This window comes from Microbacterium sp. JB110 (assembly GCF_003335195.1).
Lineage (GTDB): Bacteria > Actinomycetota > Actinomycetes > Actinomycetales > Microbacteriaceae > Microbacterium.
The window spans coordinates 172,535-284,270 of record NZ_QPGM01000001.1 but is presented as its reverse complement, the minus strand read 5'-3'; the positions used below and the strand labels follow the sequence as shown (position 1 = coordinate 284,270).

The following is a 111,736-nucleotide window of genomic DNA, read 5'->3' as shown; positions in this document are numbered from 1 at the left end:
GACCGGATGTCGCCGCTGTTCGTCGGCGCGGGGCGCGCCGTCGTCGCGGCGGCTCTGGCCGGACTGGCACTGATCCTCACCCGCCAGCGGTTGCCGCGCGGGCGGGAATGGGTGAGCGTCGTGATCGTCGCGGCGGGAGCGGTCGCCGGTTTCCCGCTGCTGACATCGTTCGCACTCACGCAGACATCCGCTGCCCACAGCGCCGTCGTCATCGCGCTGCTGCCGGCTGCCACCGCGGTCGTGGCCGTGCTCCGCACCCGCGAGCGACCTCGACCCGCGTTCTGGGTTGCGGCCGCGGCCGGCGCGGCAGCAGCTGCGACGTTCGCCGCGATCCAGGGCGGCGGGCTCAGCCGGCTGCACGGCTCCGACGCGCTGCTCTTCGCCGCCGTCGCGGTCTGTGCCGTCGCGTACGCGGAGGGCGGAGTGCTCTCGCGGACGCTCGGCTCCTGGCAGACGATCTCGTGGGCGCTCGTCGTCGCCTCCCCCGTCATGGCTGCCGTCACCGGCGTCGCGGTCGTCGATCAGCCGCCGAGCGGCACCCCGGTGCAGTGGGCGGCCTTCGCGTACCTGTGCGCGGTGAGCATGTTCCTCGGGTTCTTCGCGTGGTATCGCGGGCTCGCGATCGGGCCCATCTCGCAGGTCAGCCAGGTGCAGCTCGCGCAGCCGGTGATGAGCATCTGCTGGGCCGCACTGCTCCTGCACGAGCGCATCACGCTGGCCACGCTCCTCGGCGGCGCGGCCGTCGTCGCATGCGCTCTGATCGCGGTGCGCACACGGTCAGGTGGGCATGCACCGCCGACGCCGCCCGAACGCTGACCTGTCAGTCGCCGACCCGGTCGAGGAACCGGCGGTGGAACCGCATCTCCCCCACCTCTTCCGGATGGAACGACGTCGCCATCACCTGTCCGCTCTCGACCGCGACGATCCGGCCGTCGACCTCCGCCAGCACCGCGACATCCGGCCCCGTCTCCTCGACCACAGGGGCCCGGATGAAGGTCGCATGCACGAGCTCCGAGCCGAGCGCCGGCACGTCGAGATCGGTTTCGAACGACTCATTCTGGCGTCCGAAGGCATTGCGCCTGACGGCGACGTCGAGGCCGCCGAACGTCTTCTGGCCGGAGATGCCGTCGATCAGCCGGTCGGCGAGCAGGATCATGCCTGCGCACGTTCCGAACACCGGCATACCGCAGCGGATGCGTTCGACGATCGGTGCGCGCACGTCGAACGCCCGCGCCAGCTTGTCGATCGTCGACGACTCCCCGCCAGGCAGTACGAGTCCGTCGATCCCGCTCAGGTCATCCGGTCTGCGCACCAGCGCTGTGCGCGCCCCCAGCTCCTCGAGGACCGCGATGTGCTCGCGCACATTCCCCTGTAGCGCGAGCACCCCGATGCGCGGCGTCACCATCTGAGATCGGCCGAACAGTGCGGGCTCGGTCTGTCGGCGGCGTCGGACCCGTCGCACGATGCAGGCGGACTCGCGCGGCCTCGCGTTGAGTGTCGGTGCATACGCCTAAGCGTATGTCCGCTCACGCTTGCGTCGAGAGACGTGTCGATCGATGACGATCCGCGGCTTCGCTCCCCAGCCGCCTACGCTTCAGCGTCGTACGCCGCGCGACGCTTCTGAACGTCATCCATGTTCTCCTGCGCCCAGAGTCGAAGCTGCCGCATGGTCTGGTGGAGCGAGAGCCCGAGATCGGTGAGCGCGTAGTGGACGGTGACGGGCACTGTGGGCGTGATCTCACGAGTGACGAGGCCGTCGCGCTCCAGGGAGCGCAACGTCTGAGTGAGCATCTTCTGGCTCACACCGGCGATGAGGCGCGCGAGCTCCGAATATCGCAGAGCAGCAGGCGCAGCGCCGCCCCCGGCGTCTCCCCCGAGTCCGCACAGGACGAGGACGACCCACTTGTCGGAGAGCCTGTCGAGGAGCTGACGACTCGGACACACCGCCAAGAACGCGTTGTACGCGTTCCTTGCCCGGTCGCGCTTCTCGGCCGCGCTGACTGTCGCCATCAGAATCCCCTTCGCGTCCAGTACGTAACGCACTATCAGGTGCGTACTTCCCAATGTAGAGCAACTTCTCAAGACTGGACCACGCGGTGGCTGAGGTGCCATCGCTGACCCTCGACGAGGAAAGGCAATCTATGAACATCGCCTCCCCGCTCCCCGGCGGAACCTGGAAACTAGGCGACCGCACGGCAACCCGCTTCGGTTACGGAGCGATGCAGCTCGCCGGCCCGTGGGCGATGGGCCCACCAGACGACCGTGACGGAGCGCTCGCCGTCCTTCGCGAAGCGGTCGAGCAGGGCATCACGCACATCGACACCAGCGACGCCTACGGCCCTCGGATCACGAACCAGTTGATCCGGGAAGCGCTGCACCCCTATCCGGAGCGCCTGCTCATCGCGACGAAGGTCGGCGCCGGCCGCGACGCCGAGGGCGGCTGGCCCACGGCCCGCGACCCCGAGTCGCTGCGTCGACAGGTGCATGAGAACCTCGAATCCCTCGGAACGGACGCTCTGGACTTGGTGAACCTGCGCATGGGTGACGCGACGGGACCGCAGCGCGGCTCGATCGCCGAGGCCTTTGAGACCCTCGCCGACCTCCAGCAGCAGGGCCTGATCAGGAACCTGGGCGTCAGCAATGTGAGCGCCGAGCAGGCCTTCGAGGCACAGAAGATCGCCCCGGTGGTCTGCGTGCAGAACATGTACAACCTTGCCCATCGCGACGACGACGAACTCGTCGACCGGCTCGCTGCGGACGGCATCGCCTATGTCCCGTTCTTCCCGCTCGGAGGTTTCTCGCCGCTGCAGGCAGGGGCGCTGTCATCGGTGGCGGCACGTCTCGAGGCGACCTCGATGTCAGTGGCTCTCGCCTGGCTGCTGCAGCGCTCCGAGAACATCCTGCTGATTCCGGGCACGTCCAGGGTGGCGCACCTGCGCGAGAACATCACGGGTGTGGCGGCGCTCCGCCTGTCCGACGAGGACGTCGCCGAGTTGAACAGCATCGGCACGTGAGGACGCGGTCACGGGACGCTGCGTCAATCCGTGCTGCTCATGGGAGAGCGCGTATCTCGGACCACGGCATCGGTCCTGGCTGAAGCGTGGAATCGAGCGGGCCCACTCCGCCGAACCTCGGCAGAGTGGGCCCGAACCGTCACGCCCGCCAGACGTCTACCAGCCCCGGTCGGCCAGCCGATGCGGTGCGGGGATGTCGGAGACGTTGATGCCGACCATCGCCTCGCCCAGCCCGCGTGAGACGTCGGCGACGGCAGCGGGGTCGTCGTACAGCGTCGTGGCCTTCACGATCGCCTTCGCTCGCGCCGTTGGGTCCCCGGAGCGGAAGATGCCCGAACCCACGAAGACGCCGTCCGCGCCGAGTTGCATCATCATCGCCGCATCGGCGGGAGTGGCCACTCCCCCGGCGGTGAACAGCACGACAGGCAGTTTGCCTGTGCGGGCGATCTCCGAAACCAGCTCGTACGGCGCCTGCAGCTCCTTGGCCGCAACGTACAGCTCGTCGTCGTTCTTCGACGCCAGCGCCCGGATCTCACCGGTGATCTGCCGGATGTGCCTCGTCGCCTCCGAGACGTCCCCTGTGCCCGCCTCACCCTTGGAGCGGATCATCGCCGCACCCTCCGTGATGCGACGCAGGGCCTCGCCGAGGTTGGTCGCTCCGCACACGAACGGCACAGTGAACGGCCACTTGTCGATGTGGTTGACGTAGTCGGCGGGTGAGAGCACCTCGGACTCGTCGACGTAGTCGACGCCCAGTTCCTGCAGCACCTGTGCCTCGACGAAGTGGCCGATGCGCGCCTTCGCCATCACGGGAATCGACACGGCGTCGATGATGCCGTCGATCAGATCGGGGTCGCTCATCCGGGCCACGCCGCCCTGGGACCGGATGTCGGCGGGCACGCGCTCGAGCGCCATCACCGCAACAGCGCCGGCGTCCTCTGCGATCTTCGCCTGATCCGATGTGACGACGTCCATGATGACGCCGCCGACGAGCATGTCGGCAAGGCCGCGCTTCACGCGCGAGGTGCCGGTTTCCGTGTGGGTCATGGTGCTCCTTCTCGAGCGAAACGTTTGTCCTAGGACAAAGCGTACCCGCTGTGAACGGTAGGCTCGCACCATTCGTCACACAGCGACACAGGAGACCGGATGACCGATTCGATCGAGGGCGCAACCGCGGTCGAGATCGCCGGCAGCGTGCGCTCGCTGATCGAACGCGGGCAGCTCTCCCCCGGCGAGGCGCTGCCTCCTGTGCGCACCCTCGCCGACCGACTCGGTGTCAATCGCAACACCGCCACCGCGGCGTACCGTCGACTGGCAGAGGCCGGCCTGGTGATCGCCGCAGGCCGGGGCGGCACTCGGGTGGCCGCCCCGGAGGAGGTCGCACGCGAGGGATACTCCGACACGGCGCTGCGGGACGTGGGCAACGGCAATCCCGATCCGGCTCTCATCCCGGATCTCGCCGGTGCGCTCCGAGCGGTCGTCGGCCGCCCCGTGCTGTACGGCGCACCCGTCGTCGACCCCGACCTCGAAACGTGGGCGCTGGAGGCGATGGCGAACGACCTCGCTCCGTCCCAGATCCGGGTCAGCGTCACCAGCGGCGCGGCCGACGCACTGGAGCGCCTGCTGGCCGGCTCGCTCTCCCGCGGCGATGCCGTGGCGATCGAGGACCCCGGCTTCCTCACCGGCATCCACACGATCCGCGTCGGCGGCTTCACTGCCATCGGCGTTCCCGTCGACGATCAGGGCATGACACCGGATGGTCTTCGCCGCGCGCTCGAACAGGGCGCGCGAGCGGTGATCTGCACACCGCGGGCGCAGAACCCGACGGGCGCCTCAGTCTCAGAGGAGCGGGCCGCGCAGCTGCGGGAGGTGCTCGCCAGGCATCCGTACGCCCTCGTCGTCGAGGACGACCACTTCTCACTGCTGTCGGCGCGACCGTTCCGCTCGATCGTGCCGATGACGCACCGCCGCTTCGCGCTGGTGCGCAGCGTGTCGAAGTTCCTCGGACCGGATATGAGCCTCGCGCTCGTCGCCAGCGACCCGCACACTGCCGAGCGGCTCGGAATGCGCCTGCGCCCGGGGACGGCGTGGGTCAGTCACCTGCTGCAGCGCCTCTCGCTGTCGCTGCTCACCGACGACGCCGCACGCACGCAGATCGCCGCGGCGGGCGAGCGCTACGCCTCCCGGAATGCCGCCTTCTGCCGCTCTCTCGCCAAGAACGGGGTCGACTGCGCTCCGGGAGACGGGCTCAACGTCTGGGTGCCTGTGACCGCGCCTGCCCGCTCGGTCTCCGATCGCCTGAAGCGGCGCGGTTGGCTCGTGCGCGCGGGAGACGAGTTCCGCGTGATCTCAGAGGGCGATGACACTGCCTCGCGTCGCATCCGGGTCACCGCACACGCTCTCACTGACGCTGACCAGCACGCTCTCGCCGCCGACATCGCGGCGGCCGGCGGCTGAACCCCAGAATCACCGAGCCGGACGATACGCTACGACTCGCCCGTCGAGAGGACAGCAATGGCGGATTCACCGACGAACGACCGCGCGACGACGCGACGTGCCCGTACCGACGAACGCCTCGCGGATGCCGTCTCGACCCAGCTCGACCGACACGGCTACGCGGGCGTCACGATCGAGGGTGTCGCGGCCGAATCCGGTGTCGCGAAGACGACGATCTATCGCCGCTGGAGGTCGAAGGCCGAGATGGTGTTCGACCTCACGATCCATCGACCCGACGAGGGCGCACTGATCGATACGGGCACGCTCGCGGGCGATGTGCGAGCACTTGCACATCGGGCGGTCTCCTTCATCGGTGGCGAACCGGGGCTCAGCATTCTGCCAGGCCTTCTCGCGGAGATGGCGGTCGACGACGTCCTTGCGGACAGAATGCGCGCCGTATTCGTCGACGGCGCACGCAAGGATATTGCCGAGGTCATGGCGCGCGCCTCCGCGCGCGGCGAAGTGGAAGCGAACGTCGATGTCTCGGCGTTCCATGCCGCGCTTCTCGGCATCCCGTACGCACGCATCCATCTGCTCGATGGCAACGATCCGATGCGCCTCGCAGACCAGCTCGCTTCCCAGCTCCTCGCACTGGTCACTTCCTCGTCCGGCTGACCCGTCGCGCAGCACATGACGAAGAGCCTCGACGCTCACCTTCCTTACTGCTACGCTACGTAGCGTTGTCAACTATGGGAGCTTTTTCATGGGCGAGGAAACGATGTGGGCGGTGCAGTACGCCGAGTACGGCGGTCCGGATGTCCTGCGTGTCGGCACGGTGCCACGACCGCGCCCTTCGCGCGAGCAGGTGCTGGTCGAGGTCGCGGCGTTCAGCATCAACGGCGCAGATCTCCTAGCCCGCCGCGGGCGGCTCCGCGTGCTCAGTGGGTTCGGGTTTCCGAAGGGCACAGGCGTCGACTTCGCCGGAACTATCCGGGAACGAGGTGCGGATGTAACGAGCCTGCGCGTCGGCGACCGGGTGTGGGGCTACCTCGGTGTGAAGCCTCCCGGCGCCCATGCCGCCGCAGCGCAGTACGTCGTGGCCTCCACGGACGTGCTCGCCGTCGCACCTGACAGCACCTCGCTCTCCGAAGCCGCAGCCCTCCCCCTCGTCGGTTTGACAGCGCTCAAGGCGCTTCGCGATGCTCTGCGTGTCGCGGCGGGCGATCGAGTGCTGGTCGTCGGGGGCAGTGGCGGGGTCGGTTCCACCGCGATCCAGATCGCCGTGGCACTCGGCGCCCGCGTCGATGCCGTTGCGGGATCACGCGGCGACGTTGCCGAAAGCGCCGGCGCCGAGCACGTCTACGACTATCGATCGACCGCACCTGAGCAGATCTCGGCGCGCTATCACGTCATCCTCGATACGTCAGGTTCCCGTGTCGGGGCGTACCGCGGTCTGCTCACCCGCGCCGGGCGCATCGCCAGCGTGTCGCCGGCCTCCTTCTATGCCGTCATGGCATCCGCCGTCACCCCCGGCCCTCGGATCCGGGTGGTGTCGGCCGGTCCGAACGGCGAGGATCTGCGGTGGCTGGCGCGTGCCGTCGACGACGGTTCGATCCGGCCGATCGTCGCAGGGTCGTACCCCCGCAACCAGGTCGAGGACGCCCACCGGGACAGCGAGTCAGGCCCTTCGGCCGGCAAGCGCGTCGTGACCGCGTCCTGATCCGATTGTGGGTGATTTCAGCGGGTATGTGCCCCGTCAGAGTGACAGAAATCGCCCACAGACGTCTTACGCGGGCCAGGCGTCGGCGATCGCCTGACGCACGTCTCCGAGCATCTGCGGCAGGGCCTTCGTGCGACCGATGATCGGGAAGAAGTTGGAGTCGGACTGCCACCGCGGCACGATGTGCTGGTGCAGGTGCTCCTCGACGCCGGCGCCGGCGACCTCGCCCTGGTTCATGCCGATGTTGAAGCCGTCGCAGCGCGAGGTCGCGCGCAGCACGCCCATCGCCACCCGTGTCAGGTGCGCGATCTCGGCGACCTCGTGATCGTTCGCCTCGTCGTACATGCCCACATGCCGGTAAGGGCATACCAGCAGGTGGCCCGAGTTGTACGGGAACAGGTTCAGCAGCACGTAGGCGTTGTCGCCGCTGTGCACGATCAGGCCGTCCTCGTCCGACTTGCCCGGTGCCGCGCAGAACGGGCACCCGGTCCCCCGGTTGACGTCCGCGCCCGCCTGGATGTACGCCATCCGGTGCGGCGTCCACAGCCGCTGGAATGCGTCAGGCGTGCCGCCGAACTCGCTCTCCGGCTCGAGCTGGGCGTAGTCGTCGCGGGGGTCGGTCACACGGTCTCCTGCACGGCGTCGGCCTCGCTCAGCACGAGCTGCTTCCGTTCGATCAGCCCGCCGATCAGCGTGACGGCTTCGTCGAGGGGGATGCCGTTGCGCTGCGATCCGTCGCGGAACCGGAACGACACGGTGCCGGCCGAGCGGTCCTGCTCACCGGCGATCATGATCACCGGCACCTTCTGCGTCGTGTGCGTGCGGATCTTCTTCGGCATCCGATCATCGGAGTGGTCGACCTCGACTCGCACACCGGCCGCACGGAACTTCTCGGCTGCATCGTTCAGGTAGTCGCCGTACTCGTCGGCGACCGGGACGCCCATGATCTGCAGCGGCGCGAGCCAGAGCGGGAAGTCTCCCGCGTAGTGCTCGAGCAGGATGGCGAAGAAGCGCTCGATCGAGCCGAACAGCGCGCGGTGGATCATGATCGGGCGCTGCTTCGAACCGTCGGCCGCCGCGTACTCCAGGTCGAAGCGCTCCGGCAGGTTCGGGTCTACCTGCACGGTCGACAGCTGCCAGACGCGGCCGAGTGCGTCGCGGGTCTTGAGGTCGATCTTCGGACCATAGAACGCGGCTTCTCCTGGCACCTCGGTCAGCTTGAGCCCGCTGGAGACGGCGACATTGCGGAGGGCGTTCGTCGAGTCCTCCCAGAACTCCTCGGAACCGATCCATTTCGACTTCTCGCCGTCGCGCATCGACAGCTCGAGCTCGAAATCGCTCAGGCCGAAGTCGCGCAGCATCGAGATGATGAACTCGAGAACCTTGGTGACCTCGCCCTCGAGCTGGTCGTGCGTCACGAACAGGTGCGAATCGTCCTGCGTGAACCCGCGCACGCGCGTGAGCCCATGCAGCGCTCCGGAGAGCTCGTTGCGGTACACGGTGCCGTTCTCGGCGAACCGCAGCGGCAGATCCCGGTAGCTGCGCGCGCGTTCCTTGTAGATGAGGATATGCATCGGGCAGTTCATCGGCTTCAGGTAGTAGTCCGAGCCCTGCTTGGTGATGTGGCCGTCCTCGTCGCGCTCCTCGTCCATCCGGATCGGCGGCCAGATGCCATCGGCATAGGTGGTGAGGTGCCCTGAGACGTTGAAGAGGTCGCTCTTGGCGATGTGCGGCGTGTAGACGTACGTGTAGCCGCCCTCGATGTGGCGCTTGCGGGCGTGCTGCTCCATCTCCCCGCGGATGACGCCGCCGCGCGGATGCCAGACCGACAGGCCCGAGCCGATCTCGTCGGGGAAGGAGAACAGGTCGAGCTCACGGCCGAGCTTGCGGTGGTCGCGCTTGGCGGCCTCGGCGAGGCGGTCCTTGTACGCGACCAGATCGTCCTTGCTCGCCCACGCGGTGCCGTAGATGCGCTGCAGCTGCGGGTTGCTCTCGTTGCCTCGCCAGTACGCACCGGCGATGCGCAGCAGGTCCCAGCCGTTCGCGACCATACGCGTCGACGGCACGTGCGGGCCGCGGCAGAGGTCGCCCCACACCGTCTCGCCCGTCTTCGGGTCGACGTTGTCATAGATGGTCAGTTCGCCCGCACCGACCTCGACGCTCGCGCCCTCTGCGGCTTCCTTCTTGCCGCCCTTGAGGTCGATCAGCTCGAGCTTGAACGGCTCGTCCTTCAGTTCTGCGCGGCCCTCATCGTCGGTGATCGAGCGGCGGACGAACCGCTGCCCGGCCTTGACGATCCGCTGCATCTCCTTCTTGATCGCCTTGAGATCATCCGGAGTGAACGGCTCATCGACCTGGAAGTCGTAGTAGAAGCCGTCGGTGATGAACGGCCCGATGCCGAGCTTGGCTGCCGGGTCGATGCGCTGCACGGCCTGCGCGAGCACGTGCGCCGTCGAGTGGCGCAGGATGTTCAGGCCGTCCTCGCTGTCGATCGTGACCGACTCGGTCGTCTGCGTGTCCGTGACCTCCGCGGCGAGGTCGGTGAGCGTGCCGTCGACGCGCATGGCGACGACGTTCTTTTCGGGGAACAGATCGAATCCTGTGGTCACCAGACGATTCTACGAGCCATCGCCTGCAGTCACGAACTCGATGCCGTGCGCCTGCAATCGCTGAGCGGCTTGCGGGTGGTGTGATGGCAAGGCGGAAGAGGGAGACGGGCCGCGCGCCCGCTGACCGATGACAACACAGCCAGCGCGCTGCCCGCAGGCCGCTCAGGTGCCTGGCAGGGTCCTGCCGAACATCGTCGCCGTATCACGTGCGCTCGGCGTTCCTGCGTCGAGGTCGGCCCCGGCTTCGATCAGCCGACCGACGACATCGTCGTACCCCTTGAACACGGCGCCCGCGACAGGCGCCTGGCCACGGTCGTTGAGTGCGTTCACATCGGCATCGCGCTCGATGAGTCCCGCGACCAGCTCTGCATGACCGTTGTAGGCGGCGAGCATCAGCAGCGTGTCGCCCAGCGAATTCGTCAGGTCCGCATCGACGCCCTGGTCGATGTACGCGAGCAGCTGCGCGTCGCCCTCGCGGGCGAGGTCGAACATCCGGTTACCGAACTCGACCACCTCGTCAGGCAGTTCCTCCGTCATGGCACCCATGCTATCGAGCCCGCCGGTGGATTGTCGTCACCGGCGGGCGTACTCTGGCCGCAGGCGGGCGACCCGCCCGTTTTCGGATGAGCAGAACGGACGGTTGTGAGATGGACGCGATGATGATGGACACGGCCTCCCCGAGCATGAAGATGCCGGGCATGGAGACCATGGACATGGCGATGATGCAGGCGTGCATGGACGCGTGCTCCGCCTGCGAACAGGCGTGCACGGTGTGCTCGACCCAGGGCATGGACTGCGCACCCGCCTGCATGAACACCGCCGACATGTGCAACACGATGATGCGGAGCATGATGCGCATGCAGGGCATGACGCCCGCGGCGATGATGTCGATGCTCGACGCGTGCATGGCGATGTGCCAGGTGGGCATGGACTCCTGTATGGAGCACGCGGAGACCAGCGACGTGTGCCGGATGTGCGCTCAGGCGTGCAAGGCGTGCATGGACGCGTGCATGCAGATGCGCGAGTCGATGATGGCGTCCGCCTGAGCTCTGCCGTTCAGCTCAGCGGCGCCACGTTGTACTGCGCGCGTCCGACCGCCAGCACGTCGTAGTCCAGGTGCAGGGCGACGGGCGTGCCCTCCGCGATGTCCACAGACCCTGCGTGCCAGACGGTGCGCGTGGCACCGGTGAGCTCGCGCAGTCCGATCGTGCCCTCGACGCTGTCGATCTCCGCCACGATGGCGTCGGCCCAGCGGGTCGGCGTCGCCGATGCCAGACGCGCCTGAATCAGGTGCAGCGAATGACCGGGAGCGAGCGAGGAGCACGTGCCACCGTGCGCGCACATGCACACCGCACGCTCCGTCACCTCGACGGGCGAAAGATGCGAAAGCGGCGTGTTCACGGGGGCTCCTCACGGTTGGATGATCCGAGGTTACGTGCGCTGCCTCCCGTGCGTCATCTCACCCGAAACACGACGCAACACTGCGCCTGACACGACGAAGCCCCCGACGCGTCGGGGGCTTCGAACGAGAGCGGATGACGAGACTCGAACTCGCGACCCTCACCTTGGCAAGGTGATGCGCTACCAACTGCGCTACATCCGCATGGGAACTCGTGCTCCGGACGACAAATCCCCGGCAGAACCGGGGATCAAGTCGTCGTGCGCGATACTGGGATCGAACCAGTGACCTCTTCCGTGTCAGGGAAGCGCGCTACCGCTGCGCTAATCGCGCCTGTGAAGGCTGTTCAGTTGAAAGAGTGGAGGTGGCGACGGGATTCGAACCCGTGTAAACGGCTTTGCAGGCCGGTGCCTAGCCTCTCGGCCACGCCACCGCGGGGGGATCGATGACCCGCGTGCCGATTCCCTCCGAAGAGGAAGCCTGACACTCGAGCGGATGACGAGACTCGAACTCGCGACCCTCACCTTGGCAAGGTGATGCGCTACCAACTGCGCTACATCCGCATCGCCGTCCGGTTCGTTTCCTCGCCGGCGACTCATAAAACTATACGCACTCGCGTCGTCTTCGCCAAACCGAGCGGGCCACCGGGCGCGTCACGCGCCGTTCCGCGGACGTTCACCGCTCTGCCTCGATTCCGAGCGGTTCCGACCCGATCTCTTCGCGGGCGATCGTGCGTTCCCGGCCAGGCTGGCGCAAGATGGAGTGACGACAGAGCCACCGACGAGAAGAGACCGGAATGAGCAACGAAGAGCACGACCCGCTGGTTCAGGTCCTCGACGCCGGTGAGCCGTGCACCGACGTCGAAGTGCTTGAGCCGAGGTCCGTTCCCCTGGGCGGGCCGCGCGCGATGCCGGTGTCGCGCACACTTCCGCAGCGCCGCCGCTCGCTCGTCGGTTCGTGGTGCTTCGTCGACCACTACGGCCCGGACGATGTCTCGCGCACCGGCGGCATGCACGTGCCGCGACACCCGCACACCGGGCTCGCGACCGTCTCGTGGCTGTTCTCCGGCCGCGTCGATCACCTCGATTCCGGCGGGAACGCCGCCACGGTCCGGCCGGGCGAGCTGAATCTGATGATCGCGGGCCGCGGCATCACGCATCAGGAGATCTCCACGCCTGACACGACCGTCCTGCACGGCGTGCAGCTCTGGTACGCGCTGCCGGAGGCGACGCGCTTCGGCGAGAACCACTTCGAGCACTACCCGCCGCCCCCGGTGACGACGATGCCCGGGGTGACCGCTCGCGTCTTCATCGGGTCGCTGGCCGGCTCGGTCTCCCCCGTCGAGACCCGCACGCCCGATCTGCTCGGTGCCGAGCTGATCCTCTCCCCCGATGCCGACGTCACGCTCGAGGTGCGCACCGATTTCGAGCTCGCCGTGCTCGCCGAGACCGGCGACATCCGCGTCAACGGCACCCGCACGGCGCAGCACGGGCTGGCCTACGTTCCTGCGGGGTCCGACTCCCTCCGACTCTCGGCAGGAAGCTCGGGAGCGCGCGCCGTGCTGCTGGGCGGTGTGCCGCTCGGCGAACGGATCGTGATGTGGTGGAACTTCGTCGGCCGCACGCACGAGGAGATCGAGGAGTTCCGGCGTCGGTACCAGGGTGAGCTCGGCTTCGAGCCCGTGCACACAGACGATGCCGGCACTCCCCCGCTGTTCGGCGACTTCCCGCCGGAGCAGCCGGCGCCGCTTCCCGCACCGGCCCTGCCGAACGCCCGTCTGCGTCCGCGAGAGTAGCCTCAGCCGACGCGAGACCGTGACCTGGGCGCCCGTCGCACGACGTCGGTCAGCTCTCGCCGCGGAACATCGCCGCGACCTCTTCGGGGATCGGTGCGCCGCGCAGCCCCCGCTCCGTGTCGTGCACCGTCCACACGCGCGTCTCGAACCCCTCGACCCGCACCTCCCCGTCCTTGGTGAGTGTGTGCCTGATCTGGAAGCTCTTGGTGCCGAGTTCGACGATCTCACTGGTGATCTCGACGTCATCGCCGTAGCTGCACGGCGCTCTGAAGGTGGCTTTCGTCTCGACCAGCGGACATCCGGCTCCGCCATGGGCGGCGAGCATCTCCTGTTTCGGCATCCCTGTGGCTTCGTAGAGCATGGTGGTGCCGTGGTCGAACCAGCGGAAGAACTGCGGGTTGAACACGATTCCCGCCGGATCGCAGTCGCCCCATTCGACCCGCCTGAAGAGAGTGCTCTTCAACATCTGCATCGCCTTTCCACCTGCATCGACGGGCAGCGAGCCCTGCGTCCCTGTCGCCGATGACACGTCCGCTCGGCCGGACACCCCGGCTCGCCTCTGATTCTCCCACCGCAGCCCGCACGCGCGCCGCTTCATCCCGTTGAAAGGAATCCCGCCCCATTCCGCTCTCACGGAGGCAGGATGGAAGGAACACGCTATCGATGGAGATGCACGCATGAGTTTCTCGAACGCCTACATTCCGCTCAACCACATCTGGTCGACGCCGTTCGCGAAATGGCAGGGCACGCTCGCCGAGGTCAACTCGCTCGACCTCGCCGTGGAGACCACGCGCTCCGCCCTCGCCGCACGCGGCACGGCCACGGATCGCTTCACTCACTGGGCACTCGGCCAGACCGTGATCCAGAAGGGCACATTCTTCGGCGTCACGACGGTTTCCCGGCGTCTGGACGCCGGGAAGTACGCCGGCCCGTGGATCAACCGCGCCTGCGCGACGTCCGCCGCAGTCATCGACCATCTCGCCGCGCAGGTCGAACTGGGACGCCACAGCGCGACTCTCGGCGTGCTCTCCGATCGCACCAGCAACGCCCCGCTTGTGCTCTGGCCGACCACGAAGGGGCCAGGCGGCGCCCCGCAGCAGCAGCATTGGATGCTCGACAGCTTCGCGAACGACCCGACGACCGGCCATGGCATGCTGGCCACGGCCGAGTTCACGGCGTCCGACGGCGGATTCACACGTGAACAGGCCGACGACCTCACGCTGCTGCGCTACGAGCAGTACCAGCGCTCGCTGGCGAACGATCGCGCATTCCAGCGGCGCTTCATGATCGATGTCCGCATCCCGGATCGCCGAGGCGAGATCGTCCTGACGGAAGACGAAGGCGTGTTCCCCACCACCCGCGACGGACTGGCGAGACTGCGGCCGGTGAACCGCGACGGCATCGTCACATTCGGCTCGCAGACGCACCCCGCCGATGCGGCGGCTGGCGTCGTGGTCGCGAACCACGACGTCGCGCGCGAACTCGACGACGAGGCGCAGGTGCAGATCTGCGGAACGGGTTTCGCCCGCGACGAGCCGGCCAGAATGCCGAAGGCCCCCGTCGGCGCCGCTCGCGCCGCGCTCGACGATGCCGGCCTCGAACTCGACCAGGTCGATCTCGTCACCACGCACAATCCCTTCGTCGTCAACGATCTGTGGTTCATCCGCGCGACCGGGTACGACCAGGAACGGATGAACGTGTACGGCTCATCGCTGATCTACGGTCACCCGCAGGGTCCGACCGGAGCGCGCTCGATCGCCGAGCTCGCGCACGCGCTGCGCGAGCGGGGAGGCGGGTACGGGCTGTTCACCGGCTGCGCCGCGGGCGACGACGCGGGTGCCGTCGTGATCAGAGTCGACGGCTGAGGCTCTGACAGCCGAAGGCGGGGTGCGCTCCGACGGAACGCACCCCGCCTCATCCGGAGTCTGACGAGTCGCTGCCTAGGCAGTCAGCGTCTTCCGGTAGTCCTGCGCCGCCGCACTGATCGGCGTGGGCGCGACCGTCACCCTGATGGCCACCTGCTCGTGGGGTTCGACTTTGCCTGGACTGCGGCTGCCTCCGCCGTCCTCACCCCAGATCAGCGTGAGCTCGGTGCCGTCCTCGATGGACTCGTCGATGCTGCCGAGCGACATCATCAGGCGCTCGCCGTAGCTGTACGCCGGGTAGGTGGCGTGCCCGACCAGCTCACCGTCTGAACCGAGCACCTTGTCGTAGTGCAGGCGACCCGTCGCCGCGACGGGCAGATCGATGTGCTTCGCCGTGGGGCCGTCGTGCACCAGACGGGCGTACACGTTCGCGAAATCCTCGGGGTTCCACACCAGGGTCACCTTGCGGCGATGCGGCTGTTCAGCGAGCTTCTCCAGCGCCTCACGGCCGACGAAGTCGTGGTCGAACTTGATGATGTGGCCGTAGTTCAGATCCCACGGCGTCGCATAGTAGTCCTCGACGTTCGACGAGTAGTAGCTGCCGCCGAGCGCCATGCGCGCCGACGCGCTCCGATCGGAGAGCCACTCGCGGTATCCCTTCAGCTCAGGGCTCGAGTACACGGCTGAGAAGGGCACCGCCCACCATCCGGACTCCATCACCGTGCTGAAGTACGCCAGTGATCCGATCCGGCGCAGCCCGTGCTTCTTCCCCGCTTCGACGAGTGCTCGCTTGACGACGTCGCGATCCTCCCACGGCCCCGACAGCTCCAGCCCGTACACGCCTCCCATACTGTGCCGCATGGCGCGGACGGGGCGGTCGGCGATCGATATCTCTCCCGCATTGAAGAACTTGATCTCGGGGAGCTCGCCTCCGTGCAGCTCGCTGAGCAGAGCGTACGCGTTCGGCCCCTCGATCTGGTACCGGTAGAAGTCGCGCTTCTTCTCTTCGTTCAGCGACCAGAGCGGGTCGAGCCTGGAGCTGACGTCGAGCTCACTGATCTCGACGTTGTACTCGACCCAGTCGGTCGTCGCAGGATTCCCGACCACCGCGAGATCGCCCTCGTCGAGGTAGTACAGAATCGCATCCCCGATCACGTGCCCCTCCGGCGAGCAGGCGACGAACTGCTTCGCCTTGCCGACCGAGAAGGTCGCGAACGAGTTGATCGCGAGCGACTCGAGCAGCTTCACGGCATCCGGCCCCGTCACCCGGAGGCTGTGCATGTGATAGCTCTGGTCGTGCAGGGCGACGCCTTCCCGCCACGAGAGCTGCTCGTCGCGCCACGTGGTGTACTCCTGGCGGACGCGGTCGTTCGGCATCATCACGCCGAAGATGTTGAGCGCGTTCTTGGGCGCAAGCGAGTAGAGATGGTCGACGATGCCCCGCGGGCCGTCGACGATCGACTGAAGGGTGTTCTCGGGCACGGCGTCCTCCTCATTGAGTAAGTTCTGCTGCTCCGACGGTAGGCGGTGCGCGCGCAGATCGACGTGCGTTTCCCTTTGATCGGAAAAGCCGTCACTCGTCGCCGCGATCGCGCACGAAGGCGTCGAACCCGGGAATGGTGAAGCGCAGGCTCCCGTGCGCTGCGGGCTCGATGATCCCCTTGCTGATCAGCGATGCTCGGGCCACGCCCAAGTCACTGGAACGCACGCCCATGCGCTCGGCGATGTCGCGCCGCGCGACGACGTCGCCTTCGAGCTCGGCCATCGCACGCATGAGACGACGCTCGTATCCCGTGGCGACGTCCCAGCGGGCCCCGAACATCGACCCCATCTGCGCATCGACCTCCGACGAGCTGCGCTCCACGTCTGACAGCGTGATCTCCCCGCCCGCCGCAGGGCGGGCTGTCTCCCACGCGGCGGCGCCGATGACCTGAAGCGCCTGCGGATAGCCGTCCGCGCGCGCCACGGCCGCGGAGATCGCCTCATCGCGCCAGGTGACGCCGAGTTGGCGCGCCGGCTCGACCAGCACTGCCTGGGACGTGTTCTCGTCGAGTTCAGAGAGGATCGTCTCGTGCGTGCGCTCTCCGAAGGTGGCGGCCCGGGTCAGCAGGCTCTTCGTCTGCGGCAGGCCCGCGCCGACGACCACCAATGGGAACCGCTCGCGTTCTGCGTCCATGTTCTGAAACGCGTTCATCAGCAGTGCGACGTCGCGGAGCGCGGCCGGATCAGGGGAATGATCGCTCCCGCTTCGCGGATCGAGTGGAGCGTGCAGTTCGTCCAGCACGATCAGAAGGCCGGCTCCCCCGCGCTGACGCACCGCGTTCGACGCTTCGAACAGGAGGTCTTCGATGTCAGTGAGCGCCACGGCTGCGGACGCGTCGGTGTCGGCCGCAGGGCCGAACTTCGCTTCCACCGATGCGACGCCCAGGTGGAAGCGGACGCCCAGTTCTTTGAACCGCTGGCGCGTGTGCGGCGAGTCCAGCACGTCGGCGCGTTCGAGGGCGCTGCGCACCTTCATCGCCAGGTCGCGCAGCACGGGCTGACGCTTCACTCCCACGGCCCAGACCACGACGAAGCCATCGGCGGCAGCCTGATCGGCCACGTCTCGCAGCAGCGAGGTCTTCCCCAGGCCCCGCGGCCCTGTCACGATGGTCAGCGGCCCCGCCATCTCGCCGAACGCGATCACCCGCGCCAGGCGGTCGCGCAGGGCTCGGCGCTCGTCATCGCGCCCGACGAACACGCGCGGACGTCCTCCCGGGGTGTACGGATTCGGCAGCATGCTCGCACCTTACATCGATTTATACATTGACGAAATATAAATCGATGTATGGCTCGGCAGTGCTCTCTCCCAGCGACGCTGCGCGCCTCACGCCTCGGGCAGACCCACCTTCGGCTTGGCCCACGAGCGCCCGCGCGTGTCCTTCAGGATGTCGTACTCCGCATCGACGTGGGGCTCGATCGCGCTGTACTTGTCGTTCGGTGCGCCGATCACGAGCTGGAACCCGAGGCCTCGCCACGCACCGATCGCGCGTTTGGTGAAGTGCGCGTCCGCTTTGATGAGCGCCTCGTCGAGGAACACCGGCGCGTACCGCGGGCGCTCCGCGTCGGCGTCGCCCAGTTGGTAGCGCAGCGCTGCCCCGACGATGAACGCGATCAGCTCCTGCGACTCACCGCCCGATTTCTCGCCGATGTGGTCGTAGAGCGCGACGTGCTCTTTCGTGACCGCGTCGATCTTCTCGGCGCTCATTCTGACGTGGCCGCGCACATCGACGAGATCGGCGAAATCGGGCGACGTGCGCCGGATTCGCGCGATCAGCCTGGCCATCCGGTCGTAGATCTGCTCGCGTTCGTCTTCGCTCGCCGCGTCTGCGATCAGCGATCGGACCTCTCGCAGCTCGCGCCTGAACCGGCGCCGCACCTCGGACGATGTCTCGCGCGCGACGATCTGCAGTCGATGGGCGTCGTCGTAGAACGGAAGCTCCTGCATGATGCGGTTGACGGGTTCGATGCGCTCCCGGATCTCGCGGAGCGCACGCCCGAGCGCGGAGTCGAGATTGGTGAGGTCGTTGCCTGAGAGGTTGACCAGGCTCTCCCTCCACTCGTCCTCCAATTCGTGCAGTCCGCTCGTCTCGAGTTCGGCGAGGATGCGCTCGAAGTCCGAGAAGGCGCCTTCGGGGTCAGCCGTCAGGTTCGGGTTCGGCCACGCCTCGAGGAATCCCTCCAGCGTGCGGCGCAATGCGTCGCGCTGGTCGGCGAGAGTCGTCTGCGCGGTCGCCTGGTCCCCGATCAGCTGCTTCGCCGCCGTCGAGAGTGCGGCATCGAACCGTTCCAGCTCCACGGCACGGGTCGTCGATTCCTGCCCAGCGGGCGGCGCGAATCGGTCGTCGAGATAGGCGCGCTGGGCGTCGGTGAGCTCGCGCTCCGCCTGTGTCGCCTCGTCGATGCGCTGCTGCGCCTCATCGACCTCGTCGGTGATCGCGGCCCAGCGCTGCGCGATGCGCTCCTGCTCGGCGCGGGCTCGGCCGGTGTGCTCCTGCAGCGACTGGAGCTTCTTCTTCGCCGCACGGATCTGGCGCTGCAGGTCCTGCACCTTCGGATTGTCCACCGTGACCTCATCGATGACCGCGGCCCACCGATCCCGCTCGCCGCTGACGGCGACGACGTCGATCTCGCTCCACGCGAGCTCCCGAATCCGGCTGTATGCGGTGAGGCGTGAGTCGAGCTCGTCGAGCGCCGCGGCCGCGGCGAGCTCGACCTGCTTCTGATCGGCGAGGCGGGCGCGCGTCGCATCGAGGCTGCGGCTGATGCCCGCCATGCGTCGCCGGTTCGAGAAGCCCAGCACATTCGCCCTGCCGTGTCCGCCGTGCGCGCCGCGGCTGCCGTTCGACATCTGCCCGGCGATGGTGAGCGCCGACGGATGGGCGTCGAGCTCTTCAGGCGAGTCGACGCACACGAAGCCGAACTGGCGCTCCAGACGATCCTGCAGCCAGCCGACGAAGGGAGATTCCCGGTAGTCGAGTCGGCCGGGCAGCGTCGCCGGATCGAGGCTGCGGGCATCGCCGAGGTCGGACTCCGCACCCTCGTAGCGCACCCGTACGGGCGTGCGCACGCGGTTGATCGCGGTGCGGAACGCGGCCAGGCTGCGCCGGTCGATCAGAAGCGTCGTCGCGAACCCGCCGAGAGCCAGCCCCACGGCCTCGCTCCACGGCTCGAATTCGGTGCGCACCTCGATCAGCTCGCCCACGAAGGGCAGATCCTCCGGCGCCAGACCGGCCGCGTTCGCGAGCGCTTCCCGGGAGTCGTGCAGCGCCTGCGGGATGCTGTCGGCACGGTCCCTCGCTCGTCGTGCGTCCTCCTCGAGTGCCGCGACCTCCCGTTCGATCTCGCGGGAGGCGCCGCGCGCCTCGGCATAGGCTTCGCGCGCCGCGCGCTTGAGATCCGGATCGTCGAGCGCCTCAGCGGCTTCCGTCTGGAGCGCGGCGAAGGCACGAGCGGAGGCGACGTCGATGCCGAGCTGTGCGACCGTCTCATCGAAGCGTGCGCGCTCAGCCTCGACCTTCGCCGTGCGCCGCTCGGCCTCGCGCAGCTCCCGCTCGGCGGTGTGCAGGCGATCGCCGCCCGCACCCCGGAGCACCTCGGCGAGCCCGTCGCGCTCCGATTCCGCCGCCGCGGCCAGCGCTTCCTGCTCGTTCACCACATCATCGGCCTCGCGCTTGGCGCGCTGCAGCTCCCGTTCGGTCTCGCGAAGAAGCCCGAGGCGCTTGTCGTCTCGCCAGAGCGAGGCGATCGATTCCGGATCGGAGAACACCCCGATCTCGTCGATCAGTCGCAGCCGCTCCGCCGATTCCTCGATCCTCTCGCGCATGCCCCGGATGGGCGTCAGCGCACGCACCTGCTTGCGTGCCGTGATCATGCGCTCCTTGGTCGCATCGAGCTCGTCGAAGTGGCTCACGACAGCGTCGGCGGTGGTCAGCGTCTCGGGTTCGGAGAGCACCATGCGCTTGTACAGGTCGTCGACGGTGGTGATCTGCTGCCCCGCCTGGATCCGCGCCAGCAGACTCATCGCCTTCGTGCCGGCGCCGGCCGCGCCGATGCCGAGGGCGGAATGCAGTCGCGCGGTGAACTCCCGCTCGGTGGCCACGGTCTCGAGCCCTGCCTGACGCACCGCGTGATCTGCGAGACGACGCTCCGCCGCGTCCTCTAGAGCCGTGACGTCGAACGGGCCATCGATCGTGGCGCGCACGCGCACCGTGTCGTCGATGGTGCGGGCGGCAGCCGGGATGTACCAGGCACGCACGGCGCTGAACTGCGAGCCGTCGTAGTCGGTCCAGGTCATGGCGACGGCGGTCCATGTATCGGCGCCGTCGCCGCGGAGCACCCGCATCTGGGTGCCGTTCTCGGTGCGCGATTCGTCGATCTTGCCGCGACCGTAGGACAGGATGTTGCGCTGGTCCTCACCGCGGGGGCGACCGGTGACGCCGCCGTTGGACGCACCGTTGAACGGCGTCGTGTGCGGCATCATCAGCGCGATGTAGGCGTCCATCAGCGTCGACTTGCCTGATCCGGATCCGCCGACCAGCAGCGTCGCCCGCGGCGAGAACCGCACTCGGTGCGCACCGTCGTATCCGCCCCAGTTCACCAGCTGAAGCTCGTCGGCGACCCACTGCTGGCCGCGGGACTCGGCGGGGATCATCCCGAACAGTGTGTCGAGCATGGTCACGATGCGGCCTCCTCTGAGTTCTCGGCGCGCAGCCACGAAGCAAGCTCGCGCAGTCGATCGGCGCTGAGCACGATCTCCACGAGCGGGCTGATCAGGAAGCGGCCCTCCGACTCCTCCTCAACGATGCCCTCCTGGCGCAGACGCGCCAGCGCGCCCCTGACGGCGCGCTGTCTGCGGGCGAGATCACCGTCCGTGTCGGTGAAGTAGCTGAGCACGGTCTGCTCGACCTCCTCCACGTCGACGCGGGCCTGTCTCTCCCCCGCGGTCGACTCGCGCTGGTAGACGGTGCGCAGATACACGAGCACGAGAGTCTCAGCGCGCGAGTACGCCTCGTCGCGCAGCAGAATCGGCACGTCGAGCTCGTCGGATCGCACCTGCTGTTTGTACGCGATCCCGCGCGATGTGTCGACGATGAGGCGCACGAACAGGTCGTGCAGGCGCGACTCCACCAGCTGCTGGTTCTCGATCAGCACCGACCAGTCCTCCTTGCTGCGCTCGGCGAGGAGATAGCGGCGCTGCAGCAGCCGCACCAGCACGCGGCGCACCTCGGGGGCGAGCGCCCCGCGGTCGCCCGCAAAGCACTCGTCGGGGTCGCTCTCCATCGGCACGGGCGCGATGAAGGCGTCGTTCTCTGCGGCGGCGGTGTCAGTCATCGTCTGCGTCCTTCACGGTGCGGGCGGTCACGGAGCCGAACGCGAAGCGGCGGCGCGTGCCGTCAGGGCGGAGAGCCTCGACGATCGACACGTCACCGCCGTCGGTCATGCCGTTGCGGTGGGCGATCTCGAGCAGGCCGACCAGGTCGACCGGGCGGCGGTTCGACGCGCCGGTGAACGCGTCGCCGAGGTCGAATGCGCCATCGAAGGCGGAGACGTAGGCTTCCAGTTCGTCGTACATCGGGCCGCCCCAGTCGCGAGTGTCGGCGTCGAGGAACTCCGCGTCGGCATCGCCGAGCGCGAGCGGCTCGGGCGTACGAGGCGGCCGCGGGTCGGACAGGGTCTGGCGCAGGTGGCCGATGCCGGCCGCCGGCAGGCTGCGCAGCGGCTCGACGCGATCGGCGGCGCGCGACGACGACATCCACGTCTGCATACCGCTCATCACCTCGCGCAGCAGTTCGTCGACCTCGCGGTCGCGCACGGGGTCATGCGTGCGCACCTGGGCGGTGACCACGTGCGACGCGCGCCGCTGCGCCGTGAGCACGTCGGCGACGCCCTGTTCGACGCGCTTGGCGATCGCGTGCAGCTCGCCGCGCTGGTCCGCCGCGAGCAGTCGGGAGAACGGCTGCGCCAGCAGATCGTGCACCTGGACGGTGAGCTGGTCGATGTGCTCCGGATCGCCGATCAGCCCCAGCGCGCCGACGAAGGCGCGACCCTCCGGCGTCTGCTGCATGATGTGCTGGCCGCGGTGCAGGTATTCGCGCAGCACGTCGCCGGTCGGCCTGATGTCGCGGCGCAGCTCTGCGACGACGTCGCGCTGCATCGCCTGGATGGATTCCGCCACGCGGGAGAAGTCGGCAGGCAGTTCGCGGGAGAGGTGGAGCACGTTCTCCGCCTCCTCCAGCAGCTGCTCGTCGTCTACGGGTTCGACCTCGCCGCGCATCAGCCGATCGATCTCGGCGTCGATCTCGGCGCGCTCCGCCGTGAGCCTGGCGATCCGGACATTCGGGTCGGTCTCGGCATCCTGTGTGAGCTGGTCGACGGAGTCGAGCAGAGTGCGCACGCGCGATCTCGATACGCGAGCGCGGCCGCCGCCCGTCCGTCCCGCGATCTCGAGCGCACCGACTGCCTGGGCCGACAGGCGGTAGACCTCCTGCGCGTCCTCGATCTGCGGCACGAGCCATCCGACGCGCACCCAGTAGCGGCAGATGTCGCGGCCGCCGCCAGCGGGAACCCGCCGCTCCCCCTCGTCGTAGCCGGCCCCGCGCAGCTCGTCAGCGATCTCTCCGACCTCGACGTGCGCGTCCGCCACGGCAACGGCCGGACGATCGACGGTGAAGACCAGCGAGAGCGCCGTCACGACGAACGGCGCGTACCGACCGTGCAACAGGTCCAGCGTCGGGTTCCGGAACGCCGCAGCCGCACGCTGGTAGGCGGTCTCGGAACGCGAAGAGGTCATCCTCCCCAGATTACCGGTGTCGGCACGGGCCCGCGATCAGCGTCAGCCGATTGCGTCCTCGACGAACAGCACGAGCTCCGCGGCCACGTCGTCGCGCGTCTCCGGTTCGTTGTGCACCTCGTGGCGGAAGCCCGGGTACACGACCGTGCGCACATCGGTGGTTCCGCTGCGCACCAGGCGGTTGGCGACGTGATACGCGCCCTCGCCGAAGTTCGTCACCGGGTCCTGGTCACCCGCGAGGATGAGGACGGGCAGATCGGCGCGGATGGTGTCGTACCACTCCGGCGCGTTGGCCGAGTCGTACAGTCCGGCGAAGCCGCGCAGGAAGCGCACCGACATCGGGGCCCCGAAGTTGTTCAGCGGGTCGATGCCGTGGTCGCGCACGACGTCCGCGTCCCTGGCGACCCAATCGGTGGGGCCGGCGCCGTCGCCGTAGCGATCGAGGAAGCCGTCGAACAGCTGTCCGACCAGCTCCTCCGATGCCGGGGCGTCGTCGCCGTCGGCCGCGACGAGTGCGCCGCGATCCAGCACGTTCTCCATGCCGTGCATCTGCGCGGCGATTCCGCACAGCGCCAGACCGTCGAGCCCGGCGTCCTCCCCCGAGGCGAGCGCTCGAGCGATCATCGAGCCCCACGAGTGGCCGAACACGACGTACGGCAGGTCGGGATGCCGCTCACGGACCAGCCTCTGAAGCGTGCGCTCGTCCTCCACGACGGTCGTTGCGGCATCCGCACCGGCGTCGGCCCACACGCCGGAGAGCATCGCCGTGCGGCCGTGCCCGGCATGGTCGTCCGCAGCGACCACGAAGCCCGCATCGAGCAGCACATCGATGAGCGGCAGGTAGCGCCGGGAATGCTCGCCGAGGCCGTGCACGATCTGCACGATCGCCCTGGCAGGGCGGGTGGGCTCGTAGATCCAGCCCTGAATCGTGTCACGCGCATTGTGCGATGCGAACTCGACCTCGTGAAGTGCCATCACGTCCCCTTCATCCTGCTCCGCCTCGGTGCGAAGTCGTCGCCATGCTACCCACCACCGCACTGGCGAGCGCCCGGATTCGGGCCCCGGATGCACGAACGTGCGCGCCTCGGACGGGCATCCCCCGAAGTGCATGTCCCGTTCACCCGTTCGCCACGCACCAGCGCTACCGTGTGCACAGGATGACGACCGGCGACCCGCAGACTCGGTTCGGCGCGGCCCCTCCCGCTTGGGACACGCGGCCGCTGACCGAAGTCGTCTCGTCCGACACGGCCCGCGAGTACGAGCTCCGGATGCGGGCGGCAGGCGCCCTGCCTCTCGCCGACTCGCGCTCCGGCCGCGCGATTCTGCTGACGGCGCAGATCATCGCGCTCGTGCTGACCACGGTCTTCGCCGTGTACTTCGGCCTGGGTCTGGTCGCCTCGATCGTCTTCGACGACTTGACTGCGGCGCTGTGGAACGGCCTCGTGCTCCTGGGTCTCGTGGTCGCGGCGGTTCTCCTCGTCGCAGCACTGATCCGTCGACGACGCGTCGACGACACCCGCTACCGCCTGGCGAGTTTCGCCCATGTCAATCGACTCTGGTATTCGCCCGCGGCGTCTCCGCCCGTGCCCAGCGCCGTCCTGGCTCATCAGTCGACCGGCGAACTGACCGATCTGTTCAGCACGTCAGTGCCGGTGAACGCGTTCATCGCGAACTGCGCCTTCCGAGATCTCGATGTGCCAGAAGGTGCGCTCCGCGCCTACGGATACGCCGCGGTTCAGCTGCGCAGCGGTCGCAGCCGATTCCTGCTGCGCGTGATCCTGCCGCCCCTCACGAAGGGACGCCTGTCGCTCCCGAGCCGCGCTTGGTCTCGGGTCGATCGCCCTGGTTGGCATCTTCACGGCTATTCGCTCCACCTGCCCTCGGGCACCCGCGATGTCACGGACATCCGATTCCCGCAGGCACTTGCCGCCGTCATCGCTTCCTCACCGTTCCCGATCGAGGCGGTCGAGGTGCACGGCCCGTGGCTGGTCCTCGTCGCCCGCGAGCCGCTCGTGGAAGCCGACCCCGCACGTTGGATGCAGCTGCAGCAACTACTGGCTGTCATCCGGGACCTCGACGACGGACGACGCTGACGAGGCTGTTCGCACGGCGATGACGCGCGATCGCCTCGGCCCTGTCGTGCTCAGATCAATCGGGTCGGCGGCCCGTACGCCGCCACCGCGCTGTCGGCGGTCAGGAGAATGGCGCCCTCCTGTCGCGCCTGCGCAACGAGAATCCGGTCGAACGGGTCGCGGTGCACTGCGGGCAGTTCCGCCACAGCCGCGCCGTGCACGCCGGAGACGGCGAGTTCCTCGTAGCCCGCCTCGAGCAGACCCCGACGGACCACGTGCGCATCGACTCGGAAATCGTCGCGACCCAGGCCCGACTCGATCGCGATCTCCCAGATGCTTGCGGCACTGAACAGCAATGTGTTCGCTCGGTCTTCGATCGTCGCGACTGCGTCAGCGCTCAGCTTGTCGGGCTCGTACGCCGCCCACAGCAGCAGATGAGTATTGAGGAGCAGGATCAACGCGTGCCCTCGAACAGATTCGCGATCTCCTCGTCACCCATCGAATCGAAGTCCGACGGAACCTGCCCCTGTCCCCGCAGGAAGCCCAAGCGCGGCGACACGTCCTCCGCCTCGATGCGCACCAGGCGGACGAGGGGCTTCCCCGCCTTGGCGATCGTGATCGATTCGCCGTCCACGGCCGCGTCGACGAGCCTCGACAGATGCGTCTTCGCCTCGTGCATGTTGACTATCTGCATCGCCGTCCCCTTCTGTGAACTAGTTGACCTTAGTCAATCTGGCACGATGCAGATTCCGATCCTGGACCTGCCATGACATCGAGGGCCGAGATCAGAGCATCTGAGCCTGCACTCGGGCTGGTACCTGCGGACGGCCGCAGGGCGCGGGAATTGATGGCCGCCATTCGGGACCTCGACGATCGACATCTGAACCCCGCGGATACGACACCCAGTCTCCACGCGGCTCGGTCACCCCCTGCCCGGAGTCAGATCGCCCGCCTGGCTTCACCCTCTCAAGTACAGCAATGATCGAGTGACACCAGAGTGGCAGTCATCTTCGAACGGCTGTGTCTGACGACGCATCATCTCATTACTGACCGCCGAACAGTGTCTATGAGCTCGCAGTCGACGAAGCGTGGCGACCGCAGAGCGTTGCCACCGCGCTCCTGCATGTAGTCCGCGTCGAGGCGAGTCGACGGGGAAGGGTGACATTTGCGGATCTGGGTATGTCTCTACGGGGCCTTGACAGCTCCTCGGTCGGCGAGCAGTCTCAACGGAGATCCACCGTGTCCACCTGTGCCGACGGCACCGCCCGTATGAGCCGAGGCGCCCAAGTTCGATGGTCGCGCTGCGATCGAATTCGAGAACGGGTAGGTGAACGGTATGACTGATGCGGAATCCGTTTCGGACTTGCGACGCATCTGGGAGACTGCCGCACCCGGGTGGGCGAAATGGGAGTACGTCTGGGGACGCACGCTCCCCGATGCCACGGAACAGATGATCGAAGCCGCGGGTGTCACGGAGGGCATGCGGGTTCTGGATGTTGCCTGCGGCGCGGGGAGTCAGACGCTGCAGGCAGCCGAACATGTCGGGGGCGAAGGTCATGTCGTCGCGACCGACATCTCGGCCACGATGCTGGAATACGTACGGCGGAGCGCTGCCGAGGCCGGAGCGGAGAACGTCAGTACGCTCGAAGGCGCTGCCGAGGAGCTGGACCTGGCCGGAGGCAGTTTCGATGCGGCGATCTGCCGCCTGGGAGCGATGCTCTTCTCGGCACCGGGGCAGGCGGTCGCGGCCGTCGGCCGCGCGTTGAGGACCGGCGGCCGGTTCGCAGCGCTGGTGTTCACCACCCCGGAGAACAACCCCTTCATGTCGGTGCCGATGGGGCTCTTGCTTCGCCACACGGAGACTCCGCCTCCGGCGCCCGGCACACCGGGTCTGTTCGCATTGGGCAGAGATGGAGTCGTCGATTCCCTGCTGTCAGGAGCAGGGCTCACACAGATGCAGACGACGAAGGTCCGAGCACCGATCCGTTTCGACTCGCTCGACGACGCCGTGATCTTCTTCCAAGAGGCGGCGGGTGCCTACCGGTCTGTCGTCGCGACGCTGAACGAGCCCGAGCAAACGCGAGCCTGGGACGTCGTACGAGAGGGACTGAGCCAGTTCCGCGACGGCGACGGCGTCGGCGGAGAACTCGAGTTCGTCATCGCATCAGGAGCCCGCGCGACATAGGGCCGCTTACCTCGCGAGCAAGGCGACCGTCGCCGGTGCCCGACGGGGCACTCGAATCCAGACGGCAGGGCGAAGGCGCCTGCCGCGTGATTCCTGAGGTCAAGCGGGAAGGGACTGCTCGAGCTCGAGGATTTCGGGCGGTGCGGTCAGGAACTGCGGAAGCTCCTGGAATGCCGCGGCCATATGGACGGACCCACTGTGCGCCTCGAGCGCCGCGCGGCTGGCATAGCGCTCGACCCACACGAAGGTGTGCGGCAGCTGCGGATGGCGGTGCATCACGTAGAGGAGGACATCGGGTTCCTCGCGATGGACGGTTTCCATCACGCCCGTCACAAAGGCGAGGTAATCCTCCTCACGGTCCGGCTTCACCGTCATTGTGACCACCGCCGTCAGCACGCCGGCCGTTCCGTGATCAGCCATTGCCGCATCCCTTCGTGTCGCGCAACCCGCGAGCGAGCTCGGTCGTCGCGTCGTTATAGCCAGCATTCGTCCGCCAGCCTCGGGCCGCAGAAGTCTCCGGCGAAATCCTGAACGCCGTTGAGCTCACGAGAATCCGCTACCCTTCAGAACAGGAGTGTTCTCCTGAAGATGACCCACGTCAAGAGGCGTGCCGAAGAATCGCCACGGCGACAGGCACCGGCCGAGCAGGCTCGGCGGGACATCCTTCATGTCGCGTAGGACTTCGCAACGATCCTCGACGCCATTCCTCGGCCACAGCACGAAAGAAACTTCCCCAGCCCGCGCTCGCCTCGGCCAGCGTGCATCACCAGCTCCGCGGCCTTGAGCCCGTCGCGATGCGACTTCGACACAAAGACGCCAGGCAGCGCATCGTTCTCAACGAGGCACAGCTCCGCGAAGCCGAAGCTAAGTACCTCGCCGGAGCGACGCTCCACGAGGCAGTGGCACCGTACGGGATCAGCCACGTGCGACTCGGCACGCACCTTCGACACCGAGGCAACAAAGTGCGAGGCGGCTCCCCTACCGAAGCTGAGATCGATCAGATGATTCGCCGCTACGAGCGAGGAGAATCTCTAGCAGGTATCGGTCGAGCGCTCGACTACCAACCCGATACCGTCCGCAACCGACTCATGAAGCGCGGGGTACAGAGTCGCGATACGCATGCGCGAACACGGTGAGTCCGCTTACGGCCGAGCCATCAATTCCCGTGGAACCACTGTCGTCGCCCGAATGTACTCGGCCAGTTCAGGCAGGAGCATCCCGGACAGTCGAATCGCTTCGTCGTGCGCTGCTTCGATGCTCCGGCCAGCGCCCGCGCCGAACAACGGCTCGTGGTGCGACGCGCGATTTCGCGCCATGTTGATCACCCCGAGTCAGCGTTCAAGCGCTGCGCGGCTGGTCTTCTTCGGCCATGCACGGTGCAGGTACGGAACCCAGAGCGCCTTCTCGTGCGCGGCGTCCGTGCAGTGCCGCCAGAATCCGAAAGAGAGCTCAGCGATGACCTCACCGGGCTTGGCCGACGACACGCCAACGCATCTACGGATCGCATCACTGACGGTGGTCCTGTTGCGCGCGTTGAGATCGATGCGACGACCACGACGTGTGCGCCACAGCGGCGCGAGCACCGGTGACGCGTCCTCCAGGAGACAATGAGCTTGGCCACGCCAGTGCTTGTTCATCACGCGGTCATAGGCGTTCCGGAGCGCGACCTCGACGTGAGCGACATCACGCATGATCGCTGCCCCGAGCTGCAGATTCCACTCGTACAGAGCGAGCGCGCGCTCGCGGTCCCCACCGACGTCCCGTAGATAGCGCCCGAACCTGGGCTTCGATAGCCAGACATCGATCCACTGCCCACCCACTGGAGACCGGCGCGATGGATCGGAAGGCCGCTGACTACCTCACTGGTTCGGCATGTACGTCAAAGCCCCGGCGAGAGTAACTCTGTTGCCAGAGCCAGCGCTCCACCGGGGCGTCACCAATAGTCTAGCACCGTGCCGCTAGTGCTGTGCCGAGTGAACGCCAAGCTCCTTGAGCGCCTCGAGGAGGTCAGTCTTCCCCTGTTTCTCGATCTGTCGAATTCGCTCTCGGGTCACTCCCATCTCAAAACCGATTGCATCAAGCGTCATGGGCTCGAAGATCGGCTTCCACTCGTCAGCTGATGTCAGCCCATGGCGCATCCGGAGAACACGCTCGCTGCGCTCATCGAGTGTCTGCAACGCCTCATCGACGCGGCACCGGGTCTCCGCCCTGATGCTGGATGAGTCGATGTCCTCAGCGAACTCGTCGATCACGATCCCTCCGAGAGTGGTGAGCTGGGTGTGTCCTGGCTCGATCAGCCACTCGTCGCGGTCGATATCGAGCGGGCGCTGATCGAGGGCGAGCAGGTCTTCAAGCTGCTGCCTGCTCATCTCGAGATCTGCGGCAGCACGGTCGCGAGGGTCGCTGATCTCGGCACAGTTTTCGTGGTCTGTGAGAACCATCTGGGCTCTTCGCAGCTCGTCGGCTTTATGGACGGGGACGCGTATCGTCCGTGAGGTATCCGCTACCGCGCGGGAAATGGCCTGGTTGATCCACCAGGAGGCGTAAGTGGAGAACTTGTACCCCAGTGTGAAGTCCCATCTCTGGACCGCGCGCTCCAGTCCCAGGTTTCCTTCTTGGATCAGGTCGAGCAGCTCCAGCTTCCCCGCACGTCCAGCGCTCTTCTTCGCGATGTTGACCACCAGTCTCAGGTTCGCGTTCGTGAACCGCCGGTGAGCGCTGGCTCCTTGACGCACCAGATGCTCGAGATCGCGCTTCTCTCGCCTGGTGCTATAGCGCACGGATTCCACACGCTCCTTCGCGAGTACACCGACTTCGATCGCTTCGCCGAGGTCCACTTCCTCACGTGCTGAGAGGAGCGTTTGCTTACCGATCTGACGGAGGTACATTTGGGTTGAGTCACGCCCCAGCTGCGCTACGCCGCGCAGCTGTTCCGGAACCTCGCCATCCCATGCCGGAGGCGTCTCTTGAACGGCAGCCTCCTGAGGCTCCTCGGGCTGATCTGCTCTCCCACCCGCAGTTGCACTCGAACCGCCGCGGTCACGGTCCTTGTCAGCACCGCCGAGAACTCGGCCTGGCACACCCGAAGAGTCCTGCACCGGCGTAGGCGTCGTCGCCTTGCGGTACTTCCCGGCGGCTGGCGCTTCGATGGGCTCAGCAGGAGGGGGATTCTCGAGGAATCGGAGGATGTCATCGCGGTCGTCGGGAAGCCCGAACCAGCCGAGTTCGCGCGCGTGTGGCAGGACCTCATTGAGGTGCTCGTCGCCGCTGACCTCCGGGTCCTCGATGGTTCCTCTGGTGTAGAAGACGACGAACTTTCCCGCGCGTCCGTCGGCCTTTCGGCGAATCACCCGGCCGAGTCGTTGGACGAGCTGACGTTTACTGCGGTTCGCTGCCAGCACGATTCCGAGTTCTGCTTCTGGTACGTCGACTCCCTCGTCAAGTACACGAGGCGCTGCGAGAACGGGGAGGTCGCCGCTGCGGAACTGCGCCATCCGCGTCTTTCGGTCAGATCTCCCCATCTCGCTGTATACGGCGGTCGCCGCGATGCCACGCTCGCTCACCACGGCTGCGGCTTCATCAGCGCCGGTCTGCGTCAACGAGAAGATCAGGGAGCTGTTGGCCTGAGCCAACGCAGGCACAAGCTCTGTGAGCCCCGTGATCTTGGCTTGCGTTTGGGCGAGGAGCTTCTGCCGTGATGAGACGGCGCGCATGTACTTGCGCGCCGTGAGGTTCCGAGCATTCGCTGTTTCCTCGGCCGCCCATGATGCAACGATCGCGAGGAAATCTGCAGGTCGCACATCCGTGTAGGGAAGGTACGCGTGCAGAGTCCGGTGCGCCTTCCGAATGTCGCCGGAGAGCGCTTCGTAGCGTGCGGCTTCGTCAGATGAGAGATTGACGCCGACGAGCGCCACGTCGAACGGAGCGATGAGTCGGTCCGCGCGCGCCCTGTCGTACCAGAGCCGGTAGGCGACTCCGCCAAAGTACGGTTCCAAATGAATGAGGTGGGCACCATCCGTGCGCTGGTAAGTCGCGGAGAGTCCCAGTCGCCGCGAGTATCCCTCGTCGAGGATCTTCGAGAACTTCTCCGCCGCCGCCCGATGCACTTCATCGACGATGAGGAGACGGCTGCCATGGCCGGCAAGCTTGTTCACGACGCCGCTCTCGGCGTTTGCCAGGGCGCTTTGCATGGTCGACACGATGACCTCGTGCGTGCGGAAGTCATCACGATATTGATCGCCGAGCCGCCCGACTACGACCCACGGCAGGAGCTTGCGAATCTCTCCAAACCACTGATGAAGCAGCTCGATGGTCGGAACAACCAGGAGCACTTGCCGCCCTTGACGCGTAGCGTCGGAAACAGCGGCGAGTCCGAGGCGGGTCTTACCCGCGCCGGTCACTGCTTCGACGATTCCTCGGTAGTTGTTGCGGCGCCACGCCTCGAATGCATCTTCCTGCCAGGCAAAGAGACTCAGCTGCGGATCTTCCAGCGGGTGCGGCGGCAGAGTTGCTGCTTCTTGGGAGGTGGAGGGCGCGCCGAGAATCGTCTGACTGCCTACGACATCAAGCACGGGCCTAGGTTCCTTCCTCGGACAGGCATCGGGCCGGGAATACTGCCTGGTTGGCTTCATCCTGGCAGTGACCTCAGACATCCGAAGCGCCGAGTGCCTCCTCGCGGGTCACAATATTTCAACGAAGTCTTCTCACTCCGGTCGGAGAGGCGTTGCTCCTGCGGTGCGAGGTGATTGGTGCGGTCTGGATCGCCTCTGAGTGCCGGGCGACACACCATGCCCGTCAGGCTTCTGGGCTCGAACGTATGCGCGCGTACTTCCACGTCTCAGCCTGCATCGCGCTGAGCGGAATGAGGCGATGACCAGCGACCAAGCCCATCCGATGATCACCAGAGGAACAGCGTGGATGAAGGCCTGGAAAGCGAGCTCGCTCACGCGGCTGCTCGGCCAGACCCGCGCGCCATGGTCGATCGAGGTCGCTGACCACGGCATCCGCATCACCGTCAACGGCCAGGCCAGCGAGTATGCCGCACTCGAAGTTCCCGCGCTACACGAGGAGCACGGCGTGATCTGGTCGCGTCATCAGTTCGCCGCGGAGCGACCGAACCAGCTCTGGCTGGCCGACCCTACACCGAGCACAAGGCCGCGGAGGGCAAGCTCTACCTGTGCGCTGTCGAAGCGAGCCAGACCTTCCTGGCCACCAGCCCCAGGCCGTACAACGAAAGAACCTTGCCCCGCAATCAAGCGAGGCAAGGTTCGAACGTTCAACTTTATGTGGACCCAGCGGGACTCGAACCCGCGACCCCCTGCATGCCATGCAGGTGCGCTACCAGCTGCGCCATGGGCCCATATTCGCTCCCCGACTCTCCGGGGCAACTCAATGAGTTTACATCACCGATTTGGGGGAAGCGAAATCATGTCACGCCCCGGGCGTGCCGCCTGCATCCGCTGCCGCGCCTGGCTGTTCCGGCAGTTCGATCGGGATCGACGGGCAGTCCTTCCAGAGCCGCTCGAGCGCGTAGTACGACCGCTCCTCCTCGTGGAAGACGTGCGCGACCACATCGCCGAAGTCGACGAGCACCCAGCGCGACGACTGCCGCCCCTCGCGCCGCAGACGCTTGTGACCCGCCTCGATCATCCGGTCTTCGATCTCGTCGGCGATCGCCGCGACGTTGCGCTCGTTGCGGCCCGTGACGATCAGGAACACGTCCACCAGCGGCATCGGCGCAGATACGTCGAGGGCGACGAGGTCGGTGCCGCCCTTGGCGTCAGCTGCTGCGGCCGCGACCTGCAGCATGTCAAGCGTTTCAGCGGAGGGCATCTATAGGGTCTCCCAGACGTTGTTCGTGCAGGGCGGCTGGAGCCGCCTCGGTCAATTGAGTGCGCCGGTGGCGAAGACGTACACGACCACGCCGATCAGGGCGACGCCGAGCACACCGGCGGTGATGCCCAGTGCGAGCATCAGCCCGTGATTCTTCTCCGGCGAGGGTGGCCGGATGACCTCACCCGGTGCTTTCGAAGTGCTCACAGCGCTCGACGCCGAGATCGGCGTCGGCGACGAGTGCTGCGGGATCTCGCCGTCGATCAGAACGTCGTCGACGTCCTTACCGTCGGTGGTGCCCTTCGCCGCGCCGTGGGTGCCGATTCCGTCCGGCAACGTGTGCGAGCTGGTCAGGATCAGTTCGCCCGTCGCGGTGATCGGTGCGTTCAGCGCAGCCGCGCCCGGCATGTCCTTCAGGATGAGGGCGGAGGCGTTGCCGGATGTCGAACCGCTCGACTCGAGAGAATGCTGGAACGCCTCCGCGGCAAGCTCGCTCGTGTCGCTTCCGGATGCCGCTGGCTCGTCTTGAGACTGGGCAGCTCCGTCGTGCGGGGCCGCCTCCGCTTCGTCGGCAAGCGCGTTCTCGCGTTCCTTCGCCTCTCGGCGCTCGGCCGCCTCACGCTCTGCCTGCTCGCGCTCGGCGCGCTGACGCTCCTCGGCCTGGCGGAAGACCGCAGCGCCGAAGCTCGCTCCCACCTGGGGCCGCTCCTCGTGCGCAGCATCCGGTGAGCCTTCTGCCGCGTCCTCGGTCTGTGAACCTTCGAAGCCGACGGGGAGCTTCGTCTCGTCGGCATGCTCTGCCGCGGGGGGATCCGACGTCGCTGCGTCGCTGTCGGTGCCGGATGCGACCGGCGCTGCGACATGCTCGGCCTCGGGTGCGGAATCCGACGTCCCCTCCGACGCACCCTCAGCGTCCGCCTCACGATCGGCGGCGTCATCGGCCTGCTCGGCGGGCTCCGATTCGACCACGTCGATCTGGCTCGTGCGCAGGCGATGCATCCGCATCTCCTTGCGCGTCAGAGGTTTCGGATCCTCTTCTGGCTCGGGCTCTGCTGCGGGCTCGACCTCCGCCTCGGCAGCCGGAGCGTCCTCACTCGACGCGCCCGCCTCATCCGGAGCGGCCGCATCGGACGCGTGCTCGTCGCCCGCCGCCGTGTCTGCTTGTTCCTGCTGCGGCGCCGCAGCGTCGTCCGTCGATTCCTCGTCGACGATCGGCAGTTGGCCGGTACGGCGCAACTCCTTCAGCTGACGCCTGGTCAGCGGCTCTTCTGGGGTGCTCATGCTGCCTTGCTCCGATACAGATGATGCTTCGCGATGTACTGCACGACGCCGTCGGGAACGAGATACCACACGGGATACCCGCGTTCGACGCGGTCACGGCAGTCCGTCGATGAGATCGCCAGCGCGGGAATCTCCAGCAGGCTCACGTCCGTGGTGGGAAGCCGTTCGATGTCGAGTGCGTGCCCCGGCCTGGTGACGGCGACGAAATGGGCGAGATCCCACAGCTCGTCGGCGTCACGCCATCCCATGATCTGCTCGATCGCGTCGGCGCCCGTGATGAAGAACAGCTCCGCATCCGGACGCTCCCTGCGCAGGTCGCGCAGGGTGTCCACCGTGTAGGTCGCGGTCCTGCGGTCGATGTCGACACGGCTCACCGTGAAGCGTGGGTTCGACGCCGTCGCAATGACCGTCATCTCGTACCGCGATTCCGCCAGAGACACCGCAGGTTTGTGCGACGGCTGGCCCGTGGGGACGAAGACCACCTCATCGAGCCCGAACGACTCAGCCGCCTCACTGGCGGCGACGAGGTGGCCATGATGGATCGGGTCGAAGGTGCCGCCCATCACCCCGATCCGCGGTGCGCGAGTCTGCTCAGTCACGAAAAGTGGCCTAGTGGCCGTGCCCCGCCTTGTGCGACGACGGCTCGTGCGCGCGCTCGACCTTGTCGGCGTGGCGGTTGGCGACGTTGCGGTACGAGAACGTCACGAGCCCGAGCAGGGCGAACACCACAGCGGCGATGATGCCGTACGGCAGTGTCTCGAGCGCGACGTTCCCGTGGTGCTCCTCAGCAGCCGCCACGAGCGCGGAGATGAAGGTCATCCTGACTCCGTTCAGTACTTTTCGTTCAGTTTATCGCGCCCCGACCTTATCCTCGGCCGAGAGCCCGGAGCGTCGCGACGCTGGTGCTATTCGCGGACCTGGCCGGAGCCGCGTACGAGCCATTTGGTGCTCGTCAGCTCGCTCAGCCCCATGGGGCCTCGCGCGTGCAGTTTCTGTGTCGACACGCCCACTTCGGCACCGAACCCGAACTCGCCTCCGTCGGTGAATCGAGTCGATGCGTTCACCATCACCACGGCCGAATCGACTTCGGCGAGGAAGCGGTCGGCACGGCGGGTGTCGGTCGTCACAATCGACTCGGTGTGTCCGGTCGAATATCTCCGAATGTGCTCGATCGCGTCGTCGAGCGAATCGACCACGCCCATCGCGACGTCGAGGCTGAGGTACTCAGCGGCCCAGTCCTCCTCCGCTGCGGGAACCACGCCGCCGGCGAGCGAGCGCACGCGGTCGTCGCCGTGCACCGTGACGCCGTTCTCCTGCAGCGCCGCGACGATCGGCCCGATCAGTCGCTCCGCGGCGCCGCGGTGCACGAGCACCGTCTCGGCCGCATTGCAGACGCTCGGGCGCTGGACCTTGGCGTTCACGACGATGTCGCGCGCCCAGTCATCCGGCGCCGATTCATCGAGCACGACGTGCACGACGCCCGATCCGGTTTCGATCACGGGAACGGTCGACTCCGTCACGACTGTCCGGATGAGTCCCGCGCTGCCGCGCGGGACGAGCACGTCCACGAACCCACGACCGTTCATCAGAGCGGCTGTGCCGTCGCGGCCGAAGTCGTCGACGCTCTGGATCGCATCCGCAGCGATGCCGCTGCCTGCGAGAACAGATCGCATCTCCTGCACGAGCACGGCGTTCGTGCTCCTGGCGGCGCTGCCACCGTAGAGAACGGCGGCGTTGCCCGAGCGCAGGGCAAGCGCGGCGATGTCGACGGTCACGTTCGGGCGCGCCTCGTAGATGGCGCCGACGACCCCGAACGGCACTCGCACCTGCTCGATCTGCACGCCGTTGGGCAGTCTGTGCCCGCGCAGCACCTGGCCGACGGGATCCGGGAGCGCGGCGATCTCGCGCAGCGATGCCGCAAGCCCCGCGATGCGCGCCGTGTCGAGGCGCAGGCGGTCGAGCAGCGCGGTGCTGAGCCCCTCGCGCTCGCCTCGGGAGAGATCGTCGGCATTGGCATCGACGATGCGGGATTCGGCAGCGATGAGCGCATCGGCGATCGCGTGCAGGACCCGCGTCTTGCCGTCGCTGGTGAGCCGAGCGGCCTCGCGCGAAGCATCCTTCGCCGCGGCGAGCCGTGCCTGTGGGGTCTCGCCCTGCCCGGTCGCCTGCTCGATGGTGCCTGTCACCGCTGTGCTCACCTGCGTCGCCTCGTCTCGTCTTCTCGCGCTACTCGGCCAGTGTATCGAGCGCGCCGGTGGTTGCGACTCGCTCGAGGTCGGCCGGCTCGAACCACGTGCCGACCTGCTCTCCCCGGAGGGCGGACCATGCCAGGTCGGCTCCGGTCACGAGCACGCCGATACCGGCCGCGGCGGCGTGAAGCGCTGCGGATGCCTTCGTCGCCGCTCCCCCGGTGCCCACACTGTTGACGACCGTCGCGCCGAACTCGAGTCCGGCGAGGTCCTGACCGAACGCCACGGTCTCGAGTCGCTCTGCTCCCGGCTCGGCCGGCGGCTTCGTGTAGAGCGAGTCGATGTCGCTGAGCAGCACGAGCGCGTCGGCGCCGACCATCCGTGCGACGAGAGCCGCAAGACGGTCGTTGTCGCCGAACCGGATCTCGTGAGTTGCGACCGTGTCGTTCTCATTGATGATGGGAAGCACCCGCAGGCCGAGCAGTCTGTCGATCGCACGACGTGCGTTGCTGCGGGCTGTCGCATCCTCGAGGTCACGCGAGGTGAGCAGCACCTGCGCGGCGACGATGTCGAACGGACGCAGCGCATCCTGGTAGCGGTAGACGAGCACGTTCTGCCCGACAGCCGCCGCTGCCTGCTGCGTGGCGAGGTCGGTCGGCCGCGAGTCGATGTCGAGGAACGGCATGCCGGTGGCGATCGCGCCGGAGGAGACCAGCAGCACCTCGGTTCCGCGCTCGTACGCATCGACCAGCGCCGCGACGATCATCGGGATGCGCCGCTTGGCCTCTCCACTGATCGATGACGAGCCGACTTTGATGACGATGCGCTTCGCCCCGACCAGGTCGGCGCGGGTGCGAGCGCTCACGCGTCGTCCTCGCTCTCGCGCGTGTCCCCCGACTCCCATTCGCCGCGGCTCGACAGTCTCCGCTGCTCCTCGTCGTCGCGCTCGATGGAACGCGCATCCATGAGTCGGTGGTACTCCTCGCGACGCTCGTTCGTCGTGCGGCGCCCCTCGCCTCCGCTGAAGCGCATGTCGGTTCCGCGCGGCGAGGGTGTCAGTTCCGCTGCCGACGAGATCGTCGGTTCCCAGTCGAACACGACGCTGTCGTCGCCTGTGCCGATGGTGACGGTCGATCCGGCCACCGCGCCGAGGCGGTAGAGCTCGTTCTCGACGCCGAGCTTCTCGAGCCTGTCGCCGAGGTAGCCGACGGCCTCTTCGTTCTGGAAGTCGGTCTGCTGCATCCAGCGCAGCGGCTTGTCGCCGAGGATGCGGTACACCTTGCCGTACGTGCCGCCCTCGACCCGGATCTCGAAGTCGCGTTCTGAGCCCTTCGGGCGGATGACGATGCGCTCAGGCGCCTCCTCGACCGGAGCAGCCGCGCGATGCTCTTCGATCAGCTGACCCAGCGCGAACGTGAGCTCGCGCAGACCGCTGTGCGCCACAGCCGAGACCTCGAAGACTCGGTAACCGAGCGCCTCGATGTCGCCGCGCACGAACTCCGCGAGCTCGCGCGCCTCCGGCACGTCAACCTTGTTCAGCACCACGACCTGCGGCCGGTCCAGCAGCGGCGTCTGCCCCTCCGGCACGTCGTAGGAGGAGAGCTCCGCCCTGATCGTCTCGAGATCCGTGAGCGGGTCGCGCCCCGGATCGAGCGTGGCGCAGTCCAGCACGTGCACGAGCGCCGTGCAGCGCTCGACGTGGCGGAGGAACTCGAGGCCGAGCCCTCGCCCCTGGCTCGCTCCCTCGATCAGGCCTGGTACGTCCGCGACCGTGTACCGCATATCGCCGGCCTGCACGACGCCGAGGTTGGGCTGCAGCGTCGTGAAGGGGTACTCCGCGATCTTCGGACGCGCAGCCGACGCCGCCGCGATCAGACTCGACTTGCCCGCAGAGGGGAACCCCACCAGGGCGACGTCGGCGACCGTCTTCAGCTCGAGGACGACGTCACCCGTCCACCCCGGCGTGCCGAGCAGGGCGAATCCGGGCGCCTTGCGCTTGGGAGACGACAGCGCGGCGTTGCCCAGACCACCGCGCCCGCCTGGGGCGGCGATGAACCGCATGCCGGGGTGCACCATGTCGACGAGCACCTCGCCGGACGGATCCTTCACGACAGTGCCGATCGGAACCAGGAGTTCGAGGTCCTCACCCTGGTATCCAGAGCGCATGTCGCCGGCGCCTTCTCCGCCCTTGACGGACTTCCGGTGCGGCGAGTGGTGGTAGTTCAGCAGAGTTGTGGTCTGCGGGTCGGCGACCAGAACGATGTCGCCGCCGTCACCGCCGTTCGCGCCGTCCGGCCCGCCGAGCGGCTTGAACTTCTCGCGCTTCACGGAGATGCAGCCGTTGCCGCCTCGCCCCGCCTGCAGGTGCAGCGTCACCTCGTCGACGAACGTGACCATGGTGCCTCACTAGCGTTGATGCCGTGCCCGGATACTCCATCCGGAAAAAGAAGGAACGGGGCGAGCCGAAGCCCGCCCCGTTCCGAAAGCTATCGCGTCGTGCGACCGTTCAGGCTGCGACGACGTTGACGACCTTGCGGCCGCCCTTGTGACCGAACTCCACGGCGCCCGTCTCGAGAGCGAACAACGTGTCGTCCTTGCCGCGGCCGACGTTGACGCCGGGGTGGAACTTGGTGCCGCGCTGGCGGACGAGGATCTCGCCTGCGTTGACCTCCTGACCACCGAAGCGCTTGACTCCGAGGTACTGGGGGTTGGAATCGCGACCGTTACGGGATGAGCTTGCGCCCTTCTTATGTGCCATTTCGAGCCTTCCGCGCTTACTTGATACCGGTGATCTTGACGCGCGTGAGGTCCTGACGGTGCCCCTGGCGCTTCTTGTAACCGGTCTTGTTCTTGAACTTCTGGATGACGATCTTCGGGCCGCGCAGATCCTTGACGATCTCGGCGGTGACCTTGATCTTCGCCAGCTTGTCTGCGTCGCTCGTCACGGTCTCGCCGTCCACGAACAGCACGGCGGGGAGCTCGATGGTCTCGCCCTGTGCCGCCTGGACACGGTTCAGCTGAATCACCGAGCCGACCTCGACCTTCTCCTGTCGGCCACTGGCGCGCACAATTGCGTATACCACTTCATACCTGTTTCATCGGGGAGCTCATGGCTCCGAAATCACACGGGAGGACTGCGGCCTGCTGCTGACGCAGGCTCCGGGGCGCGGACTCGGGCTGCTCAACTGAGGCCCTCGGGAGGAAACACCTCACGCACCAACGGTTAACTTTACCGGATGACGGCGATTCAGGCAAAGCGCGCCACCCGCGTGTCTGGTCGTAGGCTCGAATCATGAGTGTGCTGATCGACAAACCGATGTGGCCGGCGCACGGGCGGCTCTGGGCGCACCTCGTCAGCGACGCCTCCCTCGACGAGCTGCACACCTTCGCCGCTGACCATGGCTTGCACCCGCGCAGCTTCGACCTTGACCACTACGACGTCCCCGAGGAGATCGTCGATCGCCTCATCGCCGCCGGAGCCGAGCCCGTCACCGGCCGCGACCTGGTCCGCCGCCTCGCGGCATCCGGTCTCCGTGTGCGCCAGCGCGACCGCCCCTGACGCCCATTTCTTCATTTCTGGCACATCAGCGGTGGTGTGCCCACCCGGAGATGTGCCAGAAATGAAGAGTTGCGCAGCGTCGTCAGTCGTCGGTGGGGTTGACCTCGACGGCGGTGCCGGTGAGGGCGGCGGTCGTGACGCGACGGCTCTTGGTGCGGTTGCGTCCACGGCCGGGCTCCTTGGGCTCCGGAAGCGCACTGAGGACCGAGTCGAGCAGCTGCTCCTTCTCGGACTTCGGGCGCTCGGGAGCCTGCTCGGTCCGCGGAGCGCGGTCCTGCTTGTCCGAGCGCTTGCGCCGGGGCTTCTTCGACCGCTCCTCCGATGCGGGCTCCTGTCGGGGTCCCTCGGGCAGCGCGATCTCGACAGCGGGGTCCTTCTGCTCCGGCTCCTGCGCCGCCGGAATGGTCGATGCCGCGATCTGCGCCAGCGCTGATTTCACACCATCGGTGATGACGTGGGTCGCACCGTTGCCGTTGCTGTTCCCGTGCGAGCCAGACGCGTCGTTCGAACCCTGCTTGTGGGATCCGTTGCCGTTCGACCCGCCGCCGCTGCCGCCACGGCCTCGACGGTTGCCGCCGCCGCCTGACGAGCGGTGCTTGGCGACCGGGTCGTGGTGCACGATCACTCCACGGCCGGCGCAGACCTCGCACGCCTCGCTGAACGTCTCGAGCAGTCCGAGGCCGAGCTTCTTGCGCGTCATCTGCACGAGGCCGAGGGACGTCACCTCCGCGACCTGATGCTTGGTGCGGTCGCGGCTGAGGCACTCGATGAGACGACGCAGCACGAGATCGCGGTTCGACTCGAGCACCATGTCGATGAAGTCGACCACGATGATCCCGCCGATATCGCGCAGCCGCAGCTGGCGCACGATCTCCTCGGCGGCCTCGAGGTTGTTCTTGGTCACAGTCTCTTCGAGGTTGCCGCCGCTCCCGACGAACTTGCCCGTGTTCACGTCGACCACGGTCATCGCCTCGGTGCGGTCGATGACGAGGGAGCCGCCGGAGGGCAGCCAGACCTTGCGGTCGAGCGCCTTCTCGATCTGCTCCGTCACGCGGAATGCATCGAACGGATCCTGCTCGCCGTCGTAGCGCTCGACACGATCGAGCAGATCGGGTGCGACCTGCTCGAGGTACGTCGTGATGGTTCCGTGCGCGTCATCGCCCTGGATGAGCATCTTCGTGAAGTCCTCATTGAAGACATCGCGGACGATCTTGACCAACAGGTCGGGCTCGCTGTGCAGCAGGCTCGGGGCGTTGCCCTTCTCGACCGCCTGCCTGACGTGCTCCCACTGGCTGGTCAGACGGTTGACGTCGCGCGTGAGCTGTTCCTCTGTGGCGCCCTCTGCCGCGGTGCGCACGATGACGCCGCTGGAGGAAGGGAGCACCTGCTTCAGGATCTTCTTCAGTCGCTGCCGCTCGTTGTCGGGAAGCTTGCGCGAGATGCCGTTCATCGAGCCACCAGGCACATAGACCAGGTAGCGGCCGGGCAACGAGATCTGGCTCGTCAGACGGGCACCCTTGTGCCCGACCGGATCCTTCGTCACCTGCACCAGCACGCGGTCGCCCGGCTTGAGTGCGAGTTCGATGCGGCGAGGCTGGTTGCCGGTCTCGACGGCGTCCCAGTCGACCTCGCCGGAATAGAGCACGGCGTTGCGTCCGCGTCCGATGTCGACGAACGCCGCCTCCATGCTCGGCAGCACGTTCTGCACCCGCCCCAGGTAGACGTTGCCGATCAGTGACGCATCCTGGTCGCGCGCGACATAGTGCTCGACGAGCACCTTGTCCTCGAGCACGCCGATCTGTACGCGGCCCTTCTTCGAGCGCACCACCATCTGGCGATCGACCGACTCGCGCCGGGCGAGGAACTCCGCCTCGGTGACGACGGATCGGCGGCGGCCGGCTTCACGGCCGTCCCTGCGGCGCTGCTTCTTCGCCTCGAGGCGCGTGGAGCCCTTGATCGCCTGCGGCTCGGTGATCAGCTCAGGCTGACGGTCGGATCCGCCGCCCTTGCCACCACGGCGGCGGCGCCTGCGGTTGCCCCGTGCCGAGGAGTCATCGTCGTCATCGCGCTGGTCGTCACGACGATCATCGTCGCGACGATCGTCGCTGCGCAGATCGGTGTCGCGCGGCAGCGCCGGCAGCGGAGCGATCTGCGGTGCATAGAAGTGCAGCGCAGTCGACGGCGACGACACGAATGTCTCCGGCAGCAGCCCCAGGCTCACCGCGGTGAGACGTTCCGGAACCTCCGGCTCCGATTCGTTCGTCTCCGGTGCGTGCTTCGCCACGGTCGACGCATCCGGCGATCCGGTTGCCTCGCCGCCACGGCTCTGCCCGCCGTCGGCCGCTCCCGCGGGAGCCTGCTCGTCCGGGGCTTCGCCCGATTTGTCGCCGTCTGCTGCGGCCGGATCCGGGTTCTGCCCGCCCTGCGCAGTCACCTGTTCCTCGGTCGACTCATCTGCGACGGGGGCCGCGTCAGCCGGTGCCGTTTCGTCACCGGTGCCCTCCGGCGCAGTCTCGCGCTCCGGATCTCCGGTGTCGTCCGCCCGCTCGGGCTGGTCGCCGTCGACGCCCTCAGGTACGTCGTTCCGCTCGACCGCGGACTCCACCGGCTCGCCGTGGACGAGCTCAGCGGCCGTGTCGGCTTCGGGCACCGGCTGGGCGCCCTCCGCCTCCTCGTCGCGTCGCGTCGCTACCTCCTCGGCAGCGGCTGTGTCGAAGGTGTCGTTCTCGCTGTGTTCACTGTTCTCATCGGCCATCTCTGGCGTACTCCTCGACGAGCGCTTATGCGCGCCCGGAATTCTCGAGCGAGCCCTTCCCGGGCCCGCGTACTGCGTCGACCGGCGTTCGCTCTGGTCGCGAGAGGCTTCCGCCTCGAAGTCTCTTCAGCGCGGTTCGCGGATCCCCCGCGGGTTGCGCCTTGCGTGCCATTATCGCATGCGCGGATCAGAGGGCGTGTATCTGGCGGTGTCATAATCTGCTCATGCCCAGCACACGCACCCGGCCGACCGCCCTCGGCGTCTGGTTGATCATCGCGTCCGTGATCGGTTGGATCGCGGCTTTCACCCTCATGATCGAGAAACTCGATGTGCTGGAGAGCCCCGGCACGACTGCGGGCTGCGACTTCAGCGTCCTCGTGCAGTGCACGAAGAATCTCAACGAGTGGCAGGGATCGGCCTTCGGGTTCCCGAACCCTCTCATCGGCGTGGCCGGCTGGATGGCGCCGCTCGTCGTCGGCGTGGCGATCCTCGGCGGGGTGAGGTTCCCGAAGTGGTTCTGGACTCTGTTCACCGCCGGCATGACCTTCGCCTTCGGGTTCATCTGCTGGCTCATCTTCCAGTCGATCTTCAGCCTGTCGACGCTGTGCCCGTGGTGCATGGTGACCTGGTCGGTCACGATCCCCTCGTTCTACGCCGTTGCCCTGCACGCGATCCGCATCGGTGCGATTCCCCTCGGGTCCCGTGCCGGGAAGGCGGCCGACAAGCTGGCCGGCTGGGTGCCGCTGTTCACCGTCGTGAGCTTCGCCATCATCGCCCTGCTGGCACAGATCAGGCTGAACGTGCTGGTCGAATTCCTCTAGGGAGTGCGCGTTGCCCGGATGAACGGAACCCCCGCCGCAGCACGGCAGGGGTTCCGTTCCGGTTCAGAACCAGATCGACAGCTCGCGCTCGGCCGACTCCTGGCTGTCCGAGCCGTGCACAAGGTTCTGCTGGACCTTCAGGCCCCAGTCGCGACCGAGGTCGCCGCGGATCGTTCCCGGCGCGGCGCTGGTCGGGTCAGTCGTTCCTGCCAGCGACCGGAAGCCCTCGATGACGCGATCGCCGGTGAGGCGGATGGCGACTGACGGGCCCGACATCATGAACTCGAGCAGCGGCTCGTAGAACGGCTTGCCCTCGTGCTCCGCGTAGTGCTTCTCGAGTCGCTCGCGGCTGGGCTCGACGAGGCGCAGGTCGACGAGCGAGTACCCCTTGCGCTCGATGCGCGCGAGGATCTCACCGGTCAGGCCGCGGGCGACGCCGTCCGGCTTGACGAGGACGAGTGTCTCTTCCGTAGGCATGTATTCCTCTTTCGTTCGTGAGGGCCCGGCGCGTCTCCCCGGGTGCCCTGCGATCTTCCGTCACGGCGACACGGTCACCGACTCGAACAGGTCGACACCAGTCTGTCAGGCTTCGCCGCCGTGCTCCCGCTCGTACGCGGCGCGCTGGCGCTGCACGCGCCGTTCCGTGCGCGAGCCCCACACCACGGCGTACGCCCACAGGCCGCCGAACACCAGTGCCGCGATGAACAGGCCCGTCTCGAGAAACCCGCCGAGCAGCACGACCACCTGCAGCGCCCATCCGACGGCGTAGCCCCACGGCCAGCGCAGCAGCCCTGATGCGAGGAAGAACAGCACGGCCATCACGCCGCCGGCCACCACTCCCCACCATGCGGGCAGCGGGCCGGTCGCGTCGAGCCCGTAGAGCACGAGGCCGCCGAGGAATGCCACGAGCGCCTCGCTGACCAGGACGATCTGTCCGAGCTTCTCCTGCAGCGGGCGGTAGCGGGCCGGCTTCGGCTGCTCCTGCGTCATCGGCGCTCCACGTTCTTCCAGCCCTCCGCCTCCGCGAGGGCGATCGCCTCACCGACGAGCACGACCGAGCCGGAGATGACGACGGCGCGCTTCTCCGCTCCGTTCGCCCATGCCCTGGCGGCTTCTGCGGCGTCGGAGAGATCGCGGTGCACGGTGGCGCGCTGACCGGTCGCCTCGATGAGGTCCGCGAGGAAGTCGGCCGAGTCGGCGCGCGGCGAGTCTGGCTCCGTCACGAACATGTGAGTGGCGACCGGTGAGAGCTGGGCGATGATGCCGGCGGCGTCCTTGTCGTCGAGCACGCCGAGCACGACGCCCCACTCCTGGATGTCGAACGCGTCCTGCAGCGCGCGCGCCAGCGAGGCCGCCCCGTGCGGGTTGTGTGCGGCATCGATGATCACAGTCGGTTCGACTCCGACGAGCTGCAGCCGCCCCGGAGAGACGACCTCCTGCAGCCCCTCTGCCAGAACATTGTCAGCGACCTGCTGCGACGCATCGCCGATCAGCGACTCGACGGCGGCCACCGCCAGCGCCGCGTTCTCGCCCTGGTGCTGCCCGAACAGCGGCAGATACTGCTCCTCATACGCCCCCGTCAGGCCCCGGATGGACACGAGCTGGCCGCCGACGGCGAGCTTGCTCTCCGAGAGGGCGAAGTCCTCGCCCTCGAAGGAGATGGTCGCTCCCTGCTCCTTCGCGACACGGCGCAGCACGGCCTCGACCTCCGGCGTCTGCTGTGCCGAGACGGCTCGGGCGCCCGGTTTGATGATGCCGGCCTTGACCTCGGCGATCTTCTCGATCGTGTCGCCGAGCCGATCCGCGTGGTCGAGCGCGATGGGCGCGAACACCGCGACGTCGCCGTCCGCTGTGTTCGTCGAGTCCCACGAGCCGCCCATGCCCACCTCGAGCACGAGCACGTCGACGGGAGCGTCCGCGGAGGCCGCGAACGCGAGCACCGTCAGCAGCTCGAAGAACGTCAGCGGCTCCTCGTCGGAATCCGCCAGCTCCGCATCGACCATGTCGACGAACGGTGAGATCTCGTCCCAGGCGTCGGCGATCACGTCGTCGGCGATGGGTTCGCCGTCGATCAGGATCCGCTCGGTGAACCGCGTCAGGTGCGGGCTGGTGAACAGGCCGGTGCGCAGACCGTGCGCCCGCACGAGCCGCTCCACGATGCGCGCCGTCGAGGTCTTGCCGTTCGTTCCCGTGACGTGCACGACGCGGTAGGTGTGCTGCGGGTCGGCCAGCAGCTCCAGCACGCGTGCCGTGCGCTCTTTGCGGGGCTGCACCCATCGCTCGCCGGCCCTGGCCAGCAGGTTCTCGTAGACGGCGTCCGCACGGGCGCGGTCGTTGTCGCTCATCAGTTCTCCACTTGCACGGCCTCGACGACCACGCGCGTCACGGCGACGCGGATGTCGCCTGCATTGGCATAGGTTCCCGCCGGAATCGTCTGAGCGAACTCCGCATCGCGTTCGACCAAGTCGTCGAACAGCTCGCACCCGCCGACGGCCAGCGTCTCGCCCGCGACGTCCGCCGCATCGAACGCGGCACGGACGGCGGCTGCGTCCTCCGGCGAGGAGAAGCCGAGCTCGAGCCGGATCCGGTCGCTGACGTCGAAGCCCGCGGCCTTGCGCGTGTCCTGAACGGCCCGGATGACGTCGCGCGCCAGACCCTCGGCCTCGAGCTCCGGCGTGGTCGTCGTGTCCAGCAGCACGAAGCCGTCACCGGGAAGAAGCGCGAGCGCTTCGCCTTCAGGGCGCCCCGTGGTCTCCAACTCGATCGAGTACTCTCCGTCGGTCATGATGACCTCGTCATCGGGAAGTCCAGTGACATCCAGCTGCTCGCTCCCGATGAGCTCGATCCCACCGGCTGTGACCACGCCATTCGATTCCGACCAGTCACCGGACTTCGCAGCCTTGATCACCTCCTGCACGCGCTTCCCCAGCCGGGGGCCCGCGACCCGGGCGTTGACGTTCAGGCGGCGCGAGATCCCGTATCGCTCTGCGGTGTCATCGCCGAGCTCGACCAGGTCGACTCGCTTGACGTTCAATTCCTCGCGCAGAATGCTCTCGAAACGGGCGAGCTCTTCCGTGCGGGATGTGACCACGATCAGCTTCGTCAACGGCAGTCGTACGCGCAGGCCCTCCCTCTTGCGCAGCGCATTCGCCACACTGGAGGCCTCGCGAATCTTCTCCATGACCTCCCACAAGTCATACGACAGCGGGAACTCGTCCGCATCGGGCCAGTCGGTGAGGTGCACACTGCGCCCGCCGGTGAGTCCCTGCCACACCCGCTCGGAGATGAGCGGGAGCAGCGGCGCGGCGACGCGGGTGAGCGTCTCCAGCACCGTGTACAGCGTGTCGAAGGCCTCTGTGCTCTTCGGGTCGTCCGTGACGCCCGTCCAGAACCGGTCGCGCGAGCGGCGCACGTACCAATTGGTCAGCACCTCGGCGAAGTCACGCAGGCGGGCGGACGCCGTCGTCGAGTCGAGCTGGTCGAGGTCGGAGGCGACATCACGCACCAGCAGGTGAAGCTGCGCCAGGATGTAGCGGTCGAGCACGTCGGTCGAGCTCGTCGAGCGCTTCGCCTCGTATCCTGCGGCATTCGCATAGGTGGCGAAGAAGTACCACGAGTTCCACAGCGGCAGCATGAACTCGCGCACGCCCGCGCGGATGCCCTCTTCGGTGACCGAGAGGTTTCCGCCGCGCAGCACGGACGACGACATCAGGAACCAGCGCATCGCGTCGGAGCCGTCGCGATCGAACACCTCGTTGACGTCCGGATAGTTGCGCAGCGACTTCGACATCTTCTGGCCGTCGTTGCCGAGCACGATGCCGTGGCAGCTGACGCCGGTGTAGGCCGGGCGGGAGAACAGCGCCGTCGAGAGCACGTGCATCACGTAGAACCAGCCGCGGGTCTGCCCGATGTACTCGACGATGAAATCGGCCGGCGCGTGCGAGTCGAACCAGTCCTTGTTCTCGAACGGGTAGTGCACCTGTGCGAACGGCATCGATCCGGAATCGAACCAGACGTCGAAGACGTCCTCGATCCGGCGCATCGTCGACTGCCCGGTCGGGTCGTCCGGGTTCTGGCGGGTGAGGTCGTCGATGTACGGCCGGTGCATGTCGACGTCGCCGTGCTCGTTCACCGGCAGCTGGCCGAAGTCGCGCTCGAGATCCTCGAGCGAGCCGTACACGTCCACGCGCGGATGGTTCGGGTCGTCCGACTTCCACACCGGAATGGGCGTTCCCCAGTAGCGGTTGCGGCTGATCGACCAGTCGCGCGCGCCCTCGAGCCACTTGCCGAACTGGCCGTGCTTGACGTTCTCCGGCGCCCAGGTGATCTGCTCGTTGTTCGCGAGCAGATCGTCCTTGAAGTCCGTGACGCGCACGAACCAGCTCGAGACCGGCATATAGATCAGCGGGTTGCGGCAGCGCCAGCAGTGCGGGTAGCTGTGCTCGTACGAGCGCAGCCGCAGCAGCCTGCCGTTCTGGCGCAGCAGCCGCACGATGGGCGTGTTCGCATCCGACCACAGCTGGCCCGCGACATCCGGAACCATATCGAGGAAACGGCCGTCAGCGCCGAGCGAGACGATCGACGGGATGCCGTGCGCCTCGTGCACGCGGTGGTCATCCTCACCGTAGGGCGCCTGGTGCACGATGCCGGTGCCGTCGCCGGTGGTGACGTAGTCGTCGGCGATGACCTGCCAGGCGTTCTGCGTTCCCCACGTCTCGACGTCGGTGAAGTAGTCGAACAGCGGCTCGTAGGTCACGCCCGAAAGCTCCGTGCCGCTGATCCGGGCCCGGATGGCGGCGGTCGCCTCATCCGGCTCGTCGTAGCCGAGCTCACTCGCGTGGGCGGCGACCAGGTCGGCCGCGAGCAGGAACTCCTCGCCTGCGGCGCCCTCCGTCGTGCCGTTCGGGCCGACCGGCACGACGGCGTACTCGACGCCGGGCCCGACGGCGAGCGACAGGTTCGTCGGCAGCGTCCACGGCGTGGTCGTCCAGGCCAGCGCCCGCACGCCGGCGATGCCGAGCTGCTGTGCCTTCTCCCCCGTGAAGGGGAACGAGACCGTCACCGACGGGTCCTGCCTGTCCTGATAGACGTCGTCGTCCATCCGGAGCTCGTGGTTGCTCAGCGGCGTCTGATCGCGCCAGCAGTACGGGAGCACGCGGTAGCCCTCATAGGCGAGGTCGCGGTCGTGGAGCTGCTTGAACGCCCACAGCACGCTCTCCATGAACCCGGGGTCGAGGGTCTTGTAGCCGCCTGCGAAGTCGACCCAGCGCGCCTGGCGGGTGACATAATCCTGCCACTCGCGCGTGTAGGCCAGCACCGACTCGCGCGCCTTCGCGTTGAAAGCATCGACGCCCATGGCCTCGATCTCGCTCTTCTCGGTGATGCCGAGCTGCTTCATCGCCTCGAGCTCGGCGGGCAGTCCGTGCGTGTCCCAGCCGAAGACGCGGTCGACCTTCTTGCCGCGCATCGTCTGGAAGCGCGGGAACAGGTCCTTGGCGTAGCCGGTGAGCAGATGCCCGTAGTGCGGAAGGCCGTTCGCGAACGGCGGGCCGTCGTAGAACACCCACTCATCGGCGCCCGCACGCTGATCGATCGACGCGCGGAAGGTGTCGTCCTGTTCCCAGAAGGCCAGGACGTCGCGCTCGACATCGGGGAATCGCGGCGACGGGATCACGTGGCTCGCGTCATCGGCGGCCGGTCCGAACGCGGACTTCGGGTAGGTCATCTTCATGGGCTCCAGCAGTTCCGAAAGGGACTGCGAGGACGACTGGCCACTGTTTCCAGCTCCAGCCGCGGTACCACCCCGCGTGCGACACGTGCGCCACTCTCACTGCGGCTGTGACGGGCCTGCCCCGCGCGGGTCTAGTGAGGGCGAATGCCCCGTTCTTCCGCGAGCTCCCCGGTGATGGCCGGTTCGATGCTGATGAGTCGATTCTACGCGCTCCCGCGCGGGGCGGCGAATTGATCGCGTCTGCGGCACGCGACGCACGGAGCACGCCTTCCCGCAACAGCGCCGGCGTGCCCTATCGTGGGGTTCATCCGCGCCAGGACGGCGCGCTCCTCTCTTTCACACGACTCTCTTACGACGAAGGCATCCGTGACGCTTCCCGAGTCCCTCGAAACCCGTCCGCTCCCCATCATCGCGCCGAAGGGTCCGCGCCCGTACGACACCATCGCCGTCCTCGGCGGCGGGGCCTTCGGCACGGCACTGGCATCGGTGGCCGCGCGTGCACAGCGTGAGACCAGGCTCTGGCTCCGCGACGAGAGTGTTGCTGCCGACATCCGGGACAACCGCCGCAACACCCGCTACCTCGGCGACATCAAGCTCGCCAAGGGCATCGCCGCGACCACCGACCTGGCCGAGGCCCTCGAAGGCGCAGATGCCGTGCTGCTGGTGACCCCGTCGACGACGATCCGGGAGATGGCGGCCAGGATCGGCGAGCTCGCGCCCCCGGATGCACCGATCTTCGTCTGCGCCAAGGGCATCGAATCTGGCAGCGGTCTGCTGATGAGCGAAGTCGCAGCCGAGGTGGCACCAGGGCGCCCGATCGGCGCCCTCACCGGCCCGACGTTCGCCACCGAGACGGCCGCGGGGCACCCGACCGCTGTGACCGTCGCGTGCAACTCCGGAGTGCGGGTCAGACCGATGGAGCGGGCAGCGGCGCGCATGGCGCTGTCACTGGCGACCGGCGCATTCCGCCCGTACATCTCAGACGACCTGCCGGGTGTGGAAGTGGGCGGTGCCGTGAAGAACGTCGTCGCGATCGCCTGCGGCATCCTCGCCGGTGCCGGCTTCGGCGAGAACTCGCGCGCCGCGATCATCACCCGTGGGCTCAGCGAGATGAAGGAGCTCGCCGTCAAACTCGGCGGCAGCCGCGAGACCGTCACGGGCCTGGGCGGGCTCGGCGACCTGATGCTGACGTGCTCGTCGCCGCAGTCGCGCAACTTCTCCTACGGCTTCCAGCGCGGCCAGGGCCGCAGCGACGACGAGGTGTTCGATGGCCGCCCTGTGGTCGTCGAGGGCCGGCACAACGCCGTCACCGCCACCGACCTCGCCCGCCGACTCGGCCTGCACATGCCGATCTGCGAGATGGTGCGCTCGATCGTCGACGACGGCGAGCCCATCGGCGACGCGTTCGCCCGGTTCTGGTCGTCCCCCATCGGCGCCGAGCCCCGAGCCCTCGACCTCGAGATCGCCCACCCCGCCGTCGACGCGGTCGAGAAGCGTTTCGAGGACCTCAACCTCTGACGCAGGGTCGGGTTGCGCCGCGCGCATACATAAACAGATCGCGCATTCGCACACACAGTTTCCGGGTTTCGCTGTTGTCGAATGCGCGTTGTGTTGTCGAATGCGCGGTGCCCATTCATTTCGCGAGATGCAACCCGCGCGCCACGGCCCCGATGATGAGGTCCTGCACGCGCGGCCAATCGCCCATCACCTGCCAGTAGCCGACCCGGATCACGTGATAGCCCGCCAGCCGCAGCTTCGCGTCATGCTCGTTGTCGATCATCCGCTGCTCGTCCACATGATGGCCACCGTCGATCTGCAGTATGAGCCGATCGCCGATCAGCAGGTCGACTCGGTGCCCCAACAGCCACACTTGGCGACGAAGACGGAGCCCGAGCCACCGCAGCCGCGGCACGACCACGGTCTCAACACCCGAGTCCGAGTACGGCTGCGCGTCCGCACGGAGCCGCCGACCCTTCGCCCCGAACGCCAGAGTGCCGAGATGCTCGAACGTCGTCAGCCCGCGGTTGAGCGCGGACTCCCAGACAGTGAGCGCCTTTTCGTAGGGCTGGCACTCCGCGACGAGGTTCAGCGTGTTCTCGAGCGAGTCCTCGAGGCGACCCGGATGCCGCGGCAGAAGCGGCCTCGCCCAGTGCACGTGCGCAGATGTCGGGCGGCGCAGTGGTCGTCCTGGCCTCGCCGCGACGTGGACCCGCGGCTCGTGCACGTCCCAGAGCCCCACTCGTGCTGCGCGAGTCACGCAGGTCACCACGACGCCGACCTCGACTGCGGCGACGAGCGCAGGATCCGCCGACATCGTCGAGACCCATCCCCGGGCAGGCCTGTCCAGTATCCCCGCTCCGACGGCGCGGTCAACGATGTGCCGGCTCACACCCGCTTCATCGCGCAGAGCGTCGGTCGGCATGATGCCGCCGGCGGCTTCCACGATCCGTACGAGTTCCATCACGTCAGGCTCGCACCACGATGTGCTGTCGAACCCAGTTGTGGACAACGTTCCTGCCGAAGATCCGCGATCCAGGCCCTGTGAGCGAGAGGACGGGAAGCTGCTCTGCCCCGACATACAGGAGATGACGTGCGCTCGCGTACACGAACCCGGCGGGGTGTGCGCGAACGCAGGCTTCCGTTTATCCGCGGCGCAGCGTCGACCGGTTCACCGCAGCACATTGCGCGCGTTCAGCAACATCGCGCGCATTCGCGAACACGATTCCCACGGAATCGTGTGCGTGAGCGCGCGTTCTGTTGAGTTATGCGCGCGGTGCCGGGTGCACGGCGCCCTCGAACACCCGCGACGGCCCCTGGCGCAGGATCGACCCGAGTTCGGCTTGTAGACTTGCGGAAACTCCCACATCTGGCACGCAGACACCGTGCCGCCCATATCGCTAGGAGCGCGCATGCCCGAGATTCCCGACAAGCCCGCACTCGAAGGTCTCGAAGCGAAATGGGGTGAGCGCTGGGAGAACGCCGGAACCTACCGGTTCGACCGCGACACCGCCCGCGCCGCGGGCCGCGAAGGCGTCTACTCGGTGGACACTCCCCCGCCGACGGCATCCGGGTCGCTGCACATCGGCCACGTGTTCAGCTACACGCACACCGACGTGAAGACGCGCTTCGAGCGCATGCGCGGCAAGCAGGTGTTCTACCCGATCGGATGGGACGACAACGGCCTTCCCACCGAACGCCGGGTGCAGAACTACTACGGCGTGCGCTGCGATCCCTCGCTGCCGTACGACGCCGACTTCACACCGCCGTTCGAGGGCACCACCAAGAACATCAAGGCCGCTGACCAGGTGCCGATCAGCCGCCGCAACTTCACGGAGCTGTGCGAGGCGCTCACCGTGGAGGATGAGAAGACCTTCGAGGACCTGTGGCGCCAGCTCGGCCTCTCGGTCGACTGGACCCAGACGTACCGGACGATCTCCGACGACACCATCCGCACCAGCCAGCGCGCGTTCCTTCGGAACCACGCCCGCGGCGAGGCGTACCAGTCGCTCGCCCCGACGCTGTGGGACATCGACTTCCGCTCCGCGATCGCGCAGGCAGAGCTCGAAGACCGTGAGCGCCCGGCCGCGTACCACCGCCTGCCGTTCCACCGCACCGACGGCGCAGGCGACGTGCTGATCGAGACCACGCGCCCCGAGCTGCTGGCTGCGTGCGTCGCCCTCGTCGCGCATCCGGATGACGAGCGCTACCAGCCGCTGTTCGGCACCACAGTGAAGACTCCGCTGTTCGGTGTCGAGGTTCCCGTGCTGCCCCATCCGCTCGCACAGCCAGACAAGGGCTCCGGCATCGCGATGATCTGCACCTTCGGCGACGTCACCGACATCATCTGGTGGCGCGAGTTGGACCTGCCCAACCGCACGATCATCGGCAAGGACGGCCGCATCGTGGCCGAGGCGCCCGAGGCGATCACCGGCGATGCCGGGCGAGACGCGTACGCGCAGCTGGTGGGCAAGACCGTGTTCAGCGCGCAGAAGCTCACACTCGAGATGCTCGAGGCATCCGGCGAGCTGGTGCACTCGGGCGAGCAGTTCAACCACCCGGTGAAGTTCTTCGAGAAGGGCGATCGTCCGCTCGAGATCGTCTCCACTCGGCAGTGGTACGTCCGCAACGGCGCCCGCGACGCCGAGCTGAGGGCGAAGCTGCTGGCGCTCGGCGAAGAGATCGACTGGCACCCCGATTTCATGCGCGTGCGCTATGAGAACTGGGTGAACGGCCTCACCGGCGACTGGCTGGTCTCACGGCAGCGGTTCTTCGGCGTGCCGATTCCCGTCTGGTACGGGCTCGACCAGAACGGCGAGCGCGACTACGACAACGTCATCGTGCCGGATGAGGCATCGCTGCCCGTCGACCCGTCGAGCGACGTTCCGGCGGGCTACACCGCCGATCAGCGCGGCGTGCCCGGCGGGTTCGACGCGGAGACCGACGTATTCGACACCTGGGCGACGTCGTCCCTGACCCCGCAGCTCGCCGGCGGATGGGAGCGCGACGAGGAGCTGTGGAACCTTGTCGCACCGTTCGACGTGCGGCCGCAGGGTCAGGACATCATCCGCACCTGGTTGTTCTCGACGCTGCTGCGCAGCGCGCTGGAGGACGACAGGCCGTCGTGGAAGCACGCGTCGATCTCGGGCTTCATCGTCGACCCCGACCGGAAGAAGATGTCGAAGTCGAAGGGCAACGTCGTCACGCCCGCCGACATCCTGGACAAGCACGGATCGGATGCCGTGCGGTACTGGGCGGCGTCGAGCCGGCTCGGCGCCGACGCGGCATTCGACCCGCAGAACCCGACCCAGATCAAGATCGGCCGACGTCTGGCGATCAAGGTGCTCAACGCGGCGAAGTTCGTGCTGGGCTTCGAGGCTCCGGATGGCGCGGAGGTCACGGAGGCGCTGGACGCCTCGATGCTCGCCGAGCTCGATCGCGTGGTCGAGCAGGCCACAGCGGCGCTGGACGGCTTCGACCACGCCCGCGCGCTGGAGGTCACCGAGGCGTTCTTCTGGACGTTCTGCGACGACTATCTCGAGCTGGTCAAGGAGCGCGCGTACTCGGGCGGCGCGGCAGGGGCCTCCGCGGCCGTGGCGCTGCGCACCGCACTGTCGACGCTGCTGCGCCTGCTCGCGCCCGTCGTCTCGTTCGCGACCGAGGAGGTGTGGAGCTGGTTCCAGCCAGGTTCCGTTCACACCGCATCGTGGCCGACCGTCTCGGGCATCCATGGCGACCCGGATGTGCTCGCCGCGGCGAGTCAGGCGCTGATCGCGATCCGCCGTGCTAAGACGGAGGCTAAGGCATCGCAGAAGACGCCGGTTGTGTCGGCCACGGTCGTCGCGCCCAGCGGTCGGACAGCGCTGCTGAAGTTGGCCGAGGTCGATGTGAAGGCCGTCGGCCGGATCGAGACGCTCGAGTTCGAGGACGGCGAGGACTTCGCGGTCACCGGGATCGAGTTGGCACAGCCGGAGGGATGACTATGAAGCTCGGAACACGATGGGCGGCGGGATCCGAGCCCCCGTCCTCGGTGCCGGAGGCGCTGCGCGCCGAGATCGCACGCATCGACCAGACGCTCGCCCAGCCCGGCGCTGCTCCGTCGTGGACGCTGACCTGGTTGGAGGGCCGTCCGATCGCCGAACTCGCCAGCGGCATCGAGGTCACCCTCGATGACAACGGCCAGCCGGTCACCACCACCTTCGACCCGATGGCGTAGAGCGCGCGGCAGACGTGTGATGCGAAGAGCCCGACCCTCCCGGAGAGGTCGGGCTCTTCGCATCAGTGCCTGCGGCCGGCGATGGCGGAACCGAAGAGCGCATGCGCACTGCGCGCGACGAGAACGCCGCCAGTTCCGTGCGCACGGGCCGCAGGTTATGCGCTCTTGCGGCGCTCTCGGTACACGCGGGTCGGCTCGGCGCCGTCCGTGACCGCGCCGCGGGTGACGATGACCTTGTCGACGTCTTCATCGCTCGGGATGTCGAACATGATCGGGCCCAGAACGTCTTCGAGGATGGCGCGCAGACCGCGAGCACCCGTCTTCCGTTCGACTGCGAGATTGGCGATGGCGCGCAGCGCTTCCTCTTCGAACTCGAGCTCGACGCCGTCGACCGAGAACATCTGCTGGTACTGCTTCACCAGTGCGTTGCGCGGTGTGCTGAGGATCTCGACGAGAGCGTCCTGATCGAGCGGGTTCACGGAGGCGATCATCGGCAGCCTGCCGATGAACTCGGGGATCAGCCCGAACTTGTGCAGGTCTTCTGGCCGCACCTCGCTGAAGAGCGTGTTCTCCTGCGTCTTGTCGTGCAGCGGCGCTCCGAAGCCGACGCCGTGCTTGCCGATGCGGTTCGAGACGATGTCCTCCAGCCCTGCGAAGGCGCCGGCGACGATGAACAGCACATTCGTCGTGTCGATCGAGATGAACTCCTGGTGCGGGTGCTTGCGTCCGCCCTGCGGCGGCACCTGCGCGACCGTTCCCTCCAGGATCTTCAGCAGCGCCTGCTGCACGCCCTCACCCGAGACGTCTCGCGTGATCGACGGGTTCTCCGCCTTGCGGGCGACCTTGTCGATCTCGTCGATGTAGATGATGCCGGTCTCGGCGCGCTTGACGTCGTAGTCGGCGGCCTGCAGCAGCTTGAGCAGGATGTTCTCAACGTCTTCGCCGACGTAGCCGGCCTCGGTCAGCGCCGTTGCGTCGGCGACGGCGAACGGCACGTTGAGCCGCTTCGCGAGAGTCTGGGCCAGGTAGGTCTTGCCGCAGCCCGTCGGCCCGAGCATCAGGATGTTGCTCTTGGCGACCTCGACCTCCTCGGCCTTCTGCTCGGCCGGTTTGATCTCGCCGTGGGCGCGGACTCGCTTGTAGTGGTTGTAGACGGCCACGGCGAGCGAGCGCTTCGCATCGCTCTGGCCGATGACGTATTCCTCGAGGAATTCGTAGATCTCGCGCGGCTTGGGCAGATCGAACTCTCCGGTCGCCTCGCCGTCCGACGCCTCCGCCATGCGCTCTTCGATGATCTCGTTGCACAGCTCGACGCATTCATCGCAGATGTACACGCCTGGACCTGCGATGAGTTGCTGCACCTGCTTCTGGCTCTTTCCGCAGAACGAGCACTTGAAGAGGTCGGCGCTCTCGCCGATGCGAGCCATGGGGCCTCCTGATCGTCTGGCAACTGCCTGATGTGTCGAGCCTAATCGCTGCCACCGACACTCGGCGTCACAACACGGGCACGACGAAGCCCCGGGCGCGACTCGCGTCACATCCCGGGGCTTCGTCGAACAGGCCGCTACTGCGTCGGCTGGCGCTTGCGTGTGGAGAGCACCTGGTCGACCACTCCGTACTCCACGGCCTCGTCCGCGCCCAAGATCTTGTCACGGTCGATGTCCTTGTGGACCTGTTCCGTCGTCCTGTTCGTGTGCTTGGCCATGGTGTCCTCGAGCCATGCGCGCATGCGCATGATCTCGGCCGCCTGGATCTCGATGTCGGAAGCCTGGCCGTGACCGGACTCACCGACCGCCGGCTGATGCATCAGCACCCTGGCGTTCGGCAGCGCCAGACGCTTTCCTGGCGCGCCCGCCGCCAGCAGCACCGACGCGGCGGATGCCGCCTGTCCGAGGACCACGGTCTGGATCTGGGGCGAGATGTACTGCATGGTGTCGTAGATCGCCGTCATCGCGGTGAACGACCCGCCTGGCGAATTGATGTACATGATGATGTCGCGGTCGGGATCCTGGCTCTCGAGGACGAGAAGCTGGGCCATCACATCATCAGCCGAGGCGTCGTCGATCTGCACGCCGAGGAAGATCACGCGGTCCTCGAACAGCTTGTTGTATGGGTCCTGGCGCTTGAAGCCGTACGCCGTGCGCTCCTCGAACTGCGGGAGGATGTAGCGGCTGGACGGCATCTGGAGCCCCTGCGGGGCCTGGGTGTACGGAGTGTGCATCGTGGTGAAGTCCCTTGCTCCCTCAGTTGGCCTCGCGGTCGGTGCCGCCGCCGCCGGCGACGTCGCTCGCGCTCTCGCGGATGTGATCGATGAAGCCGTAGTCCACCGCTTCTTCGGCCGTGAACCAGTGGTCGCGGTCTCCGTCTTCGTGGATCTGCTCGACCGTCTTGCCCGTCTGCGCCGCAGTGATCTCGGCGAGGCGGTTCTTCATCGAGACGATGAGCTCGGCCTGCGTCTTGATGTCGCTCGCGGTGCCGCCGAAGCCGCCGTGCGGCTGGTGCAGCAGGACTCGGGCATTCGGCGTGATGTAGCGCTTGCCCTTCGTGCCGCTCGTTAGCAGCAGCTGCCCCATCGACGCCGCCATGCCGATGCCGACAGTGACGATGTCGTTGGGCACGAACTGCATCGTGTCGTAGATCGCCATACCTGCGGTGATCGAACCGCCTGGCGAATTGATGTAGAGGTAGATGTCCTTATTCGAGTCCTCGGCTGCGAGAAGGAGGATCTTCGCGCAGATCTCGTTCGCGTTATCGTCTCGCACCTCCGACCCAAGCCAGATGATGCGATCCTTCAGCAGCTGGTCGAAGACACTCTGTGCCATCAGCGGTTCCGGCATTCTCACTCCATTCGGTGATGCGTTGATATCGACACTACCGGCGGGAAATCGCGGCCCAGCCCATGTTCGCCCTGGGCATACGACAGCCGCGATCGCCTCAGGATTCCGTGTCGTCCTGGTCTCCGCCGATCGCTCCGACGACGGGGATCGGGCCGCCGTCGTCGGCGCCCGTCCGCCGCCAGCGGGCGATCGCGTTGCCGAGGTGGTAGATGATCAGAGCCGCCAGCGTGCCGAGCACGATCGCGCCGAGCTGGAACGACCCCCATCCCATCGCGTACCCGCCGACCGCGATGACGAACGACACCGCGACGGTGTACTGATTGACAGGGCGTGAGAAATCGACCCGGTTGTCGACCCAGATCTTGATGCCGATGACGCCGATCAGCCCGTACAGCGCTGTCGTCACGCCCCCGAGCACCCCGGCCGGGATCGTGTTGAACACGACGCCGACCTTAGGCGAGAACGCGAGCAGAATGGCGAACGTGCCTGCCACCCAGTAGGCCGCAGTCGAGTAGACGCGCGTCGCGGCCATCACACCGATGTTCTCGCCATAGGTCGTGGTTCCGGAGCCGCCGAATGCTCCGGCCACCGTCGTCGCCACACCGTCGGCGATCAGCGCGCGACCCGTGTGCCTGTTGATGGACGGGTCGTTCGTCATCGTCGCCACGCCTCGCACGTGCCCGACGTTCTCGGCGATCAGCACCAGCACGACGGGGAGGAACATCGGCACGAGAGCCCACGCCGCAGGGTCGGAGAGGGCGACGAGGTGGAACTGCGGCAGCCCGATCCAGGCCGCATCGGACATCCCGGAGAAGTCGACCTGGCCGGTGGAAGCCGCGACGATGTAGCCGACGATCACGCCGAGGAAGATCGAGATGCGTCCGAGGAAGCCGCGGAACAGCACGCTGAACAGGATCGTCGCGGCGAGGGTCACCATCGCGACCTCCGGCTGGGCCTGGAAGTTGTTCCATGCGCTGGGTGCGAGGTTGAAGCCGATCAGAGCGACGATCGCTCCGGCCACCACCGGGGGCATCAGCTTCTCGATCCAGCCGACTCCGACCGCCTGCACGATGAAGCCGATGATCGCGAGCAGGATGCCGGCCGCCGCGACGCCGACCAGCGCCTGAGTGATCTGCAGGCCGCTCTCGAGGCTCTGCCCCGCGTTCACGGCCGTGATCGGGGCGATGAAGGCGAAGGACGAACCGAGGTAGCTGGGCAGGCGGTTGCGCGTGATGAGCAGGAACAGCAGTGTGCCGATGCCCGAGAACAGCAGCGTGGTCGAGACGGGGAAGCCGGTCAGGATCGGAACGAGGAACGTCGCGCCGAACATGGCGACGACGTGCTGAGCGCCGATCGCGAGAGTCGCCGGCCACGAGAGCCGTTCCTTCGGGCCGACGACCGCGTCGGGCGCAACGGTGCGGCCGTCGCCGTGGATCCTCCAGATGGGCATGTCTGTGCTCCTCATACGTCTCGCAGATGCTGTTGCTGCGGTCACCCTATCGGCATCCGGATGGCCGCATTCGCCCGCAGCCGCAGGCACGACCCCCGGACACACCTCGGGGTCCGAGCGCCGCAGCGCCCGGACCCCGAGTGAAAGGTGCTACTCGGCCTTCTCGTCCGAGGACTCGACCGTCTCGTCTGCCGACTCGTCGTCGGCATCCGGCGTCTCGTCGGCTTCCTCGTCCTCGCTGGGAACGAAGTCGGTCACGTCGACGGGGTTGCCGTCGGTGTCGACGACGGACACCTTGCCGAGCACGGCGCCGAGCGCCTTGTTGCGCGCCACGTCGCCCATCAGCGCCTGCAGCTGGCCGCCCTGCTGGATGGCCTGGATGAACTCCTGCGGTGCCATGCCGTACTGGCCGGCGGACTGGATCAGGTACTGCGTGAACTCGTCCTGCGAGACCTGCACGTTGAGCTGCTCCGAGATCGCGTCCAGGAGGATCTGCGTGCGGAACTGCTTCTCGCTGGCCTCGGTGACCTCGGCACGGTGCTCGTCGTCCTCGAGGCGGTTCTCCTGCTCGAGGTGGCGGTGCACCTCGTCCTCGACGAGCTGCGCCGGAACCGGGATCTCGACCTGCTCGAGCAGCACATCGAGCATCTTGTCGCGGGCCTTCGAAGCCTGGTCGAAGGCGCCCTTCGACTTCGCCTGCTCGCCGAGGCTGGCGCGCAGTTCGTCGATCGTGTCGAACTCGCTCGCCATCTGAGCGAAGTCGTCGTCCGCCTCAGGCAGCTCGCGCTCCTTGACGGCCTTGACGGTGACGGCGACCTCTGCCTGCTCGCCCGCGCGGTCGCCGCCGACCAGCGTCGACGTGAACGTGGTGTCCTCACCGGCGGTGAGCGATTCGATCGCCTCGTCCGTGCCCTCGAGCAGCTCGCCGGAGCCGAGCTCGTAGGACACGCCGTCGGCGCGGTCGATCTCGGTCTCCTCGATCTTCGCGACGAGGTCGAGCTCGACGAAGTCGCCCGTAGCGGCCGGGCGGTCGACCGTGACGAGCGTGCCGAAGCGCGCGCGCAGCTTGTCGAGCTCTTCGTTCACCGCGTCCTCATCGGCCTCGACCGCGTCGACCTCGACCGTGAGGCCCTCGAACGAGGGAATCTCGAACTCGGGGCGGACATCGGTCTCGATGTCGACGACGAGGTCGCCCGAGAAGTCCTTCTCGCTGGGCCATTCGACGATGTCGGCGGCGGGGCGACCGAGCAGCTTGACGTCGTGCTCGGTGACCGCGGCGCGGAAGAAGCCGTCGAGACCGTCGTTGACGGCCTGCTCCATGACGGCGCCGCGACCGATGCGCTGGTCGATGATCGGCGCAGGGACCTTGCCCTTGCGGAAGCCGGGGATCTGTACGTCCTGAGCGATCACCGTGTAGGCGTTGTCGATGCTCGGCTTCAGTTCCTCGGCGCTGACCGTAATGTGCAGCTTCACCCGCGTCTGGCTGAGCTTCTCGACGGTGCTGTTGACCATTCTGGTGCTTCTCCTCGTGACGAACCCGTGCGTGTTTCCGCCGGGCTTTTAGGTCTGGGGGCCGTATGTCGGGGCGACAGGATTTGAACCTGCGACCTCCCGCTCCCAAAGCGGGCGCTCTACCAAGCTGAGCTACGCCCCGGGTTTCCGCGCACGGCGAACCACGAAACGGCCTCCCAGAGTCTACGGCATCGCGCGGCCCGCCTGTTCTGAGGTACCTCAGAGCGGCGTGGCGGGCCGTGGTGCTGCCGAAGATAAGGCGTTCTGCCGATGCCTGCCCACCCCCTCAGAGCGGATCGTTCCTGTCGAAGGGACGGATGTTCCATGAGACGGGAGCCTGAGATGAACGACTGGATGTTCGCCATGAACCGGTACGAGAACGACGTGCGCGACGCCGAGCGCACCATCGCACAGCGCAGGTCGCTGCAGGAGCGCCGAGAGAAGCGGGCGATGAGCACCGGAACGGACATGATCGCCGCAGCGACCGGGCGGGTCCGACCGGCCGGTTCCTGATGGGCGTCGCAGCCCCGTGGCACGATGAGGACGTGAGTCCGTTCGAGTCAGCCACCGCGCTCATCGGCCGCGACAGCGAGCGCCGAGTGCTCGACGACGCCCTCGAGTCCGTCCGCGGCGGAACTCCGCGGACGGTCGTGATCGGCGGCGAGGCCGGCATCGGCAAGAGCCGGCTGCTGCGCGAGTTCCTCGCTTCCCACACGCACGACGCGCACGCGCTGCTCGGTCAGTGCGTCGATCTGGGCGACGTCGCCGCGGCCTACACGCCCGTGATCCCTGCACTGCGGCCGCTCCTCGCGCGATTGGGCACCCCGCGCGTGCGCGAACTGACAGGGGCGGGAGCCCGCGCCCTGCTCGCGCTCTTCCCCGAACTCGATGCAGCCGATGCACCGGCGGCGCTGGGGCCTGTCGAGCAGTTCCACGAGGCCGTCGCGACGGTGCTCGAGGCCGCGTCGACCGACGAGCCGGTCATCCTCGTCTTCGAGGACGTGCACTGGATCGACCCTGCGAGCCTCGGGCTGCTGCGCTTCCTGACCCGCGTGCTGACCACGGGGCGCATCCTGCTCGTCTTCAGCTACCGGTCGGACGACGTCGGTCGGGGTCATCCGGTGCGCCGACTGCTCGGCGAGCTCGAGCGCGATCGGGACGTCATCCGGATCATGCTGGAACGGCTTCTGCACGAACAGGTGCGCGACCTCGCGCTGGAGCTGCGCGGCGCCCCGCTTCCGGAGGCCGAGCTCGAGGGCCTGATGAGCCGCAGCGAGGGTGTGCCGTTCTTCGTCGAGGAGCTCGTCGCATTCGGCGACGACGATCCGCAGATCGTGCCCGAGACGCTGCGGGAGCTCCTGCTCGCACGCTACGAACGGTTGCACGACCCAGCGCAGCGGCTTGCCAGAGTATTGGCAGTCGGGGGCACGGAGGTCGAGCACGTGCTGCTCAGCCGCGTGTGGGACGGCGATGACCTCGACGAACGCGCGCGCGAGGCCCTGCTTGGCGGCGTCATCCAAGCCGATCACGACGCCTATCGGTTCCGGCATGCACTCGTGCGGGAGGCGATACTCGACGATGTGCTGCCAGGCGAGCACGAGCGCATCCACGCGCGGTACGCCGCCGAGTACGAGCGTCTCGCCGACGAGACCAAGCGCCCGCTGTCCGCCGCGATCGCGCACCACTGGATTCAGGCACGCGACCAGGTGCGGGCCTTCCCCGCCACGCTCCGTGCCGCACGGGAGGCCAGGGCGGCGCTGGCGTTCGGTTCCGCTGCCCAGCACGGCGAGCGCGCGCTGGCGCTGTGGCACGCCGTGCCTGATGCCGAACGCGTGGCCGGCATGTCGAAGCTCGCGCTGTCCGGGCGCACGACGACCCATCTGCGCAACGCGGGAGAGCTCGAGCGAAGCCTTGCCCTGGTCACTGCCGCGCTCGAGGAATGCGAGCCTGGCACGCTCGACGAAGCGCTCCTGCTGCACAACAGGGCGAAGGCGCTCGCGCAGCTGGCGCGCGAGGAGACCCTCGACGTGTTCCGCCAGTCCCTCGCCGCCGCGGAGAGGCTCGATGACGGCAGCGACCCGCGGCTGGCCGCCCTGCACTCCTCGGTCATGGTGTCGTTCTCCGGGCGGCTCATGCTCGCAGGGGCGGTCTCCGAGGCTCGCGAGCTCGCGCTGAGCGGCGCCGCGCTGGCTCGTTCTCACGGTGACGAGCGCACGGCATCCGTCGGCGTGAACGTCGCGGCAGTCTGCCTGGTCGCAACCGGAGACGCGGTCGGAGCGCTGAGAGAGCTGGAGGACGCCAAGAGGATCGCAGCGGACGACGGACCGGCCCAGGTGCGCTACTTCGTGAACGCCTCGGACGCCGCCCATCTGCTCGGTCAGTACCAGCACGCCGTCTCGCTCGCCCAGCAGGGCGTCGACGCGGCACGGCGGCTGGGCTTCGAACGCACCTCGGGCGTGCTGCTGTCATCGAACCTGGCAGAACCGCTGGTCTGGCTCGGCGAGTGGAGCCGCGCGGACGCGATCATCACCCGCGCGCTGTCGCTGGAGCCGCCGAGGTCCTATCGCACGCATCTCCTCGTCACGAAGGCGGCCATGCTGACCTGGCGGGGGAATGCTGAAGCCGCCGACGCGCTGCTGCGCGAACAGCGCACGGTGCTGGTCGCGAGCATGGCAGCGGAAGTGCAGTCGCTGATGGGAGTGGGCCGGGCCGCCACCGAGACCGCACTGGCCATGGGCGACGTCCAGGCGGCGTGGGAGCATGCGGCCGGGCTGCTCGACACCGACCCCGCGCGGCTGTGCGCGGGCCGAGTGCACGCCTGCGCGTGGCCGGCGGCACGCACCATCGCCGCCGCACGCGCATCCGGATCGCCCAGGGCGGCGGCCGACGCGGAGCCGCGGCTGCGGGCACTCGTCGCACGATTCTCCGAATGGCCGATCCACGACGTGTGGGCTCCCGTCATCGACGCCGAGCTCACGAACACGACCGACGCGTGGCGCGGGGCCCTGACCGCGGCGCGCGACGAGCGGGCACCCGTGCACCTGGAGCCGTACGTCCTGGTGCGGTTGGGCGAGTCGCTGATCACCGGCGGCGAGCGGAGCGCGGCACGCGACACTCTGACCGAGGCGATCGATGCCGCTGAGCGCGGCGGCGTCACCGCGATGCGCGAGCGTGCGCTGGAGCTCGCGGCCGACGCAGGGCTCTCCTCCGCCGGCCCACCGCGTCGGGGCGGCGGAGCGCTCACGGAGCGCGAGCAGCAGGTGCTCGCACTCGTCGCCGAAGGGCTGAGCAATGGGCAGATCGGTCAGCGGCTGTACATCAGCGGGAAGACGGCGAGCGTGCACGTCTCATCGATCCTGCGCAAACTCGGCGCCACGAGCCGCACCGAGGCGGCTCATCTCGCGAGCCGCGACCACGAGACGCGGTAGTCCTCTGCGATGAAACGAGTTCTGCCCCGGCTCGCGGCCGGGGCAGAACTCTTCGGAGGGGATGACGGGAATCGAACCCGCGTGACCAGTTTGGAAGACTGGGGCTCTACCATTGAGCTACATCCCCGCACTGCCTGTGACAGCGCATTCCACTATAGGGGAACAGAGCCCTCGTCCGTGAATTCGGTCGCTCGCGCGTGGCGGTCCGCCGTCGCGAGATAGCGCTCGGCATTGAGTCGGAGCCGCTCGACCTCCTCATCGTCCAGCGCGCGGCGCACCTTCGCGGGAACGCCAGCCACCAGCGACCGCGCAGGGACGAGGGTCCCTTCGAGCACGACTGCGCCCGCGGCCACGAGGCATTGGGCGCCGATGACGGCACCAGACAGCACGACGGCGCCCATGCCGATGAGCGAGCCGTTGCCGATGGTGCAGCCGTGCACGACCGCATTGTGGCCGATCGACACACCATCGCCGATGTCGGCGGGATACGCGGCGTCGACGTGGATCGACACGTTGTCCTGCACGTTGCTGCCGACTCCGATGCGGATCGTGTTCATGTCGCCGCGCACGACGGCGTTGTACCAGATGCTCGCCCGCTCGCCGAGTTCGACGTCGCCGACGACTCGCGCACCGTCGGCGACGAACGCGGAATCGGAAACCGTAGGAGAGGACTCGTCGACGGGGCGGACACTCGCTCCGGATGAAATGGTCATCCGGCCATCTTGCCAGGCCAGGGCAGGCTCACCCAAGCACTCTTAGGGAAGCCTTACTTTCCCCAGGTCAGAGGCGATTTAGCCCAGCCTCTGCTTGCTTGCGGAATACCTCAGCCGGAGTACCGTTGACATCAACACCGACCGTTTCTCGGGAAGGATCACACCATGACGAACCAGACAATCGCCACCACCGCCAGCGACCCGACAGTTGCCGCGGGCACGTCGCAGTTCCTCGCGCCCGTCGTTCTCGGTCTCCAGGCTCTGACGCTCAACGGGAAGCAGGCCCACTGGCACGTGCGCGGCCCGAACTTCGTCGGCGTGCACGAGTTCCTCGACACGGTCGTCTCTCACGCCGGAGAGTGGGCTGACACGGCCGCGGAGCGCATCGTCGCCCTCGGCCTGCCGATCGACGCCCGCGCGAACACGGTCGGCGAGAAGGCTGCCGCAACGAAGGTCGGCGCCGGCTTCGAGCAGTCCGAGCAGGTCATCCGCTCGGTCATCGCCGACATGGACGCGATCATCGCGGACACTCAGGCGGCGATCGACGGCCTCGACGAGGTCGACCTGACCAGCCAGGACATCGCGATCGGCATCAAGGCGGGCCTCGAGAAGGACCGCTGGTTCCTGTTCTCGCACCTCGCGTCGTAATCCGCGCACAAGGGCGCGCTCCGGGATCATCCGGGGCGCGCCCTTGTGCGTGCGCGGCAGAAACTCGGAGGTCGGGCAGATCCTCGGGGCAGAAAGCCGGGCCCCGTCCCAGGTTCTGCGTATTCTCCGACGTTCCGCGCGGTGGCCGCGTCCGAGGTCAGACCGCCAGGTGCGTGATCCTGCCGGCGAGCAGCGTCGCCGCCACCGGCATCTCGCGCAGCTCCCGCTCCCCTGCCGCCAGCGGATCCTCCGCGACCAGCACCAGGTCGGCGCTCTCCCCCGGCAGGATCCGCTGCTCCGCAGCAGATCCGCCGCGCGTCGAGGCAGCCAGGGCCGTCGCCGCGTCCAGCGCATTCTCCGGCTGCCACGGCGCCCTGGCGTCGTCGCTGCGGAACACGGCGGCGGCCACCTGTCGCCACGGGTCGAGCGCGGACACGGGTGCATCGGATCCGAAGACGAGGTTCGTGCCCGCCTCGTGCAGCGCGCGGAACGCATACGGCGCCGACGTCTGATCGGCCCACAGATCGTCGACCAGATCCCGATCCTCTACGGCGTGAGTGGGCTGCACGCTCGCGACGACGTCGAGCCGCGCAAACCGGGCGATGTCGGCGTGGCGCACCAGCTGCGCGTGCTCGATCGATCCTGCGGCTCCGGATGCCGCGAAGCCGTCGAGCGCGTGGGCGACGGCGACGTCGCCGATCGCGTGCACGGCGGCGCGCAGACCGCCGCCCGCCGCGCGGGTGAGGTGCTCGATCAGCTCGTCCGGCTCGACGTTGAGGTGACCGGTCGCACCGTCCGGCTCGATGCTGCGGCTGGCGCGGTATGCGTGCGAGCACGCCGCCGTGCGCGTGCCGAGCGAACCGTCGCTGATCACCTTGTACGGCCCCATCCGGATGAGCCCGCCCCCGTCGAGGGCGTCTCCCGTTGCGAGCCCGTCGTTCAGCGTCTGCTCGAGGCGGTGCGTATAGGTCGCCACGTCGACCCGCAGCAGGTCGAGGCCGGCCGATGCCCGACGCGCCCAGTCGTCTCCGCCCCACTCCATGTGCATGTCGACGACGCCGACGATGCCGCGGGCAGCCGCACGGCGGGCCATCCCCTCGACGGCGCGATCGAGCGTGGCCTCGTCGAGATCGCCGAGGCGCCGCGCCAGCTCGAACGCGTTCTCCTCGCGCACGAATCCGTCGCTGCTGGCCCAGCCCTCGCGCCGCAGTGCCGCGCTGTTCAGCCAGGCGCTGTGAAGATCGGCGTTGACGAGGTACGTCGGCGACTCCCCCGTGTGCCTGTCGAGCATGTCGAGACTCGGCGGCTCGGACCACAGCGCGTCGCGGAAGCCGGAGCCGACGCGGCGGCCGTCACCCAGCACGGGAGCATCCGCCATCGCAGCCGCCGCTTCAACGGCTGAGCCGGTGTGCGCCAGCGAGACGCGCTGGGCCTCCAGCGCCCAGGGCACGGCATGCACATGGTGGTCCCACATCCCCGGCACCAGCCACGCCCCCGCCGCGTCGAGAACGGCACCGCTGCGGCGAGCGAGGCCGGCAGGTGCGATGTCGACGATCCTGCCGCCGGAGAGGAACACGTCGTACGGTTCGGCCTCATCGATTGAGGCCAGCGGCATCAGCTCGCGGCCTGCGCCACCGATGCGCGCGTTCGCGATCACGTCGACCGTCTCGCCCACGTTCATCCGGTCACCCCTCTTTTCCGTCGTCGCGTGTCATACCTGTCCAGGCGATGCCGGTGCTCCCCGTCCCGAGCTGTCCGGCCCGCCGCGCGCTCACCTCTGGCAGGTCGGGCACCAGTAGAGCTTGCGGGCCTGCATCTCCTCCAGCACGATCTCTGTGCCGCACACCCGGCATGGCAGGCCGGCGCGGTGGTACACCCAGTGCCTGTCGTCACGGCTGGCCATCGCACGGCGCCACGCGTCGCCGGCGAGCCCGTCCATCGTCATCATCTGCCCGGTCTCGACGCCGACGCGCAGCAGCCGCTCCCAGTCGTGCCACATCTCGCGCAGCAGCGTCTCGGGCACCTGCTTGCCCGGCGCGTGCGGGTCGATGCCGGCACGGAAGAGCATCTCCGCACGGTAGACGTTGCCGATGCCGCTCACCACGGACTGGTCCATCAGAAGCTGACCGATCGCGACGCCTCTGCGACGCACAGCTGCGACGAAGCGCCGCTCGTTCTCGGCGGAGTCGCCCACGAGCGGGTCCGGCCCCAATCGGTCGATCACCGCTTCGATCTCATCCGGCCCTTCGACCGCACAGGCGGTCGGCCCGCGCAGATCGGCACAGGTCGAATCGGTCATCAGTCGTGCGCGCACCTGACCGACCACGGGAGGCGGCCACTGGTCGGACTCGTCGGCGAGGCCCTTGGTCTGCTCCGACATGCGCACGTGGGCACGAGTCTTCCGCGGGGCCCCGATCGACGCCAGCGAGTTCTCCCCCGCGTCGTCGAAGACCGGCTCGTCGAGATCGGTGCCGCGCTGGTTGGTCTGGCCCATCCGGCCGTTGGCACTGGCGATCGTCGGATCGACCTCGATCTCGCCGGCGAAGTCCCACGCACCGTAGAGACCGAGATGCACCCTCAGCCAGACGTCACCGGAGAACTCCAGGAACATCTGCTTGCCCACCGCACGCGCCGCAACGAGCTCGCGCCCGTCGAGCACGGACGCACCTTCGGCGAATCTGCCCTGCGGACTCGACACGGCAACAGCGCGGCCGACGAAGTTGCGGTCGAACTGCTTCGCGATGCGATGAACGGAATGGCCCTCTGGCACGGCGTTCCGCCCCGCCTACGCGCGCGGGTCGGGGTCGAGCGACCCGTCGGTCTCGAACGCCGCGATCTTGCCGATGCGTCGCGCGTGACGGTCATCGCCGGAGAACGGCGTGGCGATGAAGCGCTCGATGAAGGACACGACCTCCTCGAAGGTGTGCTGGCGCGCACCGATCGAGATCACATTGGCATCGTTGTGCTCGCGCGCCAGCTCGGCTGTCGACAGGTTCCAGACCAGCGCGGCCCGAATGCCTGCGACCTTGTTCGCCGCGATCTGCTCGCCGTTGCCCGACCCTCCGAACACCACGCCGAGGGCATCGACACCCGCGCGCTGATCGGTGACGACCGCCTGTGCCGCCCGGATGCAGAAGGACGGGTAGTCGTCGACCGGATCGTAGCCGACGGGGCCGTGGTCGACGACCTCGTGGCCGCTCGAAGCGAGGTGCTGCTGCAACTGGGTGGAGAACTCCAGACCGGCATGGTCGGTGGCGATGTGGATGCGCATGCTCAGCATTCTTCCCTATCTCGTACGGCTCACGGCTCGATGCCGGCCGCTGCCGGCTTCACACCGATGCGCGCGTTCACGCAGCACCCGGGTCGGCACACGTCGTACCACGGACCGAGATCCGTCATATGAGGGCGCTCGCTCGCCGGTGTGCCGTTCATTCGTTCCTCGATGAGGTCGACCAGCCCCGACACGAACGCCGGATGGCAACCGGGCGTCTGCGTGCGCACGAAGGCCAGACCCGCGTCCTCGGCCGATTCCTTCGCCTCGTTGTCGAGATCCCACATCACCTCCATGTGGTCGCTGACGAAACCGAGCGGCGTCACGGCGATGGCACTGATGCCCTCTCCCGGCAGTTCGGCGATGCGGTCGTTGACGTCAGGCTCCAGCCACGGCTGCGACGGCGGACCTGAGCGGGACTGGTAGACGAGGTCCCATCCGACCCGGCTCGCGGCCGGCACCTCGCCAGCGAGCCGCTGCATGATGTGCTCGGCGACAGCGGTGTGCTGCGCGGCGTAGGCGCCTCCTTCCGACCATTCGCGATCGCGAGGGCCGGAGAGGTCCGCGTCGCCGGTCGGAATGGAATGGGTGGCGAACAGCACGCGGATCTGTTCCGGCGCGATGCCGTCGGCGAGGTACCCCTCGACGGCTTCGCGCACGCCCTCATAGAACGGTTCGACGAAGCCCGGGTGGTCGAAGAACAGCCGCACCTTGTCGATCGTGACCGGGTCGTCTCCCTCGCCGACGCCGGTCTCGATGAGCGCGCGCGCGAAGTCCTCGCGGTACTGGCGGTCGCTGGAGTACGAGCTGTACGCACTGGTCGCCAACCCGAGCAGCGTGCGGTGGCCGTCCGCAGCGGCACGGGCGACCGTGTCCTCGATGTAGGGCGCCCAGTTGCGATTGCCCCAGTACACCGGCAGGTCGATCCCGCGGCGGGCGAGCTCCGCTTCCAGCGCCGCGAGCAGCTCGCGGTTGTGCTGATTGATCGGACTCACGCCGCCGAAGTGGCGATAGTGACCGGCGACCGCCTCCAGGCGCTCATCCGGGATGCCGCGCCCGCGCGTGACGTTGCGCAGGAAGGGGAGGACGTCGTCCTGCCCTTCTGGCCCGCCGAAGCCGGCCAGCAGCAGCGCGTCATACGCGACAGGAGTCTCGACGAAAGGGGCGCCGCCGCATGCGGCGGGCGAAGCGAAGGGAACGATGCCGGTGGTCACCGTGTCATCTTCTCACTCGCGGAGGCCTGCTCGGCCAGCCTTCGCTCAGCCGACATCCGGATCGGGTTTGGGCACATCCAGAGCCGAAGTTCACCTGTACCGCTTAGGCTTTACCAGTTGCCGGGGCTACCCACCCCGGATCCCCCGATTCTTCATAGAGGGAGACCCAGTGCCTGGAGAGAACCTCACCAGAGTGGAGGCGCAGGAGCGCCGCTCAGTCGTCGACACGCAGTCGTACGAGGTGACGCTCAACCTGACCAGGGGAGCCGAACTGTTCGGATCGCGCAGCGTCGCGCGATTCTCTGCCACAGAGGGTGCCTCGACGTTCATCGACCTGATCGCGACGAGCGTGAACGAGATCACGCTCAACGGCCGCCAGCTCGAGCCCAGCGAGGTGTACGCCGATTCGCGCATCCGCCTCGACGACCTCGCCGCGGAGAACGAGCTGGTCGTCGACGCCGACTGCGCCTACACCAACACGGGTGAGGGGCTGCATCGCTTCGTCGACCCGGTCGACGGCGAGGTCTACCTGTATTCGCAGTTCGAGGTGCCGGATTCGCGTCGAGTGTTCGCCGTCTTCGAGCAGCCCGATCTCAAGGCGACCTTCCAGTTCACGGTGACCGCGCCGTCTGCGTGGCAGGTCATCTCGAATCAGCCGGCCCCTGAGCCGATCCCCCACGACGACCGCGCGACGGCCACATGGGGCTTCGAGCCGACGCCGCGGATCTCCTCGTACATCACCGCCCTCGTCGCAGGGCCGTACGAGGTCACCCGCTCTGAGCTGACCAGCTCGTCCGGCCGCGTGATCCCGCTCGGAGTGTTCGCGCGCAGGAGCCTGTGGGACCACGTCGATGCCGACTACATCTTCGACAAGACGCGCCAGGGCTTCGCGTACTACGAGGAGAAGTTCGGCGTCGAGTACCCGTTCGCCAAGTACGACCAGATGTTCGTGCCGGAGTTCAACGCGGGCGCCATGGAGAATGCCGGCGCGGTGACGTTCACCGAGTCCTATGTCTTCCGCAGCAAGGTCTCCGATGCGGTGCGCGAGCGGCGCGTGGTGACGATCCTGCACGAGCTGGCGCACATGTGGTTCGGCGACCTCGTGACGATGACGTGGTGGAACGACCTCTGGCTGAACGAGTCGTTCGCGGAGTGGGCGTCGACCATCGCCACGGCAGAGGCCACCGAATGGGAGGGCGCGTGGACGACGTTCAACGCGATGGAGAAGACGTGGGCGTACCGACAGGACCAGCTTCCGTCGACGCACCCCGTCGTGGCCGAGATCGGTGATCTGGAAGACGTCCAGGTCAACTTCGACGGCATCACGTACGCCAAGGGCGGCTCCGTGCTCAAGCAGCTCGCCGCCTACGTCGGCATCGACGCGTTCTTCGCCGGTGTCGGGGCGTACTTCCGCAAGCATGCGTTCGGCAACACGACCCTGCGCGACCTGCTCGTCGAGCTCGAGGAGACCAGCGGCCGCGATCTGTCGGCCTGGTCGGCGAAGTGGCTCGAGACGGCGGGCGTCAACACGCTGTCGCCGATCGTCGAGGCAGACGTCGACGGCGCCATCACACGGTTCGCCGTGATGCAGACGGCGCCGGCCGACTACCCCACCATCCGTCCGCACCGACTCGGCATCGGGTTCTACGATCTCGACCGCGGATCGCTGGTGCGCACGCACTACGCCGAGATCGACGTGGACGGCGATGTCACGAACGTCGACGAGCTGAAGGGCCGTCGCCGCCCCGCACTCGTGCTGCTCAACGACGAGGATCTCGCCTATGCGAAGATCCGGCTCGACGACGTCAGTCTCGACACCGCGATCGAGCACCTCTCCGACATCGCGGACCCCCTCGCCCGCTCGCTCGTCTGGGGCGCGGCATGGGATCAGGTGCGCGACGGCGAGACTCCGGCCAGCGAGTACATCGATCTGGTGCTGCGCAACATCGCCGCCGAGACCGAGTCGACGACGATTCGCACCACGCTCTCGCAGCTGCAGCTCGCGGCGAACTCCTACGTGGCACCTGAGTCGCGCGAGTCGTCGCGCCGCCGGGTCGCGGACGGCCTCTGGCTGCTGCTCAGGCAGGCCGCAGCGGGCAGCGACGTGCAGCTGCAGCTCGCAACCGCGTTCGCCAGCGCCGCGTCCCACCGCGACCACTGGGCGACGGTGAAGGGCATCCGCGACGGCGCCGTCGACATCGACGGCCTCCAGATCGACACCGATCTGTCGTGGCAGCTGCTCATCTCTCTCGCGGCAGGCGGTCTCGCCGGCGACGCCGAGATCGATGCTGCGCTGGCCGACGACAACACGGCCTCGGGCGCAGAGCTGGCCGCCAGAGCCCGCGCCGCGCTGCCCACGGCCGAAGCGAAGCGCGCCGCCTGGGAATCGCTGGTCGAGCGCGACGAACTCCCCAACACCATCGTTCGTTCCGCGGCGGTCGGCTTCGTGCATCCGGCCACGCGCGACGCGCTCGACGAGTTCGTGCCCCGCTACTTCGACATGCTGCTGCCGATATGGGAGAGCCGCACCTATCAGATCGCGTCGTACCTGATCGAGCTGCTCTACCCCGCGCCTCTTGCGAGCGTCCAGCTTCGCGACGCGACGCGCAGCTGGTTGAGCACCCACTCCGATGCGCCGGCGGCGCTGCGCCGACTCGTGCACGAATGCCTCGCCGGCGTGGAGCGCGCGCTGAACGCACAGGCGCGCGACGCGGAGTGACCGTGGAGGAGCAGGAGAGCTTCTACGACCAGGTGGGCGGGCGCGAGACGTTCGCCCGCCTGGTGCGGGAGTTCTATCGGGGCGTGGCCGACGATCCGGTGCTGCGTCCGATGTATCCGGAAGAGGACCTGGGCCCGGCCGAGGAGCGCCTGCTGATGTTCCTCGAGCAGTACTGGGGCGGCCCGAAGACCTACAGCGAGCAGCGGGGCCATCCGCGGCTGCGCATGCGCCACGGCGGGTTCCATGTGAATCCCGATGCCCGCGACCGCTGGCTCGCGCACATGCGCGCGGCGGTCGACGCCCTCGACCTCCCGCCTCTGCACGAGGAGACCCTCTGGGACTACCTCAACCGCGCAGCCCACTCCCTGGTCAACACCTTCGACCCCGCCCCCGAGCGCTGACTGCCGAAGTGCCTCGGGGTTGTCGAGATGCCCCGGTGCGGACGCCTTTTCGGACCATGTTGTGGCACCTCGCGAACTGAAGCGCGGTCGTCAGCCGGTGCTTCTGACCTGAGTGAGGCCGGATGCCGCCGGGCCGCGGGAGAGCACGTGGCCGCGCCCCAGGGAGACCCTCGTCCAGCGCCCGGATGTCGCAACGCGCGCAGTCTCCTCGCCGGCGATGAACCCGAACGCGAACGCCGCGAACGCGACGCCGCGCGGAAGCGACAGCACGTCATCGTCCGCCTCGCCCCACACGGTGCCGCGCACCGTACGGACGATCTCCTCGCCAGGGCTGTCCGGCAGCTGGTGCGCGACCGCTGAGATGCCCCATTGGGCACGGGCGGCGAGGGTCGCGGCCGCGATCTCCCCGCGGTGCTCCCAGCCGCCGCGGGGCGGCGCGACGCCTGCCCATGCCGGAGCGAGCGCTGTGTCCGGCAGCTCGAGCTGAGCGGTATCCTCCGTCTCCCCGAGCGAAGCGACGACGAGGTCGCACTCCAGCTCCGGATCGACGCGCAGCGCCCGCATCGCAAGCACGGTCGGCGTGCGGTCGAGCAGGCCCTGCGGAGCCAGCGCCGCGCTCGTCATGGCGAGCACTCCCCCGCCAGCCTGCAGCCTGACGCCGTCGGCTCCCGCGTGCTCCGCCCTCCCTGCGAAGGTCAGCGCGTCCCGCGCCGATTCCGAGTCGGGAAAGATCAGTCGAGCGGCCATCCCACCAGCCTATCCGGCAGCGAGTGAGCGCTGACCCGGCTCGGATACGGTGCCGCCCTGCGAGCAGGTTCCGTCTGACTCAGCGTGCCAGACGGGCGCATAGACTGGCTCCCGTGAGCGAGACGCCTTCGACCGACCCCGTGTCCCGGCTGCGCGAGTACCTCGATCTCGAAGAGCCGGGAGCCCGCACCTCGAGCGACATCTTCGTCGGCCGGTCACAGCCGATGCCGATGGGCCGGATCTTCGGCGGACAGGTGCTGGGTCAGTCGGTGATCGCCGCCTCGCGCACACTCGAGGAGCCCCGCCAGCCGCACTCCTTCCACGGCTATTTCCTCCGTCCCGGGAATGCGACCAAGCCCGTCACATTCGCCGTCTCGCGCATCCACGACGGTCGCTCATTCGCCCGCCGCGCTGTGCAGGCGTACCAGGACGGCACTCCGATCTTCTCCGCCATCGCATCGTTCCAGGACGACGATCCCGGTCTCTCGCACCAGGTGCCGATGCCTGAGGGTCTTCCGGAGCCCGAAGATCTGCCTGACCCCGCCGAGACCTACGCCACGCATCCGATGTCGGGCAGGCTGCTGCTCGACAACCCCGTCGAAGTGCGGCACACGGCCGGGGACGTCTGGTTGCACGTCGACGAAGCCACGCCGCGCCAGGCGGTCTGGACGCGCGTGCGCTCGCGCCTCGGCGGCGATCAGACCCTGCACCGAGCCGCGCTCGCCTACCTCAGCGACTTCACGATCCAGGAGCCGGTGCTGCGCGCGAACGGCGTGCCGTGGGCGACGCCCGGCCTGAACGTCGCGAGCCTCGACCACGCGATCTGGTGGCACCGCTCGGTCACTGCCGACGAGTGGATGCTCTACGTACAGGAATCACCGAACTCGGGTGGGGGCCGCGGTCTCAGCCTCGGACGGCTGTACTCGCGAGACGGGACGCTCGTCGCCACCGTCTCTCAGGAGATCATGGCGCGCGTGCCGGAGCGGGGCGCTCAGGGCTGACCCGCCGTCGGATCAGGCCGCTGCGGATTCCTTCAGGCACGCCTCGAGCGCCACCCAGCCGAGCATCGCGCATTTGATGCGCATGACGTACTTGGCAACGCCCTGGAACGCCGCGGCGTCCTCGAGCCGTTCCGACGGCTCAATCGAACCTCGCGAACGCAGCATCTCGCGGAACTCGTCGATGCGCGCGAGAGCGTCGTCGCGGGTCGCGCCGGCAAGCAGATCACTCATCACCGACGCGGACGCCATCGAGATGCTGCACCCCTGCCCCTCCCAGTGCAGGGACGCGATCTCGCCGCTCTCGTCGACGGTCGCGCCCATGGTGATCTCGTCGCCGCACGACGGGTTCAGCTCATGGTGAGAGTGCGCTTCCGCCGATGGGTCGCCCTTCCCCTGCGGGTCGCGCGAATGGTCGAGGATGAGCTCGCGATAGAGGTCGTCGAGTCCGCTCATGTTGTCACTCCGAAGTAGTCGCGCACCTCGCCGAGCGCCTCGCCGAAGCGGGAGACGTCGTCGATATCGGTGTAGACGGATGCACTGGCGCGCACTGTCGCCGGCACGCCGAGCGCGCGGTGCAGCGGTTGCGCGCAGTGATGCCCGGTCCGGATGGTCACTCCCCTGTCGTCGAGGAACTGGCCGACGTCGTGGGCGTGCACGCCGTCGACGATCACGCTGGCGATCGCCGCGCGCTCAGCCCCGGGTGCCGGCCCGATGAGACGGACGCCTGGAGTACGGGTCACCGTCTCCACCAGCGCTTGGGCGATTCCCTCCTCGTGCGAGCGCACGTCGCTCATGCCGAGAGAAGCGAGATAGTCGGCAGCGGCGCCGAAGCCGATCGCCTGAGATACGGGCTGAGTTCCCGCCTCGAAGCGGTTCGGCGCCGGCAGGAACTCGGCCTCGTCCATCGTCACGGTGGTGATCATCGATCCGCCCGTGCGTGCAGGCGGGAGCACGTCGAGCAGCTCGGCACGGCCGTACAGCGCGCCGATGCCGGTCGGGCCCAGCATCTTGTGAGCCGAGAACGCCGCGAAGTCGACGCCGAGCGCGCTGACGTCGACGGGCATGTGCGGCACGGACTGGCAGGCGTCCAGCACGGTGAGCGCACCGACCTCGGCCGCCACGCCCACGACATCTGTGACGGGAGCGATCTGCCCTGTCACGTTGGACACGTGCGGGAAGGCGATCAGCCGTGTGCGAGAGGAGACAGCGCCGCGCATCTCGTCCAGCGACCACAGCCCGTCGGCGTCGACTGCGACATGGCGCAGGACGGCGCCTGTGCGCGCAGCGAGTCGCTGCCACGGGATGAGATTGGCGTGGTGCTCCGCCTCTGTGACGACGATCTCATCGCCCGCTGAGAGCGCGAGCTCGGCGCTGCCCAGCCCCTGCGAGGCATCCGAGATCCCGAGCGCGATCATGTTGATCGCGTCCGTGGCTCCTGCGGTCCAGACCAGCTCCCGCTCGCCTGCACCGACGAACGCGCCGACCCGCTCGCGCGCCGCCTCGAATGCCCACGTCGCCTCGCCCGTGGCGACGGACGAACCGCGGTGCACGGCCGCATAATCGGCCCTGACGAAGTCAGCTTCGGCGGAGATGACGGTCTCGGGGCGCTGCGATGTCGCACCGGAGTCGAGGTACACGACATCCGGATGCGCTGCGTAGTAGGGAAAGTCGGTGCGACGGAGTCGTCCGAGGGTGCGGGTAGTCACCCTTCCAGTGTCTCGCAGTCCTGATGTGCCGGCGCTGTCAGGCCGTCTCGACGAACGGTGCCCACTGCGTCCGTGCGGCCTCGGGGATCCGCACGGGCCGCATCGTCTCCTGTGAGGCGAGCACGATCACGGTCGAAGCCGTCGCGAACAGCACGTCTTCGCCCTCGACGTCGCCCCGGATCTCATACGCGACATGCATCGACGATCCGCCGAGTCTGGTCAGCCAGACCTGGAAATCGATCGGCGCCTGCACGTACGGCACTGGTGCCAGGTAGGTGACGTCCTGCTGCGCGATCAGGGTGAAGAACGGACCATCGTCGCCGACCTTGAGCTCGCCGTCGAAGACCGCCAGCGGGGAGCTCAGATCCGAATCCTCGTGCTTCCAGAAGGCGCGCACGCGCGCCTCTTCCATCAGCTTCGTGATCGCCGCGTTGTTGACGTGGCCGAAGGCGTCCTGGTCTCCCCAGCGAAGATGAATCGGGATGTGCACTCGCGTCATGCTCACATCCTGCCACCGGCGCTTGGCAGCGTGCGCAACCCGATCTCGACGGCGCTACACCATAGCCGCCCCACGCTAGCCGCAAAACGACCGTGAGAGAACCGGCTATTCTATAACGGTCGGATAACAGGTGCGCGGTCGCCCCGAGCGCCCCTCAACCCCGCGGCATCCCCATGATCACGGGGAATATGAGGGGGTCCGCGTCGACGCCGTGATCGAAACGTGAAGGTGCGCTTCGCCGCGACAAGGAGACACAATGGGGAAGCGATGCCCGGAACCCCCGGGCATTTCTGTTGAGAGTGGCCCATCAGAGGCCGCCCCTCTGCGAAGACAACCGAGGAGAACTTTGAGCAACGAAGAGATCGCATTGCGCGCGGAGGGCCTGTACAAGGTCTTCGGCCGGCGCGGTGGCGAGGCCGTTGAACGTCTCCGTGCGGGTCAGAGGCGCGATGAGCTCGGCGGCGGCACCACTGCCGCGGTCATCGATGCCTCCTTCGAGGTCAAGCGCGGCGAGATCTTCGTCGTCATGGGGCTGTCAGGCTCCGGCAAGTCGACCCTCATCCGCATGCTGAACGGACTGTTCGAGACGACGGCAGGGACGATCTTCATCGGCGACGACGAGCTGGCCTCGGCCAGCACGGGCGAACTCCGCAAGATCCGACGTGAGCGGGTGTCGATGGTGTTCCAGCACTTCGCACTGTTCCCGCACCGCACGGTCGCGTTCAACGTCGCGTACCCGCTGAAGCTGCAGGGCGTCGACAAGGCGACCCGCGAGGCGAAGGCCGACGAGATCCTGTCGCTGGTCGGCTTGGACGGCTGGGGCGACAAGTTCCCTCACCAGCTCTCCGGCGGCATGAAGCAGCGCGTCGGCATCGCCCGCGCTCTGGCCGCTGACACCGAGATCCTGCTGATGGACGAGGCGTTCAGCGCCCTCGACCCTCTCATCCGGCGCGAGATGCAGGATCAGCTGATCGAGCTGCAGGAGACGCTGGGCAAGACGATCATCTTCATCACGCACGACCTCAACGAGGCGATGCTCCTCGGTGACCGGATCGCTGTGATGCGCGACGGAGAGATCGTGCAGATCGGAACGCCCGAGGACATCCTCACCGACCCGGCCAACGACTACGTCGAGCAGTTCGTGCAGGACGTCGACCGCGCCCGCGTGCTCACCGCAGGCAACGTGATGGAGAAGCCCCGCGCCGTCGTCTCGCTCACCTCCGGCCCGCGCACCGCACTGCGCACGATGCGCGACACGAACTCGGGCGCCGCCTACGTCGTCGACCGCGACCGCAAGCTGCTCGGCACAGTCGACGACCGCAGCGCCGTGAAGCTCATCCGGAAGGGTGAGCGCTCGCTCGAGGGCGTCATCAAGAACGACGCCGTGAGCGTGAACGAGGATTCGGTCCTGATGGACCTGTTCGTGCCTTCCGTCGAATCGAAGCTCGCCGTCGCCGTGGTGAACGAGGCGGGGAAGCTGATCGGGGTGATCCCGCGAGTGACGCTTCTGGCGGCGCTCGGCCCTGGACCAGGAGCAACCGAGGAGATCACCCTGCCGCAGCAACCCGTGCCATCCGCTGAGATCGACGAGATCCTCGCCGCCACAGATGAGAAGGGAGCCTGACCATGGACTGGTTCCCTCGCATCGAACTCGGCAAGTGGGTCGCAACCGGTATCGACTGGATCAAGGACAGTCTGGGCGGCCTGCTCGATCTCTTGTCCTCAGTATCTGAGACGCTTGTCGGCGGGTTCGCCGATCTTCTGGTGATGCCAGCAGCCTGGGTGATCGTCGTCCTCTTCGCTTTCCTGAGCTGGCTGCTGCGCTCGTGGAAGTTCGCCATCACTGTTCTGGTGATGTTCCTGCTCGTCGTCGGCCTCGACCAGTGGGAGGAGACGATGCAGACGCTTTCGCTCGTAGTCGTATCGGCCGTACTGGCCGTCATCGTGGCCATCCCAGTCGGAATCTTCGCCGCCCGCAATCGTTTCGTCAGCGCGATCGTCAAACCGATCCTCGATCTGATGCAGACGATGCCGGTGTTCGTGTATCTGATCCCGGCGATCGTGTTCTTCGGCCTCGGCGCTGGCCCCGCAGTCTTCGCGACCTTCCTGTTCTCGATTGCGCCAGGCGTGCGTATGACCGAGCTCGGTATCAGAGGTGTCGACTCGGAGACCGTCGAGGCAGCGACCGCCTTCGGTGCGCCCAACAGGAACATCCTGTTCGGCGTGCAGCTGCCACTCGCAATGCCGACCATCATGGCTGGTGTCAACCAGGTGATCATGCTCGCCCTGTCGATGGCCGTCGTGGCGGGTATGGTCGGCGCAGACGGTCTCGGGAAATCTGTGACGGCCGCCATCTCGCAGAACAACGTTGCGCTCGGCGTCGAGGCCGGCCTCTGCGTCGTTCTGCTGGCCGTCTTCCTCGATCGCCTCACAGCAGCGGTCGGAACGCCGAAGGACTACCCCTCCTCACTCATCCGAATCATCCAGATGTCGCGGCAGCCAGCTGCGTAACCAGACCTCCCCACCAATCCCGCATATGTTGCGGAGAAAAGAGAGGACCAATCACATGATCAAGCGACACAACCTTGTCAGGACCAGCGCCGCCGTAGGTGCGCTCGCTCTGGCCGTCAGTCTGGCAGCCTGCACGGGCGACGATGATGGCGGTCAGGCCGCCGACGACTGCATCGTCGATGACGCGAATGCATCTGCGCCGGTCCAGCAGCCAGAGTCGAACGCCGTTGCCGCGAGCCACACTTCGCAAGCGGCTTCAGCTCAGAAGGCTCCCGCGGCCGTCGACGGCGAGACGATCAAGCTCGGCTTCATTCCGTCCTGGACGGATGGGCTCTCGACCGCGTACCTGCTCGAGGACCAGCTGGGCAAGCTCGGCTACAACGTCGAGATGACCGAACTGACTGACGCCGGTCCCCTCTACGCTGGTCTCGCCGGCGGCGACGTCGACCTCTACCCGTCCGCATGGAACGAGAGCACGCACGCTTCCTACATGGAAGAGTACGGCGACAGCCTGGAGGACCTCGGCGCTTACTACGACAACGCCGTGCTGACGATCACCGTGCCCTCGTACGTCGACGTCGATTCGATGGATGAGCTCGCCGACAAGGCCGACTGCTTCGGCGGCGAGATCATCGGAATCGAGCCGGGCGCCGGTCTCACCGAGACCACGCAGGACTCGATGATCCCGGCTTACGGCCTCGAGGACGCCTACGAGCTGACCACCTCATCGACGGCGGGCATGACGACCTCGCTCGACGAGGCGATCAACAACGAGGAGCCGATCGTCGTGACGCTGTGGCGTCCTTTCTGGCCATACGGCTCGTATGACCTGAAAGACCTGGAGGACCCTGAGGGTGCCATGGGCGAGCCCGAGGCGCTGCACTTCCTGGGTCGCGACGGCTTCGCCGAAGACTTCCCTGAGGCGGCGGAGCTGATCGCGGGCATCAAGCTCGACGACAACTCGTACGGCTCGCTCGAGGACACGGTCGTGAACCAGTTCGAAGACGGCGATGAGCCCGCCGCCATCGACCAGTGGGTCGAAGAGAACCCAGAGGCATTCGAAACTCTGGTCACGGAGTGATCTGAGCGGACCATCGTCCGACGCCCCGCGCCTGCTTCCGAGCAGGCGCGGGGCGTTCTCGTTGCTGCGCGGCCGCGCGGCGCAGAGAAAGTTGATGCCCCGGATGATCATCCGGAGCATCAACTCAGCCAACCGAGCGAGCTCGGTCTGCTCTCACCTCAATCGCGTGTCGGCGCAAGCGCCTCAACACGCTCAATCGGCTCGGCAGACTCGAGCGAGCTCGGTCTGCTCTCACCTCAATCGCGTGTGAGCTTGCGGTGGGTCGTGCGGTGCGGGCGCGCCGCATCCGGGCCGAGCCGCTCGAGCTTGTTCGCCTCGTACGCCTCGAAGTTGCCCTCGAACCAGTACCAGTTCGCGGGGTTCTCGTCCGTGCCCTCGTAGGCGAGGATGTGGCTGGCGACGCGGTCGAGGAACCACCTGTCGTGTGTGACGACCACAGCACAGCCGGGGAACTCGAGCAGCGCGTTCTCCAGCGACTGCAGCGTCTCGACGTCGAGGTCGTTGGTCGGCTCATCGAGGAGCAGCACGTTGCCGCCCTCCTTGAGCGTGAGCGCGAGGTTCAGACGGTTGCGCTCACCGCCGGAGAGCACGCCCGCCTTCTTCTGCTGGTCCGGGCCCTTGAAACCGAACTTCGACACGTACGCGCGCGACGGAATCTCCGTCTTGCCGACCGTGATGATGTCGAGGCCGTCCGAGACGACCTCCCACAGGGTCTTGTCCGGGTCGATGCTCGCACGGGACTGGTCGACATAGCTGATCTTGACAGACTCGCCGACCTTGAGGTCACCGCCGTCGATCGACTCCAGGCCCACGATGGTCTTGAACAGCGTGGTCTTGCCGACGCCGTTGGGGCCGATCACGCCGACGATGCCGTTCGGCGGGAGCGAGAAGCTCAGCGCGTCGATCAGCGTGCGGTCGTCGAATCCCTTCTGCACGTTCTTCGCCTCGATCACGAGCGAGCCGAGTCGCGGCCCCGCCGGGATCTGGATCTCCTCGAAGTCGAGCTTCTTGGTGCGCTCCGCTTCAGCCGCCATCTCCTCGTAGCGCGCGAGGCGTGCCTTCGACTTGGCCTGACGGCCCTTCGCACTCGAGCGCACCCACTCGAGTTCGTCCTTGAGGCGCCTCTGGAGCTTGGCGTCCTTCTTGCCCTGCACGTCGAGGCGCTCGGCCTTCTTCTCGAGATACGTCGAGTAGTTGCCCTCGTACGGGTAGAGCCGACCGCGGTCGACCTCCGCGATCCACTGGGCGATGTTGTCGAGGAAGTACCTGTCGTGCGTGATCGCGATGACGGCGCCGTGGTACTGCTGCAGATGCTGCTCGAGCCACAGCACGCTCTCTGCATCGAGGTGGTTCGTCGGCTCGTCGAGCAGCAGCAGATCTGGCTTCTCCAGCAGGAGCTTGCACAGCGCGACGCGGCGTTTCTCACCGCCGGAGAGGTTCTCGATGCGGGCATCGCCCGGCGGCGTGCGCAACGCGTCCATGGCCTGCTCGAGCTGAGCGTCGAGGTCCCACGCGTCGGCGGAGTCGATGTCCTCCTGGAGCTTGCCCATCTCCTCGAGGAGAGCGTCGAAGTCGGCATCGGGCTCGGCCATGAGCGCCGAGATCTCGTTGAACCGGTCGACCTTGGCCTTGATCGTGCCGACGCCCTCCTGCACGTTCTCCAGCACAGACTTCGACTCATCCAGCTCCGGCTCCTGCATCAGGATGCCGACTGAATATCCGGGTGTGAGCGTCGCGTCACCGTTGGACGGGTGGTCGAGACCCGCCATGATCTTCAGGATCGTCGACTTTCCCGCACCGTTCGGGCCGACCATACCGATCTTCGCACCCGGATAGAACGACATCGTGACGTCGTCGAGGATCAGTTTGTCGCCCACCTTTTTGCGGGCCTTGATCATCTGATAAATGAATTCAGCCATAGTGGTTCCAGTCTAGAGGAGCGCCCCCTCCGTGGCGGACGCTGACGAACTTCACTACCAGTCGATCTCGCGGGTGTTGCCCAAGAGGCACACGCCCTCACCCAGCACCGGCTGCACGATCGCCACTGGGTCTCCGGTCTCCGGCCCGACCTGGCCGACGAGGCATCCCTCGCCCACCGCGACGGAGAACATGATCGACTCCGCCGGCCACTCGATCGTCGTGATGTCGCTGGTGACCTGCATCTGCGACTTGTCGAACCCCTTGTCCACGAGCGCGTCGATGTACACGTGGCCGTGGACGTTGTCGTCGGATGCCCACACGTCGTTCACGATCTCGGCGAACAGCGCGAGATTGTCTTCGGCGGTGCCGTCGGGATCGAACTCGGTCGGCGTCGGTGCCTCGGCGGGCTCCTCTGCCGGCTCCGCGCTGTTCGACGGCGTCTCGCTCTGTGTCTGATCGGGTGGCTCAGGCGCGCAGCCTGCGAGAAGCCCCGCGGCCAGCATCGTCGTTCCCAGAACCGCCATGGCCAGCTCACGTCGTGTCACCGTTCGATTCTAGAGGCTGGCCGCTGTGCGCCCGCGCCACCGCTCAGTACGGAGTATCGACGGAAACCGGCTCGGCGTCCCACTGCGCCTGGGAGTCCGATGACGCAGTCTCTGGAGTCGCCTGCGCGGCCGCACCTTCTGATTCGCCGCTTCGGTCGTCCGGTGCGTCGTCTGTCGCCTGGCGCGAGGCCTTGGTGTAGCTCGAGGTGCCCCACTTGAGATCGTGCCCCACGCCTCCGGCCACGATCTCGGCGTCCATGCCTCGACGCTCGTCCTTCTCCCACGTGCGCAGCCGCAGCCGCCCGGTCACGATGGCCCGCTCCCCCTTGCGGATCGACTCGAGGACGTTCCTGCCCAAGTGCTCCCACGCACTGATCGAGTACCAATTCGTCTCTCCGTCGCGCCACTCGCCGGTGCCGGTGTCTCGCACTCGCGGCGTGCAAGCCAAGCGGAAACTCGTGACGTGCTTTCCCGTCGGCGTCACCCGCGCTTCGGGGTCGGAGCCGACCGTGCCGATGACGGTGATCGAGTCGCTCATGATCTGTCCCTTCGCTCTCGGAGCCGGCTGGCCCCGTTCTCAGCGTGGACAGGTCTCAGCGCTGTATGCGAGTACGAATCGTCGATTGTGGACGGATTCGTGCGTTCCGCACGCCTGTGAGGGAAAGGACGACCGCGTTCAGGCGAGGTACTGCGAGAACGACGCGCGCACCTTGTTGACCTTGGGCACCGCCACGGCGAGGCAGTATCCCTGCGTCGGGTTCTTCGTGAAGAAGTCCTGGTGGTAGTCCTCGGCGTCGTGGTACTCGCCGAGCGGCTCCAGCGTGGTCACGACCGTTCCCTCAGTCGTGCCGAGCGGCGCGTCCCAGAGTTCGCTCGCCCTCCGCCGCGCTGCGTCGAACGTCGCCTTCTGCTCGGCGTCCGCGTAGAACATCGCCGATCGGTACTGCGTGCCCCGATCGGCTCCCTGACGGTTGAGCTGACGCGGGTCGTGCATCGTGAAGAACGCATCGAGGATCACCTCGGCGGGGATCTGCTCCGGGTCGAAGGTGACCTTCACCGCCTCCGCATGCCCCGTTGCGCCCGTGCACACGAGTTCGTACGTCGGAGCGGGCACGGTTCCGCCCGTGTACCCGGAGACGACCTCCTCAATCCCCGTCAGGGCGCGGTAAGCCGCGTCGAGGCACCAGAAGCATCCGCCGGCGAGCACGTAGGTCTGCATGCATTCAGGCTACGCTCCCGCACCGGCGACGGCGCCGAATTCGCTGGTTCTGCGGCGATGTCGTACCCCCTCCCTAGCGTAGGCACCAGAAGGGAGAGACCATCATGAACACCATCGCAGCTCCTGCCGTTCCCCACGCCGCACCACGACTGTCATCGCCGCGCGAGCACCTCGTACGCGCCGCGGCCGACCTCTGGCGGGTCGTCGACCGACACGATCGCGTTCTGGGGCATCTGCGTGTCGTCGAGACTCCGAACGGCGTGCGCTGTCGTGCCGAGCGCTACCACCGGGCGACAGGCCGCTTCACCGAGGTCGGCGCGTTCTGGTCGCCGGACGACGCGGTCGCCGCCCTGCGCTGAGCCGGATGCGCCCCGCCCGACTCGAAATCCACCCGCGAATGCCGGTAACCTGGTGGGCGACCCCCAGTAGCTCAGCGGAAGAGCATCGATCTTCTAAGTCGCCGGTCGCACGTTCGAATCGTGCCTGGGGGACGACCTCTCCCCCGGTCTGTCAGAGGCCGGGGATAGGGTGGCTCTCATGGCAAACGCATCCGAAAACGACCGGCTCGTCTGGATCGACTGCGAGATGACCGGTCTCGACCTCGGGGTCGATGAGCTGTGCGAGATCGCGATCGTCGTCACAGACTTCGAGCTCAAGGTGCTCGACCCCGGCTTCCAAGTCGTCATCAAGCCGAGCGACGCCGCCATGGCGCACATGAACGACTTCGTCACGAAGATGCACCGCTCCAGCGGCCTGATCGAGGAGATGCCGAACGGCGTCACACTCGCGGAGGCCGAGCGGCAGTCGCTCGAGTACATCAAGCGCTTCGCGCCCCAGCAGGGCAAGGCACCGCTCGCCGGCAACACCATCGGCACCGACCGGATGTTCCTCGCCAAGTACATGCCGCAGGTCGACGAATATCTGCACTACCGCAGCGTCGACGTCTCCAGCGTCAAGGAGCTCTCGCGCCGCTGGTTCCCGCGCGCATACTTCCAGGCCCCAGCCAAGGACGGCGGCCACCGCGCGCTCGCCGACATCCTCGAATCGATCCGAGAGCTCGAGTACTACCGCAGAGCCGTTTTCATCGATCAGCCCGGTCCGACGAGCGATCAGGCGCGCGACACGGCATCGTCTGTGGTGTCATCCTTCGCCGAAAATCTATGACAAAATAGACAAGTTGCCCCGCCAGGGGCGACCATGGTGGCTGTAGCTCAGCTGGTAGAGCACCGCGTTGTGGTCGCGGGGGCCGCGGGTTCAAGCCCCGTCAGCCACCCCATTCTTGCGAGGTGCGAACGTCGACTGCGGAACCAGTCGAGGTTCGCACCTCGCTTCTGTTCGGAGCGTGCGCTGATCAGGATGCGCCTGCGTGCGTCCTGCCGGCTTGCTCATCCGCCGGGTCTGCTCACCCCCGGACACGCACTCGCACCGCGCTGGCGCACCAGCCACACCACGTCCCGAGCAAACGACTCGCACAGCAGCAGCAGTGCGACGGCGACCGCCGCGATCGACATCACCGCGGGAACGAGCCCCGACGCAGCGACGACCAACGCGATGCCCTGCACTGCCGTGACGACCTTGCGCCAGTGACGCGGCGGCAGCGGAGCCCGCAGCCACGGCAGCACCCAGCCGGCCGCGACGAAGGCGTACCGCATGATCCCGATCGCGAGGACCCACGCGCCCAGCGTCTGCGCGACGAATGCGCTGAGCACCAGCAGCAGAAATGCGTCCACCTCCATGTCGTAGCGCGCGCCGAGCGGTGTCGCGGACCCGGTGCGCCGGGCGACCCAGCCGTCCACGGCGTCGAGGGCGAGCGCGGGGATCGCCAACGCGAGCAGCAGCCAGGTGGGAACCGACTGCAGAAACGACGCCGCGACGACGACCGTGACGAACCCCACGAGCACAGAGCGAGCCGTGGTGACGGCATTCGCCTGTCCGAACCGTTCGGCACCGCTGCGGCCGAGCGCCAGAGCGAGCAGCGCGTTCGAGACGGCGAGATACCCGACGCCCAGCGCAGCGGCGATGACCGGAAGCCCGCCGAACACGCCCAGCACGACACCGAGCACGCCGATGGCGGTGGCGATAGGCGGTGCCCAGTGAATCATCTTCATCGACTGCCTCGGGCTTCGAACGCCCTGTTGCTCTCCGGTGGACGACATCCTGTGAGGATCGTGCCATCAGGCTTAGCATGAGAAACGGGCCGACAGGAGGAGACGCGTGCAGGAAGCCGCCGCATTCTGGATCGAAAGGCCGCACGTCGGCGCGATGCGGACGCAGCCGCTCCCGTCGGTCGGCGAAGACGACGTGCTCGTCCGCACGCAGTTCAGCGGCATCAGCGCGGGAACGGAGACGCTCGTCTTCCGCGGTGAGGTTCCCGCCGCAGAATCCGAACGGATGCGGGCGCCGTTCCAGGAGGGCGATTTCCCCGGCCCGGTGAAGTACGGATATCAGAGCGTCGGCGTGGTGATCGACGGGCGCCCCGATCTCGTCGGCCGCACGGTCTTCGCTCTCCATCCTCATCAGTCCGCGTTCGTCCTTCCCGCCGACGCCGTGTTCCCCCTTCCAGAGGGCGTCCCGCCGCGCCGCGCCGTGCTCGCCGGAGCGGTGGAGACCGCGCTGAACGTGGCGTGGGACGCGGCACCGCGCATCGGCGACCGGATCGTCGTGATCGGTGCGGGAACGATCGGCTGCTGCATCGCGCGTCTGCTTCGCGGCATCCCGGAAACGGATGTCACCCTGGTCGATATCGACCCGATGCGGCAGAGCACCGCAGCGCAGCTCGGTGTCAGGTTCGCCGAAGCCGCCGCGGCGCCGGGCGACCGCGACATCGCGATCCACGCCAGCGGCAGCGGTTCCGGTCTGCAGCTCGCCCTGGAGTCGGTGGCGGAGGAAGGCACGGTGATCGAGGCGAGCTGGTACGGCGACCGGCCCGTCACCGTGTCACTCGGCAGCGACTTCCACTCCCGACGGTTGTCCATCCGCTCCTCGCAGGTCGGCGCTGTCTCGTCGTCACGACGAGGCAGCAGAACACGCCGCGATCGGCTCGCCCTCGCGTTGCGCCTGCTGCGCGACAGCGGGTTCGACGCACTGTTGGGCGCCGAGTCATCCTGGCGCGAACTGCCGGAGGTGATGGCGTCTCTCGCCGACGGGACGTCTGAACGTGGCGGCACGGGTCCGTGCCTCACCATCGATTGGAAGGACGCACCATGACCTTCACCGTGACCGTGCGCGATCACATGATGATCGCCCACAGCCTCTCCGGCGACGTGTTCGGGCCCGCCCAGAACCTGCACGGAGCGACCTACGTCGTCGACGCGTCCTTCCGAGCCTCCGAGCTGAGCGCCGACGGCGTCGTCGTCGACATCGGACGAGCCGCCTCGGCACTGCACGAGATCACTTCTTCGTTGACGAACCGCAACCTCGACGACGATCCGAGGTTCGCCGGGACGAACACCACCACCGAGCACCTCTGCCGCGTCGTCGCGGATGCCCTCGCCGAACGGGCAGGCGACGGCGCACTCGGCGCCGAGGGACGGCTGCTCACGACGATCACCGTCACGCTGCACGAATCGCACATCGCCTGGGCGAGCTTCGAAAGGCAGCTGTGAACGGGACACGGGCCGTGCTCGCCGCCGGGGCCGCAGGCGACACCGAAGAAATGCCGACAGGCGGCACTCACCACGAGGATTCTCTTGGCGCGGTCGATTTCGTCGTACCCGCCTGGGTGGAGGATGCGGCACGCATCAGCGGCGGAAATGTGTACGATCTCGCGGTCCACGAGGCGCTCGAGGCACAGTGCTGGAGGGCGTGCCTGCGCCGAGTCGACGTCGGCGACGCAGCCATGTCATCGGCGCTTCGCGACATGCGCGATGGAGCGGTGGTGCTCGTCGACGGGCTGCTCGCCAGCCGTGCCGCCGATGCCCTCACCCGGGAGTCCACCAGGCTGCGCGTGGTGGTTCTCGCACACATGGTGGAGAGTTCTTCCGCTGGCGCTTCGAAGGCCGTCATCGCCGGCGAGCGCCGCGCTCTCCGCGCCGCACGCGGCGTCGTCGCCACCAGTCGCTGGACCCGCGATGTCCTCGTCTCCCTCGGCAGCGTTTCGGCCGACCGCGTCGTCATCGCCCGTCCCGCCGTCGCCGGTGCGGTTCGTCCCGCTGAATCGGACCCGCAGGGCGAACGCCTGCTGTGCGTCGGTCCCCTCGCCCCGCACAAAGGGCAGGACATCCTGGTGCGCGCGCTGGCGGGCATCGAGGCCGAACAGCACTGGAGGTGCACCTTCGTCGGCTCGCCAGACGTCGACCCCGCTTTCTCGGCCGCGCTGAGGGATCAGGTCGACGCCTTCGGCCTGAGCGACCGCATCCGGTTCGTCGGCGTGCTCGCCGGGCGCCGAATGACCGAACAGTTCACGGCGACGGACCTGCTGGTCGCCCCGTCGCGCGACGAACCCTTCGGAATGGCCGCAGCCGAGGCATCGGCACACGGCATCCCCGTACTCGCCGCCCGCACCGGCGGTCTCCCCGAAGCGATCGCTGCCAACGCCGGCCGGATGTTCGTTCCACCGGATGATCCGCACGCCCTGCGCAGGGAGCTGCGCAGATGGTGGTCCGACGACAGCACCCGCGCCACCATCGTCCGTGACGCGATGCGGACCCGATCGATCACCCGCAGCTGGGATGACACGGCGCACGACGTCGCTGCGGCGCTCACCACCGCAGCCGCACCGGCCGGGAGCGACGCACCATGACCCCGGGGATCAGCAGTGCGTGGCTCGCCGTGCGCGAGCCCGAGGATGCGCGCGCACGTTCGACCGCACTCGCCGAGGCACTGGCCTCCCACGTTCACGAAGCGCCGATCATCGCACACGATCTCGGCTCCGGCACCGGATCGATGATGCACTGGCTGGCACCGATGCTGCCAGGGCCGCAGAGCTGGCACCTGCATGATCGGGACGCCCAGTTGCTGCAGCGCGCCGCGGACGCCCCACGACCCTTCGACCACGGCGGATCCGTCGTCTCGGTGTCCACGCGCGTCGGTGCGCTCGACGATCTGGATCCAGAGGACCTGCGCGGTGCGTCTCTCATCACCGCATCGGCACTCCTGGATGTGCTCACCGAGGACGAGCTGCGCGCCGTCGTGTCCCATTGCGTCGCGGGCGGCGCTCCCGTGCTGTTCGCGCTGACCGTGACAGGCGACGTCGCGGTCACGCCCGCAGACCCGCTCGACGATGACCTCCGTGCGGCGTTCAACGCGCACCAGCAGCGCGTGCACGCCGGCGTGCACCTGCTCGGCCCGACAGCCCTCGATCGGGCGCGCGCTCTGTTCGACAGCGCCGGGTGGGAGGTCCGCGCCGTCGACACACCGTGGCGCCTCGGCTGGCACACGCCGAGGCTGCTGTCAGAGTGGTTGGCCGGATGGACGGACGCGGCCGTCGAGCAGAGGCCCCAGCTGCGATCGGCGGCCGCCGACTACCGCGCCGGACGCACCGCGCAGGCGCGCGCCGGGGCGCTCTCCGTCGACGTGCACCATCAGGATCTGATGGCATGGCCGCCATGACGTGGTTCCCGCAGGCTGCCGCCGTGCTGCGCTCACGGCGGGTGCGAGTGTGGGCGCGGCCGATCGCGGGAGCAGCCATCCTGGCCGCGGTGGTGTGGCGGGTCGGTGCGGAGCCGTTCGCCCGCGGATTGCTCAGCATGGATGTGTCATCGGTCGCGTCCGCGGTCGGGCTGATCGCCGTTGCCACCGCCGCATCGGCATGGCGGTGGCGCGTCATCGCGCAGCGCCTCGGCGCACACATCTCGCTGCCCAACGCGATCGCGTCGTACTACCGCTCGCAGTTCCTCAATGCTGTGCTCCCCGGCGGCGTGCTCGGCGACGTCCATCGCGCTGTCACGCACGGAACCGACGCCGGCAGCTTGGCCCAGGCCGCCCGCGCCGTGGCGATCGAACGCCTGACGGGGCAGGTCGCGCTCGCCGCCGCAACCGCTGCGGTCGTGCTCTGGACAGCTCCCGCCTTCGGTCCGACCGTGCTCGTCGTGATGGCCATCGCGGTCGCGGTCGTCGCGCTGCTCATCGGTGCGATGACCCTCGCCCATCGCGGGCGCGGGATCATCCGGCGCGAATGGGCACATCTGCGCAAGGGCGTCGGCTCCGGCGGTGCGCTCGCGCAGATCGCGGCGAGTTCGGCGGCGGTGCTCGCGTGCCATGTCACACTGTTCGCCGTGGCCGCTTCCGCTGTCGGCATGCGGCTGCCGATCCCGCAGCTGATCGGGATCTCGCTGGTTGCGCTGCTCGGAGCGGCCATTCCGACGAACATCGCCGGTTGGGGGCCGCGCGAAGGCGTGGTCGGCTGGGTGTTCCATACGGCCGGGCTCACGGCCGCGGCCGGCGTGGCCGCATCGACGGCGTTCGGTCTGTTGGTGCTGATCGCCGTCGTGCCCGGTGCCTTCGTCATGCTCGTCAGCGCTCTGCGCGGTCGGCGCACGCACGGGCCCGCTGCCTTCGGAGGAACCCAGACGCCATGAATCATGCGCAGAACCCTCCCCGACCGTACGTGACGGCGAGTGCGGCCATGTCCCTCGACGGCTACCTCGACACCGCGTCCCCACCGCGTCTCGCGCTGTCCAGCGATGCCGACTTCGATCGCGTCGACGAGGTGCGGGCCGCGCACGACGCAGTCCTCGTCGGCGCGCGGACCGTCCGCCTCGACGATCCGCGACTGCTCGTGCGCGGAGAGGAACGGCGCCAGCGCAGAACCGAGGCAGGTCGAAGCCCGAACCCCACCAAGGTCACCGTGACGGGCACCGGCGATCTCGACCCGCGCGCGCGGTTCTTCACCGCCGGCGACGCCGAGAAGGTGGTGTACTGCCCTGACCGACTCTCCGAACGCCTCCGTCACCGCCTGCCGCTGGCGACCGTGATCGGGCTCGGTCCGGATGCCTCGGTTCCCGGGATGCTGCGGGACCTCGGCGAACGCAGCGTGGCCTCACTGATGGTGGAGGGCGGCGGGCGCGTGCTCACCCAGTTCCTGGCATCCGGGCTCGTCGACGAGCTGCACCTTGTCGTCGCCCCGTTCTTCGTCGGAGATCGCCGTGCACCCCGATTCGTCCGCGACGCGGAGTTCCCATGGACTCCGGATCGCCGTGCTCGGCTGATCGAGTCGACGCCGTACGGAGACGTGGTGCTGCTCCGATACGGCTTGAGCGATCGCTGCGATGCCTGACCGCTTCGTCGTTCGCTCGCCCTCTGGTCGGACGGGCGCTGCGGCGATATCCTGATACCGATCGGAACTGACTCGACCGACGGGGGACGCAGATGTCCAGCACCGGAGGAAATGCGCAACGCATGGCGCAGTACGCGAGCGCCCTGCTCCTGATCGCCGCAGGCGGAATCCACCTGTTCCTCGTGCTGATCGGAACCGGTGGATTCCTCGGCGTGACATTCGTACTGAACGCGGTGGCGGGAATCGCACTCGGTATCGGCATGTTCGTGCTGCGCGGCACGATGCTGCGGCTCACGGCCGTGCTCGGCCTGCTGTTCATGATCGCGTCCCTCGGCGCCCTGCTGACCGCGCTCACGGTCGGCCTGTTCGGTATCCACACCTCGTGGAGCGACACGCTCGCGCCGCACACCGTGGTGGTCGAATCCATCGGCGTCGTGGTGCTCGCCGTCACCACGACGATGCTGTTCCGTTCGTCGCGCGCCGACCGGGACTGAGCGCCGACCTCACCCGCCATGTGATGCACACGCTCGGGCACCAGGCGTCTGCACGAATCCGGTCAGGACGCCCCGCACCGCCTCGCGCAGCATGGGGCCTTCCTGCTCCGCCGTGAACTCGGAGTCAGCGGCGATCTGCTCCAGGAACCCGTCCATCAGCAGCCGCACCCAAGACACCAGTCGTTCCGCCGGCAGATCCGTGCGCACTTGGCCAGTGCTCTGTCCCCGAACGAGCCACTCCAACAGCAGCTCACGCTGCGCCCGCTCATCCGCCTCCAGCGCCGCGGCCACCTTCGGCTCAGTCATGACGGCGGCGACGGCACGGACGAAGCCACCCAGACGGGGATCGCTCGCGTCGTCGATCAGCTGGTCGACGATCCTGCTTATCGCAGCCAGCGGATCTTCGATGTCCTCGACCGCGGCACGGAGCTGAGCGACGTCATCGGCACCGAGCTCCAGGATCGCCAGCAGAAGGTCCACCTTGGCCGGGAAGTAGTGGAAGAAGGTGCCGGAGCCGATCCGTGCTTCCCGGCAGATCGCCGCCGTGGTGGCACGCTCGTACCCGCGAGCGGCCATCACGGTCAACGCGGCATCGATGATGTGCAGCCGCCGCTCCTCATGACGCCGCGGATCGACGGTCCGTGCCATCGCTCACCCCTCCCGCTCGACGAGCCTCTACTCGTTCCCCGCGGCAGCGGACCACGAGGCCTGCCTCGCGCAGTGCCTCCTCAGCCTCCATCCTGCCGGTGTTCTTCCGGCGCTTCCGTCGCCATTCGCGGATGAGCCGGTGCTCCCCCGAGGTGAAGCCGGGCTTGCCGTCCACCCACCGTGCATAGTCGCCTTCGAAGGGATCCTGGTCGAGCCATGGATAGCCGTGCTCGCGCATCGTGCTCGCGAGAGCGCTGCGGCTCACCCCGTCGGCGTTCAATCGCACCCGGATGCGCTCACGAGGGTCCAGTACGACGACGTAGTGTCCGTCGGGATACATCGTGGCCACGTCAGTGCGTTCGATCCACCCCTCGCGATCCTCCTGCCGGTACTCGATGTGATCGGTCGCTACGGTCAACCTCAGCCCTTCGCTCTCGATGTTCAGCGCAAGAAGCACTCCACCGACTACGCCGAGGAGCGCACCGATCGGGATCGACCAGGCCCAAGGCAGACCGGCGACCACCTGCAGCACACCGGGCGTCGGGAGCGGCGACAGGTCGAACATGTCGACCAGCCAAGCCGCGAGAACGGGCCCGCCGAGCCCGAGCCCAACCGCAGATATCAGGACCGCGAGACCGAACCCGAGCGGGATCGCCACAGGCTGTCGCAACGATGTCTCATTCATCCTTCAATACTAGAGTATGCACTCCATTAATGATGGGCTACCGACTCCGTTCGCGTCGACGGGATGTCCGGGTGGAATGTCGGAGGTCGGTGAGACGATCTGGGTATGTCGACGAAGCGTCCGCCGGTCTGGTTCCCCACCCAGGAGGAACAGGAGCGGTCGCGTGTGCTGCTGGCTGACATTGAGACTGCGGAGCGGGCTGCTCGTGTCGCGGAGGCGGCCAGGGTGCGGGCGTCGGCGGAGTTGATGCGGATCGCGGTCGCGCAGGGCAAGCGTGCTCTCCGTACTCGGGGGACACGGCCGCCGGTACCAGTGTGTGAGGGTCCGGTGGATGACATGCCGGTCCGTTCCGTTGCGGCGGAGGTCGCGCTGGTGCGGGGCGTGACCCGGTTTCGTGCGAAGGCTGACTTGTCGGATGCGTATCTGCTGCACGAGAGCTTCCCCGCCACGCTCGATCGTGTCGAGGACGCCATGATCGGGCAGGACAGGGCGCGGGCGGTCGTCGATGCCGGCACCCGGCTGCGAGGTGAGATCCGCGATGTGTATGAGGAGCGGGTGCTGGAGCTGCTGGACGCGTCCCCGACGCGGTCCGTGCCCGGGTTCGCCGCGGACTGTGTCCGTGTGGCCGAGCAGCTCGATCCCCGCGACCCTGAGGAACAGGCCCGGGCGGCGCGGCGTCGACGGATGGTGTTCACGACGGTGCTGTCGGAGCATCTCGCCGAGCTGCATGTGATCGGTGATGCGACCGCGATCCGCGGGATGGAAGACCGGGTCACCTCGATCGCGAAGACCGTGATGCGCGACACCGACCGCCAGCACCCCGCCGCCGTCACCGGCGCGAGCGAAACGACCCCTGGGGTGGAGGCCGATCCGCGCACGTTCGGGGGAGTCTGCGCGGACGTCGCCGCGGATCTGATCCTCACCGGCACCCCGACCGCGCACCATGTCATGGATGCTTCCGGGAAGAACATCCTCGAGGAGATCCGCGCGACGGTGCAGGTCACGATCCCGGTCCAGGCCCTCACCGATCTCACCGACGAGCCGGGGCATCTGGCCGGGCACGGCCCGCTCCCCGCCGATATCCTCTGCGCCCTCGCCGACGATGCACCCGTCTGGGAGCGGCTCTTCCGCCGCCCCGACACCGGGGCGCTGCTGGCCGCGGACTCCTATAAGCCGACCGCAGAGCAGCACCGGTTCCTGCAGGCGCGGGACGAGCACTGCCGGTTCCCGGGCTGTGACCGGCCGTTCCGGCGATGCGACATCGACCACACCACCGACTGGGCCCGAGGCGGCGAGACCACCGTCACCAACCTCGGAGCACTGTGTCGACATCACCACACGCTGCGGCATCACACCCCGTGGAAAGCGAAACAGACCGCGGCGGGAGTGTATGAATGGACCAGCCCCACCGGGCGGGCCTACCGCGACAAGCCCGAGTCCTCAGTGAGGTTCGTCGACACCGAAGAACTCGCCAACGGCACCCCCATGCCCGACCTGGCCGACAGACACGAACGCACTCCCGAACCCGCACCCTTCTGAAGCTCAGGCTTGCCCTCGTCGGCTCAGCCCGTGCGGGCGTCGTCCCGTACATCCGGTGCCGGAATCCGGCGCCTGATCAATGCGACCGCCACGATGCCGACAGCGGTGAGCACGGCGGTTGCCACGAACACCGACGGCGTGCCGAGCGCGCCGCCCATGAAGCCCGCGAGCACGGGCCCGGTCACCTGTCCGATGTACTGCGCCGACACGTTGTATCCGAGCACCAGCCCCACGCTTGTGCTCGGAACCAGTCGCCGAATGGTGGCCACAACGGTCGGAGTGATGCCGCCGAGTGCGAGACCGGTTGCGAAGCGCAGTGCCGCGAATGACCACAGCTCCGGCACCGCCGCTTGCAGCGCCAGCAGCCCGGTCGCCGCGACAAGGCTCCAAGTGAGCACGCGCAGATGCCCGACGCGATCGGCCAATCGACCCAGCCACGGCCCGGAGAGAATCGTGCCGAGAGCGGTCAGCGAGAACACGACTGCCGCGAATATGGCGACGTGCTCAGTGCCGCTGGTCAGGCGTTCGATGTGCACCGTGATGATGGGCTCGACGGAGATCGTCGCGAACATCAGCAATGCCGACAGTCCCAGCAGCGCGATGATCGTCCCCCTGCGCGGTATCGCCCGCCACCCGCCGCGTCCGCTCGCTGAGATGACATTCGCCATTGGGGCGGCAGAGCGGTCTTCACGCAGGAACACCGCCGTGCCGATGAACGCGACGAAGATCAGTGCGCCGGTGCTGAGGAAGGCGAGCGTCACGCCGAACGCCTGAGCGATCGCACCGCCCAGCAACGGGCCGACGATGGTGCCCGACATGATCGCCGACGACAGCACCCCCAGCGCCCACGCCGACCTCCCCCGCGGTGCCTGCGCCGCCACGAGAATCGTCGATCCGGATGCATAGCCGCCCAGCAGCCCGACGAGCAGTCGGACGGCGACGAGCTGCTGCACATCCTGCGCCAACCCGATCAGCGACATCGCGACGGCCATGCCGAGGCTGGCTCTCACGAGCATCGGCTTGCGCCCGTACCTGTCCCCCAGCCAGCCCCACAGCGGCGCGGCCAACGCTGCCGTGAGAAACGTCGCCGCGTAGGCGATGCCCGACCATGCGGTGACGGCGGCTGGATCTTCCACACCGAGATCACGGACGTACAGCGGAAGGATCGGCAGGATCAGCGTCATCCCGACGATCGTCGTGAACGACCCGAGGGCGCACACGATGAGGTTGATGCGCCAGTGCGGCGCGGCGGATTCGGTCGAAACGGACACGCGAATGCTCCAGAGGACGAGGAGGAGCAGGCACCCACGAACGCCGCTGCGGGCCGCCTGCCGTCAGTGGGCCCCGCAGCGGCCGGAAAGGAGCTGCCTGCGCGTCACGATGCGCTCATCATATGCCACGCCCGTCACGGAGTCTCCCGACTTCCGGCGTACGTCGTCTCATCGAGCCCCGACTGAGTCGAGTCGTGGTCGACCTCCCCCACGTCGTACATGGTCGTCATCCAGTGGAAGAACTTGTCGCCACGGTCACGCAGCTCATCGGGGTCCATGACCAGGTCCTACATCTCGATCACCGAGTCCTGGCTGACGACCAACTTGTACTGGTCCTCCCTCAGTAAGGGCTGCGGGAGGGGACGTGCGGCGTCAAGCGCCGCGCACGCCGTCAAGCGCCGCGCACGCTTCCGGAGTACCGTCGAAACATGGGACGCACCGACGAAGCAGAGCTCCTCGTGAACGCCTCCCCCGAGAGCGTCTACGCTGCGCTCACCTCGGCGGACAGCGTCGTGCGATGGCTCCCGCCAGAGGGCATGACGGGGAGCATCGAGCACTTCGATGCTCGCACCGGCGGCCGCTATCGGATGACCCTCACGTACGCAGACGCCACGGAGGCACCCGGAAAGAGCAGCGCAGACGAGGATGTCGTCGAAGGCAGGTTCGTCGAGGTGACGCCGGATGTTCGCGTCGTGCAGGAGATCGAGTTCGAATCCGTCGACCCGTCCTACGCCGGCGTCATGCGGATGATCTGGGAGGTGTCGGCGCAGGACACCCGCACCGTGGTGGTGTTCCGGGCGGAGGACGTGCCGAGCGGGATCTCCGCCGAGGATCACATCGACGGGCTCACGTCATCGCTGCGGAACCTCGCCGCGCTCGTCGAGAGCTGAGCAGAACCGCCGCGCATCCGGATTCGGTCAGCGGCCCCGCACCGCTCACGAATCAGTCCTCGTGTGCCAGCGGCAGCCTCGCGCCGAGCTCGGTGAGCGCGGTGTTGGCCGGCAGCAGGGCGTCGTAGAGATCCTCGAACACGGGGCGGAGCTCTTCGTAGACGCTCGCCTCGCCAGCATCCGGATCCGTCGCGTCCGCGACGGGCACCAGGTCAGCCGCGACATCGATCGAATCGATCATGCCGAGCGCCTCCATGCCGAGCAGCGCCGCCCCGAAGCCGGATCCTTCTGGGCTGGCCGGGAAGCCGATCGACGCGTCGAAGGCACTCGCCAGCGTACGGCGCCACATCTCGTGCTTCATCACACCGCCGGTCGCGCGGATCTCCGAGATGTCCAGTCCCGCACCGCGCATCGACCTGAGCACGAGCGTCAGCTGCAGCGCGACGCCCTCGACCGCGGCGCGCACGAGGTGTGCGCGTTGGTGCGCACGCGTCAGCCCCACATACGCGCCTCTCGCCGCGCCGCCCCAGCGCGGCGCCCGCTCCCCCAGCAGGTACGGCAGCATCAGCAGGCCACCGGAGCCAGCGGGCACCGTCATCGCCTCGTCGAGCAGCTGCGCGGTCGACAGCTCCGCGTAACCGGATGCGAGCTCCGCCCTCACCCAGTCGAGCACGACGCCGCCGTTGTTGATCGCGCCGCCGACGACCCAGCGGTCCTCAGTGAGCGCGTAGCAGAATACGCCGCCGTTCGAGTCAACGCTCGGGCGGTCGACGCTGACCCGCAGCGCCCCGCTCGTGCCGACGGAACAGGCCGCGACGCCGTGCCGCACGGCGCCGACACCGAGGTTGGCGAGCGGTCCGTCGCCCGCACCGGCGACGACAGGAGTCGCCGCGTCGAGGCCGGTTGCCTCCGCGGCCGGCGCGGTCAGCTCACGCAGCACGTGCCTGGTCGGCACCAGCACCGGCAGCCGATCGGTCGTGATCCCGGCGAGTTCGAGGGCCTCAGCATCCCACTCGAGCCGGTGGATGTCCATCAGCCCCGAAGCGGAGGCGAGGGAATGGTCCGTGACGAGCTCGCCGCACAGCTGCAGCAGCACCCAGTCCTTGATCCCCGCCCAGACCGCAGCGCGGTCGAACAGCTCGGGCTCCTCCTCGCGGAACCAGACCAGCTTCGTCAGCGGCGACATCGGATGCACGGGAGTGCCCGTGCGGCGATGCAGTGCCAGTCCGCCCTCGGAATCACGGATGCGGGCCGCCTGCGCGGCCGCACGGGTGTCGGCCCACGTGACCACCGGTGTGAGGGGCGCACCCTCCGCGTCGAGCGCCATCACGCTGTGCATGGCACTGGAGAAGCTCACGCCGCGCACGCTGTCGGCGCCGACCCGGGAGACGACGTCGCTGATGCCGCGCTGCACGGCATCCAGGATGTCGTGCGGGTTCTGCTCGGCTCGCCCGGGCGCCGGCTCATCCAACGGGTACCCGTGCGAGGCCTGCGCCACGGACGAGCCGTCTGCGCGGTACGCGACGACCTTCGTCGCCGTCGTGCCCATGTCGACCCCGATGACGACGTCTGCGGATTCCATCTCAGTCTCCGTGCTGTTCATGCCCGTGCGCTTCGAACGATACGACCACTTTGCCTGAGACCTTCGAGTCGCGCGCGACGTCGAACGCGCCGTGCACGTCGGCGACCGGGACGACGTGGGTCACCACGGCGCCGATCTCCGGCCGCTCCGCGAGCAGGGCGACGGCCTCGTCGATCTCCTCGCGGAAGCGGAACGCTCCGCGAAGGTCGACTTCCTTGGAGATGAACGGTGCCAGGTTCACGCCCTGCGGCGTGTTCGGGACCATCCCGATCTGCACGACGACTCCCCGACGGCGCACCGCGGCCCCGGCCGAACTGATCGCCGCGGGGGCGCCCGAGCACTCCAGCACCACGTCGAACGCCTCAGCCGTGAGTTCATCGCGGCCGACGCGCACGACGGCGTCCGCGCCCATGGTGCGCGCCCGCTCCAGCGGCTCATCGAGCATGTCGCTCGCCGTCACGTGTGCCGCACCTCGAGCACGTGCCGCGGCGACGGCGAGCAGCCCGATCGGGCCCGCACCCGAGACGAGCACACGCGCATCGGTCAGGTCACCTGCCCGAGTCGCGCCGTGCAGGGCGACGCCGAGCGGTTCGGCGAGCACGGCACCGGCCGTGTCCAGTCCGTCGGGAAGCACGCGCACCATCCCACGGTCGACGACCAGCAGATCGGCCATCGCGCCCTGGGTGTGCGGCATGGTCGCCGCGCTGCCGAGGTAGGAGCCGCCCGGCCACACGTGCGGCTGCCCCTGGGTGCCCGGCACCTCGGTGCCGAAACGCGCGGGGTGCACGGTCACCGGAGTGCCAGGGGCGAACTCGCCTCGCGGGTCCACGTCGACGACACCGGACATCTCGTGCCCGGGGATGAGCGGCTCGCGCACCGCGTACTCGCCGTTCGCTCCTTCGAAGAAGTAGTGCAGGTCGCTGCCGCAGATGCCCACCTGCTGCACGCGGATGCGCACCTCGCCATCGCCCGTGTCCGGCACGGCGGCCTCGCGCACGGCGATCCGGTCCTTGCCGTCGATGTACACCGCCCGCATCGAGTCGGCGCTCATACGACGGCCGTCATTCCGCCGTCGACGACGATGTTCTGACCGGAGACGAAGCTCGAAGCATCGGATGCCAGGAACAGCAGTGCACCGCGCAGCTCGCGCGCATCGCCCCATCGGTGCGCTGGCGTGCGGTTCACGAGCCAGTCGTTGAAGGCGTCGTCCTCGACGAGGGCGCGATTCATGTCGGTGGCGAAGTACCCGGGTGACAGGGCGTTCACCTGCACTCCGTGACGGGCGAGGTCGGCGGCCATCCCCTGTGTCAGCAGCGCGACGCCGCCCTTCGACGCCGAGTACGGCGCGATCGTCTGCCGTGCGAGCTTCGACTGCACGGAGGCGATGTTGATGATCTTGCCGCTCCCTCGCTCGGTCATTCCCGGCACGACGAAGCGCGAGACGTAGAACATGCTCGACAGGTTGCTCGCGATCACCGCGTCCCAGTCGTCGACGGCGAACTCGCCGATCGGCGCACGGCGCTGCAGACCGGCGTTGTTGACGAGGATGTCTGGAACGCCCTGCTCCGCGACGAGCTGCTCGACCTGCTCCTCGACATCACGGGCGTCCGTGACGTCGAAGCGCACCGTGGCGGGGCGTGCGCCCGCGACCTCGGCGATCTCGTCTGCCGCGGTCGCGAGCGCATCCGGATCGCGCCCGTGCAGCGTGACGCGCGCGCCCGCCTCGGCGAGACCGAGCGCCAGTGTGCGCCCGAGGCCGCGCGATGACCCCGTCACAAGTGCGGCGCGCCCACGGATGTCGAACAGTTCGGAAGTCACTGATGTCCTCCTCAGAAGATCAGGTAGACGGCGAGGACGAGCACGAACGCGACGACCGATTCGATCGCCTGCTGCACGGTCCACGTCTTGAGCGTGGTCTTGACGTCGAGGTTCATCAGGCGCCCGACGAGCCAGAATCCGGAGTCGTTGACGTGACCGGCGAACACCGATCCCGCGGCGGTCGCGAGCGTGATCGCCGCGACGTCCATCGCACCGAAGTCTCCGGCGACGACGGCCGGAGCCATCAGTCCGGCCGACGTCACCAGCGCCACGGTCGCCGATCCCTGCGCGAGGCGCAGCACCACCGCGATGACGTATGCGGCCAGGATGACGGGAAGGCCGAGGTCGGACAGCGTGTCGGCGAGCGCATCGCCGATGCCGGATGCGCGCAGCACGCCGCCGAACATGCCGCCCGCACCGGTGATCAGGATGACCGATGCGACAGGGCCGAGCGTTCCGTCGACCAGCTTCTCGAGCGCCGAACCGTCTTCGCCGCGGAAGCGGCCGAGCACGAGCAGCGCGACGATCACCGTGATGAGGAGCGCGATGGGCGACTGCCCGATGAAGGTGAGCGCCTGCACCCAGAACGCGTCGGGATCGACGGTGCCGACGGAGCCCAGCGTGCTCAGCCCGGTGTTCAGGAAGATCAGGATAATCGGCACGAGCAGGATGGCGATCACGGTGCCGGGCTTCGGCGGGTTCTGCGGCTGGTCGTCGTCCTTCGCCCCGAACAGCGACGGCACGATCATCGGGTTGCGCTTGTTGATGAACTTGCCCCAGAGGTAGCCGGAGAGGTACCAGGTCGGGAACGCGATCACGAGGCCGAGCAGCAGCACGAGCCCGAGGTTCGCCTCGTAGAACTCGATCGCCGAGACGGGGCCGGGGTGCGGGGGAAGGAACACGTGCATGACCGAGAACGCCGCGGCGCCGCTCATGCCGAACAGCAGCAGGTTCTTGCCGCCGATGCGTCGAGCGACGGCGAAGATGATCGGCAGCATGACCACCAGGCCTGCGTCGAAGAAGATCGGGAAGCCGAGCAGCAGCGACGTGATGCCGAGGGCGAACGCCGCGCGCTTCTCACCGAAGACGCGGACCATCAGGTCGGCGACGGCTTTCGCGCCGCCAGACGACTCGATCAGCCTGCCGAGGATCGCTCCGAGCCCGATCAGCAGCGCCACGGAGCCGAGCGTTGATCCGAAGTCCCCGACGAGCGTGTTCACGATCTCGCTCACCGGCAGCCCTGTGGCGATCGCGGTGAGCACCGAGACGAGGATCAGTGTGAGGAACGCGTGCAGGCGCAGCTTGATCACGAGGAACAGGATCAGCAGCACGGCGCCGGCGGCTATGCCGAGCAGGGGCCCTGCGCCGAGGGTCTGGGTCCACTCTTCAGTCATGGGATTCTCCGTTGAATGTGAGTCGAGCAGAACGGACCTTCACCGGCCATCCTGCAAAAGTACTATTTATCGCCGTAGTAAGGTATCACTACTTGCTTCGAGGAAGGAACCCAATGGCGGGCCGCATCCACAACGACGTCACTGACGATCTCGGCTCCCGCATCGTCGCGGGCGAGATCGCCCCTGACGCAGTCTTCACGCTGGCACAGCTCGAACACGACTACAACGCTTCGCGCACGGTCGCACGCGACGCCGTGCAGGTGCTCGAGAGCCTCGGCCTGGTGGCCTCGCGTCGCCGGGTCGGAATCACAGTGCAGCCGCGGGACTCATGGGACGCGCTCGCACCGCGGGTGATCGGCTGGAATCTGCACGGCCCGTTCCGACAGCAGCAGCTCGAGGCGCTGATGGAGCTCCGCGTGGCCGTCGAGCCGACAGCGGCACGGCTGGCCGCAGCCCGCGCGTCCGCCGCACAGCGCGCCGAGCTGCGCCGTCTCGCCAGCCGCCTGCGCACCCTCGCCGTCGAGGGCGGCGGCGCGTCAGACGACTTCCTCGCCGCCGATGTGCGCTTTCACGACCTGCTGCTGCACGCGTCGGGAAACCCGCAGCTCATCGCGCTGCGCGCTCCCGTGCGCGAGGTGCTGACGGGCAGAACCCGCCTCGGCCTGACCCCCCAGATGCCGGCTCCGGGAACGCTCGAGGAGCACGAATCCGTCGCCGCCGCGATCAGCACGGGAGACGGCGCGGAGGCGGAGGCGCACTCCCGCTCGCACATGCTGGCGGTCTGGGGCGAGGTCCAGACCGACGACTCGCTCGCGTGATCGCCGTCAGTGCGGTGCGCCGTGATGGCGCGACACGAAAGCGCTCCCCCTGACGTAGAACCGGCGCGGCGCGTCGACGGCCTTCGAGATCCCCACCCGCACGCCCGTGACGATCTCGGCGGCCGACAGCTCCGCCCTGCGGTCCAGGCGCAGCCCCCACCCGTCGCCCGCGAGAGACGTTCCGGTCAGCGAGAGATCGGCGCCGAGTGCCTGGCCGAGCTTTCCCGGCCCGTTGGTGAGCTCCGCTCCCCCGCGGCCGCGCCTGGCCCGCATGATCTCCTCGCCCTCCAGCGGTTCGGCGGCCCGGATGAGCACCCCGGAACCGACGCCGGCCCGCCCCGTGACGACATTGCAGCAGAAGTGGATGCCGTGCGAGCGGTAGACGTACAGATGGCCGGCCGGGAGGAACATCGCGGCGTTGCGCGGTGTGCGCCCGCGGAAGGTGTGGCTGGCCGGATCGGTCTCGTCGTACGCCTCGGTCTCCACGACCCTGACCCGCACGCGCTCGCCGTCGATCTCACTGACGAGCTCGCAGCCCAGCAGCCGCCGCGCGGCCAGCTCGACGGGAGCGTCGAGGAAGCCGAATTCCGCGCCGGGTGCGGTGCCGGCCGTCGTCGTCATGCCACCAGAGTCCGCCGCGTTCGCCGTCACCCCTCCACTCTCGCATCCGGAACAGCCGTCCGCGCTCGACACGACGCCCACGACCCACGAGCCAGGCGGGCCCGCCGCCGCGCTCTAGGCTGAGGGGATGACGATCACCGCCGCAGCAGACGGCTCCGCCCTCGGCAATCCAGGACCGATGGGCTGGGCATGGTTCATCGACGACGCCAGCTGGGCCGCGGGCGGCTCGCCCCACGGCACGAACAATCAGGGCGAGCTTCTGGCCGTGCTCGAGCTGCTGCGCGCGACGGCCGGCACCGACGAGGCGCTGCACATCGAGTGCGACAGCAAGTACGTGATCGACTCAGTCACCAGATGGATGCCCGGCTGGAAGCGCAAGGGCTGGCGCAAGGCGGACGGCAAGCCGGTGCTCAACCGCGACATCCTCGAGGCTCTCGATACCGAGATCACGGGCCGCAGCGTGACCTTCGAATGGGTGAAGGGCCACGCAGGGCACCCGCGGAACGAGGCGGCGGACAAGCGGGCCAACGGCGCGGCTCAGGCGTACCGGAATCGCTCGGCCGTCGACGCGGGACCGGGCTTCGCTGGCCACGACGCAGAAGCGCCATCCCCTGCCGCGCCGCCGGCTGCCTCCGACCCGACCCGCACATCCGGGGCCGTGGCCGTCGAGCAGCCGACGCTGTTCGACGACCTCGACGACGACGCCACGGAGATCAGAATCACCCTCACGGCGAGCGAGCACGCACGGCTGCGCGAGCGCGCCTCGACGGCGGGGATCAGTCCGGAACAGTTCCTGCGCGAACTGATCTGAGCCGGTGCCCAGCGCAGCAGCAGGCGACTCATCGGACACGACCAGGGCGACACGATGCCGGATGATGCAGCCGATGACTCGATGACGGCGGGCGCACCCGTCGTCATCCGACGCTCGGGCGCTGTTCTCGCATGGACTGCAGCCCCATTCCGCACGTCCGCGCGCCTGATCGGGCGGACCCTGCTCGCCGGAATGCTCGCGCCGGGCGCGTCGCTCGGACAGGTGTGCCCCGCCTGCGGCGGCCCGCACGGCCCGCTCCTTGTCCGCGTCGGCGACGCTCCCGGCCCGCTCGTGAGCGTCTCGTACGCCGACGGATTCGTCGCCGTCGGCGTCGCGCCGGAGGGCGCACGCGCGTTCGGCATCGACGTCGAGTTCGACGATGCGGCCACCCGCCGCGCGGTCGGCGAGGCCATCGGCGCGCGGATGGTCTCCTCGTGGACGCGCGGAGAAGCTGTTGCCAAGGCGCGCCGTACCGGCCTGCGCGGCGCGCTCCCCCGCACGATGCCGCGCCGGAGCGCCGATCGTTCCGGTTCCGCGTGCCACGAGCCCGCCAGTGCCGGCCGGCATGACCACGACGAATGGACGACGCCCGCCGCCGACGCACACCGTGCACTGGGCGGTTTCGACATCCGGATCGACAGCCCCCGTCGTGCGGTCCTCAGCGTCGCGCTCGCCTGATCAGGTCCCGTTCACGTCTCCCTGCGCCCGCCGCCCCGCGCGGGACGGGAGCTCTGGCAACGCGGTCTCGACGAGCCATGACCGCCGGAAGGCGTCCAGCGGCACGTCGGTGTGCGACGCGGCGAGCGCGAAGAAGGCGTCCTGCGTCGCGAGCGTGTGCGCTCTGCCCGTCGCCCATGCGCGCATCAGAGCCCGGAACGGCTGGTGCCCGATGGTGCGCCTGAGTGCTTCGAGCAGGAGTGCGCCGCGTTTGTAGACGCGGTCGTCGAACATGTCGTCCGCCCCGGGGTCGCCCAGGACGAGATCCTGCGGCAGCTCGGCGAGCCGCGCATGGTGCGCCTCAGCCAGGTCGGCGATGCTCCGGTCCCCTGACGATTCCGACCACACCCATTCCGAGAAGCAGGCGAAGCCCTCGTTCAGCCAGATATCGCCCCAGGCGCCGATGCCGACGCTGTTGCCGAACCACTGGTGCGCCAACTCGTGCGCGAGCAGCCGCTGCTCGTCCGGCTCGGCATGATTGGCGCCGAAGGTGACCATTCCCTGCGATTCGAGCGGGATCTCGAGTTCCTCGCTGGTGACCACGACCGTCAGGTCGTGCTGCGGATACGGGCCGAACCAGTCTTCGAACGTCTCGATCATCCGCGGCACGTCGGCGAAGGCCTCGAGCATCGAGCCGTGCTGGGCCGGCGGGGTCACCAGGCGCCAGCTCAACTCACCCGATGCGATCTGGGAGGTCTGCGGGTACTCCTGGTACGGCCCGACGTGCAGCGCCAGCAGGTAGGTCGCCGTCGGCACGTCGGACGAGAAGGACCAGGTGCGCTTGCCTGCTGCGCTCTCGACCGGGCCCGGCACACCCGTGGCCGCTGCGAAGAACTCCCGATCGGTGGTGAATCGGATGTCGTAGCGCGCGCGATCGTCGACGCGGTCGTTGCACGGGAACCAGGTCGGCGCACCGATCGGCTGCGCGGCGACCATCGCTCCCTCCTCCAGCTCTTCCCAGCCGAGCGTTCCCCAGCGGGAGCGACGAGGGCGAGGGCGACCGGCGTACTCGACCTCGAGCAGGAGCCGCTCCCCCGCCTCGAGTGTGCGGCCGAGCTTGACGGTGATGCCGTGGGCGTTCTGAGCGACCTTGCGCTGCGGCCTGCCGTCGACGCGGACCTTGCCCGCCTGCAGCCCGACCAGGTCGACGCGCAGCGAGCGGGTCTGCTCGGCCACCTCGATCCGCATCTGCGCGCGACCTGTGAGCCGGTTGGTGCGGGGTGTGTAGTCGATGTCGAGCGCACAGTGCTCGACTCGGTAGCTGCTGTCGCCGCTGTGCGGCGTGTACTGCGTGCGCATCCAGAGAACCTACTTCGTCGACTGGTAGGCGCGCACCTTCACCGCGCGCCATGGGCCGATGGGGTTCCCGCTCCAGCGCGAGCCGACCGGCACATCCTCGCCGCGCATGACGAGCGAGGCGGGGCCGACGGTGGCGTGCTCTCCGATCTCCGCCGCGGGCAGGATCACGCTGTGCGGGCCGAGCGTCGCCCCCGCGCCCAGTTCGACGACGTCCATGCTCATGATCCGGTCGTGGAACAGGTGCGTCTGCACGACGCAGCCCCGGTTCACCGTGGAACCGTCGCCGAGGCGCACCAGGTCGGGTTCGGGCAGCCAGTACGACTCACACCACACGCCAGAGCCGATCGTCGCTCCGAGTGAGCGCAGCCACAGTGTGAGCACGGGCGTGCCCGCGGCCGTGCGAGCGAACCACGGGGCGGCGAGCATCTCGGTGAACGTGTCGCTCACCTCGGTGCGCCAGACGAAGCTCGACCACAGCGGCTGCTCGCCTGCGCGGATCGGACCGACGATGATCCACTTGGCTGCGGTTGAGATCACCGCGGCAGCGGCGCCTGCTGTGAGCATCACGACGCCGGCGAGCAGAACGGTCCACATGCCGACGGCCTGCCAGAGCCATGCGAACGCGAGCATCACAGCGAGCCCGAGGCCGCAGCTGACGATCACCGGAACGACTCGGCCCAGTTCCCACAGCGCGCGGGCGATGCGCAGCGCCGCACCCGGCCGGTACGTACGGGAGTCGTCGCTGTCCTGCGCGACTCTGCGCAGCCGCACCGGCGGCGACCCCAGCCACGACGATCCGGACTTCGCCTTCGTCGGCGCCGCGGACAGCACTGCGACGAGCGAGTTCTTCGGCACCCTGTGGCCTGCGGCGGCCATGCCCGAGTTCCCGAGGAAGGCGCGCTTGCCGATTCTGACCCTCCCGATCCGCAGCCACCCGCGGTGCAGCTCGTACGAGGCGACCATGGTGTCGTCGGCGAGGAAGGCGCCCTCGTCGATGCGCGTCAGGCTCGGAATGAGCAGCACCGTCGAGGCTTCGACGTTGCGGCCGACCCTGGCGCCGAGCAGGCGCAGCCACACCGGTGTGAACAGGCTCGAGTACAACGGGAACAGCAGCGTCCGAGCGGCATCGAGCACACGCTCGGTCGCCCATGCCTGCCATCCGACGCGGCCGAGCACGGGGTGAGTGCCCGGCCGCAGCCCGATAGAGAGCAGACGGACGAAGATGATGACGACACCGGCGTACACGCTTCCCGCCACCAGCACCGCTGGCACGAGCCACACCGCCGCGGCGAGCGCGGCATCGCCGAGGGAACCCGCGCCGCGCATGCCCACGGCGATCACGGCGCCGCCTGCGACGAAGGAACCGAACGGCAGCAGCGCCAGAAGCATCGACGACAGCCCGTACACGGCCTGCCAGACCCACGAGCGGGGCGCTTCCTTCGACGGCCACTGGTCGCTCGAGTCGCCGCCGATGCGCACGGCGGGGGAACCCGCCCAGGTCTGACCGGACTTCACCCGCCCGAACACCGCCGACCCTGGCGTGATCTCCGCGCCGTCGTCGATCCGTGCACCAGGTGCGAGCGTGCTGCGCGCGCCGACGGAGACCTGGCGCCCGATGCGCACCTCCCCGAGCCGCAGCACATCGCCGTCGATCCAGTACCCCGTGAGGTCCACCTCAGGCTCGATCGCCGAACCCCTTCCGACGGTGAGCATGCCCGTGATCGGCGGGAGCGTGTGCAGGCTGACGCCCTTGCCGATCTTCGCGCCGAGCGCTCTCGCGTACAGGGTGATCCACGGCGCGCCGGCAAGGCCCACCGCCTCGATCTGCATGGCGAACTGCTCAGCGAGCCACAGCCGCATGTGCACGCGGCCGCCGCGCGGGTAGTCGCCAGGCCGCACACCGGCGAGCAGGACGCGCGCCGCGAAGGCCGCGATGCCCATCCGGCCGAACGGCGTCGCCACGACCGCGATGCCGATGACGAGCGCCCACCACGGCGCGGTCGGCAGCGCGTCGAAGCCGGTGGTGAGGTTCAGCACCGTTCCGGCGGTGAGCACGTAGACGAGCCAGCGCAGGCCTCCCGTGATGAACAGGGGAAGACCGACCAGCGTCTGCGTCCACTGCGTGCGCCTGCGCGTCGGACGTGCCTGGTGGAATTCGAGGTCGCCGGATGCCTCGTCCGTCGCCGCGATCGCCTTCGCCATCTGCCGCAGCTTCGGCATGTCGTAGATGTCTGCCACCGTGAACTCCGGCACCCTGGCACGGACGCGCGAAACGAGCTGAGCGGCGCCGAGCGATCCTCCTCCGAGGTCGAAGAAGTCGGCGCCTCGATCGGGCACGGGCACCCCGAGCACCGCCTGCCACTGCTCGACAAGCCACTCCTCCGTGCTCGTGAGCCCTTCGATCCGGGTGGAATCGACGTTCTGAAGCGGCCACGGCAGTGCGGCCCTGTCCACCTTTCCCGACGTCCGCACGGGCAATTCCTCGACTTCGGCGAGCAGCGGCATCACGCCGGAGGGCAGCCGCTCGGCGAGCAGCTCCCTCGCTGCGGCGCGATCCAGCGGCGCCTCCGTCACGAGATAGCCGACGAGCACGGGAACGCCCGCCTCGCTCTCGCGCACGGCAGCGGCGGCGGCGGTGACGCCCGGCACGTCCTGCAGCGCGTTCTCGACCTCGCCCAGTTCGATCCGGCGCCCGCCGACCTTCACCTGGTCGTCCGCGCGCCCGACGAACATGAGCCCTTCGGGCTCGTAGCGCACGAGGTCACCCGACCGGTAGGCCCGCTCCCACCCCAGCGACGGCATCGGCGCGTACTTCTCCGCGTCCTTGGCCGGGTCGAGGTAGCTCGCCAGCCCGACCCCGCCGATGATGAGCTCACCGGTTTCGCCCTCTGCGACCCGGTTCCCCTCCGCGTCGACGACCGCGAGGTCCCATCCGTCCAGCGGCAGGCCGATGCTCACAGGCGTCTCGCCGTCGAGCGGGCATCCGCACGAGACGACGGTCGCCTCCGTCGGTCCGTACGTGTTCCAGACCTCACGGCCCGAGTCCGCCAATCGTGCGGCCAGCTCCGGCGGGCACGCCTCCCCGCCGAAGATCAGCAGCCGCACGTTCTCGATCGCCTCGGCCGGCCACATCGCGGCCAGCGTCGGCACGGTCGAGACGACGCTGATGCTCTGGCGCACCAGCCACCCCGACAGGTCCTCCCCCGATCGGACGAGCGAGCGCGGCGCAGGCACAAGGCACGCACCGCTGCGCCACGCCAGCCACATCTCCTCGCACGAGGCGTCGAACGCGACGGACAGCCCGGCGAGCACGCGATCGCCAGGGCCCAGCGGCGCGTGGGGCAGGAACCAGTTCGCCTCGGCATCGACGAATGCCGCGGCGGAGCGATGCGAGACGGCGACGCCCTTGGGCACGCCGGTGGAGCCCGAGGTGAAGATCACCCATGCGGCATCGTCGAGGCCGGGAAGTTCAGCATCCCGAACGCCCTGCTGCGAGCTCGCCGGGCTCGGCACGTAGCCGTCGTCGCCGATGATGCCGACGACCATCGCCTCGCCGAAGACGAGGCGGGCACGCTCATCGGTGTCGTCCGCATCGACGGGAACGTAGGCGGCTCCCGCCATGATGATGCCGAGGATCGCGATGTACAGATCTCGGGAGCCGCTGACCACGCGCACACCGACGCTGTCGCCGCGCCCGACTCCCTCACGGCGCAGCTCGTCCGCACGGGCGTCGCACGCATCGAGCAGCTCGACGTAGCTGAGGGCGCCGGACCCGTCGTCGAGCGCACTCGCGTTGGGATGCGCTGCGGCCGTGGCGCGCAGCACGTCGACGAGGGTGCGCGGCTGCGGCGCGAATCGGCCGCGCGCGAGCGGAAGCTGCGGATCGCGGTGCGAGATCGGGACGGGCGAAACGGTCGGATTCACACATCCGCTTTCTGTCGTGCGTTCGGTGCGGTTTCTCCCGGCAGTACGCCGTGCCGCGGCTCGATGCGCCAGCACGGCGCGGCGCGCGCTGTGCCGAGAACTGAACCGGTTTCATCCTATGAACGGGCCGCTCGAGCGTCGGTACGCCACGCAACCGAGCCGCACTCTGTTCACCTTGCGGACATTCTCCCGACATCGCGCGACCGGTTCGTCTCGGCTCCGTAGACTGGTGCGGACATGCTGCAACGGAAGGCCCACGCCCTATGAGCGCTCCCGATCCCGCCGACCGCGCCGACGCCGCGGCCGGTCAGGAGGAGCCGATGATGCGGATGGGCGCTGACGAGTTCGAGCGCCTCGTGATCGACGAGCTCGACCTGCTGCCCGACGACATGGTCGACGGGCTCGACAACGTGGTGTTCGTCATCGAGGACCGCCCTGAGGACGGCTCTCTCGGGCTCCTCGGTCTGTACGAGGGGCTCGCACTCACCGAGCGCGATCGCTACGGCATGGGCGACCTGCCCGACCGCATCATCGTGTACCGCGAACCGCACCTCGCCCGCTGCGCCACGGAGGACGAGCTCCGCGACGAGGTGCACACGACGCTGGTGCACGAGATCGGGCACTTCTACGGAATCGACGACGAGCGACTGCACGAGCTGGGGTGGGCATGAGCATCGCGCTTCCCGAGCTCGACGAGCAGATCGACCTGCAGCCTTCGTCATCCGGGCCGTGGCAGACGGTCGTCTGGAACGACCCGGTCAACCTGATGAGCTACGTCGTCCGCGTGTTCCGAGAGCACTTCGGATACGGCCCAGAGAAGGCACAGCGACTCATGCTCGCCGTGCACAACGACGGCCATGCGATCGTCGCGGAAGGAGCCCGCGAGCAGATGGAACTGCACGCGCAGGCGATGCACGACTACGGCCTGTGGGCCACCGTGCGGGAAGGAACACCATGAGCGAGAAGATGCTGATGCTCACGATGACGCGCATCGAGGTCGAGCATCTGGAGGACCTGGTGCGCCAGTTCGCGGACCTCGTCAACGGCACGCCGTCGGATGACCCGGCCGTCGAGCGCCTCGCTCCGGATGTCTATCCGGACGATCCCCACGCGTCGAGCGAGTTCCGCTCGCTCACCAGGGGCGACCTGCTGCATCGACGTGCTCGCGACGCGAGCATGGTCCGCCGTGCGCTCGAGAAGGTCACAGACAGCGGCGAGACAGACGAGTTCGCGCCGGTCGACCTCCCTCTCGACGAGGAGGCGACGGAGGCGTGGCTGC

General features: G+C 68.0%; 106 protein-coding genes and 9 tRNA genes (2 of these 115 cut by a window edge). 43 read left to right on the top strand and 72 right to left on the bottom strand.

The annotated features are described in order from the left end of the window. Nucleotides 1-816: the 3' portion of a DMT family transporter gene (locus tag CIK77_RS01340; RefSeq protein ID WP_087055488.1), read on the top strand. It extends 135 nt beyond the left edge of the window; 816 of the gene's 951 nt are visible here — the last part of the coding sequence; its start codon lies off the left edge, out of view; the stop codon is at nt 814-816. Nucleotides 817-820: 4 nt separating this feature from the next. Here CIK77_RS01340 and pdxT read toward each other — a convergent pair whose 3' ends face one another. Continuing rightward, nucleotides 821-1,405: a pyridoxal 5'-phosphate synthase glutaminase subunit PdxT gene (gene pdxT / locus CIK77_RS01335; RefSeq protein ID WP_087055489.1), complete on the bottom strand. Its 585-nt coding sequence runs from the start codon at nt 1,403-1,405 to the stop codon at nt 821-823. Nucleotides 1,406-1,587: 182 nt separating this feature from the next. Next, on the bottom strand, nt 1,588-2,010 hold the full coding sequence (locus CIK77_RS01330; protein ID WP_087055490.1) for a winged helix-turn-helix transcriptional regulator: 423 nt from the start codon (nt 2,008-2,010) through the stop codon (nt 1,588-1,590). Between the two features lie 131 nt (nt 2,011-2,141). Here CIK77_RS01330 and CIK77_RS01325 point away from each other — a divergent pair, with 131 nt between their 5' ends. Then, nucleotides 2,142-3,014 (top strand): aldo/keto reductase family oxidoreductase, encoded by an 873-nt coding sequence (locus tag CIK77_RS01325; protein WP_087055491.1) that lies wholly within the window; start codon nt 2,142-2,144, stop codon nt 3,012-3,014. A gap of 156 nt (nt 3,015-3,170) precedes the next feature. On the opposite strand, the gene pdxS is transcribed toward CIK77_RS01325, so the two are convergent. Then, nucleotides 3,171-4,061 (bottom strand): pyridoxal 5'-phosphate synthase lyase subunit PdxS, encoded by an 891-nt coding sequence (pdxS, locus tag CIK77_RS01320; protein ID WP_087055492.1) that lies wholly within the window; start codon nt 4,059-4,061, stop codon nt 3,171-3,173. A gap of 99 nt (nt 4,062-4,160) precedes the next feature. Between pdxS and CIK77_RS01315 the strand changes: the two genes are divergently transcribed. From CIK77_RS01315 to CIK77_RS01305, 3 genes are all read left to right on the top strand, one after another. Further along, a complete protein-coding gene (locus CIK77_RS01315) occupies nt 4,161-5,471 on the top strand; it encodes an aminotransferase class I/II-fold pyridoxal phosphate-dependent enzyme (RefSeq protein WP_087055493.1) in 1,311 nt (436 codons plus the stop codon). 57 nt (nt 5,472-5,528) lie between these two features. Continuing rightward, a complete protein-coding gene (locus tag CIK77_RS01310; protein WP_087055494.1) occupies nt 5,529-6,125 on the top strand; it encodes a TetR/AcrR family transcriptional regulator in 597 nt (198 codons plus the stop codon). 88 nt (nt 6,126-6,213) lie between these two features. Beyond that, nucleotides 6,214-7,170 (top strand): NAD(P)-dependent alcohol dehydrogenase, encoded by a 957-nt coding sequence (locus CIK77_RS01305; protein ID WP_087055495.1) that lies wholly within the window; start codon nt 6,214-6,216, stop codon nt 7,168-7,170. A 66-nt stretch (nt 7,171-7,236) separates the two neighbouring features. Here the strand turns inward: CIK77_RS01305 and CIK77_RS01300 are convergent, their stop codons facing one another. The 4 genes from CIK77_RS01300 to CIK77_RS17995 form a co-directional block, all read right to left on the bottom strand. Beyond that, nucleotides 7,237-7,794 (bottom strand): HIT family protein, encoded by a 558-nt coding sequence (locus CIK77_RS01300; protein WP_087055496.1) that lies wholly within the window; start codon nt 7,792-7,794, stop codon nt 7,237-7,239. After that, nucleotides 7,791-9,734: a threonine--tRNA ligase gene (gene thrS, locus CIK77_RS01295; RefSeq protein WP_220224445.1), complete on the bottom strand. Its 1,944-nt coding sequence runs from the start codon at nt 9,732-9,734 to the stop codon at nt 7,791-7,793. The genes CIK77_RS01300 and thrS overlap by 4 nt, the downstream gene beginning before the upstream one ends. Nucleotides 9,735-9,941: 207 nt before the next feature. Then, the gene (locus CIK77_RS01290; RefSeq protein WP_087055739.1) at nt 9,942-10,316 is read right to left on the bottom strand and encodes an ankyrin repeat domain-containing protein; all 375 of its coding nucleotides are present in this window, start codon (nt 10,314-10,316) and stop codon (nt 9,942-9,944) included. A gap of 10 nt (nt 10,317-10,326) precedes the next feature. Next, entirely contained in the window at nt 10,327-10,629 is a 303-nt protein-coding gene (locus tag CIK77_RS17995) for a hypothetical protein (RefSeq protein ID WP_249268635.1), read from the bottom strand. On the opposite strand from CIK77_RS17995, the gene CIK77_RS17990 reads away from it, so the two are divergent. After that, nucleotides 10,628-10,825, top strand: a complete 198-nt coding sequence (locus tag CIK77_RS17990) for a hypothetical protein (protein WP_249268636.1) — start codon at nt 10,628-10,630, stop codon at nt 10,823-10,825. The genes CIK77_RS17995 and CIK77_RS17990 overlap by 2 nt on opposite strands. Nucleotides 10,826-10,835: 10 nt before the next feature. Here CIK77_RS17990 and CIK77_RS01280 read toward each other — a convergent pair whose 3' ends face one another. The 5 genes from CIK77_RS01280 to CIK77_RS01260 all read right to left on the bottom strand — a co-directional run bounded on the left by CIK77_RS01280 (nt 10,836) and on the right by CIK77_RS01260 (nt 11,741). Next, a complete protein-coding gene (locus tag CIK77_RS01280) occupies nt 10,836-11,180 on the bottom strand; it encodes a hypothetical protein (protein WP_087055499.1) in 345 nt (114 codons plus the stop codon). Between the two features lie 129 nt (nt 11,181-11,309). Then, a tRNA-Gly gene (locus CIK77_RS01275) sits at nt 11,310-11,382 on the bottom strand. Between the two features lie 57 nt (nt 11,383-11,439). Next, nucleotides 11,440-11,511: transfer RNA gene (locus tag CIK77_RS01270), tRNA-Val, on the bottom strand. Between the two features lie 26 nt (nt 11,512-11,537). Further along, nucleotides 11,538-11,611 (bottom strand) — tRNA-Cys (locus CIK77_RS01265). 57 nt (nt 11,612-11,668) lie between these two features. Further along, nucleotides 11,669-11,741 (bottom strand) — tRNA-Gly (locus CIK77_RS01260). Nucleotides 11,742-11,974: 233 nt separating this feature from the next. On the opposite strand from CIK77_RS01260, the gene CIK77_RS01255 reads away from it, so the two are divergent. Continuing rightward, nucleotides 11,975-12,973, top strand: coding sequence for a pirin family protein (locus CIK77_RS01255; RefSeq protein ID WP_087055500.1), 999 nt, complete (start codon nt 11,975-11,977; stop codon nt 12,971-12,973). 49 nt (nt 12,974-13,022) lie between these two features. On the opposite strand, the gene CIK77_RS01250 is transcribed toward CIK77_RS01255, so the two are convergent. Further along, nucleotides 13,023-13,439, bottom strand: coding sequence for an acyl-CoA thioesterase (locus CIK77_RS01250; RefSeq protein WP_170934177.1), 417 nt, complete (start codon nt 13,437-13,439; stop codon nt 13,023-13,025). Nucleotides 13,440-13,650: 211 nt separating this feature from the next. On the opposite strand from CIK77_RS01250, the gene CIK77_RS01245 reads away from it, so the two are divergent. Then, the gene (locus CIK77_RS01245) at nt 13,651-14,838 is read left to right on the top strand and encodes a thiolase family protein (protein ID WP_087055502.1); all 1,188 of its coding nucleotides are present in this window, start codon (nt 13,651-13,653) and stop codon (nt 14,836-14,838) included. 75 nt (nt 14,839-14,913) lie between these two features. On the opposite strand, the gene CIK77_RS01240 is transcribed toward CIK77_RS01245, so the two are convergent. From CIK77_RS01240 to CIK77_RS01215, 6 genes are all read right to left on the bottom strand, one after another. Then, on the bottom strand, nt 14,914-16,320 hold the full coding sequence (locus CIK77_RS01240; RefSeq protein ID WP_212647500.1) for an aminomethyltransferase family protein: 1,407 nt from the start codon (nt 16,318-16,320) through the stop codon (nt 14,914-14,916). 91 nt (nt 16,321-16,411) lie between these two features. Further along, complete coding sequence (locus CIK77_RS01235; protein WP_087055503.1) at nt 16,412-17,617, bottom strand: ATP-binding protein; 1,206 nt, start codon at nt 17,615-17,617, stop codon at nt 16,412-16,414. Nucleotides 17,618-17,704: 87 nt separating this feature from the next. Then, nucleotides 17,705-21,058 (bottom strand): ATP-binding protein, encoded by a 3,354-nt coding sequence (locus tag CIK77_RS01230; protein WP_087055504.1) that lies wholly within the window; start codon nt 21,056-21,058, stop codon nt 17,705-17,707. Further along, nucleotides 21,055-21,711: a DUF4194 domain-containing protein gene (locus CIK77_RS01225; RefSeq protein WP_087055505.1), complete on the bottom strand. Its 657-nt coding sequence runs from the start codon at nt 21,709-21,711 to the stop codon at nt 21,055-21,057. Before CIK77_RS01225 ends, CIK77_RS01230 begins: the two co-directional genes overlap by 4 nt. After that, nucleotides 21,704-23,170, bottom strand: a complete 1,467-nt coding sequence (locus tag CIK77_RS01220; protein WP_087055506.1) for a DUF3375 domain-containing protein — start codon at nt 23,168-23,170, stop codon at nt 21,704-21,706. The genes CIK77_RS01225 and CIK77_RS01220 overlap by 8 nt, the downstream gene beginning before the upstream one ends. A 42-nt stretch (nt 23,171-23,212) precedes the next feature. After that, complete coding sequence (locus CIK77_RS01215) at nt 23,213-24,145, bottom strand: alpha/beta fold hydrolase (RefSeq protein ID WP_087055507.1); 933 nt, start codon at nt 24,143-24,145, stop codon at nt 23,213-23,215. 182 nt (nt 24,146-24,327) lie between these two features. Here CIK77_RS01215 and CIK77_RS01210 point away from each other — a divergent pair, with 182 nt between their 5' ends. Further along, nucleotides 24,328-25,263, top strand: a complete 936-nt coding sequence (locus CIK77_RS01210) for a hypothetical protein (RefSeq protein ID WP_087055508.1) — start codon at nt 24,328-24,330, stop codon at nt 25,261-25,263. A gap of 50 nt (nt 25,264-25,313) precedes the next feature. On the opposite strand, the gene CIK77_RS01205 is transcribed toward CIK77_RS01210, so the two are convergent. Next, nucleotides 25,314-25,700 carry a type II toxin-antitoxin system VapC family toxin gene (locus CIK77_RS01205; protein ID WP_087055509.1) on the bottom strand — a complete coding sequence of 129 codons (387 nt, stop codon included), beginning with the start codon at nt 25,698-25,700 and terminating at the stop codon, nt 25,314-25,316. Further along, nucleotides 25,697-25,936 carry a type II toxin-antitoxin system Phd/YefM family antitoxin gene (locus tag CIK77_RS01200; protein ID WP_087055510.1) on the bottom strand — a complete coding sequence of 80 codons (240 nt, stop codon included), beginning with the start codon at nt 25,934-25,936 and terminating at the stop codon, nt 25,697-25,699. The genes CIK77_RS01205 and CIK77_RS01200 overlap by 4 nt, the downstream gene beginning before the upstream one ends. 642 nt (nt 25,937-26,578) lie before the next feature. Between CIK77_RS01200 and CIK77_RS01195 the strand changes: the two genes are divergently transcribed. Further along, the gene (locus CIK77_RS01195; RefSeq protein WP_087055511.1) at nt 26,579-27,427 is read left to right on the top strand and encodes a class I SAM-dependent methyltransferase; all 849 of its coding nucleotides are present in this window, start codon (nt 26,579-26,581) and stop codon (nt 27,425-27,427) included. 99 nt (nt 27,428-27,526) lie between these two features. Here the strand turns inward: CIK77_RS01195 and CIK77_RS01190 are convergent, their stop codons facing one another. From CIK77_RS01190 to rplU, 13 genes are all read right to left on the bottom strand, one after another. Then, complete coding sequence (locus tag CIK77_RS01190; protein WP_170934178.1) at nt 27,527-27,847, bottom strand: putative quinol monooxygenase; 321 nt, start codon at nt 27,845-27,847, stop codon at nt 27,527-27,529. 911 nt (nt 27,848-28,758) lie between these two features. After that, nucleotides 28,759-29,247 carry a hypothetical protein gene (locus CIK77_RS01180; RefSeq protein WP_212647501.1) on the bottom strand — a complete coding sequence of 163 codons (489 nt, stop codon included), beginning with the start codon at nt 29,245-29,247 and terminating at the stop codon, nt 28,759-28,761. Nucleotides 29,248-29,385: 138 nt separating this feature from the next. After that, nucleotides 29,386-31,998 (bottom strand): sigma-70 family RNA polymerase sigma factor, encoded by a 2,613-nt coding sequence (locus tag CIK77_RS01175; RefSeq protein ID WP_170934179.1) that lies wholly within the window; start codon nt 31,996-31,998, stop codon nt 29,386-29,388. 715 nt (nt 31,999-32,713) lie between these two features. Then, nucleotides 32,714-32,786, bottom strand: a tRNA-Ala gene (locus tag CIK77_RS01170). Nucleotides 32,787-32,857: 71 nt separating this feature from the next. After that, complete coding sequence (gene rsfS / locus CIK77_RS01165; protein WP_087055515.1) at nt 32,858-33,259, bottom strand: ribosome silencing factor; 402 nt, start codon at nt 33,257-33,259, stop codon at nt 32,858-32,860. Nucleotides 33,260-33,310: 51 nt separating this feature from the next. Beyond that, entirely contained in the window at nt 33,311-34,540 is a 1,230-nt protein-coding gene (locus CIK77_RS01160; protein ID WP_087055516.1) for a hypothetical protein, read from the bottom strand. Further along, a complete protein-coding gene (nadD, locus tag CIK77_RS01155; RefSeq protein ID WP_258861433.1) occupies nt 34,537-35,139 on the bottom strand; it encodes a nicotinate-nucleotide adenylyltransferase in 603 nt (200 codons plus the stop codon). The genes CIK77_RS01160 and nadD overlap by 4 nt, the downstream gene beginning before the upstream one ends. Nucleotides 35,140-35,149: 10 nt before the next feature. Continuing rightward, complete coding sequence (locus CIK77_RS01150; RefSeq protein WP_087055518.1) at nt 35,150-35,359, bottom strand: hypothetical protein; 210 nt, start codon at nt 35,357-35,359, stop codon at nt 35,150-35,152. An 86-nt stretch (nt 35,360-35,445) separates the two neighbouring features. Further along, the gene (locus CIK77_RS01145) at nt 35,446-36,714 is read right to left on the bottom strand and encodes a glutamate-5-semialdehyde dehydrogenase (RefSeq protein ID WP_087055741.1); all 1,269 of its coding nucleotides are present in this window, start codon (nt 36,712-36,714) and stop codon (nt 35,446-35,448) included. A gap of 52 nt (nt 36,715-36,766) precedes the next feature. Then, nucleotides 36,767-37,594 carry a glutamate 5-kinase gene (proB, locus tag CIK77_RS01140; protein WP_087055519.1) on the bottom strand — a complete coding sequence of 276 codons (828 nt, stop codon included), beginning with the start codon at nt 37,592-37,594 and terminating at the stop codon, nt 36,767-36,769. After that, the gene (gene obgE / locus CIK77_RS01135; RefSeq protein ID WP_087055520.1) at nt 37,591-39,126 is read right to left on the bottom strand and encodes a GTPase ObgE; all 1,536 of its coding nucleotides are present in this window, start codon (nt 39,124-39,126) and stop codon (nt 37,591-37,593) included. Before obgE ends, proB begins: the two co-directional genes overlap by 4 nt. Nucleotides 39,127-39,235: 109 nt before the next feature. Continuing rightward, on the bottom strand, nt 39,236-39,487 hold the full coding sequence (gene rpmA / locus CIK77_RS01130; RefSeq protein WP_087055521.1) for a 50S ribosomal protein L27: 252 nt from the start codon (nt 39,485-39,487) through the stop codon (nt 39,236-39,238). Between the two features lie 16 nt (nt 39,488-39,503). After that, on the bottom strand, nt 39,504-39,812 hold the full coding sequence (gene rplU / locus CIK77_RS01125) for a 50S ribosomal protein L21 (protein WP_087055522.1): 309 nt from the start codon (nt 39,810-39,812) through the stop codon (nt 39,504-39,506). A gap of 209 nt (nt 39,813-40,021) precedes the next feature. Between rplU and CIK77_RS01120 the strand changes: the two genes are divergently transcribed. Beyond that, entirely contained in the window at nt 40,022-40,288 is a 267-nt protein-coding gene (locus tag CIK77_RS01120; protein ID WP_087055523.1) for a DUF4031 domain-containing protein, read from the top strand. 82 nt (nt 40,289-40,370) lie between these two features. Here the strand turns inward: CIK77_RS01120 and CIK77_RS01115 are convergent, their stop codons facing one another. Continuing rightward, entirely contained in the window at nt 40,371-43,043 is a 2,673-nt protein-coding gene (locus CIK77_RS01115; protein ID WP_249268637.1) for an Rne/Rng family ribonuclease, read from the bottom strand. 224 nt (nt 43,044-43,267) lie between these two features. Between CIK77_RS01115 and CIK77_RS01110 the strand changes: the two genes are divergently transcribed. Further along, entirely contained in the window at nt 43,268-43,864 is a 597-nt protein-coding gene (locus CIK77_RS01110) for a vitamin K epoxide reductase family protein (protein ID WP_087055524.1), read from the top strand. A gap of 63 nt (nt 43,865-43,927) precedes the next feature. Here the strand turns inward: CIK77_RS01110 and ndk are convergent, their stop codons facing one another. The 4 genes from ndk to ileS form a co-directional block, all read right to left on the bottom strand. Further along, nucleotides 43,928-44,341, bottom strand: coding sequence for a nucleoside-diphosphate kinase (gene ndk, locus CIK77_RS01105; RefSeq protein ID WP_087055525.1), 414 nt, complete (start codon nt 44,339-44,341; stop codon nt 43,928-43,930). A gap of 105 nt (nt 44,342-44,446) precedes the next feature. Then, nucleotides 44,447-44,854 carry a DUF4233 domain-containing protein gene (locus tag CIK77_RS01100; RefSeq protein ID WP_087055526.1) on the bottom strand — a complete coding sequence of 136 codons (408 nt, stop codon included), beginning with the start codon at nt 44,852-44,854 and terminating at the stop codon, nt 44,447-44,449. Further along, nucleotides 44,851-46,209: a bifunctional folylpolyglutamate synthase/dihydrofolate synthase gene (locus CIK77_RS01095; protein WP_087055527.1), complete on the bottom strand. Its 1,359-nt coding sequence runs from the start codon at nt 46,207-46,209 to the stop codon at nt 44,851-44,853. Before CIK77_RS01095 ends, CIK77_RS01100 begins: the two co-directional genes overlap by 4 nt. Then, complete coding sequence (ileS, locus tag CIK77_RS01090) at nt 46,209-49,589, bottom strand: isoleucine--tRNA ligase (RefSeq protein WP_087055743.1); 3,381 nt, start codon at nt 49,587-49,589, stop codon at nt 46,209-46,211. Before ileS ends, CIK77_RS01095 begins: the two co-directional genes overlap by 1 nt. Nucleotides 49,590-49,961: 372 nt before the next feature. Here ileS and CIK77_RS01085 point away from each other — a divergent pair, with 372 nt between their 5' ends. Then, on the top strand, nt 49,962-51,113 hold the full coding sequence (locus CIK77_RS01085) for an NAD(P)H-dependent glycerol-3-phosphate dehydrogenase (RefSeq protein WP_212647502.1): 1,152 nt from the start codon (nt 49,962-49,964) through the stop codon (nt 51,111-51,113). Between the two features lie 115 nt (nt 51,114-51,228). Here CIK77_RS01085 and CIK77_RS01080 read toward each other — a convergent pair whose 3' ends face one another. After that, on the bottom strand, nt 51,229-52,056 hold the full coding sequence (locus CIK77_RS01080; RefSeq protein WP_087055528.1) for an endonuclease domain-containing protein: 828 nt from the start codon (nt 52,054-52,056) through the stop codon (nt 51,229-51,231). A gap of 448 nt (nt 52,057-52,504) precedes the next feature. Here CIK77_RS01080 and valS point away from each other — a divergent pair, with 448 nt between their 5' ends. Next, on the top strand, nt 52,505-55,072 hold the full coding sequence (gene valS / locus CIK77_RS01075; RefSeq protein WP_087055529.1) for a valine--tRNA ligase: 2,568 nt from the start codon (nt 52,505-52,507) through the stop codon (nt 55,070-55,072). Then, the gene (locus tag CIK77_RS01070) at nt 55,069-55,308 is read left to right on the top strand and encodes a hypothetical protein (protein ID WP_332841600.1); all 240 of its coding nucleotides are present in this window, start codon (nt 55,069-55,071) and stop codon (nt 55,306-55,308) included. Before valS ends, CIK77_RS01070 begins: the two co-directional genes overlap by 4 nt. Before the next feature lie 155 nt (nt 55,309-55,463). Here the strand turns inward: CIK77_RS01070 and clpX are convergent, their stop codons facing one another. The 6 genes from clpX to CIK77_RS01040 form a co-directional block, all read right to left on the bottom strand. Then, nucleotides 55,464-56,735: an ATP-dependent Clp protease ATP-binding subunit ClpX gene (gene clpX, locus CIK77_RS01065; RefSeq protein ID WP_087055531.1), complete on the bottom strand. Its 1,272-nt coding sequence runs from the start codon at nt 56,733-56,735 to the stop codon at nt 55,464-55,466. 137 nt (nt 56,736-56,872) lie between these two features. Continuing rightward, nucleotides 56,873-57,529 (bottom strand): ATP-dependent Clp protease proteolytic subunit, encoded by a 657-nt coding sequence (locus CIK77_RS01060; protein WP_087055532.1) that lies wholly within the window; start codon nt 57,527-57,529, stop codon nt 56,873-56,875. 22 nt (nt 57,530-57,551) lie between these two features. Beyond that, complete coding sequence (locus tag CIK77_RS01055; RefSeq protein ID WP_170934180.1) at nt 57,552-58,145, bottom strand: ATP-dependent Clp protease proteolytic subunit; 594 nt, start codon at nt 58,143-58,145, stop codon at nt 57,552-57,554. A gap of 97 nt (nt 58,146-58,242) precedes the next feature. Continuing rightward, nucleotides 58,243-59,595: a uracil-xanthine permease family protein gene (locus CIK77_RS01050; protein WP_087055533.1), complete on the bottom strand. Its 1,353-nt coding sequence runs from the start codon at nt 59,593-59,595 to the stop codon at nt 58,243-58,245. A gap of 150 nt (nt 59,596-59,745) precedes the next feature. Next, on the bottom strand, nt 59,746-61,107 hold the full coding sequence (gene tig, locus CIK77_RS01045; RefSeq protein ID WP_087055534.1) for a trigger factor: 1,362 nt from the start codon (nt 61,105-61,107) through the stop codon (nt 59,746-59,748). Nucleotides 61,108-61,175: 68 nt separating this feature from the next. Beyond that, a tRNA-Pro gene (locus CIK77_RS01040) sits at nt 61,176-61,249 on the bottom strand. 182 nt (nt 61,250-61,431) lie between these two features. Between CIK77_RS01040 and CIK77_RS17495 the strand changes: the two genes are divergently transcribed. After that, entirely contained in the window at nt 61,432-61,620 is a 189-nt protein-coding gene (locus CIK77_RS17495) for a hypothetical protein (RefSeq protein ID WP_140403549.1), read from the top strand. Nucleotides 61,621-61,652: 32 nt separating this feature from the next. After that, the gene (locus tag CIK77_RS01035; RefSeq protein ID WP_170934181.1) at nt 61,653-64,535 is read left to right on the top strand and encodes a helix-turn-helix transcriptional regulator; all 2,883 of its coding nucleotides are present in this window, start codon (nt 61,653-61,655) and stop codon (nt 64,533-64,535) included. Between the two features lie 56 nt (nt 64,536-64,591). Here the strand turns inward: CIK77_RS01035 and CIK77_RS01030 are convergent. Together CIK77_RS01030 and CIK77_RS01025 are read right to left on the bottom strand one after the other, a co-directional pair. Beyond that, nucleotides 64,592-64,662: transfer RNA gene (locus CIK77_RS01030), tRNA-Gly, on the bottom strand. A 25-nt stretch (nt 64,663-64,687) separates the two neighbouring features. Continuing rightward, on the bottom strand, nt 64,688-65,248 hold the full coding sequence (locus tag CIK77_RS01025) for a gamma carbonic anhydrase family protein (RefSeq protein WP_087055536.1): 561 nt from the start codon (nt 65,246-65,248) through the stop codon (nt 64,688-64,690). Between the two features lie 165 nt (nt 65,249-65,413). On the opposite strand from CIK77_RS01025, the gene CIK77_RS01020 reads away from it, so the two are divergent. Next, entirely contained in the window at nt 65,414-65,896 is a 483-nt protein-coding gene (locus CIK77_RS01020) for a Dps family protein (protein ID WP_087055537.1), read from the top strand. 157 nt (nt 65,897-66,053) lie between these two features. Here the strand turns inward: CIK77_RS01020 and CIK77_RS01015 are convergent, their stop codons facing one another. The 4 genes from CIK77_RS01015 to CIK77_RS01000 all read right to left on the bottom strand — a co-directional run bounded on the left by CIK77_RS01015 (nt 66,054) and on the right by CIK77_RS01000 (nt 70,381). Continuing rightward, nucleotides 66,054-67,577: an amidohydrolase gene (locus CIK77_RS01015; RefSeq protein ID WP_087055538.1), complete on the bottom strand. Its 1,524-nt coding sequence runs from the start codon at nt 67,575-67,577 to the stop codon at nt 66,054-66,056. 90 nt (nt 67,578-67,667) lie between these two features. Then, nucleotides 67,668-68,666 (bottom strand): Fpg/Nei family DNA glycosylase, encoded by a 999-nt coding sequence (locus CIK77_RS01010; RefSeq protein WP_087055539.1) that lies wholly within the window; start codon nt 68,664-68,666, stop codon nt 67,668-67,670. Nucleotides 68,667-68,681: 15 nt separating this feature from the next. After that, nucleotides 68,682-69,167, bottom strand: coding sequence for a ribose-5-phosphate isomerase (locus tag CIK77_RS01005; RefSeq protein WP_087055746.1), 486 nt, complete (start codon nt 69,165-69,167; stop codon nt 68,682-68,684). Between the two features lie 29 nt (nt 69,168-69,196). Further along, nucleotides 69,197-70,381, bottom strand: coding sequence for a ferrochelatase (locus CIK77_RS01000; protein WP_087055540.1), 1,185 nt, complete (start codon nt 70,379-70,381; stop codon nt 69,197-69,199). A 169-nt stretch (nt 70,382-70,550) separates the two neighbouring features. Between CIK77_RS01000 and pepN the strand changes: the two genes are divergently transcribed. Further along, nucleotides 70,551-73,100 carry an aminopeptidase N gene (pepN, locus tag CIK77_RS00995; RefSeq protein ID WP_087055541.1) on the top strand — a complete coding sequence of 850 codons (2,550 nt, stop codon included), beginning with the start codon at nt 70,551-70,553 and terminating at the stop codon, nt 73,098-73,100. A 2-nt stretch (nt 73,101-73,102) separates the two neighbouring features. Then, on the top strand, nt 73,103-73,501 hold the full coding sequence (locus tag CIK77_RS00990; protein WP_249268638.1) for a globin: 399 nt from the start codon (nt 73,103-73,105) through the stop codon (nt 73,499-73,501). A 90-nt stretch (nt 73,502-73,591) separates the two neighbouring features. Here CIK77_RS00990 and CIK77_RS00985 read toward each other — a convergent pair whose 3' ends face one another. Continuing rightward, nucleotides 73,592-74,248: a hypothetical protein gene (locus CIK77_RS00985; protein ID WP_087055543.1), complete on the bottom strand. Its 657-nt coding sequence runs from the start codon at nt 74,246-74,248 to the stop codon at nt 73,592-73,594. Between the two features lie 113 nt (nt 74,249-74,361). Between CIK77_RS00985 and CIK77_RS00980 the strand changes: the two genes are divergently transcribed. Next, nucleotides 74,362-75,249, top strand: a complete 888-nt coding sequence (locus tag CIK77_RS00980; protein WP_249268639.1) for an acyl-CoA thioesterase — start codon at nt 74,362-74,364, stop codon at nt 75,247-75,249. A gap of 12 nt (nt 75,250-75,261) precedes the next feature. Here CIK77_RS00980 and sufU read toward each other — a convergent pair whose 3' ends face one another. The 3 genes from sufU to CIK77_RS00965 are packed head-to-tail and all read right to left on the bottom strand — an operon-like array spanning nt 75,262 to nt 77,454. Beyond that, complete coding sequence (gene sufU / locus CIK77_RS00975; RefSeq protein WP_087055544.1) at nt 75,262-75,702, bottom strand: Fe-S cluster assembly sulfur transfer protein SufU; 441 nt, start codon at nt 75,700-75,702, stop codon at nt 75,262-75,264. After that, complete coding sequence (locus tag CIK77_RS00970) at nt 75,699-76,955, bottom strand: SufS family cysteine desulfurase (RefSeq protein ID WP_087055545.1); 1,257 nt, start codon at nt 76,953-76,955, stop codon at nt 75,699-75,701. Before CIK77_RS00970 ends, sufU begins: the two co-directional genes overlap by 4 nt. Before the next feature lie 37 nt (nt 76,956-76,992). Continuing rightward, nucleotides 76,993-77,454: an acyl-CoA thioesterase gene (locus tag CIK77_RS00965; protein WP_087055546.1), complete on the bottom strand. Its 462-nt coding sequence runs from the start codon at nt 77,452-77,454 to the stop codon at nt 76,993-76,995. Between the two features lie 346 nt (nt 77,455-77,800). Here CIK77_RS00965 and CIK77_RS00960 point away from each other — a divergent pair, with 346 nt between their 5' ends. The 3 genes from CIK77_RS00960 to CIK77_RS00950 are packed head-to-tail and all read left to right on the top strand — an operon-like array spanning nt 77,801 to nt 81,046. Then, nucleotides 77,801-79,078, top strand: a complete 1,278-nt coding sequence (locus tag CIK77_RS00960; protein WP_249268640.1) for a quaternary amine ABC transporter ATP-binding protein — start codon at nt 77,801-77,803, stop codon at nt 79,076-79,078. 2 nt (nt 79,079-79,080) lie between these two features. Next, nucleotides 79,081-79,965 (top strand): ABC transporter permease, encoded by an 885-nt coding sequence (locus CIK77_RS00955; RefSeq protein WP_087055548.1) that lies wholly within the window; start codon nt 79,081-79,083, stop codon nt 79,963-79,965. 55 nt (nt 79,966-80,020) lie between these two features. Beyond that, a complete protein-coding gene (locus CIK77_RS00950; RefSeq protein ID WP_087055549.1) occupies nt 80,021-81,046 on the top strand; it encodes a glycine betaine ABC transporter substrate-binding protein in 1,026 nt (341 codons plus the stop codon). Nucleotides 81,047-81,282: 236 nt separating this feature from the next. Here CIK77_RS00950 and ettA read toward each other — a convergent pair whose 3' ends face one another. The 4 genes from ettA to msrA all read right to left on the bottom strand — a co-directional run bounded on the left by ettA (nt 81,283) and on the right by msrA (nt 84,730). Continuing rightward, nucleotides 81,283-82,965, bottom strand: coding sequence for an energy-dependent translational throttle protein EttA (gene ettA, locus CIK77_RS00945; protein ID WP_087055550.1), 1,683 nt, complete (start codon nt 82,963-82,965; stop codon nt 81,283-81,285). A 54-nt stretch (nt 82,966-83,019) separates the two neighbouring features. Then, nucleotides 83,020-83,511, bottom strand: a complete 492-nt coding sequence (locus CIK77_RS17985; RefSeq protein ID WP_249268641.1) for a DUF6993 domain-containing protein — start codon at nt 83,509-83,511, stop codon at nt 83,020-83,022. A gap of 43 nt (nt 83,512-83,554) precedes the next feature. Continuing rightward, complete coding sequence (locus CIK77_RS00935; protein ID WP_087055551.1) at nt 83,555-84,049, bottom strand: single-stranded DNA-binding protein; 495 nt, start codon at nt 84,047-84,049, stop codon at nt 83,555-83,557. A gap of 138 nt (nt 84,050-84,187) precedes the next feature. Then, the gene (msrA, locus tag CIK77_RS00930; protein WP_087055552.1) at nt 84,188-84,730 is read right to left on the bottom strand and encodes a peptide-methionine (S)-S-oxide reductase MsrA; all 543 of its coding nucleotides are present in this window, start codon (nt 84,728-84,730) and stop codon (nt 84,188-84,190) included. A gap of 104 nt (nt 84,731-84,834) precedes the next feature. Between msrA and CIK77_RS00925 the strand changes: the two genes are divergently transcribed. From CIK77_RS00925 to CIK77_RS00910, 4 genes are all read left to right on the top strand, one after another. After that, on the top strand, nt 84,835-85,089 hold the full coding sequence (locus CIK77_RS00925) for a hypothetical protein (RefSeq protein ID WP_087055553.1): 255 nt from the start codon (nt 84,835-84,837) through the stop codon (nt 85,087-85,089). A 60-nt stretch (nt 85,090-85,149) separates the two neighbouring features. Further along, nucleotides 85,150-85,221 (top strand) — tRNA-Arg (locus CIK77_RS00920). A 46-nt stretch (nt 85,222-85,267) separates the two neighbouring features. After that, entirely contained in the window at nt 85,268-85,894 is a 627-nt protein-coding gene (orn, locus tag CIK77_RS00915) for an oligoribonuclease (RefSeq protein ID WP_087055554.1), read from the top strand. Nucleotides 85,895-85,930: 36 nt separating this feature from the next. Continuing rightward, nucleotides 85,931-86,006 (top strand) — tRNA-His (locus CIK77_RS00910). Between the two features lie 109 nt (nt 86,007-86,115). Here CIK77_RS00910 and CIK77_RS00905 read toward each other — a convergent pair. Further along, a complete protein-coding gene (locus tag CIK77_RS00905) occupies nt 86,116-86,838 on the bottom strand; it encodes a CDP-alcohol phosphatidyltransferase family protein (protein ID WP_087055555.1) in 723 nt (240 codons plus the stop codon). A gap of 106 nt (nt 86,839-86,944) precedes the next feature. On the opposite strand from CIK77_RS00905, the gene CIK77_RS00900 reads away from it, so the two are divergent. From CIK77_RS00900 to CIK77_RS00870, 7 genes are all read left to right on the top strand, one after another. Next, nucleotides 86,945-87,937 (top strand): zinc-dependent alcohol dehydrogenase, encoded by a 993-nt coding sequence (locus CIK77_RS00900; protein ID WP_249268642.1) that lies wholly within the window; start codon nt 86,945-86,947, stop codon nt 87,935-87,937. Next, entirely contained in the window at nt 87,934-88,335 is a 402-nt protein-coding gene (locus CIK77_RS00895; protein ID WP_087055556.1) for a 6-pyruvoyl trahydropterin synthase family protein, read from the top strand. The genes CIK77_RS00900 and CIK77_RS00895 overlap by 4 nt, the downstream gene beginning before the upstream one ends. After that, nucleotides 88,332-89,471, top strand: a complete 1,140-nt coding sequence (locus CIK77_RS00890) for a glycosyltransferase family 4 protein (RefSeq protein ID WP_087055557.1) — start codon at nt 88,332-88,334, stop codon at nt 89,469-89,471. Before CIK77_RS00895 ends, CIK77_RS00890 begins: the two co-directional genes overlap by 4 nt. Next, nucleotides 89,468-90,280 (top strand): class I SAM-dependent methyltransferase, encoded by an 813-nt coding sequence (locus CIK77_RS00885; protein ID WP_087055558.1) that lies wholly within the window; start codon nt 89,468-89,470, stop codon nt 90,278-90,280. Before CIK77_RS00890 ends, CIK77_RS00885 begins: the two co-directional genes overlap by 4 nt. Beyond that, complete coding sequence (locus tag CIK77_RS00880; protein WP_087055559.1) at nt 90,268-91,248, top strand: lysylphosphatidylglycerol synthase transmembrane domain-containing protein; 981 nt, start codon at nt 90,268-90,270, stop codon at nt 91,246-91,248. Before CIK77_RS00885 ends, CIK77_RS00880 begins: the two co-directional genes overlap by 13 nt. Continuing rightward, complete coding sequence (locus CIK77_RS00875; RefSeq protein WP_087055560.1) at nt 91,245-91,946, top strand: RibD family protein; 702 nt, start codon at nt 91,245-91,247, stop codon at nt 91,944-91,946. Before CIK77_RS00880 ends, CIK77_RS00875 begins: the two co-directional genes overlap by 4 nt. A 122-nt stretch (nt 91,947-92,068) precedes the next feature. Continuing rightward, nucleotides 92,069-92,440 (top strand): hypothetical protein, encoded by a 372-nt coding sequence (locus CIK77_RS00870; protein ID WP_249268643.1) that lies wholly within the window; start codon nt 92,069-92,071, stop codon nt 92,438-92,440. Nucleotides 92,441-92,449: 9 nt separating this feature from the next. On the opposite strand, the gene CIK77_RS00865 is transcribed toward CIK77_RS00870, so the two are convergent. Both CIK77_RS00865 and CIK77_RS00860 read right to left on the bottom strand, forming a co-directional pair. Then, nucleotides 92,450-93,088 carry a TetR/AcrR family transcriptional regulator gene (locus CIK77_RS00865; RefSeq protein WP_087055562.1) on the bottom strand — a complete coding sequence of 213 codons (639 nt, stop codon included), beginning with the start codon at nt 93,086-93,088 and terminating at the stop codon, nt 92,450-92,452. Then, a complete protein-coding gene (locus CIK77_RS00860) occupies nt 93,057-93,773 on the bottom strand; it encodes a YqeB family protein (protein WP_140403550.1) in 717 nt (238 codons plus the stop codon). Before CIK77_RS00860 ends, CIK77_RS00865 begins: the two co-directional genes overlap by 32 nt. Nucleotides 93,774-93,878: 105 nt before the next feature. On the opposite strand from CIK77_RS00860, the gene CIK77_RS00855 reads away from it, so the two are divergent. Then, nucleotides 93,879-95,312: an HNH endonuclease signature motif containing protein gene (locus tag CIK77_RS00855; protein ID WP_087055564.1), complete on the top strand. Its 1,434-nt coding sequence runs from the start codon at nt 93,879-93,881 to the stop codon at nt 95,310-95,312. A gap of 23 nt (nt 95,313-95,335) precedes the next feature. Here the strand turns inward: CIK77_RS00855 and CIK77_RS00850 are convergent, their stop codons facing one another. Both CIK77_RS00850 and CIK77_RS17830 read right to left on the bottom strand, forming a co-directional pair. Then, nucleotides 95,336-96,583 carry an MFS transporter gene (locus CIK77_RS00850; protein WP_212647503.1) on the bottom strand — a complete coding sequence of 416 codons (1,248 nt, stop codon included), beginning with the start codon at nt 96,581-96,583 and terminating at the stop codon, nt 95,336-95,338. A gap of 134 nt (nt 96,584-96,717) precedes the next feature. After that, entirely contained in the window at nt 96,718-96,861 is a 144-nt protein-coding gene (locus tag CIK77_RS17830) for a hypothetical protein (protein ID WP_212647504.1), read from the bottom strand. Between the two features lie 150 nt (nt 96,862-97,011). Here CIK77_RS17830 and CIK77_RS00840 point away from each other — a divergent pair, with 150 nt between their 5' ends. Beyond that, a complete protein-coding gene (locus CIK77_RS00840; RefSeq protein ID WP_087055566.1) occupies nt 97,012-97,473 on the top strand; it encodes an SRPBCC domain-containing protein in 462 nt (153 codons plus the stop codon). Nucleotides 97,474-97,525: 52 nt separating this feature from the next. Here the strand turns inward: CIK77_RS00840 and CIK77_RS00835 are convergent, their stop codons facing one another. From CIK77_RS00835 to CIK77_RS00820, 4 genes are read right to left on the bottom strand one after another with little or no spacing between them, the layout of a single operon-like run. Further along, a complete protein-coding gene (locus CIK77_RS00835; protein ID WP_087055567.1) occupies nt 97,526-99,055 on the bottom strand; it encodes a gluconokinase in 1,530 nt (509 codons plus the stop codon). Nucleotide 99,056: 1 nt separating this feature from the next. Continuing rightward, nucleotides 99,057-100,091 carry a zinc-binding dehydrogenase gene (locus CIK77_RS00830; protein WP_087055750.1) on the bottom strand — a complete coding sequence of 345 codons (1,035 nt, stop codon included), beginning with the start codon at nt 100,089-100,091 and terminating at the stop codon, nt 99,057-99,059. An 11-nt stretch (nt 100,092-100,102) separates the two neighbouring features. Continuing rightward, the gene (locus tag CIK77_RS00825; RefSeq protein WP_087055568.1) at nt 100,103-100,873 is read right to left on the bottom strand and encodes an SDR family oxidoreductase; all 771 of its coding nucleotides are present in this window, start codon (nt 100,871-100,873) and stop codon (nt 100,103-100,105) included. A gap of 11 nt (nt 100,874-100,884) precedes the next feature. After that, complete coding sequence (locus tag CIK77_RS00820) at nt 100,885-102,267, bottom strand: GntP family permease (protein WP_087055569.1); 1,383 nt, start codon at nt 102,265-102,267, stop codon at nt 100,885-100,887. A gap of 113 nt (nt 102,268-102,380) precedes the next feature. Between CIK77_RS00820 and CIK77_RS00815 the strand changes: the two genes are divergently transcribed. Continuing rightward, nucleotides 102,381-103,085 carry a FadR/GntR family transcriptional regulator gene (locus CIK77_RS00815; protein WP_087055570.1) on the top strand — a complete coding sequence of 235 codons (705 nt, stop codon included), beginning with the start codon at nt 102,381-102,383 and terminating at the stop codon, nt 103,083-103,085. Between the two features lie 6 nt (nt 103,086-103,091). On the opposite strand, the gene CIK77_RS00810 is transcribed toward CIK77_RS00815, so the two are convergent. After that, complete coding sequence (locus CIK77_RS00810) at nt 103,092-103,706, bottom strand: DNA-3-methyladenine glycosylase (protein WP_087055571.1); 615 nt, start codon at nt 103,704-103,706, stop codon at nt 103,092-103,094. 127 nt (nt 103,707-103,833) lie between these two features. On the opposite strand from CIK77_RS00810, the gene CIK77_RS00805 reads away from it, so the two are divergent. Then, the gene (locus CIK77_RS00805; RefSeq protein WP_087055572.1) at nt 103,834-104,517 is read left to right on the top strand and encodes a ribonuclease H family protein; all 684 of its coding nucleotides are present in this window, start codon (nt 103,834-103,836) and stop codon (nt 104,515-104,517) included. A 54-nt stretch (nt 104,518-104,571) separates the two neighbouring features. Further along, complete coding sequence (locus tag CIK77_RS00800) at nt 104,572-105,195, top strand: hypothetical protein (RefSeq protein WP_087055573.1); 624 nt, start codon at nt 104,572-104,574, stop codon at nt 105,193-105,195. Here CIK77_RS00800 and CIK77_RS00795 read toward each other — a convergent pair whose 3' ends face one another. Both CIK77_RS00795 and CIK77_RS00790 read right to left on the bottom strand, forming a co-directional pair. Next, nucleotides 105,196-106,533 carry a M1 family metallopeptidase gene (locus tag CIK77_RS00795; protein WP_087055574.1) on the bottom strand — a complete coding sequence of 446 codons (1,338 nt, stop codon included), beginning with the start codon at nt 106,531-106,533 and terminating at the stop codon, nt 105,196-105,198. Between the two features lie 9 nt (nt 106,534-106,542). Continuing rightward, nucleotides 106,543-110,457, bottom strand: coding sequence for a Pls/PosA family non-ribosomal peptide synthetase (locus CIK77_RS00790; protein ID WP_170934183.1), 3,915 nt, complete (start codon nt 110,455-110,457; stop codon nt 106,543-106,545). Between the two features lie 323 nt (nt 110,458-110,780). Between CIK77_RS00790 and CIK77_RS00785 the strand changes: the two genes are divergently transcribed. The 3 genes in view from CIK77_RS00785 to CIK77_RS00775 are tightly spaced (each overlapping or abutting the next) and all read left to right on the top strand, a layout consistent with a single transcriptional unit that may run on beyond the window. After that, nucleotides 110,781-111,128, top strand: a complete 348-nt coding sequence (locus CIK77_RS00785) for a metallopeptidase family protein (RefSeq protein ID WP_087055752.1) — start codon at nt 110,781-110,783, stop codon at nt 111,126-111,128. Continuing rightward, the gene (gene clpS, locus CIK77_RS00780) at nt 111,125-111,415 is read left to right on the top strand and encodes an ATP-dependent Clp protease adapter ClpS (RefSeq protein ID WP_170934184.1); all 291 of its coding nucleotides are present in this window, start codon (nt 111,125-111,127) and stop codon (nt 111,413-111,415) included. The genes CIK77_RS00785 and clpS overlap by 4 nt, the downstream gene beginning before the upstream one ends. Further along, nucleotides 111,412-111,736 carry the 5' portion of a DUF2017 family protein gene (locus CIK77_RS00775; RefSeq protein WP_170934185.1) on the top strand. It continues 158 nt past the right edge of the window, so the window shows 325 of its 483 coding nt (coding positions 1-325); the start codon lies at nt 111,412-111,414; its stop codon lies off the right edge, out of view. Before clpS ends, CIK77_RS00775 begins: the two co-directional genes overlap by 4 nt.

What these genes read in the sequence shown, in the direction of transcription:
- pdxT (WP_087055489.1), bottom strand. Translation starts at nt 1,405, where the DNA reads ATGGTGACGCCGCGCATCGGGGTGCTCGCGCTACAGGGGAATGTGCGC.
- CIK77_RS01330 (WP_087055490.1), bottom strand. Translation starts at nt 2,010, where the DNA reads ATGGCGACAGTCAGCGCGGCCGAGAAGCGCGACCGGGCAAGGAACGCG.
- CIK77_RS01325 (WP_087055491.1), top strand. Translation starts at nt 2,142, where the DNA reads ATGAACATCGCCTCCCCGCTCCCCGGCGGAACCTGGAAACTAGGCGAC.
- pdxS (WP_087055492.1), bottom strand. Translation starts at nt 4,061, where the DNA reads ATGACCCACACGGAAACCGGCACCTCGCGCGTGAAGCGCGGCCTTGCC.
- CIK77_RS01315 (WP_087055493.1), top strand. Translation starts at nt 4,161, where the DNA reads ATGACCGATTCGATCGAGGGCGCAACCGCGGTCGAGATCGCCGGCAGC.
- CIK77_RS01310 (WP_087055494.1), top strand. Translation starts at nt 5,529, where the DNA reads ATGGCGGATTCACCGACGAACGACCGCGCGACGACGCGACGTGCCCGT.
- CIK77_RS01305 (WP_087055495.1), top strand. Translation starts at nt 6,214, where the DNA reads ATGGGCGAGGAAACGATGTGGGCGGTGCAGTACGCCGAGTACGGCGGT.
- thrS (WP_220224445.1), bottom strand. Translation starts at nt 9,734, where the DNA reads ATGCGCGTCGACGGCACGCTCACCGACCTCGCCGCGGAGGTCACGGAC.
- CIK77_RS01290 (WP_087055739.1), bottom strand. Translation starts at nt 10,316, where the DNA reads ATGACGGAGGAACTGCCTGACGAGGTGGTCGAGTTCGGTAACCGGATG.
- CIK77_RS17990 (WP_249268636.1), top strand. Translation starts at nt 10,628, where the DNA reads ATGATGCGCATGCAGGGCATGACGCCCGCGGCGATGATGTCGATGCTC.
- CIK77_RS17995 (WP_249268635.1), bottom strand. Translation starts at nt 10,629, where the DNA reads ATGCTCCGCATCATCGTGTTGCACATGTCGGCGGTGTTCATGCAGGCG.
- CIK77_RS01255 (WP_087055500.1), top strand. Translation starts at nt 11,975, where the DNA reads ATGAGCAACGAAGAGCACGACCCGCTGGTTCAGGTCCTCGACGCCGGT.
- CIK77_RS01250 (WP_170934177.1), bottom strand. Translation starts at nt 13,439, where the DNA reads ATGTTGAAGAGCACTCTCTTCAGGCGGGTCGAATGGGGCGACTGCGAT.
- CIK77_RS01245 (WP_087055502.1), top strand. Translation starts at nt 13,651, where the DNA reads ATGAGTTTCTCGAACGCCTACATTCCGCTCAACCACATCTGGTCGACG.
- CIK77_RS01235 (WP_087055503.1), bottom strand. Translation starts at nt 17,617, where the DNA reads ATGCTGCCGAATCCGTACACCCCGGGAGGACGTCCGCGCGTGTTCGTC.
- CIK77_RS01225 (WP_087055505.1), bottom strand. Translation starts at nt 21,711, where the DNA reads ATGACTGACACCGCCGCCGCAGAGAACGACGCCTTCATCGCGCCCGTG.
- CIK77_RS01220 (WP_087055506.1), bottom strand. Translation starts at nt 23,170, where the DNA reads ATGACCTCTTCGCGTTCCGAGACCGCCTACCAGCGTGCGGCTGCGGCG.
- CIK77_RS01215 (WP_087055507.1), bottom strand. Translation starts at nt 24,145, where the DNA reads ATGGCACTTCACGAGGTCGAGTTCGCATCGCACAATGCGCGTGACACG.
- CIK77_RS01210 (WP_087055508.1), top strand. Translation starts at nt 24,328, where the DNA reads ATGACGACCGGCGACCCGCAGACTCGGTTCGGCGCGGCCCCTCCCGCT.
- CIK77_RS01200 (WP_087055510.1), bottom strand. Translation starts at nt 25,936, where the DNA reads ATGCAGATAGTCAACATGCACGAGGCGAAGACGCATCTGTCGAGGCTC.
- CIK77_RS01195 (WP_087055511.1), top strand. Translation starts at nt 26,579, where the DNA reads ATGACTGATGCGGAATCCGTTTCGGACTTGCGACGCATCTGGGAGACT.
- CIK77_RS01190 (WP_170934178.1), bottom strand. Translation starts at nt 27,847, where the DNA reads ATGGCTGATCACGGAACGGCCGGCGTGCTGACGGCGGTGGTCACAATG.
- rsfS (WP_087055515.1), bottom strand. Translation starts at nt 33,259, where the DNA reads ATGCCCTCCGCTGAAACGCTTGACATGCTGCAGGTCGCGGCCGCAGCA.
- CIK77_RS01160 (WP_087055516.1), bottom strand. Translation starts at nt 34,540, where the DNA reads ATGAGCACCCCAGAAGAGCCGCTGACCAGGCGTCAGCTGAAGGAGTTG.
- CIK77_RS01150 (WP_087055518.1), bottom strand. Translation starts at nt 35,359, where the DNA reads ATGACCTTCATCTCCGCGCTCGTGGCGGCTGCTGAGGAGCACCACGGG.
- obgE (WP_087055520.1), bottom strand. Translation starts at nt 39,126, where the DNA reads ATGGTCACGTTCGTCGACGAGGTGACGCTGCACCTGCAGGCGGGGCGA.
- rpmA (WP_087055521.1), bottom strand. Translation starts at nt 39,487, where the DNA reads ATGGCACATAAGAAGGGCGCAAGCTCATCCCGTAACGGTCGCGATTCC.
- CIK77_RS01120 (WP_087055523.1), top strand. Translation starts at nt 40,022, where the DNA reads ATGAGTGTGCTGATCGACAAACCGATGTGGCCGGCGCACGGGCGGCTC.
- CIK77_RS01115 (WP_249268637.1), bottom strand. Translation starts at nt 43,043, where the DNA reads ATGGCCGATGAGAACAGTGAACACAGCGAGAACGACACCTTCGACACA.
- CIK77_RS01110 (WP_087055524.1), top strand. Translation starts at nt 43,268, where the DNA reads ATGCCCAGCACACGCACCCGGCCGACCGCCCTCGGCGTCTGGTTGATC.
- ndk (WP_087055525.1), bottom strand. Translation starts at nt 44,341, where the DNA reads ATGCCTACGGAAGAGACACTCGTCCTCGTCAAGCCGGACGGCGTCGCC.
- CIK77_RS01100 (WP_087055526.1), bottom strand. Translation starts at nt 44,854, where the DNA reads ATGACGCAGGAGCAGCCGAAGCCGGCCCGCTACCGCCCGCTGCAGGAG.
- CIK77_RS01095 (WP_087055527.1), bottom strand. Translation starts at nt 46,209, where the DNA reads ATGAGCGACAACGACCGCGCCCGTGCGGACGCCGTCTACGAGAACCTG.
- ileS (WP_087055743.1), bottom strand. Translation starts at nt 49,589, where the DNA reads ATGACCTACCCGAAGTCCGCGTTCGGACCGGCCGCCGATGACGCGAGC.
- CIK77_RS01080 (WP_087055528.1), bottom strand. Translation starts at nt 52,056, where the DNA reads ATGGAACTCGTACGGATCGTGGAAGCCGCCGGCGGCATCATGCCGACC.
- valS (WP_087055529.1), top strand. Translation starts at nt 52,505, where the DNA reads ATGCCCGAGATTCCCGACAAGCCCGCACTCGAAGGTCTCGAAGCGAAA.
- CIK77_RS01070 (WP_332841600.1), top strand. Translation starts at nt 55,069, where the DNA reads ATGACTATGAAGCTCGGAACACGATGGGCGGCGGGATCCGAGCCCCCG.
- clpX (WP_087055531.1), bottom strand. Translation starts at nt 56,735, where the DNA reads ATGGCTCGCATCGGCGAGAGCGCCGACCTCTTCAAGTGCTCGTTCTGC.
- CIK77_RS01060 (WP_087055532.1), bottom strand. Translation starts at nt 57,529, where the DNA reads ATGCACACTCCGTACACCCAGGCCCCGCAGGGGCTCCAGATGCCGTCC.
- CIK77_RS01055 (WP_170934180.1), bottom strand. Translation starts at nt 58,145, where the DNA reads ATGCCGGAACCGCTGATGGCACAGAGTGTCTTCGACCAGCTGCTGAAG.
- CIK77_RS01050 (WP_087055533.1), bottom strand. Translation starts at nt 59,595, where the DNA reads ATGCCCATCTGGAGGATCCACGGCGACGGCCGCACCGTTGCGCCCGAC.
- tig (WP_087055534.1), bottom strand. Translation starts at nt 61,107, where the DNA reads ATGGTCAACAGCACCGTCGAGAAGCTCAGCCAGACGCGGGTGAAGCTG.
- CIK77_RS17495 (WP_140403549.1), top strand. Translation starts at nt 61,432, where the DNA reads ATGAGACGGGAGCCTGAGATGAACGACTGGATGTTCGCCATGAACCGG.
- CIK77_RS01025 (WP_087055536.1), bottom strand. Translation starts at nt 65,248, where the DNA reads ATGACCATTTCATCCGGAGCGAGTGTCCGCCCCGTCGACGAGTCCTCT.
- CIK77_RS01020 (WP_087055537.1), top strand. Translation starts at nt 65,414, where the DNA reads ATGACGAACCAGACAATCGCCACCACCGCCAGCGACCCGACAGTTGCC.
- CIK77_RS01015 (WP_087055538.1), bottom strand. Translation starts at nt 67,577, where the DNA reads ATGAACGTGGGCGAGACGGTCGACGTGATCGCGAACGCGCGCATCGGT.
- CIK77_RS01005 (WP_087055746.1), bottom strand. Translation starts at nt 69,167, where the DNA reads ATGCGCATCCACATCGCCACCGACCATGCCGGTCTGGAGTTCTCCACC.
- CIK77_RS00985 (WP_087055543.1), bottom strand. Translation starts at nt 74,248, where the DNA reads ATGGCCGCTCGACTGATCTTTCCCGACTCGGAATCGGCGCGGGACGCG.
- sufU (WP_087055544.1), bottom strand. Translation starts at nt 75,702, where the DNA reads ATGAGCGGACTCGACGACCTCTATCGCGAGCTCATCCTCGACCATTCG.
- CIK77_RS00965 (WP_087055546.1), bottom strand. Translation starts at nt 77,454, where the DNA reads ATGACGCGAGTGCACATCCCGATTCATCTTCGCTGGGGAGACCAGGAC.
- CIK77_RS00955 (WP_087055548.1), top strand. Translation starts at nt 79,081, where the DNA reads ATGGACTGGTTCCCTCGCATCGAACTCGGCAAGTGGGTCGCAACCGGT.
- CIK77_RS00950 (WP_087055549.1), top strand. Translation starts at nt 80,021, where the DNA reads ATGATCAAGCGACACAACCTTGTCAGGACCAGCGCCGCCGTAGGTGCG.
- ettA (WP_087055550.1), bottom strand. Translation starts at nt 82,965, where the DNA reads ATGGCTGAATTCATTTATCAGATGATCAAGGCCCGCAAAAAGGTGGGC.
- CIK77_RS00935 (WP_087055551.1), bottom strand. Translation starts at nt 84,049, where the DNA reads ATGAGCGACTCGATCACCGTCATCGGCACGGTCGGCTCCGACCCCGAA.
- msrA (WP_087055552.1), bottom strand. Translation starts at nt 84,730, where the DNA reads ATGCAGACCTACGTGCTCGCCGGCGGATGCTTCTGGTGCCTCGACGCG.
- CIK77_RS00925 (WP_087055553.1), top strand. Translation starts at nt 84,835, where the DNA reads ATGAACACCATCGCAGCTCCTGCCGTTCCCCACGCCGCACCACGACTG.
- orn (WP_087055554.1), top strand. Translation starts at nt 85,268, where the DNA reads ATGGCAAACGCATCCGAAAACGACCGGCTCGTCTGGATCGACTGCGAG.
- CIK77_RS00905 (WP_087055555.1), bottom strand. Translation starts at nt 86,838, where the DNA reads ATGAAGATGATTCACTGGGCACCGCCTATCGCCACCGCCATCGGCGTG.
- CIK77_RS00895 (WP_087055556.1), top strand. Translation starts at nt 87,934, where the DNA reads ATGACCTTCACCGTGACCGTGCGCGATCACATGATGATCGCCCACAGC.
- CIK77_RS00885 (WP_087055558.1), top strand. Translation starts at nt 89,468, where the DNA reads ATGACCCCGGGGATCAGCAGTGCGTGGCTCGCCGTGCGCGAGCCCGAG.
- CIK77_RS00880 (WP_087055559.1), top strand. Translation starts at nt 90,268, where the DNA reads ATGGCCGCCATGACGTGGTTCCCGCAGGCTGCCGCCGTGCTGCGCTCA.
- CIK77_RS00875 (WP_087055560.1), top strand. Translation starts at nt 91,245, where the DNA reads ATGAATCATGCGCAGAACCCTCCCCGACCGTACGTGACGGCGAGTGCG.
- CIK77_RS00870 (WP_249268643.1), top strand. Translation starts at nt 92,069, where the DNA reads ATGGCGCAGTACGCGAGCGCCCTGCTCCTGATCGCCGCAGGCGGAATC.
- CIK77_RS00865 (WP_087055562.1), bottom strand. Translation starts at nt 93,088, where the DNA reads ATGGCACGGACCGTCGATCCGCGGCGTCATGAGGAGCGGCGGCTGCAC.
- CIK77_RS00860 (WP_140403550.1), bottom strand. Translation starts at nt 93,773, where the DNA reads ATGAATGAGACATCGTTGCGACAGCCTGTGGCGATCCCGCTCGGGTTC.
- CIK77_RS00855 (WP_087055564.1), top strand. Translation starts at nt 93,879, where the DNA reads ATGTCGACGAAGCGTCCGCCGGTCTGGTTCCCCACCCAGGAGGAACAG.
- CIK77_RS17830 (WP_212647504.1), bottom strand. Translation starts at nt 96,861, where the DNA reads ATGGACCCCGATGAGCTGCGTGACCGTGGCGACAAGTTCTTCCACTGG.
- CIK77_RS00840 (WP_087055566.1), top strand. Translation starts at nt 97,012, where the DNA reads ATGGGACGCACCGACGAAGCAGAGCTCCTCGTGAACGCCTCCCCCGAG.
- CIK77_RS00835 (WP_087055567.1), bottom strand. Translation starts at nt 99,055, where the DNA reads ATGGAATCCGCAGACGTCGTCATCGGGGTCGACATGGGCACGACGGCG.
- CIK77_RS00830 (WP_087055750.1), bottom strand. Translation starts at nt 100,091, where the DNA reads ATGCGGGCGGTGTACATCGACGGCAAGGACCGGATCGCCGTGCGCGAG.
- CIK77_RS00820 (WP_087055569.1), bottom strand. Translation starts at nt 102,267, where the DNA reads ATGACTGAAGAGTGGACCCAGACCCTCGGCGCAGGGCCCCTGCTCGGC.
- CIK77_RS00815 (WP_087055570.1), top strand. Translation starts at nt 102,381, where the DNA reads ATGGCGGGCCGCATCCACAACGACGTCACTGACGATCTCGGCTCCCGC.
- CIK77_RS00810 (WP_087055571.1), bottom strand. Translation starts at nt 103,706, where the DNA reads ATGACGACGACGGCCGGCACCGCACCCGGCGCGGAATTCGGCTTCCTC.
- CIK77_RS00805 (WP_087055572.1), top strand. Translation starts at nt 103,834, where the DNA reads ATGACGATCACCGCCGCAGCAGACGGCTCCGCCCTCGGCAATCCAGGA.
- CIK77_RS00800 (WP_087055573.1), top strand. Translation starts at nt 104,572, where the DNA reads ATGCCGGATGATGCAGCCGATGACTCGATGACGGCGGGCGCACCCGTC.
- CIK77_RS00795 (WP_087055574.1), bottom strand. Translation starts at nt 106,533, where the DNA reads ATGCGCACGCAGTACACGCCGCACAGCGGCGACAGCAGCTACCGAGTC.
- CIK77_RS00785 (WP_087055752.1), top strand. Translation starts at nt 110,781, where the DNA reads ATGCGGATGGGCGCTGACGAGTTCGAGCGCCTCGTGATCGACGAGCTC.
- clpS (WP_170934184.1), top strand. Translation starts at nt 111,125, where the DNA reads ATGAGCATCGCGCTTCCCGAGCTCGACGAGCAGATCGACCTGCAGCCT.